This window comes from Sphaerotilus sp. FB-3 (assembly GCF_023706025.1).
Taxonomy (GTDB): Bacteria; Pseudomonadota; Gammaproteobacteria; order Burkholderiales; family Burkholderiaceae_C; genus Sphaerotilus; species Sphaerotilus sulfidivorans.
The window spans coordinates 1-90,927 of sequence record NZ_BQWE01000009.1; the positions used below are offsets into that span (position 1 = coordinate 1).

Annotated in this window: 79 protein-coding genes and 1 pseudogene; 46 read left to right on the forward strand and 34 right to left on the reverse strand. The window is 70.4% G+C overall.

Annotated features, from left to right (window positions below; genetic code table 11):
* Window positions 1–48 precede the first annotated feature (48 nt).
* The 3 genes from NFT33_RS03945 to NFT33_RS03955 all read right to left on the reverse strand — a co-directional run bounded on the left by NFT33_RS03945 (window position 49) and on the right by NFT33_RS03955 (window position 2,845).
* Window positions 49–480, reverse strand: coding sequence for a GFA family protein (locus NFT33_RS03945; protein ID WP_251673318.1), 432 nt, complete (start codon window positions 478–480; stop codon window positions 49–51).
* Between the two features lie 113 nt (window positions 481–593).
* Entirely contained in the window at window positions 594–1,394 is an 801-nt protein-coding gene (locus NFT33_RS03950; RefSeq protein ID WP_251673320.1) for a DUF2971 domain-containing protein, read from the reverse strand.
* A complete protein-coding gene (locus NFT33_RS03955; RefSeq protein ID WP_251673322.1) occupies window positions 1,391–2,845 on the reverse strand; it encodes an 8-oxoguanine deaminase in 1,455 nt (484 codons plus the stop codon). The genes NFT33_RS03950 and NFT33_RS03955 overlap by 4 nt, the downstream gene beginning before the upstream one ends.
* A 113-nt stretch (window positions 2,846–2,958) precedes the next feature.
* Between NFT33_RS03955 and NFT33_RS03960 the strand changes: the two genes are divergently transcribed.
* The 4 genes from NFT33_RS03960 to NFT33_RS03975 all read left to right on the forward strand — a co-directional run bounded on the left by NFT33_RS03960 (window position 2,959) and on the right by NFT33_RS03975 (window position 10,079).
* Window positions 2,959–4,536: a pyridoxal phosphate-dependent decarboxylase family protein gene (locus tag NFT33_RS03960; protein WP_251673324.1), complete on the forward strand. Its 1,578-nt coding sequence runs from the start codon at window positions 2,959–2,961 to the stop codon at window positions 4,534–4,536.
* Window positions 4,537–4,538: 2 nt separating this feature from the next.
* The gene (locus NFT33_RS03965) at window positions 4,539–5,762 is read left to right on the forward strand and encodes an ATP-grasp domain-containing protein (protein WP_251673326.1); all 1,224 of its coding nucleotides are present in this window, start codon (window positions 4,539–4,541) and stop codon (window positions 5,760–5,762) included.
* Window positions 5,759–7,375, forward strand: coding sequence for a hypothetical protein (locus NFT33_RS03970; RefSeq protein WP_220786303.1), 1,617 nt, complete (start codon window positions 5,759–5,761; stop codon window positions 7,373–7,375). Before NFT33_RS03965 ends, NFT33_RS03970 begins: the two co-directional genes overlap by 4 nt.
* A 124-nt stretch (window positions 7,376–7,499) precedes the next feature.
* Window positions 7,500–10,079, forward strand: coding sequence for a GspE/PulE family protein (locus NFT33_RS03975; protein WP_251673328.1), 2,580 nt, complete (start codon window positions 7,500–7,502; stop codon window positions 10,077–10,079).
* Between the two features lie 16 nt (window positions 10,080–10,095).
* On the opposite strand, the gene NFT33_RS03980 is transcribed toward NFT33_RS03975, so the two are convergent.
* The 3 genes from NFT33_RS03980 to NFT33_RS03990 all read right to left on the reverse strand — a co-directional run bounded on the left by NFT33_RS03980 (window position 10,096) and on the right by NFT33_RS03990 (window position 14,442).
* Window positions 10,096–11,058, reverse strand: a complete 963-nt coding sequence (locus tag NFT33_RS03980) for an IS110 family RNA-guided transposase (protein ID WP_251673330.1) — start codon at window positions 11,056–11,058, stop codon at window positions 10,096–10,098.
* A gap of 257 nt (window positions 11,059–11,315) precedes the next feature.
* Complete coding sequence (mutL, locus tag NFT33_RS03985; protein WP_251673332.1) at window positions 11,316–13,295, reverse strand: DNA mismatch repair endonuclease MutL; 1,980 nt, start codon at window positions 13,293–13,295, stop codon at window positions 11,316–11,318.
* A gap of 25 nt (window positions 13,296–13,320) precedes the next feature.
* Window positions 13,321–14,442 carry an ABC transporter substrate-binding protein gene (locus tag NFT33_RS03990; RefSeq protein WP_251673334.1) on the reverse strand — a complete coding sequence of 374 codons (1,122 nt, stop codon included), beginning with the start codon at window positions 14,440–14,442 and terminating at the stop codon, window positions 13,321–13,323.
* A 145-nt stretch (window positions 14,443–14,587) separates the two neighbouring features.
* Here NFT33_RS03990 and NFT33_RS03995 point away from each other — a divergent pair, with 145 nt between their 5' ends.
* Window positions 14,588–15,241 (forward strand): DedA family protein, encoded by a 654-nt coding sequence (locus tag NFT33_RS03995; protein ID WP_220786307.1) that lies wholly within the window; start codon window positions 14,588–14,590, stop codon window positions 15,239–15,241.
* 4 nt (window positions 15,242–15,245) lie between these two features.
* Here NFT33_RS03995 and NFT33_RS04000 read toward each other — a convergent pair whose 3' ends face one another.
* From NFT33_RS04000 to tsaE, 3 genes are all read right to left on the reverse strand, one after another.
* Window positions 15,246–16,679 carry an alpha/beta fold hydrolase gene (locus NFT33_RS04000; RefSeq protein ID WP_251673336.1) on the reverse strand — a complete coding sequence of 478 codons (1,434 nt, stop codon included), beginning with the start codon at window positions 16,677–16,679 and terminating at the stop codon, window positions 15,246–15,248.
* An 81-nt stretch (window positions 16,680–16,760) separates the two neighbouring features.
* On the reverse strand, window positions 16,761–18,263 hold the full coding sequence (locus NFT33_RS04005) for an N-acetylmuramoyl-L-alanine amidase (RefSeq protein ID WP_251673338.1): 1,503 nt from the start codon (window positions 18,261–18,263) through the stop codon (window positions 16,761–16,763).
* A 27-nt stretch (window positions 18,264–18,290) separates the two neighbouring features.
* Entirely contained in the window at window positions 18,291–18,875 is a 585-nt protein-coding gene (gene tsaE / locus NFT33_RS04010) for a tRNA (adenosine(37)-N6)-threonylcarbamoyltransferase complex ATPase subunit type 1 TsaE (protein WP_149502719.1), read from the reverse strand.
* Here tsaE and queG point away from each other — a divergent pair.
* Window positions 18,849–19,898, forward strand: coding sequence for a tRNA epoxyqueuosine(34) reductase QueG (gene queG / locus NFT33_RS04015; RefSeq protein ID WP_376744122.1), 1,050 nt, complete (start codon window positions 18,849–18,851; stop codon window positions 19,896–19,898). The genes tsaE and queG overlap by 27 nt on opposite strands.
* Before the next feature lie 27 nt (window positions 19,899–19,925).
* Here the strand turns inward: queG and NFT33_RS04020 are convergent, their stop codons facing one another.
* A complete protein-coding gene (locus NFT33_RS04020) occupies window positions 19,926–20,837 on the reverse strand; it encodes an AEC family transporter (RefSeq protein ID WP_251673342.1) in 912 nt (303 codons plus the stop codon).
* Window positions 20,838–20,953: 116 nt separating this feature from the next.
* On the opposite strand from NFT33_RS04020, the gene NFT33_RS04025 reads away from it, so the two are divergent.
* Window positions 20,954–21,928 carry a tripartite tricarboxylate transporter substrate binding protein BugE gene (locus NFT33_RS04025; protein WP_251673344.1) on the forward strand — a complete coding sequence of 325 codons (975 nt, stop codon included), beginning with the start codon at window positions 20,954–20,956 and terminating at the stop codon, window positions 21,926–21,928.
* A gap of 97 nt (window positions 21,929–22,025) precedes the next feature.
* On the opposite strand, the gene NFT33_RS04030 is transcribed toward NFT33_RS04025, so the two are convergent.
* Both NFT33_RS04030 and NFT33_RS04035 read right to left on the reverse strand, forming a co-directional pair.
* Window positions 22,026–22,991, reverse strand: a complete 966-nt coding sequence (locus NFT33_RS04030) for a porin (protein WP_251673346.1) — start codon at window positions 22,989–22,991, stop codon at window positions 22,026–22,028.
* 262 nt (window positions 22,992–23,253) lie between these two features.
* Window positions 23,254–24,006 (reverse strand): amino acid ABC transporter permease, encoded by a 753-nt coding sequence (locus NFT33_RS04035; RefSeq protein WP_220786315.1) that lies wholly within the window; start codon window positions 24,004–24,006, stop codon window positions 23,254–23,256.
* A gap of 262 nt (window positions 24,007–24,268) precedes the next feature.
* Here NFT33_RS04035 and NFT33_RS04040 point away from each other — a divergent pair, with 262 nt between their 5' ends.
* On the forward strand, window positions 24,269–24,589 hold the full coding sequence (locus tag NFT33_RS04040; RefSeq protein ID WP_251673348.1) for a PAS domain-containing protein: 321 nt from the start codon (window positions 24,269–24,271) through the stop codon (window positions 24,587–24,589).
* Complete coding sequence (locus NFT33_RS04045; RefSeq protein WP_251673350.1) at window positions 24,586–26,196, forward strand: putative bifunctional diguanylate cyclase/phosphodiesterase; 1,611 nt, start codon at window positions 24,586–24,588, stop codon at window positions 26,194–26,196. The genes NFT33_RS04040 and NFT33_RS04045 overlap by 4 nt, the downstream gene beginning before the upstream one ends.
* Here the strand turns inward: NFT33_RS04045 and NFT33_RS04050 are convergent.
* The 3 genes from NFT33_RS04050 to NFT33_RS04060 all read right to left on the reverse strand — a co-directional run bounded on the left by NFT33_RS04050 (window position 26,145) and on the right by NFT33_RS04060 (window position 28,779).
* A complete protein-coding gene (locus tag NFT33_RS04050; protein ID WP_251673352.1) occupies window positions 26,145–26,984 on the reverse strand; it encodes a basic amino acid ABC transporter substrate-binding protein in 840 nt (279 codons plus the stop codon). The two genes, NFT33_RS04045 and NFT33_RS04050, sit on opposite strands and share 52 nt — an antisense overlap.
* 236 nt (window positions 26,985–27,220) lie before the next feature.
* Window positions 27,221–28,189 (reverse strand): Hsp33 family molecular chaperone HslO, encoded by a 969-nt coding sequence (gene hslO / locus NFT33_RS04055; RefSeq protein WP_251673354.1) that lies wholly within the window; start codon window positions 28,187–28,189, stop codon window positions 27,221–27,223.
* A 62-nt stretch (window positions 28,190–28,251) separates the two neighbouring features.
* Window positions 28,252–28,779 (reverse strand): gamma carbonic anhydrase family protein, encoded by a 528-nt coding sequence (locus NFT33_RS04060; RefSeq protein ID WP_251673356.1) that lies wholly within the window; start codon window positions 28,777–28,779, stop codon window positions 28,252–28,254.
* A 52-nt stretch (window positions 28,780–28,831) separates the two neighbouring features.
* Between NFT33_RS04060 and NFT33_RS04065 the strand changes: the two genes are divergently transcribed.
* Window positions 28,832–29,656, forward strand: a complete 825-nt coding sequence (locus NFT33_RS04065; RefSeq protein WP_251673359.1) for a ferritin-like domain-containing protein — start codon at window positions 28,832–28,834, stop codon at window positions 29,654–29,656.
* On the opposite strand, the gene NFT33_RS04070 is transcribed toward NFT33_RS04065, so the two are convergent.
* The 3 genes from NFT33_RS04070 to pnuC are packed head-to-tail and all read right to left on the reverse strand — an operon-like array spanning window position 29,595 to window position 32,283.
* A complete protein-coding gene (locus NFT33_RS04070; protein ID WP_251673361.1) occupies window positions 29,595–30,953 on the reverse strand; it encodes an acyltransferase family protein in 1,359 nt (452 codons plus the stop codon). The genes NFT33_RS04065 and NFT33_RS04070 overlap by 62 nt on opposite strands.
* A 23-nt stretch (window positions 30,954–30,976) precedes the next feature.
* Window positions 30,977–31,645, reverse strand: coding sequence for an AAA family ATPase (locus NFT33_RS04075; protein ID WP_251673363.1), 669 nt, complete (start codon window positions 31,643–31,645; stop codon window positions 30,977–30,979).
* Window positions 31,642–32,283, reverse strand: coding sequence for a nicotinamide riboside transporter PnuC (pnuC, locus tag NFT33_RS04080; RefSeq protein ID WP_251673365.1), 642 nt, complete (start codon window positions 32,281–32,283; stop codon window positions 31,642–31,644). The genes NFT33_RS04075 and pnuC overlap by 4 nt, the downstream gene beginning before the upstream one ends.
* A 189-nt stretch (window positions 32,284–32,472) precedes the next feature.
* On the opposite strand from pnuC, the gene NFT33_RS04085 reads away from it, so the two are divergent.
* From NFT33_RS04085 to glcF, 3 genes are read left to right on the forward strand one after another with little or no spacing between them, the layout of a single operon-like run.
* On the forward strand, window positions 32,473–33,990 hold the full coding sequence (locus tag NFT33_RS04085; protein ID WP_251673367.1) for an FAD-linked oxidase C-terminal domain-containing protein: 1,518 nt from the start codon (window positions 32,473–32,475) through the stop codon (window positions 33,988–33,990).
* Entirely contained in the window at window positions 33,990–35,105 is a 1,116-nt protein-coding gene (gene glcE / locus NFT33_RS04090) for a glycolate oxidase subunit GlcE (protein ID WP_251673368.1), read from the forward strand. Before NFT33_RS04085 ends, glcE begins: the two co-directional genes overlap by 1 nt.
* A gap of 24 nt (window positions 35,106–35,129) precedes the next feature.
* Window positions 35,130–36,365, forward strand: coding sequence for a glycolate oxidase subunit GlcF (gene glcF / locus NFT33_RS04095; protein ID WP_251673371.1), 1,236 nt, complete (start codon window positions 35,130–35,132; stop codon window positions 36,363–36,365).
* Window positions 36,366–36,396: 31 nt separating this feature from the next.
* On the opposite strand, the gene ftsB is transcribed toward glcF, so the two are convergent.
* From ftsB to panB, 6 genes are all read right to left on the reverse strand, one after another.
* Window positions 36,397–36,687 (reverse strand): cell division protein FtsB, encoded by a 291-nt coding sequence (ftsB, locus tag NFT33_RS04100; protein WP_251673372.1) that lies wholly within the window; start codon window positions 36,685–36,687, stop codon window positions 36,397–36,399.
* A gap of 17 nt (window positions 36,688–36,704) precedes the next feature.
* Window positions 36,705–37,988, reverse strand: a complete 1,284-nt coding sequence (gene eno / locus NFT33_RS04105; RefSeq protein WP_220786325.1) for a phosphopyruvate hydratase — start codon at window positions 37,986–37,988, stop codon at window positions 36,705–36,707.
* Window positions 37,989–38,106: 118 nt separating this feature from the next.
* Complete coding sequence (kdsA, locus tag NFT33_RS04110; protein WP_251673374.1) at window positions 38,107–38,964, reverse strand: 3-deoxy-8-phosphooctulonate synthase; 858 nt, start codon at window positions 38,962–38,964, stop codon at window positions 38,107–38,109.
* A gap of 35 nt (window positions 38,965–38,999) precedes the next feature.
* On the reverse strand, window positions 39,000–40,652 hold the full coding sequence (locus tag NFT33_RS04115; RefSeq protein WP_251673376.1) for a CTP synthase: 1,653 nt from the start codon (window positions 40,650–40,652) through the stop codon (window positions 39,000–39,002).
* Between the two features lie 160 nt (window positions 40,653–40,812).
* Window positions 40,813–41,667 (reverse strand): pantoate--beta-alanine ligase, encoded by an 855-nt coding sequence (gene panC / locus NFT33_RS04120; protein WP_251673378.1) that lies wholly within the window; start codon window positions 41,665–41,667, stop codon window positions 40,813–40,815.
* Between the two features lie 35 nt (window positions 41,668–41,702).
* A complete protein-coding gene (panB, locus tag NFT33_RS04125; RefSeq protein WP_251673379.1) occupies window positions 41,703–42,560 on the reverse strand; it encodes a 3-methyl-2-oxobutanoate hydroxymethyltransferase in 858 nt (285 codons plus the stop codon).
* 138 nt (window positions 42,561–42,698) lie between these two features.
* Between panB and NFT33_RS04130 the strand changes: the two genes are divergently transcribed.
* Entirely contained in the window at window positions 42,699–43,304 is a 606-nt protein-coding gene (locus NFT33_RS04130) for a DUF938 domain-containing protein (RefSeq protein ID WP_220786330.1), read from the forward strand.
* A 211-nt stretch (window positions 43,305–43,515) separates the two neighbouring features.
* On the opposite strand, the gene NFT33_RS04135 is transcribed toward NFT33_RS04130, so the two are convergent.
* Window positions 43,516–43,701: a hypothetical protein gene (locus NFT33_RS04135; protein ID WP_251673381.1), complete on the reverse strand. Its 186-nt coding sequence runs from the start codon at window positions 43,699–43,701 to the stop codon at window positions 43,516–43,518.
* A gap of 35 nt (window positions 43,702–43,736) precedes the next feature.
* Here NFT33_RS04135 and NFT33_RS04140 point away from each other — a divergent pair, with 35 nt between their 5' ends.
* A complete protein-coding gene (locus tag NFT33_RS04140) occupies window positions 43,737–46,061 on the forward strand; it encodes an HzsA-related protein (RefSeq protein ID WP_251673383.1) in 2,325 nt (774 codons plus the stop codon).
* On the opposite strand, the gene NFT33_RS04145 is transcribed toward NFT33_RS04140, so the two are convergent.
* Genes NFT33_RS04145 through NFT33_RS04165 form a run of 5 tightly spaced genes read right to left on the reverse strand, consistent with a single transcriptional unit; the run spans window position 46,037 to window position 51,633 of the window.
* Complete coding sequence (locus tag NFT33_RS04145; RefSeq protein ID WP_220786332.1) at window positions 46,037–46,903, reverse strand: alpha/beta fold hydrolase; 867 nt, start codon at window positions 46,901–46,903, stop codon at window positions 46,037–46,039. The two genes, NFT33_RS04140 and NFT33_RS04145, sit on opposite strands and share 25 nt — an antisense overlap.
* Before the next feature lie 5 nt (window positions 46,904–46,908).
* Complete coding sequence (locus NFT33_RS04150; protein WP_220786333.1) at window positions 46,909–47,742, reverse strand: proteasome-type protease; 834 nt, start codon at window positions 47,740–47,742, stop codon at window positions 46,909–46,911.
* A complete protein-coding gene (mutS, locus tag NFT33_RS04155; protein ID WP_251673385.1) occupies window positions 47,739–50,435 on the reverse strand; it encodes a DNA mismatch repair protein MutS in 2,697 nt (898 codons plus the stop codon). Before mutS ends, NFT33_RS04150 begins: the two co-directional genes overlap by 4 nt.
* Before the next feature lie 57 nt (window positions 50,436–50,492).
* A complete protein-coding gene (locus tag NFT33_RS04160; protein ID WP_251673387.1) occupies window positions 50,493–51,122 on the reverse strand; it encodes a hypothetical protein in 630 nt (209 codons plus the stop codon).
* Window positions 51,109–51,633 carry a hypothetical protein gene (locus tag NFT33_RS04165; RefSeq protein WP_251673390.1) on the reverse strand — a complete coding sequence of 175 codons (525 nt, stop codon included), beginning with the start codon at window positions 51,631–51,633 and terminating at the stop codon, window positions 51,109–51,111. The genes NFT33_RS04160 and NFT33_RS04165 overlap by 14 nt, the downstream gene beginning before the upstream one ends.
* Window positions 51,634–51,779: 146 nt before the next feature.
* Between NFT33_RS04165 and NFT33_RS04170 the strand changes: the two genes are divergently transcribed.
* A complete protein-coding gene (locus tag NFT33_RS04170; protein ID WP_251673392.1) occupies window positions 51,780–53,012 on the forward strand; it encodes a DUF2252 domain-containing protein in 1,233 nt (410 codons plus the stop codon).
* A gap of 385 nt (window positions 53,013–53,397) precedes the next feature.
* Here NFT33_RS04170 and NFT33_RS04175 read toward each other — a convergent pair.
* Window positions 53,398–54,255 (reverse strand): annotated as a pseudogene (locus NFT33_RS04175) (inositol monophosphatase family protein); the annotation flags it as partial.
* Window positions 54,256–54,430: 175 nt separating this feature from the next.
* Here NFT33_RS04175 and NFT33_RS04180 point away from each other — a divergent pair.
* From NFT33_RS04180 to NFT33_RS04195, 4 genes are all read left to right on the forward strand, one after another.
* Window positions 54,431–55,156 (forward strand): RNA methyltransferase, encoded by a 726-nt coding sequence (locus tag NFT33_RS04180; protein ID WP_220786335.1) that lies wholly within the window; start codon window positions 54,431–54,433, stop codon window positions 55,154–55,156.
* Window positions 55,157–55,234: 78 nt separating this feature from the next.
* Window positions 55,235–56,014 (forward strand): serine O-acetyltransferase, encoded by a 780-nt coding sequence (gene cysE, locus NFT33_RS04185; protein ID WP_220786336.1) that lies wholly within the window; start codon window positions 55,235–55,237, stop codon window positions 56,012–56,014.
* A 167-nt stretch (window positions 56,015–56,181) separates the two neighbouring features.
* Entirely contained in the window at window positions 56,182–57,909 is a 1,728-nt protein-coding gene (locus tag NFT33_RS04190; protein WP_251673394.1) for a right-handed parallel beta-helix repeat-containing protein, read from the forward strand.
* Between the two features lie 98 nt (window positions 57,910–58,007).
* Window positions 58,008–59,549, forward strand: a complete 1,542-nt coding sequence (locus NFT33_RS04195; RefSeq protein WP_251673396.1) for a right-handed parallel beta-helix repeat-containing protein — start codon at window positions 58,008–58,010, stop codon at window positions 59,547–59,549.
* On the opposite strand, the gene mog is transcribed toward NFT33_RS04195, so the two are convergent.
* Both mog and yjgA read right to left on the reverse strand, forming a co-directional pair.
* The gene (gene mog, locus NFT33_RS04200; protein ID WP_251673398.1) at window positions 59,537–60,151 is read right to left on the reverse strand and encodes a molybdopterin adenylyltransferase; all 615 of its coding nucleotides are present in this window, start codon (window positions 60,149–60,151) and stop codon (window positions 59,537–59,539) included. The two genes, NFT33_RS04195 and mog, sit on opposite strands and share 13 nt — an antisense overlap.
* Window positions 60,144–60,785: a ribosome biogenesis factor YjgA gene (gene yjgA, locus NFT33_RS04205; protein ID WP_251673400.1), complete on the reverse strand. Its 642-nt coding sequence runs from the start codon at window positions 60,783–60,785 to the stop codon at window positions 60,144–60,146. Before yjgA ends, mog begins: the two co-directional genes overlap by 8 nt.
* 104 nt (window positions 60,786–60,889) lie before the next feature.
* Here yjgA and pmbA point away from each other — a divergent pair, with 104 nt between their 5' ends.
* From pmbA to NFT33_RS04245, 8 genes are all read left to right on the forward strand, one after another.
* Window positions 60,890–62,323: a metalloprotease PmbA gene (gene pmbA, locus NFT33_RS04210; RefSeq protein ID WP_251673402.1), complete on the forward strand. Its 1,434-nt coding sequence runs from the start codon at window positions 60,890–60,892 to the stop codon at window positions 62,321–62,323.
* Between the two features lie 184 nt (window positions 62,324–62,507).
* The gene (locus tag NFT33_RS04215; protein WP_251673404.1) at window positions 62,508–63,590 is read left to right on the forward strand and encodes a TRAP transporter substrate-binding protein; all 1,083 of its coding nucleotides are present in this window, start codon (window positions 62,508–62,510) and stop codon (window positions 63,588–63,590) included.
* Window positions 63,591–63,747: 157 nt separating this feature from the next.
* Window positions 63,748–64,830, forward strand: coding sequence for a TRAP transporter substrate-binding protein (locus tag NFT33_RS04220; protein ID WP_251673406.1), 1,083 nt, complete (start codon window positions 63,748–63,750; stop codon window positions 64,828–64,830).
* Window positions 64,831–64,846: 16 nt separating this feature from the next.
* Entirely contained in the window at window positions 64,847–65,071 is a 225-nt protein-coding gene (locus NFT33_RS04225; RefSeq protein ID WP_251673408.1) for a hypothetical protein, read from the forward strand.
* Window positions 65,072–65,171: 100 nt separating this feature from the next.
* Entirely contained in the window at window positions 65,172–65,957 is a 786-nt protein-coding gene (locus NFT33_RS04230; protein ID WP_251673410.1) for a hypothetical protein, read from the forward strand.
* Window positions 65,958–65,988: 31 nt separating this feature from the next.
* Window positions 65,989–66,567: a GTP-binding protein gene (locus NFT33_RS04235; RefSeq protein ID WP_220785160.1), complete on the forward strand. Its 579-nt coding sequence runs from the start codon at window positions 65,989–65,991 to the stop codon at window positions 66,565–66,567.
* Between the two features lie 92 nt (window positions 66,568–66,659).
* Window positions 66,660–67,019 carry a hypothetical protein gene (locus NFT33_RS04240; RefSeq protein WP_251673412.1) on the forward strand — a complete coding sequence of 120 codons (360 nt, stop codon included), beginning with the start codon at window positions 66,660–66,662 and terminating at the stop codon, window positions 67,017–67,019.
* Between the two features lie 75 nt (window positions 67,020–67,094).
* Window positions 67,095–68,015, forward strand: a complete 921-nt coding sequence (locus NFT33_RS04245; RefSeq protein ID WP_149502760.1) for a DMT family transporter — start codon at window positions 67,095–67,097, stop codon at window positions 68,013–68,015.
* A gap of 19 nt (window positions 68,016–68,034) precedes the next feature.
* On the opposite strand, the gene NFT33_RS04250 is transcribed toward NFT33_RS04245, so the two are convergent.
* On the reverse strand, window positions 68,035–68,982 hold the full coding sequence (locus NFT33_RS04250) for a DMT family transporter (protein ID WP_149502761.1): 948 nt from the start codon (window positions 68,980–68,982) through the stop codon (window positions 68,035–68,037).
* A gap of 329 nt (window positions 68,983–69,311) precedes the next feature.
* On the opposite strand from NFT33_RS04250, the gene NFT33_RS04255 reads away from it, so the two are divergent.
* The 18 genes from NFT33_RS04255 (at window position 69,312) to NFT33_RS04340 (ending at window position 90,868) form a co-directional block, all read left to right on the forward strand.
* A complete protein-coding gene (locus NFT33_RS04255; RefSeq protein ID WP_180692979.1) occupies window positions 69,312–70,031 on the forward strand; it encodes a response regulator transcription factor in 720 nt (239 codons plus the stop codon).
* A 19-nt stretch (window positions 70,032–70,050) separates the two neighbouring features.
* Window positions 70,051–71,865: an ATP-binding protein gene (locus NFT33_RS04260; protein WP_251673414.1), complete on the forward strand. Its 1,815-nt coding sequence runs from the start codon at window positions 70,051–70,053 to the stop codon at window positions 71,863–71,865.
* Between the two features lie 57 nt (window positions 71,866–71,922).
* Complete coding sequence (tssA, locus tag NFT33_RS04265) at window positions 71,923–72,996, forward strand: type VI secretion system protein TssA (RefSeq protein ID WP_251673416.1); 1,074 nt, start codon at window positions 71,923–71,925, stop codon at window positions 72,994–72,996.
* Window positions 72,997–73,057: 61 nt separating this feature from the next.
* Window positions 73,058–73,564 (forward strand): type VI secretion system contractile sheath small subunit, encoded by a 507-nt coding sequence (gene tssB / locus NFT33_RS04270; protein ID WP_149502765.1) that lies wholly within the window; start codon window positions 73,058–73,060, stop codon window positions 73,562–73,564.
* Between the two features lie 46 nt (window positions 73,565–73,610).
* Complete coding sequence (gene tssC, locus NFT33_RS04275; RefSeq protein ID WP_220785150.1) at window positions 73,611–75,110, forward strand: type VI secretion system contractile sheath large subunit; 1,500 nt, start codon at window positions 73,611–73,613, stop codon at window positions 75,108–75,110.
* Between the two features lie 81 nt (window positions 75,111–75,191).
* Complete coding sequence (locus tag NFT33_RS04280) at window positions 75,192–75,668, forward strand: Hcp family type VI secretion system effector (RefSeq protein ID WP_251673418.1); 477 nt, start codon at window positions 75,192–75,194, stop codon at window positions 75,666–75,668.
* A gap of 7 nt (window positions 75,669–75,675) precedes the next feature.
* The gene (locus NFT33_RS04285) at window positions 75,676–76,149 is read left to right on the forward strand and encodes an Hcp family type VI secretion system effector (protein WP_173805639.1); all 474 of its coding nucleotides are present in this window, start codon (window positions 75,676–75,678) and stop codon (window positions 76,147–76,149) included.
* On the forward strand, window positions 76,127–77,062 hold the full coding sequence (locus NFT33_RS04290) for a type VI secretion system accessory protein TagJ (RefSeq protein WP_251673419.1): 936 nt from the start codon (window positions 76,127–76,129) through the stop codon (window positions 77,060–77,062). Before NFT33_RS04285 ends, NFT33_RS04290 begins: the two co-directional genes overlap by 23 nt.
* Window positions 77,049–77,597: a type VI secretion system baseplate subunit TssE gene (gene tssE, locus NFT33_RS04295; RefSeq protein ID WP_149502770.1), complete on the forward strand. Its 549-nt coding sequence runs from the start codon at window positions 77,049–77,051 to the stop codon at window positions 77,595–77,597. The genes NFT33_RS04290 and tssE overlap by 14 nt, the downstream gene beginning before the upstream one ends.
* Entirely contained in the window at window positions 77,597–79,480 is a 1,884-nt protein-coding gene (gene tssF / locus NFT33_RS04300) for a type VI secretion system baseplate subunit TssF (RefSeq protein WP_251673421.1), read from the forward strand. The genes tssE and tssF overlap by 1 nt, the downstream gene beginning before the upstream one ends.
* Window positions 79,477–80,514 (forward strand): type VI secretion system baseplate subunit TssG, encoded by a 1,038-nt coding sequence (gene tssG / locus NFT33_RS04305; protein WP_251673423.1) that lies wholly within the window; start codon window positions 79,477–79,479, stop codon window positions 80,512–80,514. Before tssF ends, tssG begins: the two co-directional genes overlap by 4 nt.
* Window positions 80,507–83,197 (forward strand): type VI secretion system ATPase TssH, encoded by a 2,691-nt coding sequence (tssH, locus tag NFT33_RS04310; RefSeq protein WP_251673425.1) that lies wholly within the window; start codon window positions 80,507–80,509, stop codon window positions 83,195–83,197. The genes tssG and tssH overlap by 8 nt, the downstream gene beginning before the upstream one ends.
* A gap of 575 nt (window positions 83,198–83,772) precedes the next feature.
* Window positions 83,773–85,770 (forward strand): type VI secretion system Vgr family protein, encoded by a 1,998-nt coding sequence (locus NFT33_RS04315; protein WP_251673427.1) that lies wholly within the window; start codon window positions 83,773–83,775, stop codon window positions 85,768–85,770.
* A 19-nt stretch (window positions 85,771–85,789) separates the two neighbouring features.
* Window positions 85,790–86,899 carry a DUF2169 family type VI secretion system accessory protein gene (locus NFT33_RS04320; protein ID WP_251673429.1) on the forward strand — a complete coding sequence of 370 codons (1,110 nt, stop codon included), beginning with the start codon at window positions 85,790–85,792 and terminating at the stop codon, window positions 86,897–86,899.
* Window positions 86,900–86,934: 35 nt separating this feature from the next.
* Window positions 86,935–88,020, forward strand: coding sequence for a DUF2169 family type VI secretion system accessory protein (locus NFT33_RS04325; RefSeq protein WP_251673432.1), 1,086 nt, complete (start codon window positions 86,935–86,937; stop codon window positions 88,018–88,020).
* Window positions 88,017–88,418, forward strand: coding sequence for a hypothetical protein (locus NFT33_RS04330; protein WP_251673434.1), 402 nt, complete (start codon window positions 88,017–88,019; stop codon window positions 88,416–88,418). Before NFT33_RS04325 ends, NFT33_RS04330 begins: the two co-directional genes overlap by 4 nt.
* Before the next feature lie 45 nt (window positions 88,419–88,463).
* On the forward strand, window positions 88,464–89,270 hold the full coding sequence (locus tag NFT33_RS04335; RefSeq protein ID WP_251673436.1) for a PAAR domain-containing protein: 807 nt from the start codon (window positions 88,464–88,466) through the stop codon (window positions 89,268–89,270).
* A gap of 38 nt (window positions 89,271–89,308) precedes the next feature.
* Entirely contained in the window at window positions 89,309–90,868 is a 1,560-nt protein-coding gene (locus NFT33_RS04340) for a DUF6531 domain-containing protein (RefSeq protein ID WP_251673438.1), read from the forward strand.
* Window positions 90,869–90,927: the final 59 nt, after the last annotated feature.

The following is a 90,927-nucleotide window of genomic DNA, read 5'->3' on the forward strand; positions in this document are numbered from 1 at the left end:
CTCCCAGGCCCTCTACCGCAACGCTCTTTGCCTTGATCTCGTGCTCAACTATGCGGGCGTCAGGGAGCAGTGAACGGCCCTGGGCTGCCGCTCCACCTGCTCCAGCGTCGGATCGAGACAGGCCCACGTCGGCGCGCTGCTCGTCCAGATGTTCATCGTCGGCTTGACGGACGAGGGATCGTCCAGCGTGCCCACGCGCACGACGGTGAACTGCGGGCGTGCGGACGAGTTGGCGAACAGCGACGAGCCGCAGGTCGGGCAGAACCGGCGCCGCATGGTGTTGCCGCTGTCGGCGGTGCTGGTGTATTCGCTGGTCGGGCCGTCGATGTCGAGGGCGGCGGTCGGCACCATGATGTTGACCGTGCCGTTGGCCGCCAGATGCTGGCAGTCGCGGCACCAGCAGATTCTGGTGGCAATCGGCTCAGCCGTGAGGCGGAAGCGGACGCCGCCGCAGAGGCATTTTCCGAGGCGGGTGGGCATTTAGTTTCTAGATAGTTGCAATTGACCGCTTGACTTGGGGGTCTACCGTAGCGGCGAAGCCGTGGAGGGAACCGACCAGGGTACCTTGTAAGCGGTCCTGCTCAACGGAATTTTTAGATCGCTGCACTGACTAACTCCTTCCACTCACTGTTTCCCGTCAGCGTAGAGCGGAAAATGTACTTGTTTAAACGGTCGCAATCAGGAATGGAGGAGATGGTTTCTCTAAGGCTTTTAACCATTGCTTTTGGAACCCATGGACTAAGGTGGATTTTGGCTATGCAATCGATAGAGATACTGATGTCCTTCGAGCGAAGCTCACGAGTTGAACTCTTGAATATTAGGCGAAATTCACATTCATCCGAGTAGCCGGAACTTTTAATGAAAGGAAGGTCATCTATTCGTGGCAATGTTGCTCGTAAATCGCTTAGCGTCTTGTACTCGACAAGCCCGTAGTCGAACCCCTTCGATTTGTCTATGTGCTTCAGAAGTTTATCTTTGTTAAATGTGATGCAGACACCACTTGCGTCTTTGGCGAAGACATGCCAGTGGTGGTACGTTTCAACTGTTTCTGTGAAGCAGAGGCCAAGAACGGTCTTTAGTTTTTTCTTTTCCTTGAAAACGGACATGCCGTGAGAGTCATTTTTGTCTTCCCAGTTATTTGGGTCGAGCAGAGTTATTTTCTGGCTGCGAAGGATATGCAATAGGGCACTGATATTTGTGTATCGGCGGAGGAGACTATCGCTAGTCATGTAATTCTCCGGCGCAACTTCCCGCTGAGATTGATTTTTTTCTTGAGTCTGCATTTTCTCTTTCGTATAAATAGCTAAAAATCTTGCTTTGCATGCGTAACCCGATACGCCGCCGCAAGGCCAGCCAGCATATAGAATTTTCCATTTCAGGTCTACGCTTGTCACCCCGCGACCAACCCCACCGCCAACCGATCATGCCGCTCCACCAGCGGCCCCAGATCCAGCGTCGTGAGCTGGCCTTCGCGCACCAGCACCCGCCCGCCGACGATGTTCCACGCCACCGACGGGCTCGCGCACAGCAGCAGCGCCGCCAGCGGGTCATGCACCGCGCCGCCGGCCATCGCCAGCCCTCCCGTGGGCCACAGCACCAGATCGGCCGCCATCCCCACCGACAGGTGCCCGATGTCATCCCGGCCGAGCACCTTCGCGCCGCCCCGCGTGGCGATCTCCAGCGCATCCCGCGCCGTCATCTCCGCCGGCCCGAGGTCGCAGCCGTAGCGCAGCACGCCGCCCGCGTCCATTTCCGGCGGCTGCATCGCCCGCCCGACCCGCGCCAGCAGCAGCGCCTGACGCGCCTCGTTCAGCAGGTGCGCCGCGTCATTGCTCGCGCTGCTGTCCACGCCCAGCCCGACCGGCACGCCCGCGTTCAGCATCCGCCGCACCGGCGCTATCCCTGAGGCCAGCCGCATGTTGCTGCACGGGCAGTGCGCGACCCCCGTGCCGGTCGCGGCGAAGCGGGCCAGGCCGTGCGCGTCGAGCTTGACGCAGTGCGCGTGCCACACGTCCTCGCCCAGCCAGCCCACGCTCTCCGCGTACTCCGTCGGCGTCATGCCGAACTTGAACTGGCTGTAGGCGAGGTCGTGGTCGTTCTCGGCGAGGTGGGTGTGCAGCCGCGCGCCGAGGCTGCGGGCCAGCGCCGCCGAGTCGCGCATCAGCTCCCGGCTGACCGAGAACGGCGAACACGGCGCCGCCACCACGCGCAGCCGGCTGTAGCGGCCGTTGTCGTTGTAGGTCTCGATCAGCCGCTGCGTGTCGGCCAGGATGGCCTCCTCGCGCTCGACCAGGTGGTCCGGCGGCAGCCCGCCCGCCGACTCGCCCACGCTCATGCTGCCCCGCGCCGCGTGGAAGCGCATGCCGACCTGCTGCGCTGCCTCGATCTGGTGGTCGAGCGTGACGCCGTTCGGGTAGATGTACAGATGGTCCGAACTCGTCGTGCAGCCCGACAGCAGCAGCTCGGCCATCGCCACCTGCGTCGAGACCTGCACCATCTCCGGCGTCAGCCCGGCCCAGATCGGGTAGAGCGTCTTCAGCCAGCCGAACAGCTCGGCGTTCTGCGCGGCAGGGACGGCGCGGGTGAGCGACTGGACCATGTGGTGGTGCGTGTTCACCAGCCCCGGCGTGACGACATGGCCGCGCGCGTCGATCAACTCGCCACAGGCGCGCACCTCGTCGAGGATCGGCGCCGGCACCTCGCCCGCCGCGTAGACCGCCGCGATCTGCTCGCCGCGGATCAGCAGGCTCGCGCCGCGCAGCTCGCGGCGGGTGTCGTCGAAGGTGGCGATCAGGTCGGCCTGATGGACCAGCAGCGGGCGGGGCAGGGCGGCGGGCATGCTCATGAAGCGATTGTCCAGCAAGCCCTGTGCCCTGCCGCGATCCGTCGTGGCGGGCCGACTTTCCCGTTCTCATCCTCCTAATGTTTTCCCGATCCGGCAAATAACCTCGTGTCACGATGACTGACACCGCCGCCGGTTCCCCGACCCTGCCGACCCTGCCGATCCAGCCGACTTCGCTGGATCCTGCCGATCCGGCTGCCTGGGAGGCTTTCCGCGCCCAGGCCCATCGCATGCTCGACGACATGATCGGCCACCTGCGCACGCTGCGCGAGCAGCCGGTCTGGCGGCCGATTCCCGCGGCGCTGCGCACGCGCTGGCGCGAGCCCCTGCCGGCGCGGCCGGTGCCGGTGGCCGAGCTGCACGAGCGCTTCCTGGCCGAGGTGCTGCCGCATGCGGTCGGCAACGCGCATCCGCGCTTCATGGGCTGGGTGCAGGGCGCCGGCACGCCCGAGGGCCTGCTGGCCGACATGCTCGCCGCCGGTCTGAACGCCAATGTCGGCGGGCGCGACCAGATGCCGCTCGAGGTCGAGCGCCAGGTGGTGCACTGGATGCGCGAGCTGTTCGACTTTCCCGACACCGCCTCCGGCCTGCTGGTGACCGGCTCCTCGACCGCCAACCTGATCGGCGTGCTGGTGGCGCGCACCCGCGCGCTGGGCGTCGACTCGCGCCGCGACGGGCTGGGCGCGGACGGCCTGAGGCTGGTGGCCTACACCAGCGCGGCCGCGCACGGCTGCGTCGCGCAGGCGATGGCGATCGCCGGGCTGGGCAGCGCGGCGCTGCGCCGGGTGCCGGTGGACGCCGACCACCGCATCGATGTCGCCGCGCTGCGCCGCATGCTGGCGGCGGACCGTGCCGCCGGCCTGCGGCCCTTCCTGGTGGTGGGCACCGCCGGCACGGTCGATGTCGGCGCGATCGACGATCTGGACGCGCTGGCCACGCTGTGCGCGGCCGAGCGGCTCTGGTTCCATGTCGACGGCGCCTTCGGCGCGCTGGCGCGGCTGTCGCCGGCGCTGGCGCCGCGCCTGGCCGGCATCGAGCGGGCCGACTCGCTGGCGCTGGACTTCCACAAGTGGGGCCAGGTGCCCTACGACGCCGGCTTCGTGCTGGTGCGCGAGCAGTCGGCGCAGCTGGCGGCCTTCGCCTCGCCGGCGGCCTATCTGGCGCGCCATCCGCGCGGGCTGGCGGCGGGTTCGCCCTGGCCCTGCGATCTCGGCCCCGACCTGTCGCGGGGCTTCCGGGCGCTGAAGGTCTGGTTCACCGTCATGGCCCACGGCCGCGAGCGCCTGGGCGCGGCGATCGAGGCCAATTGCCGCCTGGCGCGCCGGCTGGCCGAGCGGGTCGACGCCGACGCGCGGCTGCAGCGGCTCGCGCCGGTGGCGCTGAACATCGTCTGCCTGCGCTATGTCGGCGCGGCGCCGGACCTGGCCGACGGCCCGCCTCTCGACGAGGCCGCGCTCGACGCGCTCAACGCCGAGCTGGTCGCCGACCTGCACGAGAGCGGCGTGGCCGCACCGTCCACCACCACGATCGGCGGGCGCACCGCGGTGCGCGTCGCGCTGGTCAATCACCGCACCGTCGAGGCCGATCTCGACCTGCTGCTCGAGGCCCTGCATCACTTCGGACGACTGCGCCTGCGGCAGGCGCGGGTGTCCGGTTCAGGCCTGCCGATCCTTTCCGACGAAAGCTCCCGATGACCGTGACCGCTTCCCCGATCGCCACCCGCAAGCCGCTGCTGGGTCTGGCCACGCTGATGACGCAGGCCTTTCGCGGCACTGACCTGCGACCGCTGGCGCAGGCGCTGATCGATCGTGCCGCTGCCGATGAAGACGATGCCGAGGCGCTGATGGATCTCTCCACTGCGCTGTTCCTGCAGGGCCTGCGCGAGGTCGGTCTGGCCACCCAGGCGCAGGCGCTGCAGGTCAGCCGCCTGTACCGGCTGGCGGCGCCGTGCCCGCCGGCCCAGGGCCGGCCGCTGCGGCTGCTGGCGCTGATGATGCCCGGCGACCTGATGACGAACGCGCCGCTGCCCTTCCTGTGCGAGGGCAGCGACATCGAGCTGTCGATGCTCTACCTGCTGCCGGGCGAGCCGCTGCCCGAGACGCTGCCGCCGCATGATGTGGTGTGGACCGCGGTGTCGGAGTCGGCCGCGAGCCGCCCGCTGCTGTCGCGCCTGGAGGCGCAGCGCGCGCGCTGGGGCCTGCGGCAGGTCAACCGGCCGGGCGCCATCCTGCACACCTCGCGCGACGAGGCCTGGCAGATGCTGCACGATGTGCCGGGCCTGCTGATGCCGGCCACCGCGCTGCATGAGCGCGGCGTGCTGCAGGAGCTGGCCGAGGGCAGGCGCCCGCTGGGCACGCTGCTGCCCGATGCCGCCTGGCCGCTGATCATCCGCCCGCTCGACTCGCATGCCGGTCACGACCTGGAGAAGGTCGACACGCCGGCCGCGCTGGCGGGCTACCTGGCGGCGACCGCCGGCGAGGCCTTCTACCTGTCGAGCTTCATCGACTACCGCGGCGCCGACGGCCAGTTTCGCAAGTGCCGCGTCGTGCTGGTCGATGGCCAGGCCTTTGCCGGCCATCTGGGCGTGTCCTCGCACTGGATGGTGCATTACCTGAACGCCGGCATGACCGACTGCCCGCTCAAGCGCCAGCAGGAAGCCGATTTCATGACCGGCTTCGACACCGGCTTCGGCGCACGCCATGCGGAGGCGCTGAGCCGCATCGGTGCGCGCTTCGGTCTGGACTATCTGGTGATCGACTGCGCCGAGATGCCCGACGGCCGGCTGCTGGTCTTCGAGGTCGATCCGGGCGCGGTGGTGCACTCGATGGATCCGGAAGAGATGTTCCCGTACAAGCATCCGGCGATGCGGCGTGTCAGGCAGGCCTTCCGGGCCCTGCTGGCACGGCAGGCCGGCCGATGAGAGCGCAGATCGAGCACCGCGCCTCGTCCATCGTCCTGCGCACCCTGCTGTCCACCCGCTCGCATGCCGCCATGGCCACCGCCTCCACGCTGATCGACGACCCCGAGCTGGCCGAGGCGACCGCCTACTGGCTGACGCAGGGCGGCGACACGCGGCTGCAGCTCGATGCGCAGGGCCTGAACCTCTACGGCTGTCCGTCCCGGCCCGATCCGGGGCTGATCGCGCTGGGCTCGTCGACCGCGTCGGTGGTGTCGGCGCGCGGCTTCGAGGCGGCCTCGCGGCTGATGCTGCGCCTGGGCGCCGATCCGGGCTGCTGGCCGGGCGAGGTCGACCGGGTGCGCGCCGAGCTGCTGGCGCTCTCCGGCGCGGACCAGGTGCCCGGCACGCAGGTGGTGCTGTCGGCCTCCGGCACCGATCTGCACCTGATCGCCAGCCAGCTTCTGGCCGATGGCGACGAGGCTGCCGCGCCGCTGCAGGCGCTGATGGCCGATCCGGCCGAGACCGGCAGCGGCGTGCCCAAGGCGCTGGCCGCGCGCCATTTCAACACCCGCAGCGCCCAGGGCGCGACGGTGGTGCCCGGCCTGGCCCTGCCCGGCAGCGCGATGGAGGCGCCGCGCACCGTCGCGCTGCGCGAGATGGACGGCCGGCCCCGCTCGGTCGAGCAGATCGATGCGGACTTCACCGCCGAGGCCGAGCGCATCCTGCGCGCCGGCCGGCGCTGCCTGCTGGTGCTGGTCGATGTGTCCAAGACCGGGCTGGTGGCGCCGTCGCCGGCCTGCGCGCTGCGGCTGCGCCACCGCTGGGGCGAGCGGCTGGAGGTGCTGGTCGATGCCTGCCAGTTCCGGCTGGCGCCGGCCTCGGTGGCGGCCTGCCTGCGCCAGGACTTCGGCGTGGCGCTGACCGGCTCGAAGTTCCTGGGCGGGCCGGTCTTCAGCGCGGCGCTGCTGCTGCCGCCGGCGCTGGCGGCGCGGGCGCGGCGCCGGCCGCTGCGCTCGCTGCGGGCCTACAGCGCCCGCGGCGACTGGCCCCGGTCCTGGCCGGGCGCGCGCGAGCTGCCCGGCAGCCCCAACCCGGGCCTGCTGCTGCGCTGGGAGGCGGCGCTGGCCGAGCTGCGCCGGCTGCGCGAGGTGCCGGAGGCCGCGGTGTCCGGCTTCCTGCGCGAGTGGGGCGACGCGGTCTCGGAGCGGCTGACCGGCGATCCGGTCTTCGAGCCGCTGCCGGTCACCCCGCTGGCACGCTCGCGCGACTGGCGCACCCGCGGTGCCGACACCGCCTCCTGGGATCTGCAGCCGACGATCTTTCCCTTCCTGCTGCGCCGGCGCGAGGGACCGTCCTGGCGGCCGCTGCGTCCGGAGGAGATGGCCTGGCTGTACCGGCAGATGCGCGAGCCCCAGGCGGGCGAGCGTGTGCCGCTGCTGGCGCAGCTGCGCTTCCAGATCGGTCAGCCGGTGGTCTGCGGCGTGCGTGACGGTCAGGCGCTGACCGCGCTGCGCCTGTGCGTGGGCGCACGCGACATCTCGGCCGCCACCGCCGGCGCCCGCGGCACCGCCGAGGCGCTGACGCAGGCACGGCTGGCGCTGGACAAGCTGGCCTGGCTGATCTCCCGGCTCTGATCGCCGGGTGCGTGGTACGGACGCGGGCCGCAGCACCGCATTGGGGGCTCATTTCCGGCCTTCGCCCGCCGGACGACCTGCCTAGCATCGCGCCGAGAGCCTTGCCGCCCCTTCTGGAACGCCCATGTCCGACCTGTCCCAGCTTCCCTCCCAGCCCGCCCCCGAGGCGGGCGCTGCCTCGCTGCGGTCCGCGCTGGCCCCGGCCGCCCGGTCGCGCCGCGCGGCTGCCGCGCCCTTTGTCTGGCCGATGCCGCCGTTTGCCGCCTACCCGCCGGCCGAGCCGCAGCGCGAGCCGCTGACCGTCGAGATCGAGGGTCGCAGCGGCAACCTGATGAGCGGACTGCTGGTCGCGCTGGAGCCGGCCGCCGGCATCGCCCGGGTGCAGGTGCCGCCGGACCGGGTGTCGCTGCCGATGCGCTTCGACCAGATCCGTCGCATCACGCTGCAGGCGCCGATCCTGCCGCTGTCGCGCCGCGAAGGTCTGCCGGCGCCGGCCGAGCCGCTCAGCGAGGCGCAGGCGCAGGTGCTCGAGCATCATCCGGCCCAGCCCTTCACCGTGCATCTGGCCGGGGGCGGCAGCTTCGGCGGGGTCACGGTCGGGCATGTCGAGAACGAGGTCGGCCTGTTCCTGTTCATGCCGCTGGACGACCGGGGCGCCGTCCAGTGCAGTCTGCTGCCGCGTGCGGCCTATGACCGGGCGGTGCTGGGCGAGCGGCTCGGCGCGCTGCTGGTCGAGGAGGCCGCGGTCACGCCGGCGCAGGTCGAGCAGGCGATGCAGATCCAGAAGCGCTCGCGCGGGCAGAAGCTCGGCGAGATCCTGGTCGCGCGCCAGATCGTCACGCCCGACCAGCTGCTGGCCGCGCTCGACAAGCAGGCGCGCATGCCGATGGTGCGCCTGGGCGAGGCACTGGTGGCGCTGGGCTATCTGCGCGAGGAGCAGCTCCACGAGGTGCTCGGCCAGCAGGTCAGCGAGCGGGTGCAGCCGCTCGGCGAGGTGCTGCTCGAGCGCGACTGGGTCACGCCGCAGCAGCTGCGGGTGGCGATGGCGCGCAAGATGGGTTATCCGGTCGTCAACCTGACGACTTTCCATCCGCAGAACGAGGCCCTGGCGCGGCTGCCGCTGGAGACGGCCCGGGTGCTGGAGGTGCTGCCGCTGGTGCACCGTGCCGGCCGGCTGGTGGTGGCGATGCAGGACGTGTCGCGCCAGGCGGTGCTCGAGCAGCTCGCCGAGCTCAGCGGCTGCGCGATCGCGCCGGCGCTGGCCGGCGCGGGCGACCTGAAGGCGGCGATCGAGCGCGCCTATGCCGATCTGCCGGTGCCGGTCGATCCGGAAGCGGCCGACACGCCGGTCGCCACTGCCGCAGCCACCCCGGCGTCGACCGGGTCGACGCCCGCATCGGCCGACAGCGCCCGATCGGCGGGTGAACCTCGCGAGGCGGAGGGCCACCGTGGCGGCCGTGACCATCCGGTGCAGCAGCTGCTGGTCACGCTGGTGGCCGATGCGATGGGCAAGGGCGCCAGCGCCATCCACATCGAGAACCATCCGAGCGAGGACAAGCTGTGGGTGCGGCTGCGCCGTGACGGCCGCATGGAGCCGCACACCGAGCTGCCCGGACGCTGGCGCACCGGGCTGATGGCGCGCATCAAGTCGCTGGCCGAGCTGGATGTGGCCGAGCATCGCCGGCCGCAGTCGGGCCGGCTGGCCTTCGCGCGGCTGATGCCGCAGCACCGCATCGAGCTGCGGGTGACCACGCTGCCGACCCACGGCGGCATGGAAGACATCGTCATCGGCCTGCCGACCCGGCTCAAGGCGCTGAAGTTCGAGGCCCTGGGCCTGAGCGCGCCCGACCATGAGCGCCTGGGCGCGCTGCTGGAGCGTCCGGGCGGCGGCCTGATCCTGGGGGTCGGTCCGGCCGGCTCCGGGCGCACCACCACGCTGCTGGCCGAGCTGAGCCGGCTCAACCAGCCCGAGCGCAAGATCGTCTCTCTGGGCGAACGCCTGGAGGCGACGCTGCCGGGCGTGCGTCAGATCGAGGTCGATGCCCGCTCCGGCCGGCCGATGGCCGCCGCGCTGCAGGCGGTGCTGCAGGCCGATGCCGACGTGATCGCGATCGACGGTCTGCGCGATGTCGACAGCGCGCAGCTCGCGCTGGAGGCGGCGGCCGCCGGCCGGCTGGTGCTGGCCACCACCACCGGCCGCAACACCGCCGAGGCGGTGCAGCGCCTGCTCGACCTGGGTGTCGACCGCTGGCTGCTGGGCGACACGCTGCAGGCGGTGCATGCGCAGCGCCTGATGCGCCGGCTCTGCAGCAGCTGCCGCATGAGCCGCTCCGCACGCGAGCCCGAGATCGCCGAATGGATCGAGGGCCATTTCCACGGCGGCCATGTCGAGGCGGCCGACGAGGCGCGCGAGCAGCTGCGTGCCGACTGGCTGGCCCGCCACGGCCGCGACGGCAAGCTGCGCCGCTACCACAGCGCCGGCTGCGAGCGCTGCCGCGGTACCGGGCTGCGCGGGCGTGCGGTCGCGCATGAGCTGATGTTCGTCAGCCGCGAGCTGCGCCGCATGATCCGCGCCGGTGCGCCGGCCTGGAACCTGCACCGCCAGGCCCTGCAGGAAGGCCTGCGCACGCTGCGCCAGGATGCGGTCGAGAAGATGCTCTCCGGCCTGGTCAGCCTCGACGAGGTCCGCACCGTCAGCGACTGAGTAACCGTCTTTCGAGTCAAGCGCCGTGAAGCGATGTGTCCCAAGGCTTGTTGGTTTTGACCATGGCGTTGAGCATGGTCACGAGCTTGCGCATGCAGGCCACCAGCGCCACCTTGGGCATCTTGCCAGCGGCCTTGAGGCGGTCGTAGAAGGCCTTGATGGCGGGGTTGTGGCGTGCGGCAGTCAGCGTGGCCATGTAGAGCACGCGGCGAATCTCGAAGCGTCCGCCGACCACCCGTCTTCGGCCTTTGGAGTTTCCCGAATCGTTGGCCATGGGTGCCACGCCGACCAGGGCTGCGACCTCGCGTCGATTGAGCTTGCCCAACTCGGGCAACTCAGCGATCAGGGTGGCGCTGGCCACCGGACCGACGCCTTTGGCCGAGCGCAGCAGCTTGTCCAACTCGATGTAGTGCGCCTGGACGTGTTCGACCATCTGGGCCTCGACGTCGTCGAGCTGCTTGCGGATGGCCTCGATCATGGCTTCGATGCCTGGGCGCACCGCCGCGATGGCCAACTGCAGGCGCTGGCGCTCGGACACCAGCATGGTCAGCAACTGGCGCCTGCGCGTGACCAGGGCGGCCAGAACCTGCTGATCGGGATCGGTCAGCGGGCGCAGCAGCTTGGCGAGGTCATCACGGCGCACCAGCACGCTGGCGAACTCGGCGAGCATGCGCGCGTCGATGGCGTCGGTCTTGGCCAGGCGGCCCATGGACTTGGCGAAGTCACGCGCCTGGCGTGGGTTGACCACCGCCACGGGCAAACCCGCCGCCTGCAGCGCGCAGGCCAGCGCAGCCTCGTAGCCGCCGGTGGCCTCCATCACCACCAGCGCCACACCCAGCGGCTGCAGCGCCGCGGCCAACGCCGAATGCCCATCGGCATCGTTGTCAAAACGTCGGGCGCCGAACTGCGCGCCCAACACCGCGACATCGACGTGCGCCTTGGCCACGTCGATGCCCACCACCACTGAGGAAGCAGACATGGTCAACAGATCCCTTGCTTGTGCATGCGCTCTCGGCCAGGCCGGTGCGCGTAACCGTTCGGGCTTCGGGTTGACCAGCGCGGTGATCGTGCGCCATCGACTCAGTCACGGGCTTCAACGCCCAAGCCGTCACCAGGCTGCACGGTCCGGTCTGGCCGCCTCAACGGCGTTCAGACTCTACCGCGCTGGTCTGGTCTGAAACATACAAGCGACTGAGGTCCGAAATCCGCAGGCGTGCTCCCGCGCGCGGCGGGCCTTCAGCGCCCGCGCAGGAACAGCGTGTCGAGTTCGCGCAGCGTGACCTGGCGCCAGGTCGGCCGGCCGTGGTTGCACAGGTCGGCGCGCTCGGTGCGCTCCATGTCGCGCAGCAGCGCGTTCATTTCCTCGACGGTGAGCCGGCGGCTGGCGCGCACCGCGCCGTGGCAGGCCATCGTCGCCAGCAGCTCGTCGCGGGCGCGCTGCACCAGCGTGCTGGCCTCGTGCTCGGCCAGGTCGGCCAGCACCGAGCGCGCCAGCGCGGCGGCGTCCGCCCCCTGCAGCGCCGCCGGCACCGCCCGCACCGCCAGCACGCCCGGCGACAGTGGCGCGACATCCAGACCGAGCTGCTGCAGCGTGTCGGCATGGGTTTCCGCGGCTGCCACCTCGGCCGGCGTGGCCGCGAAGGTGACCGGAATCAGCAGCGGCTGCGAGGCCAGCGCCTGCGCTTCACCGTCGCCGTGCGTCTCGGCCACCGCACGCTTGAGCCGTTCGTAGACGATGCGCTCATGCGCGGCGTGCATGTCGACGACGATCAGGCCGTGGCGGTTCTCCGCCAGCACATAGACGCCGCCGAGCTGCGCCAGCGCGCGCCCCAGCGGCCAGTCGCCGTCGGCGGGTTCCGGCGCGGGCGCCGGGGCGGCCACCCGGTCCGGCACGGGGGACGACACGGGCGCGGTGGCGGTTGCCGCCTCCTTGGCCGGCGCGGGCGCGGGTGCGGGCGCCGGTGCGGCCGGCCGCCACGGCGCCGGCAGCTCGCGGGCATGCAGCCGTGCGGCCTGCTCGAGCAGCAGCCGGCCCTGCACCGGCGCCGGGGCGCGCCAGGCTGGCACCGGGCGAGGCGTGTTTGCAAGGGCCGGCTCGGCGCGGGGTGCTGGCGCAGGAGCCGGCTCGGACGTCGCCATCGGGGCCGGCGGCGGTGTCTCTGCGGCCGTGCCGGCCCCGGCCGGCGCGGTGCAGGTGCGCGATGGCGCCAGCGCCGCCTCGACCGCGCGGCGCACCGCCTGGTGCACCTCGCGCGAATCGCGGAAGCGCACCTCGGTCTTGGTCGGATGCACGTTCACGTCCACCCGCTCCGGCGCGATCTCCAGGAACAGCACATAGCTGGGCTGGCGGCTGCCGTGCAGCACATCCTCGTAGGCGGCGCGCACGCCGTGCGCCAGCAGCCGGTCGCGCACATGGCGGCCGTTGACGTAGACGTACTGCAGGTCGGCGCGGGCCCGCGCGGTCTCCGGCAGGCCGGCGCGGCCGTGCACCGACAGCGGCCCGAGCTGCAGCGCCACCTCGCGGCTGTCGCGCGCGAAGGCCTCGCCGAGCACATCGCGCAGGCGCTGCTGCACGTCGCCCGGGCGCCACTGCTCGACCAGCCGGCCCTCGTGCCAGACCTCGAAGCCGACCTCGGGTCGCGCCAGCGCATGGCGGCGCACCGCCTCCAGGCAGTGCGCCAGCTCGGTGGCGTCGGACTTCAGGAACTTGCGCCGCGCCGGCGTCGAGAAGAACAGCTCGCGCACCTCCACCGTCGTGCCGACGGCGCGCGCGGCCGGCTGCAGCTCGCCGGTGCGGCCGTCGATGCGCTGCGCATGCGCGGCGTCCATCGTGCGGCTGGTGATCGACAGCTCGGCGATCGAGCCGATTGCCGCCAGCGCCTCGCCGCGGAAGCCCATCGTCATCACCTGCTCGAGATCGTGCAGCGAGCCGATCTTGCTGGTGGCATGGCGGCGCAGCGCCAGCGGCAGCTCGGCCGCGGCGATGCCCTGGCCGTCGTCCTCGATGACGATCGAGCGCACGCCGCCGGCGATCAGCCGCACCGCGATGCGGGTGGCGCCGGCATCCAGCGCGTTGTCGACCAGCTCGCGCACCACCGAGGCCGGGCGCTCGACCACCTCGCCGGCGGCGATCTGGCTGATCAGCTCGTCGGGCAGCTCGCGGATCGGGCGGCGGGAGGGCGGGGCCAGCGGGGCGGTCGTCGGGGGCAGGGTCATGCCCCGGATTGTAGGAAGGCGCGGTTCAGCCCAGGTACCGGCCGGATTCGCTGAGCTGGACCAGATCGACGAAGCGCGAGCCGCCCAGATCCTGGCGGCTGAAGTCGACCGCCATGCCGGCGACGAAGAGCTGCATCACCCGCAGCGTCGCGGTCAGGCGCGGGCGCTGCAGCTGCCCGCCGCAGCGGCGCAGCGCCTCGATCAGCACCTGTGCGTCGATCCAGCCGGCCAGGCTGGCGTAGCCGATCTCCACCCCGGCGGCGCGCGCCTGCTGGCGGTAGATCTCCATCTGCCGGTCGGTCTCCCGCCAGGGATTGGGCGTGACCTGGGTGATCGCCAGCCCGCGCGCCTGCGGGCCGATGCGGCGCAGCGCCTCGTCGTCGCCGACGATCGACAGGCCGAAGAAGGCCGGATGGCGCTTCAGTCCGGCCGCCGTGGCCATCATGGCCGCGGCCTGGCTGCCGGGCACGAACAGCACCACCGCCTGGGGCGACAGCGCCATCAGCTTGCGCGAGGCCTCCTGCGCGGTCGCATCCTCGGCGGTCAGCGCGGCCGAACCCACCACCTGCAGCCGCTGCGCGGCCAGCGCATCGCCGATCAGCTTCAGCCCTTCCTGGCCGAAGGGCGAGGCGGTGTGCGCGATCGCCACCCGCTGCAGCCCGACGGTGGCCAGGTGGCGGGCCAGCACCTCGGCCTCCTGGGCATGGCCGGCGCGTGCGAAGAAGCCCACGCCCCGGCACAGCGAGCGCACCGAATCGGCCACGGCCACCGCACCGACCGCGGGCACGCCGTGCTCGCGCAGCAGTGGCTCCAGCGCGGCCAGGCTCTGGCTGCCGGCACAGCCGAACAGCGCCAGGGCCTGCTGCTCGACGATCAGCGCGCGTGCCAGCGCCAGCGCGCGCACCGGATCGCCGCCATCATCCAGATCTGCCCAGCGGATCGGCCGCCCGCCGATGCCGCCGGCCGCGTTGGCGGCCTCGAAGGCCAGGTTCGCGCCGGCCGCATGTGCGCGTGCCATCGCCGCCACCGGCCCCTGCCGGGGTGCGGTGCGGCCGATCAGGATCGGGGGGGCCGCCGCCTGCGCATGAGGCAGCAGCAGGCCCAGCGGCGCGGCAGCGCCCGCCAGGACAAGACTTCTCCGGTGCATCGATTCTTGCTTTGCTGGGTGTCAACCCCGTGTTTCATGGGGGCGAGTGTGCCCAGCGCAAAAAGTCCTGTCCGCCGTGGAAATTCGTGGATCCGGACCAGCGTGACGTAATGCGCACAACACTCGGATGCTAATCTCGCCGTCCATGGACATGATTCCCTTCCTGATCGACTTCATCCTCCATGTGGACAAGCATCTGGCTGCATTCATCACGGCCTACGGGGCCTGGGTGTATGCGCTGCTGTTCGCGATCATCTTCGTGGAGACCGGCCTGGTGGTGATGCCTTTCCTGCCCGGCGATTCCCTGCTGTTCGTCGTCGGCGCGATGTGCGGCGCCGGGCTGATGAACCTGCCGCTGGCGATGGCGCTGCTGCTGGTCGCGGCGGTGCTGGGCGACCAGGTGAACTACTCGATCGGGCGCCACTTCGGCCCCAAGGTCTTCCAGTGGGAGAACTCGCGCTTCTTCAACAAGCGTGCCTTCATGCAGGCGCACGACTTCTACGAGCGCCACGGCGGCGTGACGATCATCATCGCGCGCTTCATGCCCTTCATCCGCACCTTCGCGCCCTTCGTGGCGGGCGTGGCCGAGATGACGCGTGCGAAGTTCGTGATGTTCAACGTCATCGGCGCGATGCTCTGGGTCATCGGCCTGACGCTGGCGGGCTACCTGTTCGGCAACCTGCCCTGGGTGCAGGCCAATCTGAGCAAGATCATCTGGGCGCTGATCATCATTCCGGGCCTGATCGCGATCTTCGGTGCCTGGAAGGCGCGTCGCAACGAGGCCCGCGCCGCGGCCTGAGCGCTCAGGGCCGGCGGATGCCGGCTGCCGGCGGCGGAAATTCCAGCGGCGATTGCGGGCCGCGCATCGGCACCCGCGTCTCCAGCGCGGCGGGCTGGTAGCTCGCCACGAAGCGGCAGCCCTGGGCCGGATTCCAGGTGGACGGCAGCGCACGACAGCGCTGCTCGAGCGCCGCGCCATCCGGCCGGGCGCCGCCGCCTGCCCAGTCCAGCAGCGCGTCGACCGCGCTGACATAGGCCGCATCCGACAGGTACTCGTGACCGGCATCGCGGGTGTAGGCCTGCGCGAGCCGCTCGGCCGCTCCGGCCTCGGTGACGGTGTCGCGGAAGCGGCTCTCCATCTCGACGAAGGCGACCGGGTCGTCGATGCCGTGCAGCGCCAGCGTCGGCAGCAGCAGCCGGCCGGTGGGGTCGCCGTCGCGGGCCAGTTCGGCGCGGGCGGCCAGATCGGCGCGCAGCCGTGGCACGCGCCGGTTCAGCGCCGCGTCGTCGTCGCTGCCGCTGTAGATCACGCCCTCGTTGGTGAAGGGGTTGCGCGCGCCGAGCTTGCGTACCGTCAGCTCGCGGAAATGCCAGGTCGCCCACTGCAGATGGCCGATCAGCGCGCTCTCGGGCAGGCGCAGCACGCGGGTGAGCGTGTCCAGGCGCTTCTGCTGCTCGGCGCTGCGCTCGGCGCGCGGGCGCTGCACGCCGGTGCAGTCGTCGACCCGCTGCGCGACATCGAGCCGGGTCAGCGTCGACTCCGGCGGCATGCCCATCCACAGCGGATAGACCGGTTCGTCCGGGCGCGGATGGTTGTTGCAGACCGCCTGGTAGACCGCGCGCAGGTCGACGCGCACGTCGTAGGCACGGGTGGCGCCGGCCAGCACGCCGTTGCTCAGCAGCACGCCGTCGTAGGGCTGCGGGCCCGGCGCGGTCTGGCCGGGGCGGATGTCGGGCGTGATGTAGCGCTCGGCCATGCGTGCGGCCACCGACGCGCCCCAGCTCTGGCCGTGCAGCACGGTGCGCCGCGGCGTGCCCAGCGCCTCGACCGCGATGCGGCGCAGCCGGTCGACATCCTCGCCGGCGGCCAGCACCTCGAAGCCGCCCTGGCGGTAGCTGGTGCCGGCCCAGGCGTGGCCGGCCTGCAGCATCACCTTCCAGCGCTGCAGGTCGCCGGTGACGCGGGCCAGCGTCGGCTCGCCCAGCGACGGGCCGCCGTGCGCATGCACCACCAGCACGCCGCTCCAGTCCTTCGGCACCGCGATCCAGTACCAGGCGCCGAGATGGTCGCGCCCCGACAGGCAGCGGGTGGCCTCGGGCAGGCCGGACGGGCAGATCCGCTCGCTGGGCGCGGCGGGCCGCTCGGGTGCGGCGGCACGGGCCATCGGCAGCGACAGGGACAACAGCGCCGCCGCCGCAAGGGCGGTCAGCGCCGGACGAAAGAAGGGTGGGGCCATGCGGAAGCTCATGCGCGCAGATTACTGCACCTGCTGACGGCATCCGCATGACGGCGCCCGCTGAGGGGGCCCTCTGCCGGTTCAGAGCATGCGCACCCGCGCCAGCGGTGGATTGCGTGCGAAGTAGCGGGTGATGCCCACATACAGCGCCCGGACCAGCTGCGCCTGGTAGCCCGGATCGCGCAGCTTGTCCTCTTCCTCCGGGTTCGAGATGAAGGCGGTCTCCACCAGGATCGAGGGAATGTCGGGCGCCTTCAGCACCGCGAAGCCGGCCTGCTCGACCTGCTGCTTGTGCAGCCGACCGACCTGGCCGATGTGGCCGAGCACCTCGCGGCCGATGCGCAGGCTGTCCTGGATCTGCGCGGTGGTGCTCATGTCGAGCAGCGTGCGCATCACATGCGCATCCTTGCTGCGCACGTTGATGCCGCCGATCGCGTCGGCCGCGTTCTCGCGCTGGGCCATCAGCCGGGCGGTGGTGCTGGTGGCGCCGGAGTCCGACAGCGCGAACACCGACGCGCCACGGGCCTTCGGCGTGATGAAGGCGTCGGCATGGATCGAGACGAACAGGTCGGCCTGCACCCGCCGGGCCTTGCGCACCCGCTCCTGCAGCGGCACGAAATAGTCGCCGTCGCGGGTCAGCATCGCACGCATGCCCGGGCGGGCGTTGATGCGTTCCTGCAGCTGCCGGGCGATCGACAGCACGACATCCTTCTCGCGCAGGCCGGTCGGTCCGATCGCGCCGGGATCTTCCCCGCCATGGCCCGGATCGATCGCGACGATGACCAGCCGGTTGATGCCGCCGCGACCCGGCGGCACCGCCGGTGCGCCTTCCGCAGGCGCGGGGGCGGGCGAGGCGGCCACACGCGGCGGCTGGGGCGAGGCGGGCGGCGGCACCGTTGCGCCGTCCTGCGGCGCCACCGGGCGATCGACCCGGCCGATGAATTCGCCCAGCGCATCCTCGATGTCGGAAGCCGCCCGCTGCGAGGCCTCCGCGCTGTCGGCGCTGCTCGCGCTGCCGTTCATGCCGCTGGCGCCGATCGGCGTCTTCGCGACCGGTGCGCTCTCGCGCTCCTTGACCAGGGTCAGCAGCGGGTCGGGCGCCTTGCTCGGGTAGAGGTCGAAGACCAGCCGGTGGCGATAGGGCGAGATCGGCGCGAGCGTGAAGACCTGCGGTGCGACCTGGCGCTTCAGGTCGAAGACCATGCGCACCCGGCGCGGCTGGTTCTGGCCGATGCGCACGCCGGCGATCTGCGGGTCGTCGCTGCCGATCCGCGCCACCAGCTCGCGCAGCTGCGCGCTGAGTTCGAGCCCGTCGATGTCGATGACCAGCCGCGCCGGGCCTTCGGTGATGAAGTGCTGGGCCTCCAGCGCGACATCGGATTCGAGCGTGACCCGGGTGTAGTCGGCCGAGGGCCAGACCCGCACCGCCACCAGCGTCGCGCCGAAGGCCAGGTCGCCGGCGCCCAGCGTCAGCACCAGCGCGCCGGCCTGGCGCAGCCAGCGGCGGCGGTCGCTGGCCGTCTCCTCGGGGGCGTCGGTGCTGCTGAGGGTTTCTTCCTGGGGGGCATGGAACGGGGTGGTCATGATCGGGTCCTCCTCGCGTCCGGTTCTTCAGTTCATCGGGCTGGTCATCGGGCCCAAGGCATCCAGCAGCTGGCGGCCGTCGGGGCTGGCGGCCTGCCAGGTCACCTGGCGCCGTCCGTCGGTCTGCAGGTCCAGGGTCAGTGCCAGATCGGGCTGGGGCAGCAGGCCGGCGGCCTTGTCAGGCCATTCGACCAGCTTCAGGCCCGGGCTGGCGAACAGGTCGCGAAAGCCTGCATCTTCCCATTCCCGCGGATCGCCGAAGCGATAGAAATCGAAGTGCCAGACGCCCAGATCCGGCCAATCCGGCAATTCGTGCGGCTCGACGATCGCATAGCTGGGGCTCTTGATCCGGCCCTGCACGCCCAGCGCGCGCAGCAGGTGGCGCACGAAGGTGGTCTTGCCGGCACCGAGCGTGCCGTGCAGCGCGATGCAGGCGCGGCGGACCTGCGGCGTGCGGGCCAGCGCCTGCGCGGCGGCCTCGCAGTCGGCCTCGTCGGCCCAGGTCTGGTGGCGGGTTTCTAGAATCACCGGATGACGGATGACGATCGGGATGATGGGCAGCCGGCCCTGGACGGGCCTCGGCTGGTGCGGCAGCTGCGCGAGTGGGCGCATGCGCTGGGATTTTCCCAGATCGGCGTGGCCGATGTACATCTGGCTACAGCCGAACCGGGTCTTCTGGCCTGGCTGGAGGCGGGCTTTCACGGCTCGATGCAGTACATGGCCGCGCATGGCCTGCGCCGCGCGCGACCGGCCGAGCTGGTGCCGGGCACGGTGCGGGTGATCAGCGTGGCCATGCCCTACCTGCCGCAGGGCACGGCGCCGGGCTGGCGCGACGACGAGCGCGCCCGCGCGCAGCAGCCCGGCGAGGCGGTGATCTCGGTCTATGCGCGCGGGCGGGACTATCACAAGGTGGTGCGGGCGCGGCTGCAGCGCCTGGCCGACCGGCTTGCCGCCGAGATCGGACCCTTCGGTCACCGGGTCTTCTGCGACTCGGCGCCGGTGCTCGAAGTCGAGCTGGCGGGTCGCGCCGGCCTGGGCTGGCGCGGCAAGCACACGCTGCTGCTGGACCGCTCGGCCGGCTCGATGTTCTTTCTCGGCGAGCTTTTCGTCGATCTGGCGCTGCCGGTGGATCTGCCTGCCGAGCCGCACTGCGGGCGTTGCAGCGCCTGCATCGACGCCTGCCCGACCGCGGCGATCGTCGCGCCCTACCGGCTGGATGCGCGGCGCTGCATCAGCTATCTGACGATCGAGCACGACGGCCCGATTCCGGTCGAGCTGCGCGCGGCGATGGGCAACCGCATCTACGGCTGCGACGACTGCCAGCTCGTCTGCCCCTGGAACAAGTACGCGCGCATCAGCACGCTGGCCGACTTCGAGGTGCGCCCCGGCATGGGCGGCGCGACGCTGCTGCAGCTCTGGGCCTGGGACGAGGCGAGCTTCCTGCGCCGCACCGAGGGCAGTCCGATCCGGCGCATCGGCCATGCACGCTGGCGGCGCAATCTGGCGGTGGCGATGGGCAACGCCTGGCGCGAGACGGGTGACGCGGCGCTGGCCGAGGCGCTGCGCGCGGCCCGCGACGGTGCGGGCGAGCTGCTGGCCGAGCACATCGACTGGGCGCTGGCACAGCGGGTGTGAAGGGCGGGTGCGGGGAGGGCGGCGGGCTCAGCCGCCGTGCAGCGCCTGGAAGGCCGCCAGCGCCAGCGGCAGGCCGATCATGCCCAGCAGCGTCGAGGCGGTGACCAGACCGGCGACATAGGGTCCGTCGCCGCCCATGCGTGCGGCCAGCACGAAGCAGCTCGACGCGGTGGGCATCGCGGCGAACAGCAGCAGCACCTGGGCCTGGCCGGTCGGCAGCCCGAGCAGCAGGCCCAGCCCCAGTCCGACGGCCGGCAGCAGCGCATGGCGGATCGACAGCAGCGCCGCAGCCAGCCCCGGCGCCTTGCGCAGCCCGCCGAACTGCAGGCCCGCGCCCACCGCCATCAGTCCCAGCGGCAGCGCCGCCGCGCCGATGCGCGAGAGCGTGGTGGCCACCGGCGCCGGCAGCTGCAGGCCGGCCAGATTGCAGGCCAGTCCGGCCACGGTGGCCAGGATCAGCGGATTGCGGATCAGCTCGGCGCCGATGCGGTGGCCGCCGTGGCGCGCCAGACACCAGACCGCACCGACATTGCACACCGGCACGCACAGCGCGATCAGCAGCGCGACCCAGGCCAGTGCCTGCGCGCCGCCCAGACGCTCGGCCAGGGCCAGCGCGACATAGGAATTGAAGCGGAAGGCCACCTGCGCGCCGCTGGCCTGCAGCTTCGGGTCGATGCCGGGCAGCCAGCGCAGCGCGGTCGCCAGCGCGATGCCGGCCAGCACCGTCAGCACGCCGCCTGCGGCCAGGCCGGCGGTGGCGGCCGGCGCCAGCGGGCTGCGCACGATCGACACGAACAGCAGCACCGGGAACAGCAGCCAGTAGACCAGCCGCTCGACGCTGTCCCAGACCGGGCGGTTCAGCGCGGTGCGGTGGCAGATCGTCCAGCCAGCGACGATCAGCAGGAAGTCCGGGAGCAGCAGCAGGGCGGTGTCGAGCATGGCCGCAGCGTAGCCCGGCGCTCGAGGTTTTCCACTACGCGCGATCCACAGCAGCGGCTGCGGCCTTAGGATCGCGCGATCCTTGTCCTTGCTGCCGCTTCCCTGGAGTCCGCTGAATGAATCGTCGTCCGGTCCTTGCTGCCCTGGCCTCGCTGGCCGTCGCTCCGTTGTCGCTGCCGGTGCTGGCGCAGAGCTATCCGTCCAAGCCGGTGCGGGTCGTCGTGCCGTTCGCGCCGGGCGGCACCACCGACATCATCGCCCGCATCATGTCCGAGCGCATGGGTGCGGCGCTCGGGCAGACGGTGGTGGTCGAGAACAAGGCCGGCGGCGGCGGCATCGTCGGTGCGGCCGAGCTGGTCAAGGCGCCGCCCGACGGCCATGTGCTGGGCATGGCCACCGTCTCGACGACGGCCTCGAACCCGGCGATCAATCCCCGCACGCCCTACAACCCGCTGAGCGACTTCACGCCGATCATCAATCTGGCGGCCACGCCCAATGTCATCGCGGTGCATCCGAGCTTTCCGGCGCGCGACTACAAGACCTTTCTCGCGGTGCTGAAGAAGAGTCCGGGCCGCTACAGCTATGCCAGCTCCGGCACCGGCGGCATCGGGCATCTGCAGATGGAGCTCTACAAGAACCTCGCCGGTGTCTTTGTCACCCACATCCCGTACCGCGGCGCGGGGCCGGCGCTCAATGACACGGTTGCCGGTCAGGTGCCGATCATCTTCGACAACCTGCCCTCGGCTCTGCCCTTCATCCGCGAGGGGCGGCTGATCCCGATCGTGGTGGCCGCGCCCGAGCGTCTGGCGGTGCTGCCGAATGTGCCGACCTTCAAGGAGGTGGGGCTGGAGCCGGTCAACCGCATGGCCTTCTACGGCTTCGTCGGTCCGAAGGGGCTGTCGCGCGAGGTGGTCGACAAGATCTCGGCCGCGGCACGGCGCACGCTCGAGGATGCAGCGGTCAGGAAGCGCATCGAGGACACCGGCTCGCTGATCGTGGCCAACACGCCCGAGCAGTTCGCTGCGCAGATCCGCTCGGAGTTCGAGGTCTACCGCCAGGTCGTGGAGAAGCAGAAGCTGACGCTGGAATGAAGAAGGGCCGGTCGAGAGACCGGCCCTTCGGCATGTTCTGCAGCATGTCCTGCATCTGGCGGACCGGCTCAGCCGGCCCGCGATCCCGAAGGATCGATCAGAAGTTGTGGCGCACGCCGACCGCGACCGAGCTGAAGTCGGCGCCGTCGACACCGGTGGCGTAACCGACGTTGGCCTTGTTGTCGACCTTGGTCACGAAGCCGTAGACCTTGGTGCGCTTGCTCAGGTTGTAGTTGTAGCCGAGCGTGGCCTGGGTGGCTTGGGTGTCAGCCAGGTCGCCACGCTTGCCGGCGTAGCCGACGTTGACATGGAACTCCGAGGCGCCCAGGGTGTACATGCCAGCGACGCGGAAAACATTCCGGGACGCGTCGTTGATTTCGTCACGCTGGGCGTAGGCGGCCAGCGTGAACGGGCCCATGCCGTAGGAGGCACGCACGGCGAACTGGTTGTCCTGGTCGGCCTTGGTGTAGCCGGCGCCCAGTTGCAGCTTGCCCAGGTCGTAGTTCACAGCCAGGTCGACCGGACGCTTGCCGTTGGTGCCGCCTTGGGCGACGGTGCCGGCAACGGCTTCGGCGATCGAGGCTTCAGCCCACAGGCCCTTGACGAATTCCGGGGTGCGGTAGGCAACCTTGTTCACGTTGCTGCCGAAGTAGGTGTACAGCGCGTCGGCCGAGGTGCCGGTGTTATGGTTGTGCATGCTCACCACGTCGGCGGTGGCATAGAGCGACTCCTGGATGAAGTTGCCCAGGCGCAGCATGCCCAGCTTGCTCGACAGGTAGACCTCGGACTGGCGGCCCCAGAAGGTCGAGGCAGCCGCGCCGGTGGTCGGGTCGAAGCCGTGCTCGATGATGAAGCCGGCCTTCAGGCCGCCGCCCAGATCTTCTTCGCCCTTGAAGCCGATGCGCGAGTAGTTGTCCTCCAGCACGGTCTGCGTGTCGCTGCCGACTTTCTGGCGCTCGGCGGTGACGTTCAGGCGGCCGTACAGGGTGACGGAGCTTTGGGCCAGAGCCGCGCCGGAGGCCAGGGTGGCCAGCACGGCCAGAGCGATGGAGCGCTTGATCATGAGTTTCGTCCTAGAGAAGAGGAGTGAATTCGGGGTCCACGGCTTGCTCGAAAGGCGCCGATTGCGATCCATTCTAGGAGCGAAGATTCGGGGATATGCTGATTTGACGCGCTTGACGTGACGGAAGACGGTGTGTTTCGTTGTGATGAAACAACGCGGCACAAGGCTTGTGCGGTCTTCGCATCAGCCTCGGGCGTGATGCACCACACCGGGTTCGATGGGGCGCCGCCACGCCTGCGGTGTCCGTGGCCGTGGGGACAGGTCAGCGGCCGCGCAGATGCGCCGGGGCCTCCAGTCGCCGCGCCAGCATCGTCAGCACCAGGGTCAGGATCAGGTAGATCGCCGAGATCGCCAGATAGGGTTCCCAGTAGCGCGAGTAGGCGCCCGCGACGGTGCGCGCGGCCAGCGCGAGCTCGGCCAGGCCGATGGCCGACACCAGCGAGGAGTCCTTGATCAGCGTGACGCCCTCGTTGACCAGCGCCGGCATCATGCGCCGGAAGGCCTGCGGCAGGATCACGAAGCGCATGCTCTGCGCGTGGGTGAAGCCCAGCGAGTAGGCCGCCTGCGTCTGGCCAAGGTGGATGCTCTGGATGCCGGCGCGGAAGATCTCCGAGATGTAGGCGCCGGCATTCAGGCTCAGCGCCACGCAGCCGGAGAAGAAGGCGCCGTGTTCCTGGCGGAAGGTGCGTGCGACCTCGCCCGACAGCAGCAGGCCGGTCTCGGGATGGACCAGCGCCGGCATCAGCGCGAAATGCACCAGCAGGATCTGCACGAACAGCGGCGTGCCGCGGAAGAAGGTGACATAGGCGGTGGTCAGGCCGCGCAGCAGCTTCATCAGCAGGGCCGTCGTGCCCGAGCGGGGCTTCGGCGCGCTGGCCGAACTGCTGATCAGGCCGAAGGCCACGCCCAGCACCAGTCCGGCCAGGATGGCCACCAGGGTCAGCTTGATGGTGGTCACCACGCCAGCGGCGAACAGCGGGCCGTAGCCGGCGAGGATGTCCCAGCGAAGATCCATGATCGGGAAGGAAGGAAAAAGAAGGTGGAAGGTTCGGCACAGGCGGGTCATGCCCGTGGCAGGTGCGCGAGTCTACGCGCCACGCCGGCCGATGTTGAGCCGGACCCACCCTGAGCGGCTGCGGCCCGTCTCGGCATGGCCTGTGCATGGTGCTGGCATGGCGCAGGCATGACTTCAGCGAGCAAGAGGGGTGCCATCGCAGAATATGTCACGAAAAGGAGCAGTTCCCCTTGGACGTGCCTGCTTCCTGAGGGCTACTGCAGTGCATCAATTTCTCGAGGACGTCGGCATCATGGACGCTCAGGGAGCAGGGAAAGACACCGTGTCGGATACAGCGCCGGGCTCAGGGCCGCAAGCTGGTGGCCTGCGTGCGAGCGCCCCGCCGCAGGACGGGGGCAGCCTCTGGGCGGCCGGTGCCGATCTCACGCGCATTCTCTTCCGGGGCCTGCCGGATCTGGCCTGGCTGAAGGATCCGCAAGGGCGCTATCTCTGCTGCAACGCCGCCTTCGAGCGCATCGTCGGCTGCACCGAGGCCGAGCTGCGCGGCCGCACCGACGTTCCGGCTACCCGGCCGAGGAGGTGATCGGCCGCAACCCGCGCCTGCTGCACTCCGGCCGGCAGGGGCCGGCCTTCGCGGCCCGGATGTGGCGCCAGCTGGCGGTGCATGACCGCTTCCAGGGGGAGTTCTGGAACCGGGCGCGTGATGGCCGGCTGTATCCGCTGCTGCAGACGATCACCGTGCTGCGCGACGAGGTCGGGCGCATCACCCACTATGTCGGCGTCGGCACCGATCTGTCGCGGCTGCACGAGGCCGAGCAGCGCTCGCATCACCTGCGGCTGCATGACACGCTGACCGATCTGCCCAACCGCCAGGTGATCGCCACCCGGCTGCACGAGGCGATCGAGACCCGGCGCGGCAGCGATCGGGCCGGCGGGGTGACGCTGCTGGTCATCGGGCTCGATGGCTTCAAGTCGATCAACGATTCGCTGGGCCATGCCGCCGGCGACCGGGTGCTGGTCGAGATGGCCGAGCGGCTGCGGGTGCTGGCTGGCGGGCAGAGCTTCGTCGGCCGGCTCGGCGGCGATGAATTCGTGGTGATGCGGGCCGATGCCGGGCTGGAGCGGGTGCAGGCCGAGGCGCGCGACTGGCTGGCCGCGCTGGCCGAGCCGATCGAGCTGCAGGGCCATGAGGTGACCATCACCGTCTCGATCGGCCTCGGGCACTTTCCGGAGGACGGCGACAGCGCCGACACGCTGCTGCGCCATGCCGAGAGCGCCCTGCGCGGCGCCAAGGGCGAGGGCCGCAACACGCTGCGTCGCTACGATCCGCTGCAGCCCCAGGCCTCGCTGGAGCGGCTGCTGCTGCTGTCGTCGCTGCGCCGTGCGGTGCCGGCCGGCGAACTGCACGCCTGGTACCAGCCCAAGCTCGACCTGCACAGCCGCGAGCTGGTCGGCGCCGAGGCGCTGGTGCGCTGGCTGCATCCGGAACTGGGCTGGGTGTCGCCGGCGCAGTTCATCCCGGTGGCCGAACAGACCGATCTGATCGTGGCGATCGGCGAGCGCATGCTCGACACCGTCGCGGCGCAGGTCGCGCGCTGGCATGTGCAGGGGCGCGGCTGGCTGCCGGTGGCGGTGAACCTGGGCGCACGCCATTTCGCCGACGCGGGCCTGCCGGCGCGGCTGCAGGCGCTGCGCGAGCGCCACGGCCTGCCGCCGGGCGTGCTGGAGCTGGAGATCACCGAGTCGATGCTGATGACTGCCGGCGGCGCGCCCGAGCAGCGTCTGGCCGAGCTGCGCCAGGCCGGCGTGAAGCTGTCGATCGACGACTTCGGCACCGGCTACTCGAGCCTGTCCTACCTGAAGCGGCTGCCGGTCGACACGCTGAAGATCGACCGCAGCTTCGTCGCGGCGATCGAGAGCGACCGCCGTGACCTGAGCATCGCCACCACCATCATCGCGCTGGCGCGCGGCCTGGGCCTGACGGTGGTCGCCGAGGGCGTCGAGACCGAGGGCCAGCGCGAGCTGCTCGAGCAGGAAGGCTGCGCCCAGGGCCAGGGCTGGCTGTTCGCGCACGCGATGCCACCGGCCGAGTTCGAGGCCTGGTGGCAGGTCTGGGCCCCGTCACCGGGGCCGCAGGATCACTTCGATGCGGCGGCGGCAGCCGGTGCGGCGCCGAACCAGCTGGCGTAGATCTTGTCGTAGGTGCCGTCGGCCTTGATGTCGGCCAGGCCCTTGTTGATCTTCTCCAGCAGCTCGGCATTGCCCTTCTTGACGACGATGCCGTACTGCTCGGGCGTGAAGGAGGTGTCGCTGACGGTCTTGAACTTGGAGCCGGCGTTGTTGGCCACATAGTGGATGACCACGCCGTTGTCGGCGACGACCGCGTCGACGCCGCCCGACTCCAGCTCCTTCAGCGCCAGCGGGGTCGACTCGAAGCGCTTGATCGCGGTGCTTTCCTTGCCGATCAGCTTGGTCACCACCTCGTCGCCGGTGGTGCCGGTCTGCACGCCGACCTTCAGCGTCTTCAGGTCCTCGAACTTCGCGACCTTCGAGTCTTCCTTCACCGCGATCAGCTGCTGCGCGTCGAAGTAGGGCGCCGAGAAGTCCATCGTCTGCTTGCGCTCGTCGGTGATGGTGATCGCCGACACCAGCAGGTCGCGGTCGCCCTGGGCGACGGTGTTGAACATGCCCTCCCAGGGCGTGTTGACGAACTTGACCTGGATGCCCGCCTTCTGCGCCACTGCCGAGACCACGTCGATGTCGAAGCCGACGATCTCGCCCTTCTCGTTCTGCGACTCGAACGGCGCGTAGGCGGCATCGGTACCCACCACATAGACCCGTGCGGGCGGCGCATCCGCGGCCGAGGCGGCGGCCGCCGGCGCGGCTTCTTCCTTCTTGCCGCAGGCGGCCAGCGTCAGCGCGACGGCCAGGGCGGCGCCGGTCTTCAGGAAACGTCGGGTGGTCAGGGAGATCGTCATGGAAGTCCTTCTGGGAATACAGGAGTACCTTGCAGTTTAGGGGCCGTCCGCACTGGCGGCCACTGCCCGGAGCTGGAGTCCTGACTCAACGCAGATTCCATGCCGGGGCCGGATGCGGCCTGCGGTGTTTCACGCACCCCCGAATCGGACGGAAAACCGTCCGGCTCAGGCGGCCAGGCGTCCGGCGGGGCGGATCTCCGCGCCTGCGGCGCGGCGCACCGCACCGCCTTACCGCCTCACTGCATCGTGCCGCTGCCGCTCGGGTGGTCGGCGGCCGGCACGAACAGCGCGCTGGCGTCGATGCGGTCGAAGGTGTACTTGGCGCCGCAGAAGTCGCAGCCGACCTCGATCTCGCCCCGCTCTGCGATCACCGAGTCCACCTCCTCGCGGCCCAGGCCGACCAGCATGCGCGCGACCCGATCGCGCGAGCAGGTGCAGCCGAAGCGCGGCGTCTGCGGCTCGAACAGGCGCAGGTCTTCCTCCCAGAACAGCCGGCGCAGGATGGTCGGGGTGTCGAGCGCGAGCAGCTCCTCGCGCTTGAGCGTCGCGGCCAGATGGGCGATGCGGTTGTAGCCCTCGTGCAGCCGCGCCTCATCTTCCTCGGAGCGCACCTCGAGGTTGCCGGCGCCCTCCAGCGGCAGGCGCTGGATCAGCAGCCCGGCGGCGACCTGGTCGTCGGCGGCCAGGATCAGGCGGGTCTCGAGCTGCTCGGACTGCAGCATGTAGTGCTCGAGCACCTCGGAGAGCTGCTGCATCGGCTCACCCTGCTCGCCGTGCAGCGGCACGACGCCCTGGTAGGGCTGCTGGCCGGGCTGGCGGTCCTTGGGGTCGAGCGTGATGACGCAGCGGCCCTGGCGGTTGGCGTCGAGCATGGACTTCAGCGAGGCCTCGGCCGGCACGTCGCCCACCACCTTGGCGGTGGCGCGCACCGTCAGGTCGGGCTGGGCCTCGGCCACCGCCAGCTTGACCGGGCCGTCGCCCTGGATCTGCAGCACCAGCGCGCCGTTGAACTTGATGTTGGCTTGCATCAGCGTGGCCGCGGCGCTCATCTCGCCCAGCAGCTGGCGCACTGGCGCCGGATAGCCGCCGGCGGCCTGGCGCCGCGCCAGCATCTCGGTCCAGGTGCCGGTCAGGCGCACCAGCACGCCGCGCACCGGCAGGCCTTCGAAGATGAACTTGTGCAGCTCGCCGCCGTGGATGGTCATGGACAGGTCCTTGTTCGGGAAGAAAGGGGAGGCAGGTGCGGGCACCGGGGCGCAAGTCAAGGTCAGCGGTCGATGCGGCGCAGCCCGTCGCGGTGGCGCCGGGCGTTGTCGACATAGTGGGCCGCGCCGTGCTGGAAGCGCTCGGCCTCCTCGGGCGTGAGCGTCTTCACCACCTTGGCCGGGCTGCCCAGGATCATCGCGTAGTCCGGAAACTCCTTGCCCTCGGTGACCAGGGCGCCGGCGCCGACGACGCAGTGCCGGCCGATGCGCGCGCGGTTGAGCACGATCGCGCCGATGCCGATCAGCGAGCCGTCGCCGATGCTGCAGCCGTGCAGCATGCACTGGTGGCCGACGGTGACGTTCTCGCCGATCACCAGCTCGATGCCGGCGTCGGTGTGCAGCACCGAGTTGTCCTGGATGTTGCTGCCGCGGCCGATGCGGATGCGGTCGGTGTCGGCACGCACCACGACGCCGTACCAGACGCTGCTGTTCTCGGCCATCTCGACCTGGCCGATGACATCGGCGCTGTCGGCGATGTGCGCCGTCTCGTGGATCTGCGGAATGTGCTCGCCGAGCTGATAGAGGGCCATCGTCTCTCCTTGAAACGGTAACGGTGCGGCGGAAGGGGGCAGAATTCTACGGATGGACCTGAGACAGATGGCCCTGGGGGCCTTGTGCGTGACCGATCCGGTGCGCAAAGCATACGCGGTGCAGTCGCTGTGGGCGCAGCTCGAGGCGCGCGATCCCGGCCTGCGCATCGACACCGCGCAGCTGATCGCCGCGCCCGAGGGGCTGCCGGGCCGGCCGCCGCTGCCGCGGCTGGTGCCGGCGGTGGAGGTGCCGCCGCGTTCGCCCTTCACGCCGGAGGGGCGTGCGGCGCTGCTGCATGCGATCGCGCACATCGAATTCAACGCGATCAATCTGGCCCTGGACGCCGTCTTCCGCTTTCCGGGCCTGCCGGAGAAGTTCTACATCGACTGGATGCGCGTCGCCGCCGAGGAGGCGAAGCACTACCTGCTGCTGGCCGCGCATCTGGCCACGCTCGGCCATGTCTACGGCGACTTCGACGCGCACGATGGCCTGTGGACGATGACCTGGAAGACGCGCGGCGACTTCGTCGCCCGCATGGCGCTGGTGCCGCGCACGCTGGAGGCGCGCGGGCTCGATGCCACGCCGCTGATCCAGGCCAAGCTGCGCAAGGCGGGCGACCTGGCGGCGGTCGAGATCCTCGATGTGATCCTGCGCGAGGAGGTCGGCCATGTCGCCATCGGCAATCACTGGTACCGCTGGGCCTGCGAGCGCGAGGGGCTCGATCCGGTGTCGCACTACCGCGAGCTGGTGCGCCAGTACGCGCCGCCGCGGCTGCGCCCGCCCTTCAACCGCCAGGCGCGGCTGGATGCCGGCTTCAGCGAGACCGAGCTGGCCTGGCTCGAGGCAGGATCGCCCACGGACGAGACGGCGCCCTGAAGCCGCGCCGGTGGGCCGCGTCCGCCCGGCCGCGCACCACCGCCGAGGTGGCGCGGTCGAGCGGCGGCGCGGCGGGGGCGGGAGCCTGCGCGGTCGGTGCCGGCGCCGGCCGTGACAGCCAGTGCCGGCGCAGCGCCAGCGCCGGGCGCTCGATCAGCCGCCAGGACAGCCAGCCGATCGCCCAGCACAGCGTGCCGCTGGCCAGCAGGTAGAGCATCGCCACCGCAGGATCGGCGCTGCTGTCGCTGCCGGTGAGCTGGCGCAGCAGCGGCAGCCCGATCAGGTCATGCACCGGCTTGTGGAAGAGGTAGATCGCGTAGCTGTAGCGGCCGAAGCTGGCCAGCACCCGGCCGCGCAGCAGCCGGCTGGCACCGCCCTGCAAGGCACCACGGGCGTGGGCGCGGTCCACCAGCACCGCCCAGGCGATGATCGCGGTGCAGCTCAGCGTCAGCAGCGTGTAGCCGCCAATCTGCGCCGCGTCCCCCAGGCGCCGGAAGCCGCCGCTGAAGGCCGCGGTCAGCAGCAGCAGCACGATCGCCAGCCGCAGCAGATGGGCGCTGCGCCAGCGGGTCGCGCCGTGCAGCGCGCGGCCTGCGTCCCAGACCGCCAGCGCGGCACCGGCGGCCAGCGCATCGATGCGGCTGATGGTGAAGGTGTAGACCGCCTCCTGCGGCAGGCCCAGGTTGAGCATCAGCAGCCGCGCCAGCGGGCTGGCGGCGATCAGCACCAGGCACAGCAGCCAGACATCGCGCAGGCCCATGCGCCACAGCAGCAGCGGCCACAGCAGATAGAACTGCTCCTCCACCGACAGCGACCAGACATGCGGCAGCGGCCCGCCGCCAGGCTCGAAGGGCGTGGTCCAGTTCGACAGATGCAGCCACAGCCAGGCGGTGCTGAAGTGCGAGGGGTGCGGCAGCGTCACGCCCAGCATCGGCAGCGCGACGGTCAGCAGCAGCAGCGCGATCCAGTACAGCGGCAGGATGCGCAGGCCGCGCTTGACCAGGAAGTCGCGCATCCAGCCGGGCTGGCCACGGCTGGCCAGCAGGCCGCGGGTGATCAGGTAGCCGCTGAGCACGAAGAAGAGCTGCACCCCGATCCAGCCGACATAGAGCGTCTCCTTCAGCAGCGCCACCGCCAGCGGCCGGTCGGCCGCCGGTGCCAGCACATCGAGGTTGTGCAGCAGCACCAGCACGATCGCCAGGCCGCGCAGGCCGTCGAGCGAGGGCAGGTGCTCCGGCCGGTCGGCCAGGGCACGGCGGGCAGCGTTCGAGGTGGAGGGCAGGGCGGTCGGCTTCACCCGATCGATGCTGCCACATCCTGTTACGTGTGGGCTGATCGGGCCAGCCCGTGCCGCTCGCATGCGGGATCGCCGCAGCGGCCGCAGACATGATTCCACCGGATCTTCGGCTTCGGGCCGCGGCTGCGCTGCCACGCCTGCCAGGCGGCCCATGCCGCCTGCAGCCGGACCTCGCCCTGGCCGGCGATCACCGAGAAGCCCAGCCCCGCGCCCAGCAGCAGTCCGCGCAGCAGCCGGTCCACCGGCGCGCGCACCTGCGGGCCGTCGCGCTGCAGCCCGTCGGCGACCCAGGGCAGGTCGGTGGCCATCAGCAGCGTCAGGTCGGCCTGGCGATGCGCGGCCAGCGCCGCCTCGTGCAGCGAGCGGTCACCGAAGATCAGCTCGCTGTAGACCGCGGTCATCAGCGAGGTGGTGTCGGCCACCACCACATCGACCGGCAGCAGCCGCGCATGCCGAGCCGCGGCGATGCGCCGGCTCTGCTCGGCGGCGATCGCGGCCTGCTCGTCGGGGCGGGGCGTGCGGCCGTGCTGTTCGCAGAACTCGCGCAGGTATTCGTCGATGCAGACCGCCTCCAGCCCGTCGGCGCGCAGCCGGGCGGTCAGCGTGCGTGCCAGCGTCGACTTGCCGCAGCTCTCCGCGCCGACGATGGCGATCAGCGCCGCCGGCCGCGCCGCACCCAGGCCCGGGTTCACGGCTGGCGGACCTGCGCACGCCAGGCTTCCCAGCCCAGCGCCGACAGCACGACGAAGATCGCGTACAGGATGACCGTCAGGTACAGGCCCTTGTAGGCGAACAGCGCGGTCGCCACCAGGTTGACGCCGATCCAGGTCGGCCAGTTCTCGACATACTTGCGCGCCAGCAGCCACTGGCCGATCAGGCTGAAGGCGGTCGGGAAGGCATCCCAGTACGGCACGTCGGTGGGCGTGCGGGTGTCGAGAAACCAGCCGATGGCCGGCCACAGCAGCAGTCCGGCGCCGAAGACCGGCAGCCAGGCGCGCCGCGGCAGATGGCGCACCTGCAGCGGCGCACCCTGGTCGGTGCCGCGCAGCCACTGCCACCAGCCCCACAGCGAGACCACCGCGAAGAAGATCTGCAGCGAGCCGTCGCCGTAGAGCTGGTAGCTCCAGAACAGCCCGAAATACAGCAGCGAGGACACGATGGCCAGCGGCCAGGCCACCGGCATCACCCGCATGTTGGCCGCCACCATCGCCAGCGACAGCACGAAGGCCACCATTTCCAGCCAGGTGAAGGGGGCCTCCCACAGCGTGAAGGCCGGCACCAGCAGCGGCTGCAGGGCCAGGGTCAGGGCATCGGGGGTGGGCGTGGTCATGGCGGCGTTGGGATCCAGACAATCGGGAAAAAGCGGGCCGCGATCATGGCACGGCATGGAACCCCGTCCATGCGGGTTGCTGCGGACCTTGAAAAAGCTTCATGGCGCGGGCCAACAACTCTCAATCCGCGCGCAGGAGGCTGCCGTGATCATCGCGCACCCCGTTCCGAACCCGCCCCGGGAGGAGACATGAGCCTGATTCGAACAGAACCCTCGGAAGATCGCCCTGAGCGCGCTGCCCACGCCGGTCGGCCCGATGCCGCGGCCGTGCTGGCGCGCCTGCGCGAGGTGCTGCCCGCACATGCGCTGCTGTCGCGCCGCGGCGAGCTGACGCCCTACGAGTGCGACGGCCTGACCGCCTACCGCGAGCGTCCGCTGCTGGTGGCGCTGCCCGAGACCGAGGCGCAGGTCGCCGCGGTGCTCAAGGCGTGCCACGCGATGGGCGTGCCGGTGGTGGCGCGCGGCGCCGGCACCGGCCTGTCGGGCGGCGCGATGCCGCACCGCGACGGCGTCACGCTGTCGCTGGCGAAGTTCAGCCGCATCCTGCGGCTCGATGCCGAGGCCGGTCTGGCGGTGGTGCAGTGCGGCGTGCGCAACCTCGCCATCAGCGAGGCGGCCGCGCCCCACGGCCTGTACTACGCGCCCGATCCGTCGAGCCAGATCGCCTGCACCATCGGCGGCAATGTCGCCGAGAACTCCGGCGGCGTGCACTGCCTGAAGTACGGCCTGACGCTCCACAACGTGCTGAAGGTGCGCGGCTTCACCGCCGAGGGCGAGCCGGTCGAGTTCGGCGGCGAGGCGCCCGACATGCCAGGGCTGGACCTGCTCAGCGTGGTCGTCGGCAGCGAAGGCATGCTGGCGGTCATCACCGAGGTGACGGTCAGGCTGGTGCCGAAGCCCCAGCTGGCGCGCTGCATCATGGCGAGCTTCCCCACGGTGGAGGCCGCCGGCGACGCGGTGGCGGCGGTGATCGCCGCCGGCATCATCCCGGCCGGGCTGGAGATGATGGACAAGCCGATGACCGCCGCGGTCGAGGACTATGTGCACGCCGGCTACGACCTGGACGCCGCGGCCATCCTGCTGTGCGAGAGCGACGGCACGCCCGAGGAGGTCGAGGAGGAGATCGGCCGCATGAGCGCGGTGCTGACGCGCTGCGGCGCCAGCCGCATCGAGGTCAGCCGCGACGAGGCGCAGCGCCTGCGCTTCTGGTCCGGGCGCAAGAACGCCTTTCCGGCCTCGGGGCGCATCAGCCCCGACTACATGTGCATGGACTCGACCATCCCGCGCAAGCGCCTGGCCGACATCCTGCGCGCCATCGCCGAGATGGAGCAGAAATACCAGCTGCGCTGCTGCAACGTCTTCCATGCCGGCGACGGCAACCTGCATCCGCTGATCCTGTTCGATGCACAGGACCCGGACCAGCTGCGCCGCTGCGAGCTCTTCGGCGCCGACATCCTGGAGACCAGCGTGGCGATGGGCGGCACGGTGACCGGCGAGCACGGCGTGGGCGTCGAGAAGCTCAATTCGATGTGCGTGCAGTTCTCGCCCGCCGAGCGCGAGGCGATGCTGGCGCTGAAGACCGCCTTCGATCCGTCCGGCCTGCTCAATCCCGGCAAGGTCATTCCGACGCTGCACCGCTGCGCCGAATACGGCCGCCTGCATGTGCGCCGCGGCCTGCTGCCGTTTCCCGAACTGGAGCGTTTCTGATGAGCGTGGTGAAGAATTCCGACGCCGCGCTGCAGCCGCTGCGCGAGCGCATCCTGGCCGCGGGCCGCGCCGGCACGCCGCTGGCGATCCGCGGCCACGGCTCGAAGGCGGGCCTGGCGCCCGACGCGGCGCGGCCGGCCGACGGCGCCGAGCCGCTCGACCTGACGATGCTGTCGGGCATCAGCGCCCATGAGCCCAGCGAGCTGGTGGTGACGGTGCGCGCCGGCACGCCGATCGACGCGCTGGAGGCCGCGCTGGCCGCCGAGGGCCAGCACCTGGCCTTCGAGCCGCCGCGGCTGCAGACGCCGGGCGCGCGCGGGCGCGGCACGGTGGGCGGCATGGTCGCTTCCGGCCTGTCGGGCCCGGCGCGCATGGCCGCCGGCTCGGTGCGCGACCATGTGCTGGGCGTGACGATGCTCGACGGCCGCGGCGAGCTGCTGAGCTTCGGCGGCCAGGTGATGAAGAACGTCGCCGGCTATGACGTCTCGCGGCTGATGGCGGGCTCCTGGGGCCGGCTGGGCGTGCTGTGCGAGGTGTCGCTGAAGGTGCTGCCCGAGCCGGTGGCGGGCCTCACGCTGCGCTTCGCGATGGGGCAGGCCGAGGCGCTGGCGGCGCTGACCGGCTGGTCGCGCCGGCCGCTGCCGCTGCAGGCCAGCGCCTGGCACGAAGGCGTGCTGATGCTGCGCCTGGCCGGCGCGCAGGCGGCGGTGGACGCGGCGCGGCGCGAGCTGGGCGGCGAGCCGGTGGCGGCGGCGGAGGCCGCGGCCTTCTGGACCGCGCTGCGTGACCGCCGCCATGCGCTGTGGCAGTTCGCGGCCCAGGGCCTGCCGGCGGGGCAGCGGCTGTGGCGCCTGGCGGTGGCGCCGCATGCGCCGACGCTGAAGCTGCGCGGCAGCGGCCTGATCGAGTGGCACGGCGGCCAGCGCTGGTGGCTGACCGACGAACCGGCGGAAGCAGTGCACGCCGCCGCCCGCGCGGCCTGCGGCCATGCCGAGCTGCAGGCCGGCGGTGCGCCGGGCGAGGCCCGCGCCGCGCCGCTGCCGGCGGTGCAGGCGCAGATCGAGCGCCGCCTGCGCCAGACCTTCGACCCGCACGGCCTGTTCACCCGCGACTGACCCTGCATTGATCCCGAGCCTGCCATGCACACCGAACTGTCCCCCGAACACGCCGGCACCGCCGACGGCGAGGCCGCCCGCGCGCTGCTGCAGAAATGCGTGCACTGCGGCTTCTGCACCGCGACCTGCCCGACCTACCAGCTGCTCGGCGACGAGCTGGATGGCCCGCGCGGCCGCATCTACCAGATCAAGAACCTGCTCGAAGGCGAAGCACCGACGCGCGAGCTGCAGACCCACCTCGACCGCTGCCTGACCTGCCGCAACTGCGAGAGCACCTGCCCGTCGGGCGTGCAGTACGGCGAGCTGGCCGAGATCGGCCGCCGGCTGGTGGATGCGCGCGTCGAGCGCCCGGCCACCGAGCGCCTGGTGCGCTGGGCGCTGAAGGAGGGCCTGACCTCGCCGCTGTTCGCGCCGGCGCTGCAGCTCGGCCAGGTGGTGCGCCCGCTGCTGCCCGAGGCGCTCCAGGCCAAGGTGCCCGAGCGTCGCGAGGCCGATGCACGCGGCTGGCCGCAGAAGCGCCACGCGCGGCGCATGCTGATGCTGGCCGGCTGCGTGCAGCCGGCGATGTCGCCGGAGATCAATCCGGCGACGGCGCGGGTGCTCGACGCCGCCGGCATCGAGGTGGTGCTGCCCGCGGGCGCGGGCTGCTGCGGCGCGATCCGCGCGCATCTGAACGACCGCGATGGCGGCCTGGCCGACATGCGCCGCAACATCGACGCCTGGTGGCCGCTGATCGAGCGCGGCGAGGTCGAGGCGATCGTCATGAACGCCTCGGGCTGCGGCGCCACCGTCAAGGAATACGGCCACCATCTGGCCGGGGACGCGGCCTATGCGGCCAAGGCGGCCCGGGTGAGCGCGATGACACGCGACCTCAGCGAGCTGCTGCCCGAGCTGGTGCCGGTGCTGAAACCGAAGCTGGCGGCGGCCGCGCAGGCGGGGCGGCTGGCGCTGCATCCGCCGTGCACGCTGCAGCATGCGCAGAAGCTCAAGGGCGGTCTGGAGGCGGGGCTGCGCGCGCTGGGCTTCACGGTCGTGCTGCCGGCCGACAGCCATCTGTGCTGCGGCTCGGCCGGCACCTACTCGGTGCTGCAGCCGGCGCTCTCGAAGCAGCTGCGCGAGCGCAAGCAGGCCAGCCTGGCGGCGCTCGAGCCCGACACCGTCGTGTCGGCCAACATCGGCTGCATCACGCACCTGCAGGCAGGCTGCGCGACGCCGGTGCGGCACTGGGTGGAAGTGCTCGACGCCGCGTTGCGCGGCTGAGCGCCCTTCAGGGCAGCGTTCCGGGCCCGGTTCAGGGCGGAGTCTGGCGGCCGCCCTGGGGATACTGGACCAGGATCTCGTCGGGCTTGACCATGCCGAGTTCGCGGCGGGCGCGCTCCTCGATGATCTCGGTGCCCTCGCGCAGGTCGCGGATCTCGGCCCGCAGCTGCTCGTTGCGCACCCGCGCCTCGGCATTGCGGGCCTGCCGGTCGGCGACCTGCGCCGAGAGCTCGCGCACGCGCGGCATGCCGTGCTCGCCGAACCACAGCCCGGCGTGGGTCAGGCCCAGCAGGGCCACGAGGGTCACGGTCACGAGGCGCATGGGCGAGCGGGGACCGTTCAGCGCAGGTTGTAGAACGCGGCGCGGCCCGGGTAGACGGCGATCTCGCCCAGGTCTTCCTCGATGCGCAGCAGCTGGTTGTACTTGGCGATGCGGTCCGAGCGGCTCATGGAACCCGTCTTGATCTGGCCGGCGTTCAGGCCGACGGCGATGTCGGAGATCGTCGAGTCTTCCGTCTCGCCCGAGCGGTGCGAGATCACGGCGGTGTAGCCCGCGCGCTTGGCCATCTCGATGGCGGCGAAGGTTTCCGACAGCGTGCCGATCTGGTTGATCTTGATCAGGATCGAGTTGGCGATGCCCTTGTCGATGCCTTCCTTCAGGATCTTGGTGTTGGTCACGAACAGGTCGTCGCCGACCAGCTGGACCTTCTTGCCCAGACGCTCGGTCAGATGCGCCCAGCCGGCCCAGTCGCCTTCGTGCATGCCGTCCTCGATCGAGATGATCGGGTACTTGTCGCACCAGGTGGCCAGCATGTCGGTCCACTGCTCGGCGGTCAGCACCAGGCCTTCGCCTTCCAGGTGGTACTTGCCGTCCTTGTAGAACTCGGAGGCGGCGCAGTCCAGGCCCAGCGCGATCTGGTCGCCGGCGCGGTAGCCGGCCTTCTCGACGGCCTGCAGGATCAGCTGGATCGCGGCCTCGTGGCTCTCGACGCTCGGGGCGAAGCCGCCCTCGTCGCCGACCGCGGTCGACATGCCCTTGTCGTGGATGATCTTCTTCAGCGCGTGGAACACCTCGGCGCCCCAGCGGACGGCTTCACGGAAGGTGGGCGCACCGACCGGGATGATCATCAGCTCCTGCAGGTCGAGGTTGTTGTTGGCGTGGGCGCCGCCGTTGATGACGTTCATCATCGGCACCGGCAACTGCACGCCGCCCATGCCGCCGAAGTAGCGGTACAGGGGCAGGCCGGACTCTTCGGCCGCGGCGCGCGCGACGGCCATCGACACCGCCAGCATCGCGTTCGCACCCAGGCGCGACTTGTTGTCGGTGCCGTCGAGGTCGATCAGGGTCTTGTCCAGGAAGGCCTGTTCGGCGGCGTCCAGGCCCAGCACGGCTTCCGAGATCTCGGTGTTGATGTTCTGGACGGCGTTCAGCACGCCCTTGCCCAGGTAGCGGCTCTTGTCGCCGTCGCGCAGCTCGATGGCTTCGCGCGAACCGGTGGACGCGCCGCTCGGCACGGCCGCACGGCCCATCACGCCGCTTTCCAGCAGCACGTCGCATTCGATGGTGGGATTGCCGCGGCTGTCGAGGATCTCGCGGCCGACGATGTCTACGATGGCACTCATGGGTCTACTCCTGTGTCAACTGTCGGATATCGAAAATCGAAAATCTAGTTCTGGGAACCGGAACGGCGTGCATGGTGCCCGCACGCCGTTACCTGCGCTGAACATTCCTGCGACCAGCTCAGCACGAAAAATCGTTTTCGAGCAAAGGTTGCGCCTTGACCACCCGGTCGATCGCCACCAGTTGCTCCAGCAGCACACGCATGTGCTTGAGCGGCACCGCGTTCGGGCCGTCGGAGAAGGCCTCGGCCGGGCGCGGATGCGTCTCCATGAAGAGGCCGGCCACGCCGACGCCGACGCCGGCACGCGCCAGCACCGGCACCATCTCGCGCGCGCCGCCGCTGGAGCCGCCCAGGCCGCCCGGCTTCTGCACCGAGTGCGTGACGTCGAACACCACCGGCGCGCCGGAGCTGCGCATCTCGGCCAGGCTGGTCATGTCGGCGACCAGGTTGTTGTAGCCGAAGCTCACGCCGCGCTCGCAGGCCAGGAAGCGGTCCTCCGACAGGCCGGCGTCGCGTGCGGCGGCTCTGGCCTTGTCGATGACGTTCTTCATGTCCCAGGGCGCGAGGAACTGGCCCTTCTTGATGTTGACGGGCTTGCCGCTCTTCGCCACCGCGTGGATGAAGTCGGTCTGCCGGCACAGGAAGGCCGGCGTCTGCAGCACGTCGACCACGCTGGCGACCTCGGCGATCTGCGACTCGTCATGCACGTCGGTGATGACCGGCAGGCCGGTCTGGCGACGCACCTCGTCGAGGATCTTCAGGCCCGCGTCGATGCCGACGCCACGCCGGCTGGTGCCCGACGAGCGGTTGGCCTTGTCGAACGAGCCCTTGTAGATCAGCGGGATGCCCAGCGCGCTGCAGGCCTCCTGGAGCTGGCCGGCGACGTCCAGGCTCAGCTCGAGGCTCTCGATCGAGCAGGTGCCGGCGATCAGGAAGAAGGGCCGGTCCAGGCCGGCCTCGAATCCGCAGAGTTGCATGATGGTGGAGCCTGCCTGGCCTCGGATTGCGGGTTTCAGTTCGCGTTGCGCTTCTTGTGCTGCAGCGCCGCCTCGATGTAGCTGATGAACAGCGGGTGGCCGTCCCACGGCGTCGACTTGAATTCCGGATGGAACTGCACGCCGACGAACCACGGGTGCACCTCGCGCGGCAGCTCGACCATCTCGGTGAGCTTCTCGCGCTGGGTGATGGCCGAGATCACCAGGCCGGCATCCTGCAGGCGCTGCAGGTACTTCTCGTTGGCCTCGAAGCGGTGGCGGTGGCGCTCGGTGACGACCGGGCCGTAGATCTCGTGCGCGATCGTGCCCGGCTTGACGTCGGAGGACTGTGCCCCGAGGCGCATCGTGCCGCCGAGATCGGAGTTGGCGTCGCGCTTCTGGATCGTGCCGTCGGCGTCCTGCCACTCGTCGATCAGCGCGATCACCGGATGCGGCGTCTCGGGCTCGAACTCGGTCGAGTTGGCGTCCGCCAGGCCGGCCATGTGGCGCGCGTACTCGATGGTGGCGACCTGCATGCCGAGGCAGATGCCCAGATAGGGAATGCCGTTCTCGCGGGCATGCTGGGCCGCGAGGATCTTGCCCTCGATGCCGCGCTTGCCGAAGCCGCCCGGCACCAGGATGGCGTCGTAGCGGTCGAGCTCTTCGGCGCTCTCGGCCGTCAGCTTCTCCGAGTCCACGTACTCGATGTTGACCTTGACGTGGTGGTGGATGCCGGCGTGGCGCAGCGCCTCGTTGAGCGACTTGTACGAGTCCGACAGCTCGGTGTATTTCCCGGCCATCGCGATCGTGACCTCGCCCTTCGGGTTCTCGACCTCGCTGACTAGGCGGTCCCAGCGCTTGAGGTTGGCCGGGCGGGTGAAGAGCTGCAGCTTCATGCAGATCAGCTCGTCCAGGCCCTGCTCGTGGAGCATGCGCGGCACCTTGTAGATGGTGTCGGCATCCCACACCGAGATCACGCCGTGGCGTGCGACGTTGGTGAACAGCGAGATCTTCTCGCGTTCCTCGTCGGGAATCGGCCGGTCGGCGCGGCACAGCAGCGCATCGGGCTGGATGCCGATCTCGCGCATCTTCTGCACCGTGTGCTGGGTCGGCTTGGTCTTGAGTTCGCCCGCGGCGGCGATCCACGGCACGTAGGTCAGGTGCACGAAGGCGGCGTTCTGCGGGCCCAGCTTCAGCGCCATCTGGCGCACCGCCTCGAGGAAGGGCAGCGACTCGATGTCGCCGACCGTGCCGCCGATCTCGACGATGGCCACGTCGACCGCCTCGGGCGTGCCGACGCCGGCGCCGCGCTTGACGTATTCCTGGATCTCATTGGTGACGTGCGGGATCACCTGCACCGTCTTGCCGAGGTAGTCGCCGCGACGCTCCTTCTCCAGCACGGTGGTGTAGACCTGGCCGCTGGTGAAGTTGTTGGACTTGCGCATGCGCGTCGTGATGAAGCGCTCGTAGTGGCCCAGGTCGAGGTCGGTCTCGGCACCGTCGTCGGTGACGAACACCTCGCCGTGCTGGAACGGCGACATCGTGCCCGGGTCGACGTTCAGGTACGGATCGAGCTTGATCAGCGTGACCTTCAGGCCGCGTGATTCGAGGATGGCCGCCAGAGAGGCCGCGGCGATGCCCTTGCCGAGCGAGGACACCACGCCGCCGGTGACGAAGACGAACTTGGTCATGTGAAGCGGCCCTCCCTTGGGCGCGTCGCGGGCGCCGCGGGTGGGCGCAGGGGACACATTTCAGGAGGGCCGTGGTGGTAAAACGAGATTATAGGCGGCAGGCCGCGCCCCGGCGAAGGGCGTCCTTCGCGCCGGGCCTTGGTGCCGCGCGGTCAGATGGTCAGACCTCGAGGTTGTCGATCAGCCGTGTCGTGCCCAGCCTGGCCGCGGCCAGCGCCACCAGCGGCGTGCCGGCGGCCAGGTCCTCGGGCGAGGGCGGCAGCAGGTCGGCGCGGCGGCGCAGCGTCAGGTAGTCGGGTGCCCAGCCGCGTGCGGCCAGTGCGTCGGTGGCGCGCCGCTCGATGCCGGCGATGTCGCGCTCGCCCGCGCGCACCGCTTCGCGCATCGCCTGCAGCGCCAGCGACAGCTGCACCGACTCGGCGCGCTCGGCCTCGCCCAGATAGCCGTTGCGCGACGACAGCGCCAGGCCGTCGCCGGCGCGCGAGGTCTCGCCGGCGACGATCCGCACCGGCAGCGCGAACTGCTCGACCATGCGCCGGATCACCATCAGCTGCTGGTAGTCCTTCTTGCCGAAGACCGCCACCTGCGGCTGCACGCACTGCAGCAGCTTCATCACCACGGTGCACACGCCGGTGAAGAATCCGGGGCGGAAATGCCCCTCCAGCAGGTCGGCCAGCGCCGGGTCGGGCAGCACCTTGAAGGTCTGCGGCTGCGGGTACAGCTCGGCCTCGTCGGGCGCGAAGACGATGTCGCAGCCGGCACCCTCGAGCAGCTCGCAGTCGCGCGCCAGCGTGCGCGGATAGCGGTCGAAGTCCTCGTTCGGCCCGAACTGCAGCCGGTTGACGAAGATGCTGGCCACGACCGGCACGGCCGGACCGACCAGCGCGCGCGCCTGGCGCACCAGGCTCAGGTGGCCGTCGTGCAGATTGCCCATCGTCGGCACGAAGGCGGGGCGGCTGGAGGCCGGGCCGGCCAGCGTGGCGCGCAGCTCGGCGAGGGTGTGGATGACGCGCATCGGGCGGTTCTCGGTGGGGCGGTGGAGGAGCGGACTCAGGCGGCGGAGTACGCGTGCGCGACCCGGTCGGGGAATGAGCCGTCCTTGACCGCGGCGACATAGCGCCGCATCGCGTCGCCGATGCTGCCGCCCTCGAGCATGAAGTTGCGCACGAAGCGCGGCAGTCTGCCACGGGTGGCGCCGAGCATGTCGTGCATCACCAGCACCTGGCCGGCGGTGTCGGGGCCGGCGCCGATGCCGATGGTCATCAGGCCGGGGCTGTCGGCCTGCACCGCGGCGGCGACCTCGGTGGGCATCAGCTCGAGCACCATCATCGCCGCGCCTGCGTCGGCCAGCTCCTTGGCCTGGCGGCGCAGCACCGCCGCGCCGTCGGCGTCGCGGCCCTGCACCCGGTAGCCGCCCAGCGCGTGCACGCTCTGCGGCGTCAGGCCCAGGTGCGCGCACACCGGCACGCCGCGCTCGACCAGGAAGCGCACCGTCTCGGCGGTCCAGCCGCCGCCTTCGAGCTTGACCATCTGCGCGCCGGCCTGCATCAGCGCCTCGGCCGAGGCCATCGCCTGCGACGGGCCCTGCTGGTAGCTGCCGAAGGGCAGGTCGGCGATCAGCCAGGCCGCGCCGCCGTGCTGCAGGCCGCGCGCCACGCAGCGGGTGTGATAGGCCATCTCGGCCAGCGTGACCGGCAGCGTGCTGCTGTGGCCTTGCAGCAACATGCCGAGCGAGTCGCCGACCAGCAGCGTGTCCAGGCCGGATTCATCGGCCAGACGCGCGAAAGTGGCATCGTAGGCGGTCAGCATCGTGATCTTTTCACGGCGTGCATGCATCGCGCGCAGTGAATGCAGCGTCACCGGCTTGCGCTGACCGGGGTTCGCGGTGGGCTGGACATGGGAACTCAAATCTGTCTCCAGACGAAATTGTGCGAGAACCGGCCCTCTTTTCCGAGGACCGCGGCATTCTAGTCAGGCGTGCTGCGCTGCAGCAGTGGTACCTTTCCGGGCCCGTACCGATCATCACCGCCGACCGATACCGTCATCATGACCGTGGACAAGCCCCATGCGCCCGCCTGCGACCGCAATCGCGAGCCCATTCTGGCGGTGCTGCGCGCCCTGTACGCCGACCGCCGCTCGGTGCTGGAGATCGGCAGCGGCACCGGACAGCACGCGGTGCATTTTGCTGCTGCACTGCCTCACCTGCGCTGGCAGACCTCCGATCTGAAGGCCCAGCTGCCCGGCATCTGCCTGTGGCTGGCCGACCGGATGCTGCCCAACACGCCGCCGCCGATCTGTCTCGATGTCGACAGCCTCTGGCCGGAGCGCCGCTTCGATGCGGTCTACACCGCCAACACGCTGCACATCCTGTCCTGGGCCCAGGTGCAGGCGCTGTTCGAGCATCTGCCGGCGGTGCTCGATGCCGGCGGCCTGTTCACCGTCTATGGCCCGTTCCGTTATGACGGTGCACACACCAGCGACAGCAATGCCGCCTTCGATGCGGCGCTGCGCGCGGCCGACCCGCTGCGGGGCGTGCGCGACTTCGAGGCGGTGGCCGCGCTGGCCCGCGAGGCCGGCCTCGAACTGCTCGAGGACCGCGCGATGCCGGCCCACAACCGCTGCATCACCTGGCGGCGTGTCGCCGCCGCTTGAAGATCTGTGAGATTTCCTGTTCCTGAGGGCTTGCTGAAGTCCCCGGAAGGGATCTGCGCCGAATCGGTCTGATCCGCTGCAAACGCGCAGGAATTCACGTTCAATGCCCCGACTTTGGTCGGGTTGGTGAGAACTGCTCTCGCCCCGACACGCCGCTTGCCGCTGCTTACCGCCGGTATCGAGACGTGCGGTCACACCTGCCGCTGCCTGCTCACCAGCGGCCTACAGCTCTGATACAGATGCTTTCCAGAATCCGGCCTCGCTGATCCCGGCGGGCCTCCAGTTCGGTCTGGACCCGCCGAAACACCGGCAATTTCACCGAATTCGATAAATCAATCGGCTGGAAGATGCCCTGTCGCCCGCCATCCACCCAGGCGCGGGATTGCAGGAATTGCATGCGTGCATGCAGCAGTAGTTGAGCTGAGGCCCGAGATGTCCACCTTTCTTTTCCCGTCCCACCGCCGCCCTGCCGTCCTGGCACTGACCCTCTGCCAGATCGCGGTGCTGAGCGCCTGCGGCGGCGGCAGCGATGACGAGGCCCCCCTGGCCAGCGTGTCGAGCGCCGCTGTCGAGACTCCGGTCGCGCCCGATGCACAGGCCTTGCGGCGAGTCTCCACCCGCACCACCACCGTGACGGTCACGCCGGTCAGCACCGGTACCGCGGTGACGACGCCTGTTGCCATCCCCCCTGCGGCGACCACTTCCACCACCGTCACCGCCGCGGCCACCGGCACGCTGACCAACCCGATCCTGTTCGTCACCCAGGTGCCGTTCACCACCACGGTCGACATGGCGACCCGGCTGGGCACCTTTGCCAATCACATCCCGCAGATCCAGCGTGCGCCCCGCGGCGGCGACCTGATGATCCGCTATCCCGACGGCACGCTGCGCAACCTGACCAAGGAGGCCGGCTTCGGCATGGACGGCCTGCAGGGCAGCAAGGCGATCGCGGTGCGCGAGCCCAGCGTGCACTGGAGCGGCACCAAGGCGCTGATCAGCATGGTGGTCGGCGCGCCGACCCGCCAGTACTACGATGTCGACGTGAAGTGGCAGATCTACGAGGTCACCGGGCTGGCCAAGGGCGCGACCGTCAAGATCACCAAGGTCGCCAACCAGCCGGCCGCCTACAACAACGTGTCGCCGCTGTACGGCACCGATGACCGCATCCTGTTCACCTCCGACCGTCCGCGCGGCGGCGAGGCGCATCTTTATCCGCAGCTCGACGAATACGAGAGCACGCCGACCAACACCGGCGTGTGGCGCCTGAACCCGGCCACCGCCGAGCTCCGGCTGCTCAGCCACTCGGTCAGCGGCGCGTTCACGCCCTTCATCGACAGCGCCGGGCGCATCGTCTTCACCCGCTGGGATCACCTCAAGCGCGACCAGAACACCAGCGGCCTGGGTGGGGTGAACTATGCCAGCGAGGCCTCGGGTGCCGCGAAGCTGGCCAGCGCCAGCGAGGTCTTTCCCGAGCTGCTGGGCAGCAGCACCAGCAGCTACGGCCCGGTCAACGGCCACGACTTCAACCTGTTCTCGCCCTGGCAGATGAACGAGGACGGCACGGGTGAGGAAACCCTCAACCACATCGGCCGCCACGAGCTGATGCCGACGCTGTTCACCCGCAGCTTCTCCAGCGACAGCGCGCTGCGCGACTACTACAGCGACGGCTATGCGGCCAACAAGAAGACCATCCGCCATGACGGCGGCGTCTACCAGATCCGCGAGGACCTGCGCACGCCCGGCACCTTCTACGGCATCTACGGCCGCGAGTTCAACGAGCTGGGCGCGAGCCAGATCGTGCGCTTCACCGGCGGCGTCGGCATGAATGCCGAGCAGATGGTGTTCACCGATGCCAGCGACCCCACGCTGGCGACCGGCCGCTACCGCTCGCCCACGCCGCTGGCCGACGGCCAGATGGTGGCCAGCTACGCGCCGAGCGTGACGGTGGGCGCCTTCCAGAACGCCCGCTTCACCGTGCGGCTGCTGGGCTACAACGCCACCACCCGGCAGTACAGCTCGGGCACCTCGCTGACGGGGGGCATCAGCAAGACGGTGAGCTGGTGGGATCCGGACACCAAGAAGAGCTACAGCGGCCCGCTGTGGGAGCTCGATCCGGTCGAGGTCGTCGCCCGCACCCGCCCGACGATGCGCACCGAGTCGGCCCTGTCGGCGCCCGAGAAGGCCATCCTGGCCGAGGAGGGCATCAGCGAGACCGCGCTGCGCGCCTGGATGAAGACCAACAACCTGGCGCTGATCGTCACCCGCAACCAGACCTCGCGCGACCGCGCCGACAAGCAGCAGCCCTACAACCTGCAGGTGCCCGGCGGCACGAAGCGGGTCGGCAACACCGGCAAGGTCTACGACATCGCCCACTACCAGATCCTGCAGGCCGACTCGGTGCGTGGCTACACCAGCCGTTCGGGGCGGCGCCCGATCGCGCAGCCGATTCCCGCGACGGTGACCGGCAAGAACGTGCCCAACACCTCCGGCCCGAGCGGCAGCGTGAAGATCGCCGCCGATGGCTCGACCGCGGCCTTCGTGCCGGCCAACCGGGCGGTGACCTGGCAGACGACCGACACCGTCGGCACGCCGGTGGTGCGCGAGCGGGTCTGGATCACCTTCCAGCCGGGCGAGGTGCGGGTCTGCGCGTCCTGCCACGGCGTCAACAAGGTCGACCAGGCCGGCCTGGCCGCGCCGACCAACAAGCCCGAGGCGCTGCGTGCGCTGGTGCGCTACTGGAACACGCTGCCCAAGTGAGCGTCCGAGGCTGTGGCATGCCGGCCCGGCATGCCCGCCAGCATCTCCAGCACCCGCCGGGCGGCCTCGCCCGGCTTTTCCATGGGGAAGAGATGGCTGCCCTCGATCCACTGCAGCCGCTCGCCCACCAGCCGGCGGGTGGCGGCCAGCCCGGCCTGGCGCAGCTCGCGCGACTGGGTGCCCGCGAGGAAGCCGACCGGACAGCGCAGCGGCTGGCGCGCGATCAGGCGGTCCAGCGTGTGCGGCAGCGTGTCGTAGATGCGCGCCTCGACCTGGCGGTCGAAGGCCAGCCGCACGCCGTCCGCGTCGGTGCGGCCCGCCGCGACCAGGCCGCAGGCCAGATAGTCGTCGAGCACGCCCGGCGCCCAGCGCGCGAAGATCGACTTGGCGCCGAAATGCGCGCGCGCGGCGTCCACCGAGGGCCAGTGCATGCGCCGTCGTGCGGCGATGCGCCCCGGCGAGACCCGCGCGATCAGCCGGGTCGCCTTGGCCAGCCGCACGCTCTGCGCCCGCCAGCCGCCGACCACCGGCGAGTCCAGCAGCAGCACCGCATCGGCCAGCTCCGGGCGGTGCAGCGCCGCCTTCAGGCTGAGCAGTCCGCCCATCGAGTGCCCGACCAGCACCCGCGGCCCCGGCGTGACCGGCAGGCCGCTGGCGAAGCCGATCAGCTGGTCGCGCAGCCGCGGCCAGTTGCTGCTGACCGGATGCGCCGGGTCGTGGCCGTACATCGGCAGCGCCTCGACCCGCCAGCCGGCCTCGCGCCAGACCTCGAGCATCTGGCGATAGGTGCCGGCGGGAAAGCCGTTGCCGTGGCTGAAGATGATCGTGCCGGGCGCTTCCATCGCGGTCAGACGATCTTCTCGCCCGGGTGGGTGATCTTGCGCATCGTCTCGTAGCGCTCGGACTCGACCATCAGCGGGAACTCGGCCGCGGCGCCGTCGCCGCTCCATTCCGGGTGCTCGATGCCCTCGAACACCTCGCGCAGGCGCTGGCCCCAGGTGTCGTGGATCATCTTGAAGTACGGATTCTTCTCGTCGATGCACACGATGCGCTCGGCCTTCAGGTCGCCGTTGCGGTAGACCAGCAGGTCCAGCGGCAGGCCGACCGACAGGTTGGACTTCAGCGTCGAGTCCATCGACACCAGCGCGCACTTGGCGGCCTCGTCCAGCGGCGTGGTGGGCGTGAGCACGCGGTCGAGGATCGGCTTGCCGTACTTCGACTCGCCGACCTGGAAGAAGCAGGTCTCGCGGGTGGCCTCGATGAAGTTGCCGGCCGAGTAGACCAGGAACAGCCGCATGCCCTCGTCGCCGATCTGGCCGCCGAAGATCATCGAGCAGTTGAAGTCGATGCCGGCCGCGCGCAGCGCCGGGCCGTCGGTCTCGTAGACCCGGCGCACCGCCGCGCCCAGCACGCGGGTGGCGTCGAACATGCTCCTGGCGTTCCAGATCGTGATCGGCTCGCCGCCGTCCGGCGCCGGGATCTTCTCGACCTGCAGGATCTCGCGCACCGACTGCGAGATCGACAGGTTGCCCGCCGACAGCAGCACCATGCAGCGGTCGCCGGCCTTCTCGTAGACCATCATCTTGCGGAAGGTGCTGATCGCGTCGAGACCGGCGTTGGTGCGCGAGTCAGAGAGGAAGACGAGGCCGGCGTTGAGCCGGATGCCGACACAGTAGGTCATGACGGGGTGCGGGCGGCCAGGGCCCGGAGTTGATAGAGCGCGTCGAGCGCGGAACGGGGAGTGAGGGTATCAGGGTCGAGCGCGCGCACCGCCTCCAGCACGGCTGCGGCGTGCGGGTCGGCCACCGCGGCCGCGGCGGCTGCGACCGGCTCCGGTGTCAGCTCGGGCTGCAACTCGGGTTGCGGCTCGGGCGGTGCGGCGAACAGGTCGATCTGCGGGGTGCCGGCGCTTTTCTGCGCTTCGAGCTGGTCGAGCGTCTGGCGCGCCTGGCGCAGCACCGCCGCCGGCATGCCGGCCAGCCGCGCCACCTGCACGCCGTAGCTGCGGCTGGCCGGCCCGGGCTCGATCGCGTGCAGGAAGACGATGTCGTCGCCGGACTCGGCTGCCGAGACATGCATGTTCAGCGCGTGGCGGTGCTTCGCGGGGAACTCGGTCAGCTCGAAGTAGTGGGTGGCGAACAGCGCGAAGGCGCGGTTGCGGTCGTGCAGGTGGCTGGCGATCGCGCCGGCCAGCGCCAGGCCGTCGAAGGTCGAGGTGCCGCGGCCGATCTCGTCCATCAGCACCAGCGAGTGCTCGGTGGCGCCGTGCAGGATGGCGGCGGCCTCGGTCATCTCCATCATGAAGGTGGACTGGGCGTTGGCCAGGTCGTCGGCCGCGCCGATGCGGGTGTGGATCGCGTCGATCGGCCCCAGCCGGCAGCGCGAGGCCGGCACGAAGGAGCCGATCGCCGCCAGCAGCACCGTCAGCGCCACCTGGCGCATGAAGGTGCTCTTGCCGCCCATGTTCGGGCCGGTGATGACCAGCAGGCGCCGCGCGGCATCGAGCCGGCAGTCGTTGGGAATGAAGCTGCCGGCGCCCGACTCGGCCAGCCGTGCCTCGACCACCGGATGGCGGCCGCGCTCGATCTCGATGCAGGGCTGCGGCACGAAGTCCGGCCGGCACCAGTCGAGCGTGCGCGCGCGCTCGGCCAGCGCGGCGAGCACGTCCAGCGAGGCCAGCGCGCGGCCCAGCTCGGACAGCGCCGCCAGATGCGGCTGCAGCGCGTCGAGCAGCTGCTCCCACAGCCACTTCTCGCGCGCCAGCGCCCGCTCCTGCGCCGAGAGCGCCTTGTCCTCGAAGGCCTTGAGCTCGGGCGTGATGAAGCGCTCGGCGTTCTTCAGCGTCTGGCGGCGCTGGTAGTTCAGCGGCACCCGGTCGATGGCCCCGTTGGTGACCTCGATGTAGAAGCCGTGCACCTTGTTGTACTGCACCCGCAGGTTCTGGATGCCGGTGCGCAGCCGCTCGCGCGCCTCCATCTCCAGCAGGAAGGCATCGCAGTTGGACGAGATGGCGCGCAGCTCGTCCAGGTCCGGATCGAAGCCGGTGGCGATGACGCCGCCGTCGCGCAGCAGCACCGCTGGCTCCGGCGCGACGGCGCGGTGCAGCAGCTCGGCGATGGCCGCATCCGGCGTCAGCGCGGCGTGCAGGTCGGCCAGCAGCGCGCCGTCCTCGGGCACCTGGCGGCGCAGCTCGGGCAGCACCGCCAGCGTCTCGCGCAGGCCGGCGAGCTCGCGCGGGCGCACCTGGCGCAGCGCGGTGCGCGCGCTGGTGCGCTGCACGTCGCTCACCTGGCGCAGCGCGTCGCGCAGCGGCTCGACCGCGTGCGCGGCCTGCAGCACCTCGATCGCCTCGAGGCGCCGGCGCGCCGGCTCGCGCTCGCGCGGCGGGTGGGTCAGCCACTGGCGCAGCATGCGGCTGCCCATGCCGGTGCGGCAGCTGTCGAGCAGGCTCAGCAGCGTCGGCGCCGTCTCGCCCTTGAGCGTCTGGGTGATCTCGAGGTTGCGCAGCGTCGCCGGCGGCAGCTCCAGCAGCGCGTGGGCGCGCTCGACCGTCAGCGTGCTGACATGCGACAGCGCCCGGCCCTGGGTGTGCTCGGCATAGCCCAGCAGCGCGGAGGCTGCGGCATGCGCGGCGTGCAGGTCCTGCGCGTTGAAGCCGGCCAGATGCGCGACCTTGAGCTGCTCGCGCAGCTTGCGCTCGCCCAGCGCCGGATCGAACTGCCAGTGCGGCCGCGAGGTCAGCGGCACGCCGGCCTGGCGCAGCGCCAGCGGCCGGCGCTCCTCGTGCAGCTCGCCGCTGATCAGCACCTCGGCCGGCGCCAGCCGCGACAGCCAGGCCGCCAGCTCGCGCTCGCCGCATTCGGTCAGGCCGAGCTGGCCGCTGGCCAGCGCCAGCCAGGCCAGGCCGTAGACCGGCTGCGCGGCCGGCCCGCGCACCGCCAGCGCCAGCGCCAGCAGCCGGGTGTCGCGGCGCTCGTCGAGCAGCTCGGTGTCGGTCACCGTGCCCGGCGTGACCACCCGCACCACCTTGCGCTCGACCGGCCCCTTGGTCGCGCCCACCTCGCCGACCTGCTCGGCGATCGCCACCGCCTCGCCCAGGCGGATCAGCTTGGCCAGATAGTTCTCGAGCGCATGCACCGGCACGCCCGCCATCACCACCGGCTCGCCCGCGCTCTGGCCGCGGGTGGTCAGCGTCACGTCCAGCAGCCGGTTGGCGCGGCGCGCGTCGTCGTAGAACAGCTCGTAGAAGTCCCCCATGCGGTAGAACACCAGCGTGTCGGGGAAATCGGCCTTGATGCGCAGGTACTGCTGCATCATCGGCGTGTGGCCGCCCAGGCCGTCCGTGTCCGGGCGCGTCGTCGGGGTTCTGCTCATGGGTGTCGGCGTCGCGGCGCCGTGGGCGGGAAAACCCGCCATCTTAGCGAGCGGGCTTCAGAAGGCGCATCGGCGCGAGGCCAAGGCCTTCAGCCGCTCCATCACGAGGTCCGCTCGCTCCGGCTCGGTCAGCAGGCCGGGCAGCACGTTCGCGAAGTCGCCATCCTGCAGCAGCGTGCCGAACGCGATCGCCACGGCTTGCTGCAGTTCGGCGGGCGCGCCGGCCATCTCGACAAGGAGTTCTTCGCGCCCGTCGACGATGTTCAGCACATCCTCGAGGTCGTGGCTGCTCAGGAAGTCGCCGCCGCCGCGACTCGAGAAGGCCTCGAGCTTGGTCGCGATGAAGGCCATGGCGCTGACCAGCCGGATCGTGATGCCTGAGCCCAGGTCTGCCGGTCGGGCGCTTTCCACCGCGTAGGCATACCAGCGGTTCGAGAAGCCCAGCACGTCCGGCTGCACCGGCATCAGGTCGAAGAGCACCCCGGACGCCTTGTGGACCCAGCGGCAGATCACGTCGCTGCCGATGTCCCGGGCGAAGCCGCGCTCGGCGACGGCTGCCTCGATGCGGTGGAACAGGGCTCGGCTGGAATTCACCACCGCATCGACGTCCCGGGTGGCGCGCACGCTGTCGGCCAGCGCCTCGGCGACCTGGCGCAGGGCCGGCAGGTTCGGGTCATGGACGCGCATCGGCACGCTCCTGGACGGGATGGGTCAGTTCGGCCTCCATCAGCTGGGCGGCCAGCGTGCGCTCGCGTGCCCGTCCGGTCCGCAAGGCGTCCAGCAGCGCCAGCAGGCGATGCAGCGCTGGGTCGGTCAGGGCGGCCAGGGGGGCGCTCCGGTAGAGCGGCGAGAGCGTCGGCCCTTTGGCGCTGCCGGTCGGGTGAGCCCATACCGGTGCATCGCCTGGTGCCACCCGCATCTGGCTGGCCAGCGGCTCCATGCCGATCGATGTGGGCACGCCACGCTTGACCGGTCCCATCGTCGCGGGCCAGACATAGCGCGCCCCGTGCAGCACGAACTCCAGCAGGTTCGGCCGGATCGGGGTCCATTCGCCGCGTGCCGTCGCGACCGCCAGGCCGGAGGCGACTGCCCGCTTCACGCTGGCGTGGGTCTCCGAGGCGCTCATGCCCAGGGCTTCGCCCAGCGCGGCGTAGGTCCAGTGTCGAGACGGGTGTGCCGCCACTTTCAGCAGCACCATGAGATCTTGGGGTTTCAGGTCCATCGGCAGGGCAGAAGGCTGTCGGCAATTGTCGATTCGCAATTCGCGAATGGCAAATGTCGCCGATGCCCGTGCCGTCGGCAAGCGGCAGTGCGCGGTGGGCATGCGGCGGCTTACGATGCTGCATGGACATCATTCACCAGATCCTCGCGCACAACGCCGGCCGCGAGCCCGAGCGCCTGCAGCGCAAGTACGACCGCATGCGCGAGAGCGCCTTCGTCTTCCTGCGCGCGACCTGTCCTCTGTTCTGGCAGCGGCTGCCGGCCGGGCTGGCGCTGTTCGAGGCGGGGCCGGACGGCGCGCCGGCGGTCTGGAGCTGCGGCGACCTGCATTTCGAGAACGTCGGCAGCTACGAGGGCGACAACCTCCAGACCTACTTCGACATCAACGACTTCGACGAGTCGGCGCTGGCGCCGGCGAGCTGGGACCTGCTGCGGCTGCTCGCCAGCCTGCGGGTGGGCGCCGACACGCTGGAGATCGACGCCGAGGCCGCGCGGGCGCTGTGCCGCACCACGCTGCAGGCCTATGTGCAGGCGCTGCGGCGCGGCAAGGCCTTCTGGATCGAGCGCGATGTGGCCGACGGCGTGGTGCGCGAGCTGCTCGACCAGCTGCGCCGCCGCGATGCCGAGGCGTTTCTCGACAAGCGCAGCAGCGGGCGCGGCGCCTCGCGCCGGCTGAAGGTCGACGGCAAGCGCGCGCTGAAGGCGTCCGAGGCCGAGCAGCAGCAGGTGTGCGCCTTCATGGCGGGCTTCGCGGCGACGCAGCCCGATCCGGACTTCTTCCGGGTGCTCGATGTCGAGCGTCGGGTGGCCGGCACCGGCTCGCTCGGGCTGGCGCGCTGGGTGGTGCTGGTGCAGGGCGAGGGCGGAGACAGCGGCCAGCGCCTGCTGGACCTGAAGCAGGCGGTGCCCTCGTCGCTGGAGGCGCTGCTGCCGGCGCATGGCGTGGCGCAGCCGGTCTGGCCCGATGCGGCCACCCGCATCGTCACGCTGCAGCAGCGGCTGCAGGCGGTGCCGATGGCCTGGCTGCATGCGGTGCGCCTGGGCGACATGCCCTGCGTGCTGCGCGAGCTGCAGCCCACCGAGGACCGGGTCTCGCTCGACCGCGCCACCACCTCCGGCGAGGCGCTGCGCGACTTCGCCGCGACGCTGGGCCGGCTGCTGGCCTGGGCGCAGCTGCGCTCGGGCGGGCAGGGCGGCTCGGCGACCGCGGACGCGCTGATCGCCTTCGGCGAGCGCCAGGACTGGCACGCGTCGATGCTCGACACCGCCGAGACGATGGCGCTGCAGGTCGAGCAGGACTGGGCGGCCTATGCGGCCGCGCATGACGCAGGCCGCTTCCGGGTCTTCGCGGGCTGACCCGGCCTGGGGCTCAGAACGGCGCGTCGCCGTCGCGGCGGCGGCCGCGGCGCGGGGCTTCCGTCGGTGCCTCTTCCTTCGGCGGCATGTCTTCCTTGCGGATGCGGGTCGGGGCCTTGCGGATCACGACCGGCGCCGCTGCGGCTTCCTCGGGCATCGGCTCGAAGGCGGCGGCCAGCGCGGCGGCCGGCGACAGCGGCACATCGATCGGCAGCTCGGCCTTCGGCGCTTCGGCCTCCAGCTCGGGCTGGGTGGCGGCCAGGTATTCGTCGAGCGGCACCAGCTTGCCCGGCTGCGTCGGGGCGGCCTTGCGCACGGTGCGGGTCGGCGTGGCGGGCACGCCGTCGGCGCCTTCGGCCTCGGCCTTCTTGACGCGCGGCTTGCGGGCCTTCGGAGCGGCCTCGACCACCGGCGCTTCCGGCTCGTCTTCCTTGATGATGCGGGTGAAGGGGGTGAGGATCTGCACCAGCTGGCCGTAGACCTTGGGCGTGGCGGCGATCACCTCGCGCTGGTAGAGGTAGTCGGCCTCGCCGGTGAAGTTGCCGATCAGGCCGCCCGCTTCGGTCACGATCAGCGAGCCGGCGGCGATGTCCCACGGGCTCAGGCCGGTCTCGAAGAAGCCGTCATACCAGCCGGCCGCGACATAGCACAGGTCCAGCGCGGCCGCGCCCGGGCGGCGCAGGCCGGCGCAGGCGGGCATCAGCTCTTCCATGATCTTCAGGTAGCGCTTGAAGTTGTCGCCCTTGCGGAAGGGAAATCCGGTGCCGATCAGCGAGTCGGCCAGGCGGATGCGCTTGGAGACGCGGATGCGCTTGTCGTTGAGGTAGGCGCCCCGGCCCTTGGTGGCGTAGAACAGATCGTTGCGGCTCGGGTCGTAGACGACCGCCTGCTCGACCTTGCCCTTGAAGGCCAGCGCGATCGACACCGCGTACTGCGGGAAGCCGTGGATGAAGTTGGTGGTGCCGTCCAGCGGATCGATGATCCAGACGAAGTCGCTGTGCTGAGCGCCCTGCGAGCGGCCCGATTCCTCGGCCAGGAAGCCGTGGCCCGGATAGGCCTGGCGGATGGTGTCGATGATCGCCTGCTCTGCCGCCTGGTCGACCTCGGTGACGAAGTCGTTGGGCCCCTTGCTGGTCACGGTCAGTCGCTCGACGTCGAGGCTGGCCCGGTTGATGATCGCCCCGGCCGCGCGCGCGGCCTTGATGGCGATGTTGAGCATGGGGTGCAAAGAGGCTTGCGACATGGGAATGCGGCTCCGGAACTCGGTTCGACGAGTGGCGAATGAAAGGGGCGAGGGGCTGGCGGAAGGAAAGAGCGGGGCGCGGGTTCTGCGCGGCCACGCTGGCCTGCAACGCCTAAGATAACCGGTCATTCTACGATGTCCGCGCCGGAAAACGGCGCCTGAAAGGTCTTCTCCCGTGTCTGCCGCTCCCGACTCGACCCGTTTCGTGCTGGTCCGCACCAGCCACCCCGGCAATGTCGGCTCCACCGCCCGCGCGATGAAGGTGATGGGATTTTCAGAGCTGGTGCTGGTGGCCCCGCGCTTCGGGGACGTGCTCAGCCAGGAGGAGACGGTGGCCATGGCCAGCGGCGCGGCCGACATCCTGGTGCGCGCGCGCATCGTCGCGACGCTGGACGAGGCGCTCGAGGGCGTGCAGATCGCCTGCGCCACCGCGATGACGCCGCGCGACTTCGGCCCGCCGGTGGAGGCGCCGCGCGCCTGCTTCGAGCGCCTGGCCGCGCGGCCCGACAAGATCGCCTTCGTGTTCGGCAGCGAGCGCTTCGGGCTGTCGAACGAGGATGTCTACCGCTGCCATGTCTGCCTCTCCATCCCGACGAATCCCGACTACGGCTCGCTGAACCTGGCGCAGGCGGTTCAGCTGCTGGCCTACGAGTGGCGTCAGGCGCTGGGTGGCTTCCCGGTGGTGCCGCGCACCCGCGACGCCGCTCGCGCCGGCATCGACGCGGTGCAGGGCGCGCTCGGCCACTGGGAGCAGGCGCTGGTGCATCTGGGCTTTCTCGATCCGAAGGTGCCGCGCAAGCTGATGCCGCGCCTGAACCAGCTGCTCAACCGCGCCGAGCCGACGCTCGAGGAGATCAGCATCCTGCGCGGCATCGCCCGCGAGATCCTGCGTCGCGGCTGAAAATCGGCGCGCGTCCTACACTTCGCTTTCGTCGGCGACGCTGCGGCGCCGCCTCCCGAAGCTCGTCACGAGTCCGCCATGTTCAGCCGCCTGAAAGAAGACATCGACTGCATCCTCGAACGCGATCCGGCCGCCCGCTCGCGCCTGGAGGTGCTGACCTGTTATCCGGGCCTGCACGCGCTGTGGATCCAGCGTCTGGCGCACTGGTTCTGGGTGCGCGACTTCAAGTGGCTGGGCCGCTGGCTGTCGCACTGGGGCCGCTTCCTGACCGGCATCGAGATCCACCCCGGCGCCACCTTCGGCCGGCGCGTCTTCATCGACCACGGCATGGGCATCGTCATCGGCGAGATGGCCGAGGTCGGCGACGACTGCACCATCTACCAGGGCGTGACGCTGGGCGGCACCTCGCTGGTCAAGGGCGCCAAGCGCCACCCGACGCTGGGCCGCGGCGTGATCGTCGGCGCCAATGCCTGCGTGCTCGGCGGCTTCACGGTGGGCGACGGCGCCCGCGTGGGCTCCGGCGCGGTGGTGACCAAGCCGGTGCCCGACGGCGCCACTGCGGTGGGCAACCCGGCGCGCATCATCGCCGCGCAGCAGGACGCCCAGCGCGAGGCCGCGGCCGCGCGCATGGGCTTCTCCGCCTACGGCGTGACGCAGGGCGAGGATCCGGTCGCGCAGGCGATGAAGGGCCTGATCGACAACGCCTCCAGCCACGAGCACCAGATCGCGCTGCTGTGGCAGGCGATCGAGAAGCTCTCGGCGCGCGCCCGCGAGCTGCCGGCCGACCCTTGCGTGCCCGACGAGGCGCACCGCACCGAGCAGTTCGACGCCGAGCGGCTGAACCGGCTGGTCAAGTAGCGCGGCCGCGCTGTCGCGCAGCCTGTCACGCCAGAGGAGCCGCCTGCGCGGCCACCCCCGTGATTTCGGGGGCTCGGCGCGTGAACCCCTGCCTTCGTTTTTGCCAGATCGGCTCATAGCATGAGCTTCAGGTCGTCCGTGGGGGGCGGCCACCTGGAGTCGTGCTCATGTCTCATCCTCTTCCTGGCTCGTCATGCAGGGCCGCTTCCCGCTCGCATCGGCTCGACCGGCTGGCCATGCTGCTCGCCGGTGCGGCGGCGCTGCTGGCCGGCTGCGGCGGTGGCGAGAACGGTGCCGCCACCGACGCGCCGCTGGCGCAGCTGATGGCGGCCAAGACCACCGGAAAAGCGGGTGGTGGCGGGGGCAAGGGCAAGACTGCTCCCGCTCCGGCACCCGCTCCGGCACCCGCACCCGCCCCGGCACCGGTGCCACCCGCACTGGTGGACATGCCGCCGTGCCTTCCTTCCGGCAAGGGCATCGACTATCCGGTCGGCCCGGGGCAGGCCTACACCGCACTCGACCAGGTGCCCTGGGAGGGCCTGAAGGCCGGCGACACGGTGCGCATCTTTCCGTCGGCGACGCCCTATGCCGGCAAGTTCCTGATCGCCGCGCAGGGCACGGCCGATGCGCCGGTGCGCATCTGCGGCGTGCGCGCGGCCGACGGCGCGCGGCCGGTGATCGACGGCAACGGCGCCACCACCCGCGCCGCGCTGGCCTCGGCCTATGGCAGCAGCACCTACGCCAGCGACATCCACCAGGCCCGCTCGGTCATCGTCATCAAGCCGCTGGCCACGCAGGGCTGGACCGCCTATCCGCAGCATGTGCAGATCGACGGACTGAAGATCCAGCGCGCCCATCCGTCCTACACCTTCCGCGACGCCGCCGGCGCCACGAAGAGCTATCTGCCCTTCGGCGCCTGCATCTGGGTCGAGCGCGGCCACCACATCACGCTGGCCGACAACGAGATCAGCGACTGCCAGATGGCGATCTTCAGCAAGTCGACCGATGACGGCGAGTTCGCCCAGACCCGGAACCTGCGCATTGCCGGCAACCACATGCACGGCCACGGCATCGCCGGCAGCTACACCGAGCACACCACCTACACCCAGAGCATCGGCGCGGTGATCGAGTTCAACCACTACGGCCCGCTGCGCGCCGGGGCGCTGGGCAACTCGGTCAAGGACCGCTCGGCCGGGCTGCTGGTGCGCTACAACCGCATCGAGGAAGGCGCGCACGCGATCGACCTGGTCGAGGCCGAGGACTTTCCGGTCACCGCGCTGGCGCTGCCCGCCTACCGCACCACCCATGTGATCGGCAACCAGATCCGCAAGACCGGCGACACCGGCAGCGTCATCCACTATGGCGGCGACCACTATGGCAGCTCGCCCGGCGCGCTCTGGGGCGAGCCGATCTACCGCAAGGGCACGCTGCACCTGCAGCACAACACCTTCCAGCTGGGCGGAAAGACCGCCTGGCTGCTGCAGCTCTCCACCACCGAGGAGACGGCCGAGGTGCACGGCAACATCGTCATCTATGCCGACAGCGTCACCCAGCGCAATCTGCGCATGTCCCAGCAGGTGGGCACCGGCTGGACCAGCGGGGGCATCGTCAACCTGGGCATCAACTGGGTGTCGAGCGGCTGGCAGGATTCGGACATCTGGCATCCGGTGCCGGGGCAGCTCAATGGCACCGCCGCGCTGATCTCGGGCAGCAGCGCGCCGATCGACCTGGCGACCTGGATCCCGCTGGCGGGCAGCGCGGTGATCGATGCAGCCGCGCCGTGGCCGCTTGTGCTGGCCGGTCATGAGCCGGTCTGGCAGCTCGATGCATCCGGCCGGGCGCAGCCTCGCAGCATCGTCGGCAGCGCCCGCGATCTGGGGTCGGTCGAGCGCTGACCCGACCCTGGCGCAAGGCTTCCGAAAGTTTCCGGAAAGACTTCGCGCCGATCTCCTTGTTAAGTTACATCCAGTTGCAATAACACGGGATGTTTCGCATGGAGATCACTGGAAAGCCTGGAAAGGCGGCCGGGCGGCGGCTGTCGGTCGGCCTGCTGCCGCTGCTGCCATTGCTGCCGCTGCTGCTGGCGGGCTGTCTGTCGGGCGGCTCGGACAGCGAGGCCGCCTCGCCGCAGGCCCAGGCGCTGGAGGCCATCCTGCAGGGCGAGTCGGGCGGCAGCGCGCTGCAGCCCTTCAGCGCCTGCGAGGCCTCCGGCCTGGGGGCCGACCACCGCGTCGGTCCGGGCCAGACCTACACCGAGCTGGAGCAGGTGCCCTGGGAGTCGCTGCGGGCCGGCGACACGGTGCGCATCTTCCACCGCGCCGAGCCCTACCGGGGCAAGTTCATGCTGGCCGCGCAGGGCACGGCCGCCGCGCCGGTGCGGGTGTGCGGCGTGCGCTCGGCCGCGGGCGAGCGCCCGACGATCAACGGCAGCGGCGCGGTGTCGCGCCCGGCCCTGGCCGGCGGCTACAGCAGCAGCGCCGAGTACCGCCTGCTGCATCAGGCGCGCTCGCTGATCCTGATCAAGCCGCTGGCCAGCGCGGCCGACGCCTGGACCCAGGCGCCCTCGCACATCCAGATCGACGGCCTGCGCATCGTGCGCGCCCACCCCGATCTGTCCTTCACCGATGTCGACGGCGTCAGCCGCCGCTACGAGGCCTTCGGCGCCTGCATCTGGATCGAGCGCGGCCGCAACATCACCCTGGCCGACAACGAGATCGCCGACTGCCAGATGGGCGTGTTCAGCAAGTCGACCGACGACAACAGCGCCTCGGTCACCCGGGACCTGCGCCTGATCGGCAACCACATTCACGGCCACGGCATCCGGGGCAGCGACCGGGTGCATGCGACCTACACCCAGGGCGTGGGCACGGTGATCGAGTTCAACCGCTACGGCGCGCCGCGCGAGGGTGCGCTGGGCAATGCGATCAAGGACCGCTCGGCCGGGCTGATCGTGCGCCACAACCGCATCGAGGAGGGCGCGCACGCGCTGGATCTGGTCGAGGCCGAGGATTTCCCGAAGACCGCGCTGGCCACCGCGGCCTACCGCGAGACCCATGTGCACGGCAACGTCATCATCAAGCGCGGCGACACCGGCACCACGGTCCACTACGGCGGCGACCACTACGGCAGCTGGCCCGGCGCGATGTGGGGCGAGCCGATCTATCGCAAGGGCACGCTGCATTTCTACGACAACCTGGTCGAGCTGACCGGCAGCTCGGCGGTGCTGTTCCAGATCTCGACGACCGAGGAGCGGGTGCAGGCCTGGAACAACATCGTGGTCTATGCGCCGACGGTGCAGTCGCGCCTGCTGCGCACCGACCAGGACATCGGCGCGTCCTGGACCAGCGGCGGCATCGTGACGCTGGGCGCCGACAACCGCATCGTCAGCGGCTGGCGCGACACCAGCCCGTGGCATCCGGTCGGCGGCCAGCTGATCGGTGCCGAGCGGGTGACGACGATCGACGCGATGCCCGCCGATCCGGCGGCGCTGATCGCGCAGTCCGGCGGCCTGCTCGGCGCGCCTCAGGTGCGCTGAGGCCGGCGCGCGGTCTTCGGCCGGAAGGCGCTGACGACCGACTCGCGCGTCTCGATGTAGGGCCCGCCGATCAGGTCGATGCAGTAGGGCACCGCGGCGAAGATGCCCGGGCAGGGCGGCTGCGCGCCCGGCAGGCCCTCCAGCGTCTCGGCGATGGACTTCGGCTGGCCCGGCAGGTTCAGGATCAGCGCACGGCCGCGGATCACCGCCACCTGGCGCGACAGGATCGCGGTCGGCACGAAGCGCAGACTGATCTGGCGCATCTGCTCGCCGAAGCCCGGCATGACCTTGTCGGCCACCGCCAGCGTGGCCTCGGGCGTGACGTCGCGCGGCGACGGGCCGGTGCCGCCGGTGGTCAGCACCAGGTCGCAGCGCTCGACGTCGACCAGCTCGCGCAGCGTCGCGCTGATGCCCTCCTGCTCGTCCGGGATCAGCCGGGTGACCCAGGTGACCGGGTTGTGCAGCGCGCGCGCCATCCAGTCCTGCAGCGCCGGCAGGCCCTTGTCCTCGTAGACGCCGCTGCTGGCGCGGTCGCTGATCGAGACCAGGCCGATGCGCAGCGGCTCGGGCGGGGGCAGGGCGGTGGCGGTGGCCTCACTCATCGTCGTCTTCCTGGTCGTCGTCGGCGTCGTGCGGGGCGGCTGCGGCGGCGGCCGCGGCCAGCGTGGACTTGATCTGCTGGAACAGCTCGCGATAGGCGCGGCCCTTGCGCTCGGTCGGGGCCTCCGCGCCCTGGGTGGCGGCTGCGGCGGCCGTGGCCTGGTCCTTGCGCGCGTTGCGGATCAGCGTGCGCAGCGCCTGCGCGTCGGTGCCGGGGTGCTCGCCCATCCACTGGGTGAAGGCATCGTCCTCGGCGATCAGGCGGTCGCGCCAGCGCTCGGCGGTGTGCAGCGCCAGGGTTTCCTTGGCGCCGGGCAGCTTGAAGGAGGCCACCGCCTCGCGCAGCGGCTCGGCATCGATGCCGCGCATGATCTTGCCGATGTACTGCAGCTGGCGCCGGCGGCCCTCGTGCGAGCGGATGCGCTTGAGATCGAGCAGCGCGTCGAGCAGCGACTCAGGCATGCCGACGATCGCCTTCAGGCGGTGCGCCGGCATCTCGTCGAGCTCCTTGCCCAGGGCCTGCAGATCGTGCATCTGCTTCTTCAGCCGCGTCTTGCTGGGACGGCCGGAGAAATCCTCGTCCTGGAAGCCGTCATCGGCGCCGTCGTCGTGATCGAAGTGGTAATTCGGGTGCATGGGTGGGAAGGGGGCTCGGGGACCGGTCGGGTCGGGCTGCCCCCGGTGGGGACGACGGCTATGATACGAGCGACCACCCCTCGCACCGCCAGCCCCGCCTGTCCATGACCGCCACGACCCGCCGTCCGTCCCGTTCGAAGGCTGCAGCTCCGGCTGCCGCGACCGTGCCTGCCCAGGCGCCTGAGGCGGGTTTCGCCTACAGCCGCGCGCAGTTCGCCGACCTGGTCGAGCAGACGCTGGAGATCGCGAAGTCGCTCGGCGCCAGCGATGCCGGCGTCGAGGTCTCCGAGGGTTCGGGCCTGTCGGTGTCGGTGCGCAAGGGCCGGCTCGAGAATGTCGAGCGCAACCGCGACAAGGCGGTCGGCGTGACCGTCTACCTCGGCCAGCGCCGCGGCAATGCCAGCACCTCCGACTTCTCGCCGCAGGCGCTGCGCCAGACGGTGCAGGCGGCCTACGACATCGCCCGCTTCACCGCCGAGGATCCGGCCGCCGGCCTGCCCGACGCCGAGGATCTCGCGCTGGGCGAGGCGGCCGAATGCCGGCTCGATCTCTTCCACCCCTGGCAGGTCGATGCCGAGGCTGCCGCCGAGATGGCGCTGCGCTGCGAGGCCGCGGCGATGGGCGTGGACCGGCGCATCACCAATTCCGACGGCGCGGGCGTGTCGGCGCAGCAGTCGCACTTCTTCGCCGGCAACAGCCGGGGCTTCCGTGGCGGCTATGCCAGCTCGCGCCACTCGATGTCGGTCTCGCCGATCGCCGGACGTGGCGCGCAGATGCAGCGCGACTCCTGGTACAGCTCGGCACGCGACAAGGCCGATCTGGCCTCGCCCGAGGCGGTGGGCCGCTACGCCGCCGAGCGGGCGCTGTCGCGCCTGAAGGGCCGCAAGATCGCCACCGGCGAGGTGCCGGTGCTGTTCGAGTCGACGGTGGCCGCCGGCCTGCTCGGCGCCTACGTGCAGGCCACCAGCGGCGGCGCGCTCTACCGCCGCACCACCTTCCTGGCCGACAGCCTGGGCCGGCAGGTCTTTCCCGAGCACATCGACATCCTCGAGGATCCGCACATCCTGAAGGCCAAGGGCAGCGCGCCCTTCGACGACGAGGGCGTGCGCACCCGCGCCCGCCAGGTGGTCGAGGCCGGCGTGACCCAGGGCTACTTCCTGTCGAGCTACTCGGCGCGCAAGCTCGGCATGAAGACCACCGGCCACGCCGGCGGCGCGCAGAACCTGCGCCTGTCGAGCCGCCTGACGCAGGCCGGCGACAGCCTCGACGAGATGATCCGCAAGCTCGGCCGCGGCCTGTTCGTCATCGAGCTGATGGGGCAGGGCGTCAACTACGTCACCGGCGACTACTCGCGCGGCGCCGCCGGCTTCTGGGTCGAGAACGGCCGCATCGCCTATCCGGTCGAGGAGATCACCATCGCCGGCAACCTGCGCGACATGCTGCGCGGCATCGTCGCGGTCGGCGCCGACGCGTACGCCTCGGGTAGCCGCACCATCGGCTCGGTGCTGATCGACCGGATGATGGTGGCTGGCCACTGAAGGGGTGTCTGGCGGCGTGTCTGGTGGCGCGCCCGGCGGTGCAGCCGCGGCATGAGCCCGCTCCCTACGTAGTCCTGCGCAGGGGTTAGTCTCATGGTTATCCCGAAGAGGTGTTCCTAGAATCGCTCTCGACCCCGAGAGAAGAACAGATTTCGAGAACATCGCCCCTTCAGGACTCATCCGCATGCAACGTCGCTCGTTTGTTCGTCATGCCGGCCTGGCCGGCGTTCTGGCTGCCGGCGTTGCGCCGACCGTGGTGCACGCGCAGGCCAACATCCGCTGGCGCCTGGCCTCGAGCTTCCCGAAGTCGCTCGACACCATCTACGGCGGCGGCGATGTCTTCGCGAAGAAGGTCGCCGAGATGTCGGGCGGCAAGTTCCAGATCACGGTGCATCCGGGCAGCGAGCTGATGCCCCCCTTCGGCGTGGTCGATGGCGTGCAGAACGGCACCGTCGAGTGCGCCCACACCGTGCCGTACTACTTCTTCGGCAAGGACGAGACCTTCGCGCTGGGCGCGGCCATTCCCTTCGGCATGAACAGCCGCCAGATGACCGCGTGGATGTTCGAGGGCAACGGCCTGAAGCTGATGCGCGAGTTCTACGCGCAGTACAGCATCATCAGCTTCCCTTGCGGCAACACCGGCGCGCAGATGGGCGGCTGGTACCGCAAGCCGCTGCAGTCGATCGCCGACATGAAGGGCCTGAAGTTCCGCGTCGGCGGCTTCGCCGGCAAGGTGGTCGAGCGTCTGGGCGGCGTGCCGCAGAACATTCCCGGCGGCGAGATCTACCAGGCGCTGGAGAAGGGCACCATCGACGCGGCCGAGTGGATCGGTCCCTACGACGACCAGAAGCTCGGCTTCAACAAGGTCGCGCCGAACTACGCCTATCCGGCCTGGTGGGAGGGCGGTCCGCAGATCGACCTGTTCGTCAACCAGAAGGCCTTCAACAGCCTGTCGGCCGAGTACAAGGCCATCGTCGAGGCCGCGGCCACCTACTCGCATGTCGAGATGCAGGCCAAGTACGACGCGAAGAATCCGGCCGCGCTCAAGCAGCTGGTCTCCAGCGGCACCAAGCTGTTCCGCTTCCCGAAGGACGTGATGGAGGCGGCCTTCAAGGAATCGATGGCGCTGTACAGCGAGCTCTCGGCCAAGAACCCGAACTGGAAGAAGGTCTATACCGACTTCGCCAAGTTCCGCGCCGAGCAGAACCTGTGGTTCCGCTTCGCCGAGTCCGGCTTCGACGACTTCATGCAGCAGCAGAAGCTCTGACCGCTGCGCCAGATTGTCGCTCGGGTATTCCCCGCACGACAGACCGTCCCGCTCTTCCTAGAATGGGACACCCGTGCCCGACTGCCCCGGTGGCCTGTCGGGCCACCCGCGTGATGAAGGCGCTGCAGACAGCGCCGATGACACAGGAGACAGATTCATGGAACGTCGCTCGTTTGTTCGTCATGCCGGCCTGGCCGGCGTCCTGGCCGCGGGTGCCGCGCCGGCCGTGGTGCATGCGCAGGCCAACATCCGCTGGCGCCTGGCCTCGAGCTTCCCGAAGTCGCTCGACACCATCTACGGCGGCGGCGATGTCTTCGCGAAGAAGGTCGCCGAGATGTCGGGCGGCAAGTTCCAGATCACGGTGCATCCGGGCGGCGAGCTGATGCCCCCCTTCGGCGTGGTCGATGGCGTGCAGAACGGCACCGTCGAGTGCGCCCACACCGTGCCGTACTACTTCTTCGGCAAGGACGAGACCTTCGCGCTGGGCGCGGCCATTCCCTTCGGCATGAACAGCCGCCAGATGACCGCGTGGATGTTCGAGGGCAACGGCCTGAAGCTGATGCGCGAGTTCTACGCGCAGTACAGCATCATCAGCTTCCCTTGCGGCAACACCGGCGCGCAGATGGGCGGCTGGTACCGCAAGCCGCTGCAGTCGATCGCCGACATGAAGGGCCTGAAGTTCCGCGTCGGCGGCTTCGCAGGCAAGGTGGTCGAGCGTCTGGGCGGCGTGCCGCAGAACATTCCCGGCGGCGAGATCTACCAGGCGCTGGAGAAGGGCACCATCGACGCGGCCGAGTGGATCGGTCCCTACGACGACCAGAAGCTCGGCTTCAACAAGGTCGCGCCGAACTACGCCTATCCGGCCTGGTGGGAGGGCGGTCCGCAGATCGACCTGTTCGTCAACCAGAAGGCCTTCAACAGCCTGTCGGCCGAGTACAAGGCCATCGTCGAGGCCGCGGCCACCTACTCGCATGTCGAGATGCAGGCCAAGTACGACGCGAAGAATCCGGCCGCGCTCAAGCAGCTGGTCTCCAGCGGCACCAAGCTGTTCCGCTTCCCGAAGGACGTGATGGAGGCGGCCTTCAAGGAGTCGATGGCGCTGTACAGCGAGCTCTCGGCCAAGAATCCGAACTGGAAGAAGGTCTACACCGACTTCGCCAAGTTCCGCGCCGATCAGAACCTGTGGTTCCGCTTCGCCGAGGCCGGCTTCGACGACTTCATGCAGCAGCAGAAGCTGTGACGACCCGAGGCGCCTTGTGCGCCCCGCGCTGAATGGCCAGACTGCCGACCGCCCGGTGCATGCCGAGGCGGTTTTTTCATTTGTGCCGACCCTGTTTCGAGTGTCGCCCCCCGGTTCGAGTGAAAGTGACATTTGTCACAAGAATGCAGGGGCCAATTTCATCCCGCGCTGGATAGACTTTGTAAAAACAATTCTTGTTCACAAAAATCTGGAAACGGAACATCACAATCCGATGCGGTGAGTTCGAACAGGATTCATGCGTTTCCTGCACCATCGCTTCCATTGTTCCCTGTGCTTTCATGACGGATACCGCTCAGTCTTCCTCCCGTCCCCGGCTTGTGTTGCGTGCCTGGCAGCTGCGTGATGCCGACGCGGGTGCGCTGAAGCTGTTCATGAACCTGCTGCGCAACCGGCTGCAGGCCGAGTGGGTGGCGGCACAGGAGGGCTCGCCGGTCGATCTGCTGGTGCTGCCGGTGGGAGCGGTCGATCCATCCGGCTTCGAGGCCTTGGCCGCATCCGGTGCGATCCGGTTGAGCATTGCCGCCGATGCCGCGGCGCAGGCTCGTGCTGGGGCGCTGGCGCTGCAGCGGCCGCTGCAGTTCGAGGAGTTCAGTGCGCTGATGCTGGAGATCGAGCCAGGTCTGATCGAGACGGCTGCGGCTCGTCGTGGGGTGCCGGCCCCGGTCGATCCTGCACCCGCGCCTGTGCCCGCCGCTCCGACCGTCACTGCCACTGCTGCCACCGTGGTCGTCGAACCGGCGCCCGTGGCTCGGCCGCCTGCGCGTCCTGGGCTGGAGCTGGCGCCGGGCGCGCGGGTGCGGCTGCGGCGCTGGCCGGATCCGGTGCAGCTGCAGGGCCGCAAGGGGCATCAGCGGCTGGCCAGCCAGATCGCGGCCACCGCACTCGAGCGTGAGGATCTGCTGTCGCTGTCGGGTCTGCCGGAGGTCGAGGTCGATGCCTTCCTGCAGGCGATGCACCGTGCCGATCTGCTCGAGGTGCTGCCGCCTGAATCCGCCTCGTCCGCCTCGGCGGCGGCCGACGTCGCCGCGGCCGATTCCGCCGCCGCCGAGCCGGTGCCGGGCAGCCTGTTCGGGCTGATCCGTCGCCGCCTGGGCATCGGCAGCTGACGTCCGCGCGACGGGTTCGGCCTCTGCTCTGATGCGCGACTGCAAGATCGTCTTCACCGGCACGCCCGGTGCCGGCAAGACCACCGCGATCGCCGCGATCAGCGACACGCCGCCGGTGGTCACCGACGTGCCCAACCGGGATCCTTCGCTGGCCAAGGCCCGCACCACCGTCGGCATGGACTATGGCGAGGTGGTGATCGCCGACCTGGTGCGGGTGCGCCTGTTCGGCACGCCGGGCCAGACCCGGTTCGACTTTCTCTGGCCCATCCTGGCCCACAAGGCGATGGGGCTGATCATCCTGGTCGACAACTCGCGGCCCGATCCGCTGGCCGATCTGCGCATCTATCTCGATGCCTTTGCCGAGCAGCTCGAGCACACCGCCTGCGTCATCGGCATCGGCCGGACCGAGGCGCATCCCGAGCCCGGCCTGCAGGCCTTCGGCGACGAGCTGGCGCGGCGCGGCCGGGTGTTTCCGGTGCTGCCGGTGGATGTACGCGAGCGCGACGATGTGCTGATGCTGCTGGACTGCATCCTGGCCCAGCTCGAGGCCCGCAACCGCGCCGGCCGCGGTCTGGCCCTGATGCGGCATGCCGGACGTCACCTGCGATGAGCGCCTGCGACTCGACACCTCTTTGCTCTCTGTCTTCTCTCTGTCCCGATTTCACGCTTTTCACACTGACTGACCACGGAAGGAAACTCGACATGGCCAACATCAAGCAGAGCCTGGAGCAGCTCATGACCGTCGACGGCGCGATGTGCGCCGCCCTCGTCGACTCGGAGAGCGGCATGATGCTCGGCTCGACCGGCTCTGGCGTCGATCTGGAGATCGCTGCCGCCGGCAACACCGAAGTGATGCGCGCCAAGCTGCGCACGATGAAGCAGCTCGGCCTGGACGATCGCATCGACGACGTGCTGATCACGCTGGGCAAGCAGTACCACATCATTCGTCCCTGCGCCCGCCAGGAAGGCATGTTCTTCTATTTCGTGCTGGACAAGTCGCGCGCCAACCTGGCGCTGGCCCGTCGCAAGGCGGTCGATGTGGACCGTGAACTGCAGTTCTGATCTGGCTTGAGCTGATCTGAGCCGATTCGATCGCGGATCCGGTGCCCGCTGGCGCGGGTTCTAGAATCCGCGCCGATGAATCCTTCCTCACGGATCGCCGGCACTGCAGCCGGACGGCCGGCCCTGTGGCCCGGCCTGGCGTTTGCGCTGATCGGCTCGATCGCCTTTTCCGGCAAGGCCATCATCGTCAAGCTGGCCTATCGGCATGGCACCGATGCGGTGACGCTGCTGATGCTGCGCATGCTGTTCGCACTGCCGCTGTTCCTGGCGCTGGCCTGGTGGTCGGGGCGGGGGCGGCCGGCGCTGAGCCGGCGCGACTGGGGCGCGGTGTTCGGCCTGGGCTTCTCGGGCTACTACCTCGCCAGCTTTCTCGACTTTCTCGGCCTGGCCTACATCAGCGCCAGCCTCGAGCGGCTGATCCTCTATCTCAACCCGACGCTGGTGCTGCTGCTGGGCGTGCTGCTGCATGGCCGCAAGGTCAGCGCCCGGCAGCTGCTGGCGCTGGCGGTCAGCTATGGCGGCGTGCTGCTGGTCTTTGGCCACGAGCTGAACGATCTGGGGCCGAACGTCGGGCTGGGCACGCTGCTGGTCTTCGGCAGCGCGCTGAGCTATGCGGTCTATCTGGTGCAGAGCGGCCAGGAGGTGCAGCGCCTGGGCGCGCTGCGACTGACCGGACTGGCCACCACCGTGGCCTGCCTGCTGTGCATCGGCCAGTTCCTGCTGCTGCGCCCGCTGGAGTCGGTGCTGGCGGTGCCGGCGCCGGTGCTGTGGCTGTCGCTGCTCAATGCCACCGCCTGCACCTTCGCGCCGGTCATCCTGGTGATGATGGGCATCGAGCGGCTGGGCGCGACGCTGGCGGCGCAGACCGGTCTGGTCGGGCCGATGAGCACCATCCTGATGGGCATCTTCATCCTCGGCGAGCCGATGACGCCATGGATCCTGGGCGGCACCGCGCTGGTGCTGGCCGGCGTGGCGCTGCTGGCGCGCTGGCGCTGAATGGCGCGGGCGCTGCGCTTCAGCGCTTCGACGACACCACGATGCCGGCGACGATCAGCACGAAGGCCGCCGCGTGGTACAGGTGCGGCGCCTCGCCGAGCAGCGCGGTCGACAGCAGCGCGGCGAACAGCGGCGTCAGGTTGACGAACAGGCCGGCGGTGGTCGGCCCCACCGCGGCCACCGCCCGTCCCCACAGTCCGTAGGCCACCAGCGACGGACCGACGACGATGTAGGCGATCGCGGCGAACACCGCCAGCGACCACTCGGGCTGGCGAGGCCAGGCCAGCGCCTCCACGCCGGCCGCACCGCCGGCCCAGAGCAGGCCGAAGAGCGTCTGCACCAGCAGGAACTCATGCCACTCCCAGGCGCGCGGCTGGCCGTCCGCACCGGTGACCTGCGGGCGTGCCGCGCCGCGCATCGACGCGGGCGGACGCACCAGCAGCCAGCTGTAGCCCGACCAGCTCGCGGCCGCCGCCAGCATGAAGAGATCGCCCTGGACGAACTGCACCTGGGCCAGCGCCAGCGGATCGCCCCGGCCGAGCACCACCGCCACCCCGGCCAGCGACAGCGCCGCGCCGATCATCTGGCCGCGCTGCGGCCGCTCCGCGAAGAAGAGCGCGCCGATCAGCAGCATCCACAGCGGCATGCTCGCGGCGATCAGCGTGACATTGATCGGGGTCGAGGTGGTCAGCGCCACATACTGCAGCGCGTTGTAGGCGCCCACGCCCAGCAGGCCGACCAGCGCCAGATAGGGCCAGCGTGCGGCGATGTCGGCACGGTTGCGCGCACCGGCGAGCGCCCGGCGGCCGATCACCAGCAGCACCAGCAGCACCAGCGCCCAGCGGATCGCGTTGAGCAGCAGCGGTGGCACATGGGGCACTGTCATGCGTCCGACCACCGCATTGCCGGCCCACAGCAGCGGCGGCAAGGTCAGCATCAGCACCAGGCGGGGAGACAGGGCGGGCATGGCAGGGCGGTCCGGAACGGGAGCCGCATCCTAACCGCGAAATAGAACGGTCGTGCAGGATGGAGCGCGCCATGCTTCGGCTCTAGCAGGGCGAGGGTCGTGCATGCCGATGCAGGAATGTGATCTCGGGCAGATGTGACTTATTTCTCGTTTCCTGCGGAGGGGTGCTCAGCGGCGCGTTTTTTCATCTGCTTGGATGATGCGAAGTGGCGTGACATTCAACACAGTCCGCCAGTCCGGCATTCAGACAGGGGGAGACGGATCAGGCGCCCGGCCACAGGGACCTGCGTCTCCGCATGAATGGGTTCAGACCAGCGAAGGAGCGCAAGATGGGACGGGATGTCATGGAAGCGGAAGCGGCCGTGGTGGGCATGCGGCCTGCGGAAGGCACGAGGGCCGCGGTCGGCCTGGGGACCGAAGTCCCCGGTGCGCGGCTGCTGCTGATCGACGACTACGAGTTCATCCGCATCGGCGTGCGCACCATGTGCGCGCGGCTGCACGGCCGACCGGTCGAGTGGCACGAAGCGGGCTCGCTGCAGGACGGCATCGGGATCTTCGGCCGCGACGGGCCCTTCGATGCGGTGCTGCTGGATCTCAATCTGAGCGACTGCAAGGGCCTGCAGGGGCTGCGCCTGTTCATGCAGGCGCATCCGCTGGCCCGGGTGCTGATCTTCAGCGGCACGGTCGACGAATTCGTCATCCGCCAGGCCCGGGCGCTGGGTGCGCAGGGCTATCTGCGCAAGACCGGCTCGGCGCAGGAGCTGCAGTCCGCGCTGGCCGAGCTGCTGCCGCCGCCTGAGCGTCCGCGCCTGCCGCTGGCCGCCGAGCGGCTCTTTCCCCGCCTGCCGGGCTCGTCGATGTACGACCGCATCGCCGAGCTGGGGCCGCGGCATCTGGAGGTGCTGGAGCTGGTGCTGTCGGGTTGCACCAACCAGGAGATCAGCAGCGCCACCACGCTGTCGCTGGGCACGGTCAAGAACTATGTGTCCTCGCTGCTGCTGGCGCTGGACGTGCGCTCGCGCTCGCATCTGATCAGCCTGTTCCGCTGAGCGCAGCCACCGGGCCGGCATGGCGCAGCGGCAGATCGCTCGGCGTGTCGTCGTCGGTCCTGGCGAGGGGCGGGAGGCGGCGCCGCAGGATGCACGGGCCGAGCGCCGCTCGGTGCGGCGCCGGCTCGAGGATGCGGCCTTTGCCGATGCCTTCGAGCGGGCGCCGGAGGTGCTGCTGGTGCTGGCCCTGGCGCAGATGGTCAGCGCCGTCTGGCTGGGCGCGCTGCAGCAGCGCGGTGCGGTGCTGCTGTGCGCGATGCTGGCGCTGGCCGGTCTGGTGCCCTGCGCGCTCGGTCACCGCGCGCTACGCCAGGCGCGGGCGGCCGGCGCGCCGCGCGAGCGGCTGCAGCGGCTGCGCCGGCGCTGGCAGTGCCGCATGGCGCTGGCGCTGCTGACGCCCGCGCTCACGCTGGCGGCCGACCTGCTCTCGGCCGGCCGGGTCGAGCTCGAGGCGGTGGTGGTCCTGGTGCTGGTCAGCCTGTATGTGGCGGCGGTCTGGGCGGCCTGGCCGCTGCTGGGCAGCATGGCGGCGGTGGGTGCGGCCGCCTGCGCGCTGGTCTGCGTCGGCCTCGGCGAGCTGCGTCTGGCCCTGTCGCTGGCGGCAGCGGCGATGCTGGCGCTGTGGCTGCGCCATCAGGTGGCAGCAGTCTGGCTGCGGGCGATGCGGGCCCGTCTTGGGGCGGACGACCTGAGCGCCTCGCTGGCGCGCGAGCGCGATGCGGCGCTGCGCGCGCAGGCCGATGCCCATCGCTTCGTCGCCACCGCCAGCCACGACCTGCGCCAGCCGATGCATGCGCTGGGCCTGTTCGTCTCGTCGCTGGGGCGGCGGGTGCAGGGCACGCCGGAAGCCTCGATCGTGCGCAACATGACCCGATCGATCGAGGCGCTGGACCAGTCCTTCGGCGCGATGCTCGACATCTCGCGGCTCGAGGCCGGCTCGATGGAGGTCAACCTGCAGCATTTCGCGCTGCGCGATGTCTTCCGTCGGCTGCATCTGCATTTTGCCGGGCTGGCGGAGACGGCCGGGCTGGGCCTGCGCTTCTCGCCGGGCGGCAAGTCGGTGCGCAGCGACCCGCAGCTGCTCGAGCGGGTGCTGGGCAATCTGGTGCAGAACGCGCTGCGCCACACCCGCGAGGGCGGCGTGGTGGTGGTCGCGCGCAGCACCCGCACCCACACGAACATCGAGGTCTGGGACACCGGCAGCGGCATCGCGCCCGAGGAGCTGCCGCGCATCTTCGACGAGTTCTATCAGGTCCGCGAGGGTGCCCGGCGCCGCCAGCGTGGCCTGGGCCTGGGCCTGGCGATCGTGCGCCGGCTGGTGCGGCTGATGGGCCACACGCTGACCGTGGCGTCCTGCCCGGGGCGGGGCACGATGTTCCGCATCGGCATCGCCACCGGCGCGCTCGACGAGATGGAGCGCGCCACCGCCGCGGCCGACACCGTGCCGATGCCGCTCTTCGAGGCCCGCTCCATCCTGGTGATCGACGATGACGAGGCGATTCGCGAGGGCCTGACGGCGGTGCTGTCCGAATGGGGCTACGAGGTGATGACGGCGGCCGGCATCGGCGAGGCGCTGGCCCTGGCCGGCGAGGCGGACGGCGCGATCGACCTGATCCTGTCGGACCTGCATCTGGCCGACGGCGAGGACGGCCTGGACGCGATCGACAGCGTGCGCCGGCGCTGTGCGCTGCCGGTGCCCGCGCTGGTCATCACCGGCGACACCACCGCCGACGAGATGCGCCGTGTCGAGCAGGCCGGACTGGTGCTGCTGTTCAAGCCGCTGCAGCCGCGCAGGCTGATGGCGGCGCTGCGGCAGATGAGTGCGCAGACCTGAGCAGGGAAGTGACTTTCGGCAGATTTTCGCAGCGCCGGCCCTGCCTAGACTGGCTGCATGAGTTCCATCGATGTCGATGTGCTGCTGTCCCCTCTCCAGGCCGCGTCGCCCTGCGGCGAGACTGACCTGGAGTACGACGAGGACTTCCAGGCGCTGCTGCGCGCCTCGGCCGGGCGGCCGGAGCAGCAGTACGGCGACACGCTGATTCCGGCCGAGGAGCCGGACTGGATCGCGATGCGCCGACATGCGCTGGCGCTGTTCGGACGCGGGCGCGATCTGCGGGTGGCCGTGCAGCTGCTGCGTGCGGCGCTGCGCCTCGACGGCCTGGGCGCGCTGGCGCCGGGCCTGCGCCTGGTCGCCGGTCTGCTCGAACGCTACTGGGACAGCCTCTGGCCGCGGCCCGATCCGGATGATCCCGACGATCACTTCATGCGCATGAACGCGCTGGCGGAGCTGGCCGACGCGGACCTGCTGCTGGCCGACATTCGTGCCGCGCGGGTGCCCGGCGACCGCACCGGGCTGAACGGCCGCCAGCTTGAGCTGGCCAGCGGCCGGGCCGCGGCCCGGCCCGGCGAGCCGGTGCCGGTGGCGGCCGCGCTGGCGCCGGTGCTGCGTGCGGCCGAGGCGGCGCAGCCGGGCCTGCTGGCCGATCTGTCGACCTTGCCGCAGCAGCTCGAGCCCTTGATCGTCACGCTGCAGCGTCATGCCGCCGCGCAGGCCCCCGAATTCAAGCTGCTGCGGCCGCTGCTGCAGGCGCTGGCCGCCACGGTCGATCTGGCGGGTGTCGCTCCGGGGGCGGTGGCGCCGCAGGCCGGCGCGGCTCCCCCGTCGGCGTCGGCGTCGGCGTCGGCGGATGCGGCCGTACCGGTTGCCGCGGCGATGGTCGCGGTGCCGGCGCTGACGCCGGGCACGATCACCAGCCGCGACGAGGCGCTGCGCCAGCTCGAGCGCGTCTGCGAATGGCTCGAGCGCAACGAGCCCTCGCATCCGGCGCCGCTGCTGATCCGCCGCGCCCAGCGCCTGATGGGCAAGAGCTTCTTCGAGATCGTCAAGGACCTCGCCTCCGACGGCATCGATTCGGTCGAGCGCATCGCCGGCCTGTCCTACGAGGAGGCCACCGGCGGCTGCTGAGCGCGGCCCCGCCGCGCACGCCCTCCGGCCCTCCGTTCCCTCCCCGCCTTCCTGGAGCCCGATCGCCATGTCCACCAGCAGCCAGAAGTTCATCGCCCGCAACCGCGCGCCGCGCGTGCAGATCGAGTACGACGTCGAGCTCTACGGCGCCGAGAAGAAGATGCAGCTGCCCTTCGTGATGGGCGTGCTCGCCGACCTCTCGGGCAAGCCGGCCGAGCCGCTTGCGCCGGTGGCCGAGCGCAAGTTCGTCGACATCGACGTCGACAACTTCGATGCGCGCATGAAGGCGATGAAGCCGCGGGTCGCCTTCCAGGTGCCCAACACGCTGACCGGCGAGGGCAATCTGTCGATCGACCTGAGCTTCGAGAGCATGGACGACTTCACCCCGGGCGCGATCGCGCGCCGGGTCGACAGCCTGTCGCAGCTGCTGGCCGCGCGCCAGCAGCTCGCCAACCTGATCACCTACATGGACGGCAAGACCGGCGCCGAGGAGCTGATCGCCCGGGTCATCAAGGACCCGGCGCTGCTGCAGTCGCTGGCCGCGGCGCCGCGCCCCGCGGCGGAATGAGGCCGCAGCCGCTTCGCTGACCCCGATCCACGCACAGGAGGGCCCGATGGCCGACGCACAGACCCAGACCGCCGCTCCGGCCTTTGCCGGCGTCGACTTCCAGGGCGACGACTTCGCCGCGCTGCTCGAGCGCGAGTTCCGTCCGCGCAGCGACGACCTGCGCTCCGAGGTCGAGCAGGCGGTGCAGACGCTGGCGCAGCAGGCGCTGGCGCAGACCGCGCTGGTCGGCGACGACGTCATGCGCTCGATCGGCGCGATGATCGCCGAGATCGACCACCGGCTGAGCGCGCAGATCAACCAGATCCTGCACCACGCCGACTTCCAGAAGCTCGAGAGCGCCTGGCGCGGACTGCACCATCTCGTCAACAACACCGAGACCGACGAGATGCTGAAGATCCGCGTCATGAACGTCTCGAAGACGGATCTGCACAAGACGCTCAAGCGCTACAAGGGCACGGCCTGGGACCAGAGCCCGATCTTCAAGCGCATCTACGAGGAGGAGTACGGCCAGCTCGGCGGCCATCCCTACGGCTGCCTGGTCGGCGACTACACCTTCGACCACTCGCCGCCCGACGTCGAGCTGCTCGGCGAGATCGCGAAGATCTCGGCCGCGGCCCACGCACCCTTCATCACCGCGCCGGCGCCGTCGCTGCTGCAGATGGATTCCTGGCAGGAGCTGGCCAATCCGCGCGACCTGACCAAGATCTTCACGACGCCGCAGTACGCCGGCTGGCGCTCGCTGCGCGAGTCGGACGACGCGCGCTACATCGGCATGGCGATGCCGCGCTTCCTGGCCCGCCAGCCCTACGGCGCGCGCACCAATCCGGTCGACGACTTCGACTTCGAGGAGGACACCGACGGCGCCGACCACGGCAAGTACGCCTGGGCCAGCGCCGCCTACGCGATGGCGACCAACATCAACCGCTCGTTCAAGCTCTACGGCTGGTGCTCGCGCATTCGCGGCGTGGAGTCCGGCGGCGCGGTCGAGGGCCTGCCGACGCACACCTTCCCGAGCGACGACGGCGGCGTCGACATGAAGTGCCCGACCGAGATCGCCATCAGCGACCGGCGCGAGGCGGAGCTGGCCAAGAACGGCCTGATGCCGCTGGTGCACCGCAAGAACTCCGACTTCGCCGCCTTCATCGGCGCGCAGTCGCTGCAGAAGCCGGCCGAGTACGACGACCCGGACGCCACCGCCAACGCCAACCTCGCCGCGCGGCTGCCTTACCTGTTCGCGACCTGCCGCTTCGCGCACTACCTGAAGTGCATGGTCCGCGACAAGGTCGGCGCCTTCAAGGAGCGCCACGAGATGGAGCGCTGGCTCAACGACTGGATCATGAACTACGTCGACGGCGATCCGGCCAACTCCTCCGAGCACACCAAGGCCGAGAAGCCGCTGGCCGCCGCCCAGGTCGTCGTCGAGGAGATTCCGGGCAATCCCGGCTACTACACCTCCAAGTTCTTCCTGCGCCCGCACTACCAGCTCGAGGGGCTGACGGTGTCGCTGCGCCTGGTCTCCAAGCTGCCGGCGCAGAAGCAGGCCTGAGCCTGAGGTCCACCCCCAACCCGACCCCCGGGGCCCGGCCCCCGCATCCCTCCCCACCCACGCAGCCAGAGGAAGCAAGTCATGTCCACCGATACCCACATCAAGTTCGACGGCGTCGACGGCGAGGCCACCCACAAGGACCACAAGGGCCAGATCGAGGTGCTGTCGTGGAGCTGGGGCGCAGCCAATGCCAGCGCGCTGGCGGGGGGCGGCTCCGGCAAGGGCAAGGGCGAGGGCCATCCCTTCCAGTTCGTGCACTTCTACGACAAGTCCTCGCCGGTGCTGGCCAAGCACTGCGCGCAGGGCAAGCACTTCGCCAGCGTCGTGCTGACCGCGCGCAAGTCCGGCGAGGGCCAGAAGGACTACTTCAAGGTGACGATGAAGGAGGTGCTGATCAACCACATCGCGCCCTCGGGCTCGCAGGGCGGCGACATCACCGAGTCGGTCTCGATGACCTACAAGGACATCGAGTTCTCCTACAAGGCGCAGGACGACAAGGGCGGCCTGAGCGGCGAGGTCAAGTTCGGCTGGAACCTCGCGACCACCGAGACGCGCTGAGGTCGCCATGGCCGCCACGGACACCTATGTCCATCTGCAGACCCGCCGCGCCGGCAAGCTCAAGGGCGAATGCATCGCGCCCGGGCACGAGGACGACATCGCGGTGCGCGGCTGGTCCTGGGGCGTGTCGGCGCAGACCGCGATGGGCTCGGTGCAGGCCACCGCGCGGCGCTCCTACCGCGAGCTCAGCTTCGTCAAGGGCGCCGACACCGCCAGCACCGGACTGCTGAGCGCGCTGGCGACCAACGACGAGGTCAAGGAGCTGAAGCTGACGATGCGCAAGGCCGGCGAGGGCCAGCAGGACTTCCTGCGGCTGACGCTCAAGGGCGCGCGCATCACCTCGGTCGTGCTCGACACCGGCAGCGACGGCGACGTGAGCGAGAGCGTCACCGTGGCCTTCACGAAGGTCGAGCTCGAGTACCTGCCGCAGCAGCGCAGCGGCCAGCGCGGAGCCAGTCATGTCTTCACCGACGAGGTCTGAGGCCCCGGCCGCGGCCGAGGACGCGGCGCGCCGGGTCGCCGCCGGCGATCTGGCCGGCGCGCTCGCGAGCCTGCAGCAGCAGGTGCGCCGCCAGCCGGCCGATGCCCGGCTGCGCATCTTCCTGTTCCAGCTGCTGGTGCTGCTGCGCCAGTGGCCGCGCGCGGCGCAGCAGCTGGTGCTGTGCGGCGAGCTCGATGCCGGCGCGCTGGCGATGGTGGCGACCTGCCGCGAGGCGCTGCAGGCCGAGCAGGTGCGCGAGGCGGTGATGAGCGGTCGCACCACGCCGCTGGTCTTCGGCGAGCCGCCGGCCTGGGTCGGCCTGCTGGCCGAGGCGCTGGCGGCCGACGGCCGTGGCGACGCGGCGGTCGCGGCCGTCCTGCGCGCCCGGGCGCTCGAGCAGGCGCCGGCCTGCAGCGGCACGCTCGACGGCCGGCCCTTCGCGTGGCTGGCCGACGCCGATTCGCGCCTGGGGCCGGTGCTGGAGGTGATGATGCGCGGCCGCTACGGCTGGCTGCCGCTGCAGGCGCTGCGCCGGATCGAGATCGACGCGCCCGAGGACCTGCGCGATCTGGTGTGGCTGCCGGCGCGGCTGACCTTCGTGTCCGGCGGCGAGACGGTCGCGCTGCTGCCGGTGCGCTACGCGCCCGATGCCGATGCGGACAGCGAGGGCGAGGGCGGCGATCCGGCCGCGCTGCGCGACGCGCGGCGGCTGGCGCGTCGCACCGACTGGATCGCGCTGGCGCCGCAGCACCAGCCCGACCAGTTCCGCGGCCTGGGCCAGCGCCTGCTCTGCACCGAGGCCGAGGAGCGCGGCCTGCTGGAGGTGCGCGAGATCGTGATCGATGCGCCAGCAGGCGAGCGCGAAGGCGAGGGCGAGCGGGGGGACGAGGGCCGTGGCGATGCTTCCCGCTGACCGATCCGGCCTGGAGCGGGCGGCCGACCGGCTGCAGCCGGCGCTGCTCGACCGGCTGGTCGATGACGCGCCGCAGCAGCCGCATGATGCGGTCGACAGGCGTGTCGTCGGTGACAAGCAGCTGCGCCGCGCGGTGCTGCGCGACCTGGGCTGGCTGCTCAACGCCACCTGTCTGCTCGACGAGACGCACAGGCGCAGCTATCCGTGGCTGGTGCAGTCGGTGCTGAACTTCGGGCTGCCGCCGCTGGCCGGGCAGCTGGCCTCGCGCATCGATGTGCCGCTGATGGAGCGCACGCTGCGCCAGGCGCTGCTGCGCTTCGAGCCGCGGCTGGTCGAGGAGACGCTGACGGTGCGTGCGCTCGAGGCGGCCTCGGTGCTGGAGACGCACAACATCATCGAGTTCGAGATCCGCGGCCACCTGTGGGCGCAGCCGGTGCCGCTGGAGCTGCTGCTGCGCACCCGCATGGATCTGGAGGCCGGCCAGATCGAGGTGCGCGAGAGCACGCGCAGCGCGCTGCCGCCCGGGAGGCCCTGATGGATCCGGGCCTGCTGCGCCGCTACAACGAGGAGCTGGCCCATCTGCGCGAGGTCGGCAGCGAGTTCGCGCGGGCCTATCCGAAGATCGCCGGGCGGCTGACGATGAGCGGCCTGGAGGTCGCCGATCCGTATGTCGAGCGGCTGCTCGAGGGCTTCGCCTTCCTGGCCGCGCGGGTCCAGCTGCATGTCGACGCGGAGTACCCGCGCTTCGTGCAGCACCTGCTGGAGGTGGTGCAGCCGGGCTTTGTCGCGCCGGTGCCGAGCATGGCGATCGTGCGCATGCTGCCCGACCTGCTCGATCCGGCGCTGGCGGCCGGACCGGTGGTGCCGCGCGGCAGCGCATTGCTGAGCGAGGAGGTGCGCGGACAGGCGACCCGCTGCGAGTTCCGCACCGCGCACGAGGTGCAGCTGTGGCCGCTGGAGATCGTCGAGGTGCGCTGCTTCAGCCATGCGGCCGACCTGCCGCTGCACCGGCTGCCGCTTGACCGGCCGGTGCGCGGCGGCCTGCGCATCCGGCTGCGCAGCCACGGCCCGGCGCTGCGCGATCTGCCGATCGAGCGCCTGAGCTTCCATGTCTGCGCGCCCGACGAGACGGCGCTGCGGCTGCACGAGCGGGTCTGCGGGCCGGTGCTGGGCAGCTGGGTGGCGCCGCCGGCCGGCCAGGACCCGCGCCGCGGCTGGCGCGATGCCGGCTCGGTGCGGCCGCAGGGCTTCGACGACGACGAGGCGCTGCTGCCCGAGACGCTGCGCGGCTTCTCCGGCCACCGGCTGCTGCAGGAGTTCGCCGCGATGCCGCAGCGGCTGCTGTTCTTCGCGGTCGAGCAGCTGCGCGAGCGCCTCGCGGCGGTCGATGGCCAGGAGGCCGAGCTGTTCATCCTGTCGGCGCGTGCCGATCCGGGGCTGGAGCCGCTGGTCGACCGCCAGGCGCTGGCGCTGGGCTGCACGCCGGTGATCAACCTGTTCCCGAAGCGGCTCGACCGCATCGCGCTGCTGCCCTCGCGCTGGGAGCATCCGGTCGTGCCGGACCGCACCCGGCCGCTGGACTTCGAGGTCCATACCCTCGACGAGGTGATCGGCCACGGCACCGGCGCGCAGTCGCAGCAGCTCTTCCTGCCGCTCTATGCGGTGCCGCATGCGCTGGAGGGGCGCCACGAGGCCTGGTACACCGTGCGGCGCGAGCCGCGCCAGCTCTCCGAGCGCCAGCGCAGCCAGGGCACGCGCAGCGCCTGGATCGGCACCGAATGCTTCCTGTCGCTGGTCGACGCGGCCCAGGCGCCGTATGCGCAGGACCTGCGCCAGCTCTCGGTGCGGGCCTGGGTCAGCAACCGCGATCTGCCGCTGCTGCTGCCCGGCGCCGGGAGCGGGGGCGGCATCACCGGGCTGTGGTCGCTCGACACGCCGGGGCCGGTGCGCCGCATCGAGACGCTGCGCGGGCCGACCCGGCCGGTGCAGCGCCTGCCGCGCGGCGAGGAGGGCTGGTCGCTGGTGCGGCTGCTGGCGCTGAACCATCTGTCGCTGGCCGGCGAGGATCCGGCCCGGGCCGCGGCGACGCTGCGTGCGCTGCTGCGCCTGTTCGGCCCCGACGGCGAGGCCGGCTGGCAGCGCTGGGTCGACGGACTGCTGGGCGTGCAGGCCCGCACCGTCACCCGCCGGCTGCCGCAGGCCGGGCCGCTGACCTTCGGCAGCGGCGCGGAGGTCGTGCTCGAGGTCGACGACAGCGCCTTCCAGGGCGGCAGCGCCTTCCTGTTCGGCAGCGTGCTCGAGCGCTACCTGGCGCGCCATGCGGCGATCAACAGCTTCGTGACGACCCGGCTCCTGTCCTCGCGCCGCGGCGAGATCATGGCCTGGCCGCCGCGCTGCGGCACCGGAGCGCTGCTGTGAAGCCCGATCCCGATCCGGATCCGGCGCTGCAGCCCTGGTCGCACGACTTCTTTGCGCTGCTGCGCCGCATCCAGGCCGAGCGGGCCGATCTGCCGCCGCTGGGCACCGCGCTGCGGCCGGCGGGCGAGCCGCTGCGGCTGGGTCAGGATGTCGAGCTCGACTTCGCGCCGGCGGCACTGTCGTCGTGGCGGATGAGCGAGATCACCGGCGTGCCGCGGCTGGGCGTGCGCTTCTTCGGCCTGTTCGGGCCGATGGGGCCGATGCCGCTGCACCTGACCGAGTTCGTGCGCGAGCGCGAGCACCAGGCCGGCGACAGCGCGCCGGCGCGCTTCGCCGACATCTTCCATCACCGCGCGCTGCTGCTGTTCTTCCGCGCCTGGGCCCAGGCCCAGCCGACGGTGCAGCGCGACCGGCCGGGCCAGGATGTCTTCGCGCGCCAGGCGGGTGCGCTCGGCGGGCTGGCGCCGCCCGGCACGCCTTCGGGCGACAGCCTGCCCGACGATCTGCGCCGGCATCTGCTCGGGCACCTGCTGCACGGGCCGCGCCATGCCGAGGGCCTGCGCAAGATGATCGCCGCGCACTTCGGACTGCCGGTGCGCATCGAGTCGCATGCCGGGCACTGGATGACGCTGCACCCGCAGGACCGCACCCGGCTGCGTCCGCTGGCCGGCGCCGGCTCGCGCAACCGGCTCGGCGTCGATGTCGTCGCCGGCAGCCGGGTCTGGGATCGGCAGTACCGGTTCCGCGTCCACCTGGGTCCGCTGGGCTGGGCCGACTACGAGCGCTTCCTGCCCGGCACGCCGGCGCTGCGTGCGCTGCATGACCTGGTCGCCTGCTTCGTCGGGCCGTCGCTGCGCTGGGAAATCCGCCCGGCGCTGCGTGGCGCCGAGGTGCCGCCGCTGCGGCTGACCGGGCGCGGCGGCCGGCTCGGGCTGAGCACCTGGCTGGGCCGGCGCGGCCCCCATCCGGACCGCGCCGACCTGCGCCTCTCTTCCGATCGACGCCTCTCTCCGGGAGATCCTGTCCATGTCTGAGATCAGCCGTGCCGCGCTGTTCGGCAAGCTCGACCCGCTGGCCTACAAGGCCATCGAGGGCGCAACCGTGTTCTGCAAGCTGCGCGGCAATCCGCATGTGATGCTGGAGCACTGGTTCTCGCAGCTGCTGAACCTGCCCGACAGCGACCTGCACCGCATCCTGCGCCATTTCCAGGTGGACGCCGGGCGACTGGCATCGGACCTGGGCAGCGCGCTCGAGCGCCTGCCGCGGGGCGCCAGCACCATTTCCGACATCGAGGAGGCGGTCGGCGACGCGGTCGAGCGCGCCTGGGTCTATGCCTCGCTGAAGTTCGGCGCCACGCAGGTGCGCACCGGCCACCTGCTGTTCGGCCTGCTCAAGACCGAGCGGCTGGCGCGGCGGCTGCAGTCGATCAGCCGGCAGTTCGACCGCGTCGACGTCAAGCGCCTCGGCGCCGAGCTGGCGCAGATCGTCGCCGGCTCGCCCGAGGAGGCGGCCAGCACCATCGACACGCCCGACGCCGCCCCCGGCGAGGCCAGCGGCGCCATCGCCCCGGCGGCGCTGGGCCGGCAGGAGGCGCTGAAGAAGTTTGCCGTCAGCCTGACCGACAAGGCGCGCGCCGGCGAGCTCGATCCGGTCACCGGCCGCGACGAGGAGATCCGCCAGATCGTCGACATCCTGATGCGCCGTCGCCAGAACAACCCGATCCTGACCGGCGAGGCGGGCGTGGGCAAGACCGCGGTGGTCGAGGGCTTCGCGCAGCGGCTGGTGCAGGGCGATGTGCCGCCGCAGCTGCGCGACGTGGACCTGATGGCGCTCGACATCGGCCTGCTGCAGGCCGGCGCCAGCATGAAGGGCGAGTTCGAGAGCCGGCTGCGCGCGGTGATCGACGAGGTCCAGGCCTCGCCCAAGCCGATCATCCTGTTCATCGACGAGGCGCACACGCTGATCGGCGCGGGCGGTGCGGCGGGCACCGGCGACGCGGCCAACCTGCTGAAACCGGCGCTGGCGCGCGGCAGGCTGCGCACCATCGCCGCGACCACCTGGGCCGAGTACAAGAAGCACATCGAGAAGGATCCGGCGCTGACGCGGCGCTTCCAGGTCGTGCAGGTGCCCGAGCCGGACGAGGCGAAGGCGGTCCACATGCTGCGCGGCGTGGCCACCGTGCTGGAGCACCACCACCGCGTCGTGCTGCTCGACGAGGCGATCGAGGCGGCGGTCAAGCTCTCGCACCGCTACATCCCGGCGCGCCAGCTGCCGGACAAGGCGGTCAGCCTGCTCGACACCGCCTGCGCGCGCGTCGCGGTCAGCCAGCACGCCACACCCCCAGCGCTGGAGGACAGCCGGCGCCGGCTGGAGGCGCTGCAGGTCGAGCGGGACATCGTCGAGCGCGAGGCGGCGATCGGCATCGACGTGAGCGCCCGCCGCACCCGCCTGGCCGCGGCGATCGAGGCCGAGCAGGCGCGCCAGGCCGAGCTGGGCGAGCGCTTCGGCCAGGAGAAGGCGCTGGTCGACCGCGTGCTGGCGCTGCGGGCGCGGCTGCGCGCGCAGCCCGGCGATCCGGCCGGAGCGCCGGACGGCGTCGCCCCCGTCGCGCCGCCGACCGAGGCCGAGCGCGCCGACGCGGTCGCCGAGCTGCAGGCACTGCAGGCCGAGCTGACGCAGCTGCAGGGCGACGCACCGCTGATCCTGCCCACCGTCGACGAGCAGGCTGTGGCCGCGGTGGTGCAGGACTGGACCGGCATTCCCGTCGGCCGCATGGTCCGCAACGAGGTGCAGGCGGTGCTGGCGCTGGCCGACACGCTCAACCGGCGCGTCATCGGCCAGAAGCACGCGCTGGACATGATCGCCCGGCGCATCCAGACCTCGCGGGCGCGGCTGGACAACCCGAACAAGCCGATCGGCGTCTTCCTGCTGGCCGGCACCTCGGGCGTCGGCAAGACCGAGACGGCGCTGGCGCTGGCCGAGGCGCTCTACGGCGGCGAGCAGAACGTCATCACCATCAACATGAGCGAGTTCCAGGAGGCGCACACCGTCTCCACGCTCAAGGGCGCGCCGCCGGGCTATGTCGGCTACGGCGAGGGCGGCGTGCTGACCGAGGCGGTGCGGCGGCGCCCCTACAGTGTCGTGCTGCTCGACGAGGTCGAGAAGGCGCACCCGGACGTGCACGAGCTGTTCTTCCAGGTCTTCGACAAGGGCTGGATGGAGGACGGGGAAGGGCGCGACATCGACTTCCGCAACACCATCATCCTGCTGACCAGCAACGTCGGCAGCGACCTGATCATGGGCCTGTGCCGCGACCCGGAGCTGACGCCCGAGCCCGAGGCGATCGCGCAGGCGCTGCGCGAGCCGCTGCTGAAGGTCTTCCCGGCGGCCCTGCTCGGGCGTCTGGTGACGATTCCCTACTACCCGCTGTCGGACGCGATGCTCGCCGAGATCGTGCGGCTGCAGCTCGGCCGCATCGCCCGCCGGGTGCGGGACAACCACGGCATTCCCTTCGAGTACGACGAATCGGTCGTCCGCTTGGTCGTCTCGCGCTGCACCGAGGCCGAGTCGGGCGGCCGTGTCATCGACGCGATCCTGACCAACACGGTGCTGCCGAGGGTGTCGGTGGAGTATCTGATGCGGCTGAGCGAAGGTAGGGAAATGCAGCGAGTGGTTCTTTCGGTCGATGCGGGAGATTTTGTCTATGCGTTCGGTTGATAACGCAAACGAGGAAGGGGTGAGGTTATGTTAAGAGTCTTCGTATGGAGCTATCGAGGTAAGAATGAAGCTTGGGGGCATGCAGCGATGCCGGTTGATCAAACCTACATTTCTTGGTGGCCTCAGAAGCCAGGACAAGTGCCCTCTGGTATTCACAAAAATATCTATGCCTCGCATCCGTTCCGCAATAGAAGCTATATGGATGATGTTCGAGACGAGAATCAGTCTCCGGACCATGTCATTGCGCTCGAGGGACTGGATGAGTCCGGCATCAAGGATTGGTGGCAGTCATTCGGGCTCACCAGGGACGGAGCTATTTATCAAGGACCCTTGCAATCATGGGACACGTTGACTAGAAATTGCTCGGATGTTGTTGCCACAGCGCTGAAAAGGGGGGGCGGTGATAAGTACGCCTCTTGGCAGAGTTCATGGAACATGGTTTGGACGCCAGAGGCGATCTTGCAATATGCGCGTTCCATCGAACAGGGACTGCGATCTGCTCGGAAGTGACTTTAGTCTCTTTACCTGAATCAGGTGCTTGCGGACGATGGGGCAGACCGAGATGAAGTCTGTTCATGCCAGCGCCCCCCATCACCTTCCACTGCCCGCTGCCCCCCGCCGATCTGCTCTTCGAGTCGATGAGCGTCGAGGCGGGGCTGGGGCGCATCGGGGAGATGCGGCTGCATCTGCTGAGCCTGAAGCCGGATCTGGCGCCTGACGATCTGCTCGGGCAGCCGGTGCGGGTGGAACTGGTGCTGCGCGATGGCAGCCTGCGGCACTGGAGCGGGCACTGCATCCGCTTCGGGCTGGGCAAGCCGAGCGGGCGGCACTACGGCTACGACATGACGGTGCGGCCCTGGCCCTGGTTCCTGACCCGAACCAGCGACTGCCGCATCTTCCAGGACCTCTCGGTGCCGGACATCGTCAGGCAGGTGCTGGCCGACCATGCGGTGGCGAAGACGGATTTCAGGCTCTTCCGCAGCTATGCCCCGCGGGGCTACTGCGTGCAGTACCGCGAGAGCGACTTCGACTTCATCGCCCGGCTGCTCGAGCAGGAGGGCATCAGCTGGTTCTTCCAGCATGACGCCGGCGGCGCGACCCTGGTGCTGGTCGATGCGGCCGGGGCGCATGATCCGGCGCCCGGGGCCGAGCGCATCGCCTATTACGACGTGCCGGGCCAGGCGCCGCCGGACGTCGACTGCCTGTGGGACTGGAGCTTCAGCCACGGCGTGCGCACCGGGCGCATCGCGCTGACCGACTACGACTTCGAGCGCCCGTCGGCCAGCCTGCGGGTCAGCCGGGAGCGCGGTCGCAGCCACGAGCAGGCCGACCTCGAGCGCTTCGACTATCCCGGGCTCTACCGGGTGACCGGCGACGGCGAGCAGTACGCCGACAACCGCCTCGACGAGCAGCAGGCCCGCCATGCCGGCGCCCGAGGCACGACCAGCGCGCAGTCGCTGGCCGAGGGCTGCCGCTTCACGCTCGAGCGCCATCCGCGCGACGACCAGAACACCGACTACCTGGTCACCGCGATCCGCACCCGGCTGCACCTCGATGCCTATGAATCCGGCAGCACCGGCGGCACCGAGCTGAGCAGCCAGATCGAGGTCATCCCGCATGCCCAGCAGTTCCGCCCGCCGCGCCTGACCCCGAAGCCCTTCGTGCAGGGCCCGCAGACCGCAGTCGTCGTCGGCCCGGCCGGCGAGGAGATCCACACCGACAAGTACGGCCGCGTCAAGGTGCAGTTCCACTGGGACCGCTACGGCCAGAAGGACGAGCGCAGCTCGTGCTGGATCCGCGTGTCGCACCCGTGGGCGGGCAAGAACTGGGGCGCGGTGTCGATCCCGCGCATCGGCCAGGAGGTGGTGGTGAGTTTCCTCGAGGGTGACCCGGACCAGCCGCTCATCACCGGGCGGGTCTACAACGCCGAGCAGATGCCGCCGTACGGGCTGCCGGCCGGGGCCGTCGTCAGCGGCATCAAGTCGAACACGCACAAGGGACGCGGTTACAACGAGTTCTCGATGGACGACACCGCCGGCAAGGAGAAGATCACCGTCCATGCTCAGTACGACATGAACACCACGGTTGAGCACGACCAGACCAACACCGTCCACAACACGTTCACCGAGACGATCAAGAGCCACGCCGCCATCACGATCACGGAAGGCACCTACCGCCACGACGTCAAGGCCAACACCGCGAACTACCATGTCCAGGGGGCGCTGACCGAGACCTACGACACCACCCAGACCACCACGGTCAAGAATGACATCACGGTCCAGTCGACGTCCGGTCCGATCTTGGTGCAGGCGCATGGCAACCAGGTCCATGTCGAGGCGGCGACCAACATCGTGCTGCACGTTGGCGCCAGCCGGCTGTCGATGGACGCGGCCGGCAACATCGAACTCAGCGGCGTCAACGTCACGGTCAAGGGCACGGCAGCCGTGGCGATCAAGGGTGGCGTCGTCACCTCGGAGGCCGACACCACGCACCAGACCAAGGGTGCGATCGTGCTGTCCGAAGGTGCCGCGACCAATACGGTCAAGGGTGGCATGGTCATGCTCAACCCCTGATGCCGACAGCGAGCGCATCGTGCCTTCCTCCCCCCCGGCCGCACCCCAGCACCTGACGACGGTCACCGGACGGACGTCGCGGGGCGTCCACGGCGTCAGCGTGCTGCTCAAGCGTGCCTATCGCATCGCCGATGGCCGGCAGGCCGAACGCATTGATGCCGCGCCCTGGCGGCTCATCGACACGTGGCACGACGATGGCGATCCGAGCTGGTCGGTGGTGGAGCACGAGAGCGAGCTGCAGCCGTTCCGGGCGCAGACCGATGTCGTCGTCGTCGGCACGGCGCATGCGCCAGGCGGACGACCCGTCGAGGCGATGCATGTCGGCATCGCGGTCGGGGCGCGGCGCAAGGTGCTGGCGATCTTCGGCGATCGGCGTGCCGTGCACCGGGGCGACGGCATCGAGCCGACGTTCACCGAACCGGCGGCGTTCCTGACGATGCCGGTCCGCTATGACCGTGCCTACGGCGGACGCGACGAGACCGACCCGGCGCTGCCGCTGCGCTATGCGCGCAACCCGATGGGGCGCGGCTTCGTGCTGCGGGCCAGTCGCGAGGCCGTGGACGGGCGCGCGCTGCCGAACATCGAGGATCCGGCCGACCTGCTGACCCCGCAGCGGCTGTGCATGCTCGAGCCGGGACGTTGGATCGACCAGCCGCTGCCGGCCGGGCTGGGCTGGCGCCAGCGCGACTGGTACCCGCGCTGCGCGCTGATGGGGGCGCTGCCGCCGTTCCTGGCGCCGGGCACGGTGACGGCCGAGGAGCGGCTCGGCCTCGTGCCGGCCGACCATGTGGCGCTGGCCTGGCAGCACCGGTTGGCGGTGCGCGAGGCGGCCTTCGGCAACGGTGCCTCGCTCGGCCTGACGTTCGAGACGCTGGCGCCGGACGAGACGATGTTGCTGCGCGGGCTGACGCCGTCGGGGCGACTCGACTTCCACCTGCCGGGCGAGGTGCCGCGGCTGGGGCTCGACCTCGGCGATGGTGTCGAGTCGCTGGCGACCCGCATGGACGTCGTGACGCTGCGACCGGACGAGGGCGTCATGGAGATCGTCTGGCGCGCAGAACGGACGATCGGCCCGGCGGTGGCCTGGAGCCGGGTGCGCCGGTTGACCGCGGCGGTGAGTGACGCATGAGCCGCGGACCAGCCCCGTCCCGGCCGGGACACCACATGCTGCTGCCAGGCCAGGCGCCGGACGGCGCGCCGGTGCTGGCGGTGCTGCTCAAGCGCAGCTATCGGCTGGTGCCGGGCGACGTGGCGGTGCGGGCCGATGCCGACGAGCCGCTGCGCCCGGCCGACGAGCACTGGGATGCGCCCGAGAACTCGTCGGTGCGCCACGAGAGCGACTTCGTGCCGTGCAAGCTGGCCACGGACGTCGTCTTCGAGGCGCGCGCCCATGCCCCGGACGGCCGGGCCGTGGCCGAGCTGGAGGCCGCGATCCAGGTCGCCGACCGGGTCCGGCGGCTGGCGATCACCGGGCATCGGCGCGTGCTGTCCGGGCCGGGCGGGCGACCAGCGTTCAGCGATCCGCAGCCGTTCACGTCGCTGTCGGTGGTCTACGAGCGGGCCTACGGCGGCATCGACGTTCGCAGCGATCCCGAGCGGGCCCTGCCGTACCCGCGCAACCCGGCAGGCTGCGGCTTTGTCGTCTCGGACGACCCGCGGGCATGGATCGACCTGCGGCTGCCCAATGTCGAGGTGGTCGATGACCGGCTGACCCCGGAGCGGCTCTGCCTGGGCGAATACGGTCGCTGGGAATCGGCGCCGGTACCGGCCGGCTGGGGCTGGCGGGGCCGCACGCTGTGGCCGCGCAGCAGCCTGGCCGGCGTGATGCCGGGCGATCGGTCCGTCGAGCGCGAGCTGCGGGCCCTGTACGCAGGCTTCCTGCGCGGGACCGACCGCGAGGCCTATCTGCGGCAGACGCTGCCCGAGATGGACTTCCGTTTCTTCAGCGGGGCCTCCGAGGGGCTGTCGCTGCCGTGGCTGCGCGGTGACGAGCCCGTGCGCACGCTGCACCTGTCGCCGGAAGGACGGCTCGACTTCCGGCTGCCCGGCGAGCGGCCCGAGATCGGGCTCGACCTGGGCGAGGGCGTGCAGGTGCCAGGCACGGTGCTGCAGACCGTCTTCGTCGCGATGGAGAACCGGCGCATCGACATGGTCTGGCGTGCTGCCGTGCCGTACCCGGGGCCGGACTGGCTCCCGCAGGCCCGCAGGCTGGACGTCCGGGTGGTCGAAAGCGGGGAGATCACGGCATGAACGTGCTTCAGGCCAATCCTTTCGTCGCCGTGATGTCGGTGCTGCTGCTGGTCGTCGGACTGGGCTGGTACGCCTGGGGCGCACTGGATGGCGCGGGGCTGGACAGCCACTGGACCACCGGCGTGGTCACCGGCAAGACGCACACGCCGCCCGGCGTCACCTACCGCACCACCGTGGCCGGTGGCCGGACCTGGACGCAGGCCGACTCGACGCCCGAAGCCTTCGTGGTCAGCGTGCGCGTCGACGGCGAAGGCGGGGGCGAGGCCTCCTCGGGCTTCGTTGACCCGGTGCTGCACGCGCGACTGCAGCCCGGCGATCCGGTGGCGCTGCGCATCAGCCGCACGCGGTTGAGCGGCCGGCTGCAGGTGGAGGAGGTGCGTCTGCCAGCGCCACGCTGACACGGACGACTTCCAGGACACGGGACATCCCAGGAGAGAACATCGATGCTCTGGCCAGCCGCGAAGATGGGCGACATGGTGATCGGACTGGATTACCACACCATCCTGATCCCGCCGGCACCCGCCCCGGTGCCGATGGTGCCGCACCCGTACTTCGGGCCGGTCTATCTCTGGATGACGCCGAAGTTCCCGAAGGTCGACACGCTGATCAACGGCATGCCCGCCTGCACGGCCGGTGCGATGGGCTATTCGATGCACATCCCGATGGGCCTGCCGGTGCCGCCGGCGGCGATGAACCTGGGCTACTGGCGCCGCCACCTGCTGATGGTGCCCAAGCAGCTCATGCTGGTGGCGCTGACGCTGATGGCCAACCTCGCCATCGCCGGCATCACGGCCACCTTCGTGCCGCCGAATTCCGCCACCGGCCGCTTCCTGAAGGACGTCACCGGCATCGACACGTCGAGCTGGGGCGGGGTGTGGGAATCGATCAAGGGCAGCTTCTCGGCCTACACGCAGTGGGCGACGTGGTTCAAGCTGCTGATGCCGCCGCTGCCGTACCCCGGTGCGCAGGGCTCGGTGGCGATCGGCAGCCCGAACGTCACGGTCAACGGCGGCCCGCTGGCGTTCGTCGCGCCGCTGATGGCGGCCTCGTGCAGCGACATTCCCATCGTGCCAAATGCCGCCACGGTCGGGTTCAGCAACGTGATGGTGGGGGTGAGCATCGCGGACATGGCGCGGGCGCTGGCGGTGAATGCGGCGCAGGGGGCGGTGAGCGCGGGCGTGTCGGCAGGCGTGGATCGGCTGGGCCGCAGCCGCCAGCGCCAAGGCCAGGGGGAGTGCGGCTGCGGCTGAGCGCTATCGGATGGTCGACATTTCATAACAGGAAAGCTATGCCGATCGACATCGCTTCGGGCAACCTTTATGAAGAGTACGAGGATGTCTCGCTGCCGGGCAGGCTTGAACTCAGCTGGGTACGTCGCTACAGCGGACTGCTGACTCGCCATGATGGGCATCTGTTCGGACGAGGCTGGTCGACGCCTTTCGAGGTTACTTTGACCCGCTACCCGCAAGGTTTCGAGTTCATCGGACCGAGCGGTGGGAGTGAGGTGATTCCCGATCGAGATGGGCTGGTCGAGGCTGGAGTGACCTTGCGCGAATTCGGGGCCTTCATCGAAATCTTCATGCTGGAAGGGCGCTACATCGTCCAAGCTTGGGAGGTAGATGGCCCCAAGGTACGCCGCTACTGCTTTCATCCCGGTCCGCGAGGCCAACCGATGCGCCTGACCAGTATCGAGGATCCGGAGGGGCAGGCGCTGGACTTAACCTGGGATTCTGGCGGCTTGCTGTGCAGCGTGCGACAACGCCTAGAAGGGCGAAGCTTGCAGTTCGGATATAACCGTCTCGGTTGCATTGATGGCCTAGCGCTGCATACCGTGAACGGGAGCATTCATCAATTGTTCAGCTATGAATATGATGCGGGTGGCCACCTTGTCGCAGCTGTCGATGCGGCGGGCTTTGCGCAGCGTTGGTATTACGACATGGACGGGCGCCTTGCCCGCCAGGTGGGTCGCGATGGCGGCGTCTTCCACTACCGCTACGATAGCCGTGGACGCTGCGTCTTCCGCTCAGGCCTGAACCACTACGACGAAAAGCGCATCCGCTATCTCGACGCCACTCGTATCACCGAGGTGATCGACAGCTACGGCGAAACCCGGCGCTACCAGTACCTGCCTAGCGGCCAAGTCATCGCGGAGTGGGATCCTCTCGGCGCGGTAAAGCGCACGGAATTCGACGCATTCGGACGCGTTGCTGCGCGCATCGATGCACTGGGAGGCACAACGCGTTTCGGCTATGACGCCACCGGCAACCGTGATCGCTTGATAGACGCCCTGGGCCGGGAGACCCGCTTAACCTTCAACGCTAGCCACCAGCCGTTAAGTTGGACGGATCCGCTGGAGCAGACTTGGTCGAGGATCTACGACGCGCGCAATCGCCTTATCGCAGCCCAAGATCCGGCCGGCCAGCGCTGGTGTTTCCGGCGGGATGAGCAAGGCAATCTCGTGGAGATCGTCAATCCGATGGGAGCGGTGAAGCGGCAGCGCTTCACCCAAGGGGTGCTGGAGGCAATAACGGATTGGATGGGGCACGAAACCAACTTTATCCACGATGACTTCGGCAGGCTGCTCGAACGTGTCGGCCCGCAGGGCGATAGCACGCGAATGCGTTACGACGTGATTGGTCGTTGCATCCAAGTCGCGCTGGCGGACGGGGCTTCTCTATCAGCGAGCTACGACCACGCCGGTAACATGACGAGCTTCGTCGACGCACTTGGCCATACCACACGCTGGCGCTTCGGACCATGCAGCCGCCTGCTGGAACGAGTCGATGGGCTCGGCCAGGGGGTGCGGTTCGTCTGGGGCAGTGAGCCAGGGCCGTTCACTGCTCCCTGACGCCCGCATAGTTGAGCACGAGATCAAGGCAAAGAGCGTTGCGGTAGAGGGCCTGGGAG

Bases quoted from the DNA above. Each gene is read 5' to 3' on its own strand.
- NFT33_RS03945 (WP_251673318.1), bottom strand. From the start codon at position 480: ATGCCCACCCGCCTCGGAAAATGCCTCTGCGGCGGCGTCCGCTTCCGC.
- NFT33_RS03955 (WP_251673322.1), bottom strand. From the start codon at position 2,845: ATGAGCATGCCCGCCGCCCTGCCCCGCCCGCTGCTGGTCCATCAGGCC.
- NFT33_RS03960 (WP_251673324.1), top strand. From the start codon at position 2,959: ATGACTGACACCGCCGCCGGTTCCCCGACCCTGCCGACCCTGCCGATC.
- NFT33_RS03970 (WP_220786303.1), top strand. From the start codon at position 5,759: ATGAGAGCGCAGATCGAGCACCGCGCCTCGTCCATCGTCCTGCGCACC.
- NFT33_RS03975 (WP_251673328.1), top strand. From the start codon at position 7,500: ATGTCCGACCTGTCCCAGCTTCCCTCCCAGCCCGCCCCCGAGGCGGGC.
- NFT33_RS03980 (WP_251673330.1), bottom strand. From the start codon at position 11,058: ATGTCTGCTTCCTCAGTGGTGGTGGGCATCGACGTGGCCAAGGCGCAC.
- mutL (WP_251673332.1), bottom strand. From the start codon at position 13,295: ATGACCCTGCCCCCGACGACCGCCCCGCTGGCCCCGCCCTCCCGCCGC.
- NFT33_RS03990 (WP_251673334.1), bottom strand. From the start codon at position 14,442: ATGCACCGGAGAAGTCTTGTCCTGGCGGGCGCTGCCGCGCCGCTGGGC.
- NFT33_RS03995 (WP_220786307.1), top strand. From the start codon at position 14,588: ATGGACATGATTCCCTTCCTGATCGACTTCATCCTCCATGTGGACAAG.
- NFT33_RS04000 (WP_251673336.1), bottom strand. From the start codon at position 16,679: ATGGCCCCACCCTTCTTTCGTCCGGCGCTGACCGCCCTTGCGGCGGCG.
- NFT33_RS04005 (WP_251673338.1), bottom strand. From the start codon at position 18,263: ATGACCACCCCGTTCCATGCCCCCCAGGAAGAAACCCTCAGCAGCACC.
- tsaE (WP_149502719.1), bottom strand. From the start codon at position 18,875: ATGCGCCCACTCGCGCAGCTGCCGCACCAGCCGAGGCCCGTCCAGGGC.
- NFT33_RS04020 (WP_251673342.1), bottom strand. From the start codon at position 20,837: ATGCTCGACACCGCCCTGCTGCTGCTCCCGGACTTCCTGCTGATCGTC.
- NFT33_RS04025 (WP_251673344.1), top strand. From the start codon at position 20,954: ATGAATCGTCGTCCGGTCCTTGCTGCCCTGGCCTCGCTGGCCGTCGCT.
- NFT33_RS04030 (WP_251673346.1), bottom strand. From the start codon at position 22,991: ATGATCAAGCGCTCCATCGCTCTGGCCGTGCTGGCCACCCTGGCCTCC.
- NFT33_RS04035 (WP_220786315.1), bottom strand. From the start codon at position 24,006: ATGGATCTTCGCTGGGACATCCTCGCCGGCTACGGCCCGCTGTTCGCC.
- NFT33_RS04050 (WP_251673352.1), bottom strand. From the start codon at position 26,984: ATGACGATCTCCCTGACCACCCGACGTTTCCTGAAGACCGGCGCCGCC.
- hslO (WP_251673354.1), bottom strand. From the start codon at position 28,189: ATGACCATCCACGGCGGCGAGCTGCACAAGTTCATCTTCGAAGGCCTG.
- NFT33_RS04060 (WP_251673356.1), bottom strand. From the start codon at position 28,779: ATGGCCCTCTATCAGCTCGGCGAGCACATTCCGCAGATCCACGAGACG.
- NFT33_RS04065 (WP_251673359.1), top strand. From the start codon at position 28,832: ATGGACCTGAGACAGATGGCCCTGGGGGCCTTGTGCGTGACCGATCCG.
- pnuC (WP_251673365.1), bottom strand. From the start codon at position 32,283: ATGACCACGCCCACCCCCGATGCCCTGACCCTGGCCCTGCAGCCGCTG.
- NFT33_RS04085 (WP_251673367.1), top strand. From the start codon at position 32,473: ATGAGCCTGATTCGAACAGAACCCTCGGAAGATCGCCCTGAGCGCGCT.
- glcE (WP_251673368.1), top strand. From the start codon at position 33,990: ATGAGCGTGGTGAAGAATTCCGACGCCGCGCTGCAGCCGCTGCGCGAG.
- glcF (WP_251673371.1), top strand. From the start codon at position 35,130: ATGCACACCGAACTGTCCCCCGAACACGCCGGCACCGCCGACGGCGAG.
- ftsB (WP_251673372.1), bottom strand. From the start codon at position 36,687: ATGCGCCTCGTGACCGTGACCCTCGTGGCCCTGCTGGGCCTGACCCAC.
- eno (WP_220786325.1), bottom strand. From the start codon at position 37,988: ATGAGTGCCATCGTAGACATCGTCGGCCGCGAGATCCTCGACAGCCGC.
- kdsA (WP_251673374.1), bottom strand. From the start codon at position 38,964: ATGCAACTCTGCGGATTCGAGGCCGGCCTGGACCGGCCCTTCTTCCTG.
- NFT33_RS04115 (WP_251673376.1), bottom strand. From the start codon at position 40,652: ATGACCAAGTTCGTCTTCGTCACCGGCGGCGTGGTGTCCTCGCTCGGC.
- panC (WP_251673378.1), bottom strand. From the start codon at position 41,667: ATGCGCGTCATCCACACCCTCGCCGAGCTGCGCGCCACGCTGGCCGGC.
- NFT33_RS04130 (WP_220786330.1), top strand. From the start codon at position 42,699: ATGACCGTGGACAAGCCCCATGCGCCCGCCTGCGACCGCAATCGCGAG.
- NFT33_RS04135 (WP_251673381.1), bottom strand. From the start codon at position 43,701: ATGCAATTCCTGCAATCCCGCGCCTGGGTGGATGGCGGGCGACAGGGC.
- NFT33_RS04140 (WP_251673383.1), top strand. From the start codon at position 43,737: ATGTCCACCTTTCTTTTCCCGTCCCACCGCCGCCCTGCCGTCCTGGCA.
- NFT33_RS04145 (WP_220786332.1), bottom strand. From the start codon at position 46,903: ATGGAAGCGCCCGGCACGATCATCTTCAGCCACGGCAACGGCTTTCCC.
- NFT33_RS04150 (WP_220786333.1), bottom strand. From the start codon at position 47,742: ATGACCTACTGTGTCGGCATCCGGCTCAACGCCGGCCTCGTCTTCCTC.
- mutS (WP_251673385.1), bottom strand. From the start codon at position 50,435: ATGAGCAGAACCCCGACGACGCGCCCGGACACGGACGGCCTGGGCGGC.
- NFT33_RS04160 (WP_251673387.1), bottom strand. From the start codon at position 51,122: ATGCGCGTCCATGACCCGAACCTGCCGGCCCTGCGCCAGGTCGCCGAG.
- NFT33_RS04165 (WP_251673390.1), bottom strand. From the start codon at position 51,633: ATGGTGCTGCTGAAAGTGGCGGCACACCCGTCTCGACACTGGACCTAC.
- NFT33_RS04170 (WP_251673392.1), top strand. From the start codon at position 51,780: ATGGACATCATTCACCAGATCCTCGCGCACAACGCCGGCCGCGAGCCC.
- cysE (WP_220786336.1), top strand. From the start codon at position 55,235: ATGTTCAGCCGCCTGAAAGAAGACATCGACTGCATCCTCGAACGCGAT.
- NFT33_RS04190 (WP_251673394.1), top strand. From the start codon at position 56,182: ATGTCTCATCCTCTTCCTGGCTCGTCATGCAGGGCCGCTTCCCGCTCG.
- NFT33_RS04195 (WP_251673396.1), top strand. From the start codon at position 58,008: ATGGAGATCACTGGAAAGCCTGGAAAGGCGGCCGGGCGGCGGCTGTCG.
- mog (WP_251673398.1), bottom strand. From the start codon at position 60,151: ATGAGTGAGGCCACCGCCACCGCCCTGCCCCCGCCCGAGCCGCTGCGC.
- yjgA (WP_251673400.1), bottom strand. From the start codon at position 60,785: ATGCACCCGAATTACCACTTCGATCACGACGACGGCGCCGATGACGGC.
- pmbA (WP_251673402.1), top strand. From the start codon at position 60,890: ATGACCGCCACGACCCGCCGTCCGTCCCGTTCGAAGGCTGCAGCTCCG.
- NFT33_RS04215 (WP_251673404.1), top strand. From the start codon at position 62,508: ATGCAACGTCGCTCGTTTGTTCGTCATGCCGGCCTGGCCGGCGTTCTG.
- NFT33_RS04220 (WP_251673406.1), top strand. From the start codon at position 63,748: ATGGAACGTCGCTCGTTTGTTCGTCATGCCGGCCTGGCCGGCGTCCTG.
- NFT33_RS04235 (WP_220785160.1), top strand. From the start codon at position 65,989: ATGCGCGACTGCAAGATCGTCTTCACCGGCACGCCCGGTGCCGGCAAG.
- NFT33_RS04240 (WP_251673412.1), top strand. From the start codon at position 66,660: ATGGCCAACATCAAGCAGAGCCTGGAGCAGCTCATGACCGTCGACGGC.
- NFT33_RS04245 (WP_149502760.1), top strand. From the start codon at position 67,095: ATGAATCCTTCCTCACGGATCGCCGGCACTGCAGCCGGACGGCCGGCC.
- NFT33_RS04250 (WP_149502761.1), bottom strand. From the start codon at position 68,982: ATGCCCGCCCTGTCTCCCCGCCTGGTGCTGATGCTGACCTTGCCGCCG.
- NFT33_RS04255 (WP_180692979.1), top strand. From the start codon at position 69,312: ATGGGACGGGATGTCATGGAAGCGGAAGCGGCCGTGGTGGGCATGCGG.
- NFT33_RS04260 (WP_251673414.1), top strand. From the start codon at position 70,051: ATGGCGCAGCGGCAGATCGCTCGGCGTGTCGTCGTCGGTCCTGGCGAG.
- tssA (WP_251673416.1), top strand. From the start codon at position 71,923: ATGAGTTCCATCGATGTCGATGTGCTGCTGTCCCCTCTCCAGGCCGCG.
- tssC (WP_220785150.1), top strand. From the start codon at position 73,611: ATGGCCGACGCACAGACCCAGACCGCCGCTCCGGCCTTTGCCGGCGTC.
- NFT33_RS04280 (WP_251673418.1), top strand. From the start codon at position 75,192: ATGTCCACCGATACCCACATCAAGTTCGACGGCGTCGACGGCGAGGCC.
- NFT33_RS04285 (WP_173805639.1), top strand. From the start codon at position 75,676: ATGGCCGCCACGGACACCTATGTCCATCTGCAGACCCGCCGCGCCGGC.
- NFT33_RS04290 (WP_251673419.1), top strand. From the start codon at position 76,127: ATGTCTTCACCGACGAGGTCTGAGGCCCCGGCCGCGGCCGAGGACGCG.
- tssE (WP_149502770.1), top strand. From the start codon at position 77,049: ATGCTTCCCGCTGACCGATCCGGCCTGGAGCGGGCGGCCGACCGGCTG.
- tssF (WP_251673421.1), top strand. From the start codon at position 77,597: ATGGATCCGGGCCTGCTGCGCCGCTACAACGAGGAGCTGGCCCATCTG.
- tssH (WP_251673425.1), top strand. From the start codon at position 80,507: ATGTCTGAGATCAGCCGTGCCGCGCTGTTCGGCAAGCTCGACCCGCTG.
- NFT33_RS04315 (WP_251673427.1), top strand. From the start codon at position 83,773: ATGCCAGCGCCCCCCATCACCTTCCACTGCCCGCTGCCCCCCGCCGAT.
- NFT33_RS04325 (WP_251673432.1), top strand. From the start codon at position 86,935: ATGCTGCTGCCAGGCCAGGCGCCGGACGGCGCGCCGGTGCTGGCGGTG.
- NFT33_RS04330 (WP_251673434.1), top strand. From the start codon at position 88,017: ATGAACGTGCTTCAGGCCAATCCTTTCGTCGCCGTGATGTCGGTGCTG.
- NFT33_RS04335 (WP_251673436.1), top strand. From the start codon at position 88,464: ATGCTCTGGCCAGCCGCGAAGATGGGCGACATGGTGATCGGACTGGAT.
- NFT33_RS04340 (WP_251673438.1), top strand. From the start codon at position 89,309: ATGCCGATCGACATCGCTTCGGGCAACCTTTATGAAGAGTACGAGGAT.